113 protein-coding genes (1 of these 113 running past the window's edge) are annotated in these 109,856 nt (G+C 64.5%); 61 read left to right on the plus strand and 52 right to left on the minus strand.

Annotation, left to right across the window (positions count from 1 at the left end):
• A partial coding sequence (locus tag ACODSD_RS02010; protein WP_488876677.1) for a TolC family protein occupies nt 1-620 on the plus strand: 620 nt, incomplete at its 5' end.
• Between the two features lie 67 nt (nt 621-687).
• Here ACODSD_RS02010 and ACODSD_RS02015 read toward each other — a convergent pair.
• From ACODSD_RS02015 to ACODSD_RS02065, 11 genes are all read right to left on the minus strand, one after another.
• A complete protein-coding gene (locus tag ACODSD_RS02015; protein ID WP_488876678.1) occupies nt 688-924 on the minus strand; it encodes a tail fiber assembly protein in 237 nt (78 codons plus the stop codon).
• A 2-nt stretch (nt 925-926) separates the two neighbouring features.
• The gene (locus ACODSD_RS02020) at nt 927-1,565 is read right to left on the minus strand and encodes a hypothetical protein (protein ID WP_488876679.1); all 639 of its coding nucleotides are present in this window, start codon (nt 1,563-1,565) and stop codon (nt 927-929) included.
• Nucleotides 1,566-1,817: 252 nt separating this feature from the next.
• Complete coding sequence (locus ACODSD_RS02025; RefSeq protein WP_488876680.1) at nt 1,818-2,090, minus strand: hypothetical protein; 273 nt, start codon at nt 2,088-2,090, stop codon at nt 1,818-1,820.
• A gap of 14 nt (nt 2,091-2,104) precedes the next feature.
• On the minus strand, nt 2,105-2,905 hold the full coding sequence (locus ACODSD_RS02030; RefSeq protein ID WP_488876681.1) for a hypothetical protein: 801 nt from the start codon (nt 2,903-2,905) through the stop codon (nt 2,105-2,107).
• Nucleotides 2,906-3,106: 201 nt separating this feature from the next.
• Nucleotides 3,107-3,793, minus strand: a complete 687-nt coding sequence (locus tag ACODSD_RS02035) for a phage tail-collar fiber domain-containing protein (RefSeq protein WP_488876682.1) — start codon at nt 3,791-3,793, stop codon at nt 3,107-3,109.
• Nucleotides 3,790-4,446 carry a phage tail protein I gene (locus ACODSD_RS02040; RefSeq protein WP_488876683.1) on the minus strand — a complete coding sequence of 219 codons (657 nt, stop codon included), beginning with the start codon at nt 4,444-4,446 and terminating at the stop codon, nt 3,790-3,792. The genes ACODSD_RS02035 and ACODSD_RS02040 overlap by 4 nt, the downstream gene beginning before the upstream one ends.
• A complete protein-coding gene (locus ACODSD_RS02045) occupies nt 4,439-5,584 on the minus strand; it encodes a baseplate assembly protein (protein WP_107801561.1) in 1,146 nt (381 codons plus the stop codon). Before ACODSD_RS02045 ends, ACODSD_RS02040 begins: the two co-directional genes overlap by 8 nt.
• A gap of 109 nt (nt 5,585-5,693) precedes the next feature.
• The gene (locus ACODSD_RS02050; protein ID WP_146176778.1) at nt 5,694-6,266 is read right to left on the minus strand and encodes a hypothetical protein; all 573 of its coding nucleotides are present in this window, start codon (nt 6,264-6,266) and stop codon (nt 5,694-5,696) included.
• Nucleotides 6,263-7,684 carry a phage tail protein gene (locus tag ACODSD_RS02055; protein ID WP_488876684.1) on the minus strand — a complete coding sequence of 474 codons (1,422 nt, stop codon included), beginning with the start codon at nt 7,682-7,684 and terminating at the stop codon, nt 6,263-6,265. The genes ACODSD_RS02050 and ACODSD_RS02055 overlap by 4 nt, the downstream gene beginning before the upstream one ends.
• A gap of 30 nt (nt 7,685-7,714) precedes the next feature.
• Complete coding sequence (locus ACODSD_RS02060) at nt 7,715-8,446, minus strand: phage tail protein I (protein WP_199225979.1); 732 nt, start codon at nt 8,444-8,446, stop codon at nt 7,715-7,717.
• On the minus strand, nt 8,443-8,826 hold the full coding sequence (locus tag ACODSD_RS02065) for a GPW/gp25 family protein (RefSeq protein ID WP_107801567.1): 384 nt from the start codon (nt 8,824-8,826) through the stop codon (nt 8,443-8,445). The genes ACODSD_RS02060 and ACODSD_RS02065 overlap by 4 nt, the downstream gene beginning before the upstream one ends.
• Before the next feature lie 391 nt (nt 8,827-9,217).
• On the opposite strand from ACODSD_RS02065, the gene ACODSD_RS02070 reads away from it, so the two are divergent.
• Nucleotides 9,218-9,667, plus strand: coding sequence for a hypothetical protein (locus ACODSD_RS02070; RefSeq protein ID WP_488876685.1), 450 nt, complete (start codon nt 9,218-9,220; stop codon nt 9,665-9,667).
• A gap of 372 nt (nt 9,668-10,039) precedes the next feature.
• On the opposite strand, the gene ACODSD_RS02075 is transcribed toward ACODSD_RS02070, so the two are convergent.
• Nucleotides 10,040-10,852 (minus strand): nucleotidyltransferase domain-containing protein, encoded by an 813-nt coding sequence (locus tag ACODSD_RS02075; RefSeq protein WP_488876686.1) that lies wholly within the window; start codon nt 10,850-10,852, stop codon nt 10,040-10,042.
• Nucleotides 10,853-11,076: 224 nt separating this feature from the next.
• Here ACODSD_RS02075 and ACODSD_RS02080 point away from each other — a divergent pair, with 224 nt between their 5' ends.
• From ACODSD_RS02080 to ACODSD_RS02125, 10 genes are all read left to right on the plus strand, one after another.
• Nucleotides 11,077-13,059, plus strand: a complete 1,983-nt coding sequence (locus ACODSD_RS02080) for a methyl-accepting chemotaxis protein (RefSeq protein WP_158274386.1) — start codon at nt 11,077-11,079, stop codon at nt 13,057-13,059.
• A 148-nt stretch (nt 13,060-13,207) separates the two neighbouring features.
• A complete protein-coding gene (locus ACODSD_RS02085) occupies nt 13,208-13,585 on the plus strand; it encodes a DoxX family protein (protein WP_488876687.1) in 378 nt (125 codons plus the stop codon).
• 148 nt (nt 13,586-13,733) lie between these two features.
• A complete protein-coding gene (locus tag ACODSD_RS02090) occupies nt 13,734-14,384 on the plus strand; it encodes an MBL fold metallo-hydrolase (RefSeq protein WP_107801176.1) in 651 nt (216 codons plus the stop codon).
• A 6-nt stretch (nt 14,385-14,390) separates the two neighbouring features.
• Nucleotides 14,391-14,723: an MGMT family protein gene (locus tag ACODSD_RS02095; RefSeq protein WP_227105683.1), complete on the plus strand. Its 333-nt coding sequence runs from the start codon at nt 14,391-14,393 to the stop codon at nt 14,721-14,723.
• A 191-nt stretch (nt 14,724-14,914) separates the two neighbouring features.
• The gene (locus ACODSD_RS02100; RefSeq protein ID WP_488876688.1) at nt 14,915-15,700 is read left to right on the plus strand and encodes an outer membrane protein OmpK; all 786 of its coding nucleotides are present in this window, start codon (nt 14,915-14,917) and stop codon (nt 15,698-15,700) included.
• A 230-nt stretch (nt 15,701-15,930) separates the two neighbouring features.
• Nucleotides 15,931-17,952 (plus strand): 2,4-dienoyl-CoA reductase FMN-binding domain-containing protein, encoded by a 2,022-nt coding sequence (locus ACODSD_RS02105; protein WP_488876689.1) that lies wholly within the window; start codon nt 15,931-15,933, stop codon nt 17,950-17,952.
• Between the two features lie 245 nt (nt 17,953-18,197).
• Nucleotides 18,198-18,932: a GntR family transcriptional regulator gene (locus ACODSD_RS02110; RefSeq protein WP_199225953.1), complete on the plus strand. Its 735-nt coding sequence runs from the start codon at nt 18,198-18,200 to the stop codon at nt 18,930-18,932.
• Between the two features lie 76 nt (nt 18,933-19,008).
• The gene (locus ACODSD_RS02115; protein ID WP_253314966.1) at nt 19,009-20,277 is read left to right on the plus strand and encodes an MFS transporter; all 1,269 of its coding nucleotides are present in this window, start codon (nt 19,009-19,011) and stop codon (nt 20,275-20,277) included.
• 39 nt (nt 20,278-20,316) lie between these two features.
• Nucleotides 20,317-20,580: a hypothetical protein gene (locus tag ACODSD_RS02120; protein ID WP_235085766.1), complete on the plus strand. Its 264-nt coding sequence runs from the start codon at nt 20,317-20,319 to the stop codon at nt 20,578-20,580.
• Nucleotides 20,581-20,591: 11 nt separating this feature from the next.
• On the plus strand, nt 20,592-21,440 hold the full coding sequence (locus ACODSD_RS02125; RefSeq protein WP_253314967.1) for an amidohydrolase family protein: 849 nt from the start codon (nt 20,592-20,594) through the stop codon (nt 21,438-21,440).
• Here the strand turns inward: ACODSD_RS02125 and ACODSD_RS02130 are convergent.
• Nucleotides 21,394-21,765 (minus strand): cupin domain-containing protein, encoded by a 372-nt coding sequence (locus ACODSD_RS02130; RefSeq protein ID WP_488876690.1) that lies wholly within the window; start codon nt 21,763-21,765, stop codon nt 21,394-21,396. The genes ACODSD_RS02125 and ACODSD_RS02130 overlap by 47 nt on opposite strands.
• 391 nt (nt 21,766-22,156) lie before the next feature.
• Here ACODSD_RS02130 and ACODSD_RS02135 point away from each other — a divergent pair, with 391 nt between their 5' ends.
• Together ACODSD_RS02135 and ACODSD_RS02140 are read left to right on the plus strand one after the other, a co-directional pair.
• Nucleotides 22,157-22,954 carry a hypothetical protein gene (locus ACODSD_RS02135; RefSeq protein ID WP_107801184.1) on the plus strand — a complete coding sequence of 266 codons (798 nt, stop codon included), beginning with the start codon at nt 22,157-22,159 and terminating at the stop codon, nt 22,952-22,954.
• Between the two features lie 386 nt (nt 22,955-23,340).
• Nucleotides 23,341-23,625, plus strand: a complete 285-nt coding sequence (locus ACODSD_RS02140) for a hypothetical protein (RefSeq protein ID WP_146176757.1) — start codon at nt 23,341-23,343, stop codon at nt 23,623-23,625.
• A 71-nt stretch (nt 23,626-23,696) separates the two neighbouring features.
• On the opposite strand, the gene thiE is transcribed toward ACODSD_RS02140, so the two are convergent.
• On the minus strand, nt 23,697-24,323 hold the full coding sequence (gene thiE / locus ACODSD_RS02145) for a thiamine phosphate synthase (protein WP_107801186.1): 627 nt from the start codon (nt 24,321-24,323) through the stop codon (nt 23,697-23,699).
• Entirely contained in the window at nt 24,307-25,149 is an 843-nt protein-coding gene (gene thiD, locus ACODSD_RS02150; RefSeq protein ID WP_227105696.1) for a bifunctional hydroxymethylpyrimidine kinase/phosphomethylpyrimidine kinase, read from the minus strand. The genes thiE and thiD overlap by 17 nt, the downstream gene beginning before the upstream one ends.
• Before the next feature lie 108 nt (nt 25,150-25,257).
• On the opposite strand from thiD, the gene ACODSD_RS02155 reads away from it, so the two are divergent.
• From ACODSD_RS02155 to ACODSD_RS02185, 7 genes are all read left to right on the plus strand, one after another.
• Complete coding sequence (locus tag ACODSD_RS02155; protein ID WP_039756174.1) at nt 25,258-25,422, plus strand: rubredoxin; 165 nt, start codon at nt 25,258-25,260, stop codon at nt 25,420-25,422.
• An 88-nt stretch (nt 25,423-25,510) separates the two neighbouring features.
• A complete protein-coding gene (locus ACODSD_RS02160) occupies nt 25,511-26,329 on the plus strand; it encodes a M48 family metallopeptidase (RefSeq protein ID WP_227105698.1) in 819 nt (272 codons plus the stop codon).
• 2 nt (nt 26,330-26,331) lie between these two features.
• A complete protein-coding gene (locus ACODSD_RS02165) occupies nt 26,332-26,688 on the plus strand; it encodes an MmcQ/YjbR family DNA-binding protein (RefSeq protein WP_488876691.1) in 357 nt (118 codons plus the stop codon).
• A complete protein-coding gene (locus tag ACODSD_RS02170) occupies nt 26,685-27,074 on the plus strand; it encodes a VOC family protein (protein ID WP_488876692.1) in 390 nt (129 codons plus the stop codon). The genes ACODSD_RS02165 and ACODSD_RS02170 overlap by 4 nt, the downstream gene beginning before the upstream one ends.
• Nucleotides 27,041-27,487, plus strand: coding sequence for a CopD family protein (locus tag ACODSD_RS02175; protein ID WP_199225954.1), 447 nt, complete (start codon nt 27,041-27,043; stop codon nt 27,485-27,487). Before ACODSD_RS02170 ends, ACODSD_RS02175 begins: the two co-directional genes overlap by 34 nt.
• 13 nt (nt 27,488-27,500) lie before the next feature.
• On the plus strand, nt 27,501-27,971 hold the full coding sequence (locus ACODSD_RS02180; RefSeq protein ID WP_235085752.1) for a hypothetical protein: 471 nt from the start codon (nt 27,501-27,503) through the stop codon (nt 27,969-27,971).
• Nucleotides 27,972-28,034: 63 nt separating this feature from the next.
• Nucleotides 28,035-28,496: a CYTH domain-containing protein gene (locus tag ACODSD_RS02185; RefSeq protein ID WP_166450475.1), complete on the plus strand. Its 462-nt coding sequence runs from the start codon at nt 28,035-28,037 to the stop codon at nt 28,494-28,496.
• Nucleotides 28,497-28,541: 45 nt separating this feature from the next.
• Here ACODSD_RS02185 and ACODSD_RS02190 read toward each other — a convergent pair whose 3' ends face one another.
• Nucleotides 28,542-29,135, minus strand: coding sequence for a DJ-1/PfpI family protein (locus ACODSD_RS02190; protein WP_488876693.1), 594 nt, complete (start codon nt 29,133-29,135; stop codon nt 28,542-28,544).
• A gap of 156 nt (nt 29,136-29,291) precedes the next feature.
• Between ACODSD_RS02190 and hemL the strand changes: the two genes are divergently transcribed.
• The 4 genes from hemL to ACODSD_RS02210 all read left to right on the plus strand — a co-directional run bounded on the left by hemL (nt 29,292) and on the right by ACODSD_RS02210 (nt 34,655).
• Nucleotides 29,292-30,569 (plus strand): glutamate-1-semialdehyde 2,1-aminomutase, encoded by a 1,278-nt coding sequence (gene hemL / locus ACODSD_RS02195; protein WP_488876694.1) that lies wholly within the window; start codon nt 29,292-29,294, stop codon nt 30,567-30,569.
• A gap of 40 nt (nt 30,570-30,609) precedes the next feature.
• Nucleotides 30,610-33,336, plus strand: coding sequence for a DEAD/DEAH box helicase (locus tag ACODSD_RS02200; RefSeq protein ID WP_488876695.1), 2,727 nt, complete (start codon nt 30,610-30,612; stop codon nt 33,334-33,336).
• Nucleotides 33,337-33,397: 61 nt separating this feature from the next.
• Nucleotides 33,398-33,856: a hypothetical protein gene (locus ACODSD_RS02205; RefSeq protein ID WP_235085744.1), complete on the plus strand. Its 459-nt coding sequence runs from the start codon at nt 33,398-33,400 to the stop codon at nt 33,854-33,856.
• Nucleotides 33,843-34,655 (plus strand): DUF2145 domain-containing protein, encoded by an 813-nt coding sequence (locus ACODSD_RS02210; RefSeq protein ID WP_488876696.1) that lies wholly within the window; start codon nt 33,843-33,845, stop codon nt 34,653-34,655. The genes ACODSD_RS02205 and ACODSD_RS02210 overlap by 14 nt, the downstream gene beginning before the upstream one ends.
• Before the next feature lie 421 nt (nt 34,656-35,076).
• Here the strand turns inward: ACODSD_RS02210 and ppc are convergent, their stop codons facing one another.
• Nucleotides 35,077-37,776 carry a phosphoenolpyruvate carboxylase gene (ppc, locus tag ACODSD_RS02215; RefSeq protein ID WP_107801196.1) on the minus strand — a complete coding sequence of 900 codons (2,700 nt, stop codon included), beginning with the start codon at nt 37,774-37,776 and terminating at the stop codon, nt 35,077-35,079.
• A gap of 295 nt (nt 37,777-38,071) precedes the next feature.
• Here ppc and hemC point away from each other — a divergent pair, with 295 nt between their 5' ends.
• The 4 genes from hemC to ACODSD_RS02235 are packed head-to-tail and all read left to right on the plus strand — an operon-like array spanning nt 38,072 to nt 41,977.
• A complete protein-coding gene (hemC, locus tag ACODSD_RS02220; RefSeq protein ID WP_235085740.1) occupies nt 38,072-39,001 on the plus strand; it encodes a hydroxymethylbilane synthase in 930 nt (309 codons plus the stop codon).
• Nucleotides 39,002-39,008: 7 nt separating this feature from the next.
• Entirely contained in the window at nt 39,009-39,740 is a 732-nt protein-coding gene (locus ACODSD_RS02225) for a uroporphyrinogen-III synthase (RefSeq protein WP_488876697.1), read from the plus strand.
• Nucleotides 39,737-40,765 (plus strand): uroporphyrinogen-III C-methyltransferase, encoded by a 1,029-nt coding sequence (locus ACODSD_RS02230; protein WP_107801199.1) that lies wholly within the window; start codon nt 39,737-39,739, stop codon nt 40,763-40,765. The genes ACODSD_RS02225 and ACODSD_RS02230 overlap by 4 nt, the downstream gene beginning before the upstream one ends.
• 3 nt (nt 40,766-40,768) lie before the next feature.
• A complete protein-coding gene (locus tag ACODSD_RS02235; RefSeq protein ID WP_048412739.1) occupies nt 40,769-41,977 on the plus strand; it encodes a heme biosynthesis protein HemY in 1,209 nt (402 codons plus the stop codon).
• 71 nt (nt 41,978-42,048) lie between these two features.
• Here ACODSD_RS02235 and ACODSD_RS02240 read toward each other — a convergent pair whose 3' ends face one another.
• Entirely contained in the window at nt 42,049-42,465 is a 417-nt protein-coding gene (locus tag ACODSD_RS02240; protein ID WP_107801200.1) for a YqaA family protein, read from the minus strand.
• Nucleotides 42,462-42,779 (minus strand): iron donor protein CyaY, encoded by a 318-nt coding sequence (cyaY, locus tag ACODSD_RS02245; RefSeq protein WP_107801201.1) that lies wholly within the window; start codon nt 42,777-42,779, stop codon nt 42,462-42,464. The genes ACODSD_RS02240 and cyaY overlap by 4 nt, the downstream gene beginning before the upstream one ends.
• Nucleotides 42,780-42,914: 135 nt before the next feature.
• On the opposite strand from cyaY, the gene lptM reads away from it, so the two are divergent.
• Both lptM and ACODSD_RS02255 read left to right on the plus strand, forming a co-directional pair.
• Entirely contained in the window at nt 42,915-43,103 is a 189-nt protein-coding gene (lptM, locus tag ACODSD_RS02250) for an LPS translocon maturation chaperone LptM (protein ID WP_107801202.1), read from the plus strand.
• Between the two features lie 136 nt (nt 43,104-43,239).
• Nucleotides 43,240-44,334 (plus strand): pyridoxal phosphate-dependent aminotransferase, encoded by a 1,095-nt coding sequence (locus tag ACODSD_RS02255; RefSeq protein WP_107801203.1) that lies wholly within the window; start codon nt 43,240-43,242, stop codon nt 44,332-44,334.
• A 209-nt stretch (nt 44,335-44,543) separates the two neighbouring features.
• Here ACODSD_RS02255 and ACODSD_RS02260 read toward each other — a convergent pair whose 3' ends face one another.
• Nucleotides 44,544-45,269 carry an MgtC/SapB family protein gene (locus tag ACODSD_RS02260; protein ID WP_019103569.1) on the minus strand — a complete coding sequence of 242 codons (726 nt, stop codon included), beginning with the start codon at nt 45,267-45,269 and terminating at the stop codon, nt 44,544-44,546.
• A 301-nt stretch (nt 45,270-45,570) separates the two neighbouring features.
• Between ACODSD_RS02260 and ACODSD_RS02265 the strand changes: the two genes are divergently transcribed.
• Genes ACODSD_RS02265 through ACODSD_RS02275 form a run of 3 tightly spaced genes read left to right on the plus strand, consistent with a single transcriptional unit; the run spans nt 45,571 to nt 47,102 of the window.
• Nucleotides 45,571-45,939, plus strand: coding sequence for a VOC family protein (locus ACODSD_RS02265; protein ID WP_107801204.1), 369 nt, complete (start codon nt 45,571-45,573; stop codon nt 45,937-45,939).
• A complete protein-coding gene (locus ACODSD_RS02270) occupies nt 45,936-46,388 on the plus strand; it encodes an EVE domain-containing protein (RefSeq protein WP_107801205.1) in 453 nt (150 codons plus the stop codon). Before ACODSD_RS02265 ends, ACODSD_RS02270 begins: the two co-directional genes overlap by 4 nt.
• The gene (locus tag ACODSD_RS02275; protein ID WP_488876698.1) at nt 46,389-47,102 is read left to right on the plus strand and encodes a helix-turn-helix transcriptional regulator; all 714 of its coding nucleotides are present in this window, start codon (nt 46,389-46,391) and stop codon (nt 47,100-47,102) included.
• Nucleotides 47,103-47,118: 16 nt separating this feature from the next.
• Here ACODSD_RS02275 and ACODSD_RS02280 read toward each other — a convergent pair whose 3' ends face one another.
• Nucleotides 47,119-48,093: a quinone oxidoreductase family protein gene (locus ACODSD_RS02280; RefSeq protein ID WP_107801207.1), complete on the minus strand. Its 975-nt coding sequence runs from the start codon at nt 48,091-48,093 to the stop codon at nt 47,119-47,121.
• Nucleotides 48,094-48,179: 86 nt separating this feature from the next.
• Nucleotides 48,180-48,755: a YqiA/YcfP family alpha/beta fold hydrolase gene (locus tag ACODSD_RS02285; RefSeq protein WP_474454997.1), complete on the minus strand. Its 576-nt coding sequence runs from the start codon at nt 48,753-48,755 to the stop codon at nt 48,180-48,182.
• A 203-nt stretch (nt 48,756-48,958) separates the two neighbouring features.
• Here ACODSD_RS02285 and ACODSD_RS02290 point away from each other — a divergent pair, with 203 nt between their 5' ends.
• Nucleotides 48,959-49,378, plus strand: coding sequence for a hypothetical protein (locus ACODSD_RS02290; RefSeq protein ID WP_488876699.1), 420 nt, complete (start codon nt 48,959-48,961; stop codon nt 49,376-49,378).
• 23 nt (nt 49,379-49,401) lie between these two features.
• On the opposite strand, the gene ACODSD_RS02295 is transcribed toward ACODSD_RS02290, so the two are convergent.
• Entirely contained in the window at nt 49,402-50,022 is a 621-nt protein-coding gene (locus ACODSD_RS02295; protein WP_107801209.1) for a tetratricopeptide repeat protein, read from the minus strand.
• A 145-nt stretch (nt 50,023-50,167) separates the two neighbouring features.
• Nucleotides 50,168-50,344: a hypothetical protein gene (locus ACODSD_RS02300; protein ID WP_488876700.1), complete on the minus strand. Its 177-nt coding sequence runs from the start codon at nt 50,342-50,344 to the stop codon at nt 50,168-50,170.
• A 42-nt stretch (nt 50,345-50,386) separates the two neighbouring features.
• Here ACODSD_RS02300 and ACODSD_RS02305 point away from each other — a divergent pair, with 42 nt between their 5' ends.
• A complete protein-coding gene (locus tag ACODSD_RS02305; RefSeq protein ID WP_488876701.1) occupies nt 50,387-51,166 on the plus strand; it encodes an EAL domain-containing protein in 780 nt (259 codons plus the stop codon).
• On the opposite strand, the gene ACODSD_RS02310 is transcribed toward ACODSD_RS02305, so the two are convergent.
• Nucleotides 51,121-52,320, minus strand: a complete 1,200-nt coding sequence (locus ACODSD_RS02310; protein WP_488876702.1) for an MFS transporter — start codon at nt 52,318-52,320, stop codon at nt 51,121-51,123. The two genes, ACODSD_RS02305 and ACODSD_RS02310, sit on opposite strands and share 46 nt — an antisense overlap.
• Nucleotides 52,321-52,438: 118 nt before the next feature.
• On the opposite strand from ACODSD_RS02310, the gene ACODSD_RS02315 reads away from it, so the two are divergent.
• Complete coding sequence (locus ACODSD_RS02315; protein WP_227105717.1) at nt 52,439-53,326, plus strand: LysR family transcriptional regulator; 888 nt, start codon at nt 52,439-52,441, stop codon at nt 53,324-53,326.
• A gap of 18 nt (nt 53,327-53,344) precedes the next feature.
• Here the strand turns inward: ACODSD_RS02315 and ACODSD_RS02320 are convergent, their stop codons facing one another.
• Nucleotides 53,345-54,346: an extracellular catalytic domain type 2 short-chain-length polyhydroxyalkanoate depolymerase gene (locus ACODSD_RS02320; protein WP_107801212.1), complete on the minus strand. Its 1,002-nt coding sequence runs from the start codon at nt 54,344-54,346 to the stop codon at nt 53,345-53,347.
• 338 nt (nt 54,347-54,684) lie between these two features.
• Between ACODSD_RS02320 and ACODSD_RS02325 the strand changes: the two genes are divergently transcribed.
• The 8 genes from ACODSD_RS02325 to fepB all read left to right on the plus strand — a co-directional run bounded on the left by ACODSD_RS02325 (nt 54,685) and on the right by fepB (nt 64,156).
• Complete coding sequence (locus ACODSD_RS02325; RefSeq protein ID WP_488876703.1) at nt 54,685-55,506, plus strand: M949_RS01915 family surface polysaccharide biosynthesis protein; 822 nt, start codon at nt 54,685-54,687, stop codon at nt 55,504-55,506.
• Nucleotides 55,507-55,633: 127 nt separating this feature from the next.
• Entirely contained in the window at nt 55,634-56,788 is a 1,155-nt protein-coding gene (locus tag ACODSD_RS02330) for a glycosyltransferase family protein (RefSeq protein WP_488876704.1), read from the plus strand.
• Nucleotides 56,785-57,960, plus strand: coding sequence for an ATP-grasp domain-containing protein (locus ACODSD_RS02335; RefSeq protein ID WP_488876705.1), 1,176 nt, complete (start codon nt 56,785-56,787; stop codon nt 57,958-57,960). Before ACODSD_RS02330 ends, ACODSD_RS02335 begins: the two co-directional genes overlap by 4 nt.
• Complete coding sequence (locus ACODSD_RS02340) at nt 57,953-59,119, plus strand: Gfo/Idh/MocA family protein (protein ID WP_488876706.1); 1,167 nt, start codon at nt 57,953-57,955, stop codon at nt 59,117-59,119. The genes ACODSD_RS02335 and ACODSD_RS02340 overlap by 8 nt, the downstream gene beginning before the upstream one ends.
• A 13-nt stretch (nt 59,120-59,132) precedes the next feature.
• A complete protein-coding gene (locus ACODSD_RS02345; protein ID WP_488876707.1) occupies nt 59,133-61,463 on the plus strand; it encodes a glycosyltransferase in 2,331 nt (776 codons plus the stop codon).
• 117 nt (nt 61,464-61,580) lie between these two features.
• Nucleotides 61,581-61,988: a sugar 3,4-ketoisomerase gene (locus tag ACODSD_RS02350; RefSeq protein ID WP_107801218.1), complete on the plus strand. Its 408-nt coding sequence runs from the start codon at nt 61,581-61,583 to the stop codon at nt 61,986-61,988.
• Complete coding sequence (locus ACODSD_RS02355; RefSeq protein ID WP_488876708.1) at nt 61,985-63,088, plus strand: DegT/DnrJ/EryC1/StrS family aminotransferase; 1,104 nt, start codon at nt 61,985-61,987, stop codon at nt 63,086-63,088. Before ACODSD_RS02350 ends, ACODSD_RS02355 begins: the two co-directional genes overlap by 4 nt.
• Nucleotides 63,089-63,148: 60 nt before the next feature.
• On the plus strand, nt 63,149-64,156 hold the full coding sequence (gene fepB / locus ACODSD_RS02360; RefSeq protein WP_488876709.1) for a Fe2+-enterobactin ABC transporter substrate-binding protein: 1,008 nt from the start codon (nt 63,149-63,151) through the stop codon (nt 64,154-64,156).
• Nucleotides 64,157-64,606: 450 nt separating this feature from the next.
• Here the strand turns inward: fepB and ACODSD_RS02365 are convergent, their stop codons facing one another.
• Both ACODSD_RS02365 and ACODSD_RS02370 read right to left on the minus strand, forming a co-directional pair.
• Nucleotides 64,607-65,314: a pseudouridine synthase gene (locus ACODSD_RS02365; protein ID WP_107802064.1), complete on the minus strand. Its 708-nt coding sequence runs from the start codon at nt 65,312-65,314 to the stop codon at nt 64,607-64,609.
• A 52-nt stretch (nt 65,315-65,366) separates the two neighbouring features.
• Nucleotides 65,367-67,283: a sensor domain-containing diguanylate cyclase gene (locus tag ACODSD_RS02370; protein WP_488876710.1), complete on the minus strand. Its 1,917-nt coding sequence runs from the start codon at nt 67,281-67,283 to the stop codon at nt 65,367-65,369.
• A gap of 334 nt (nt 67,284-67,617) precedes the next feature.
• Between ACODSD_RS02370 and ACODSD_RS02375 the strand changes: the two genes are divergently transcribed.
• Entirely contained in the window at nt 67,618-68,205 is a 588-nt protein-coding gene (locus ACODSD_RS02375; protein ID WP_107801222.1) for a TetR/AcrR family transcriptional regulator, read from the plus strand.
• Between the two features lie 141 nt (nt 68,206-68,346).
• Here ACODSD_RS02375 and ACODSD_RS02380 read toward each other — a convergent pair whose 3' ends face one another.
• Nucleotides 68,347-69,483: a PilT/PilU family type 4a pilus ATPase gene (locus ACODSD_RS02380; RefSeq protein WP_048412756.1), complete on the minus strand. Its 1,137-nt coding sequence runs from the start codon at nt 69,481-69,483 to the stop codon at nt 68,347-68,349.
• A gap of 46 nt (nt 69,484-69,529) precedes the next feature.
• On the minus strand, nt 69,530-70,567 hold the full coding sequence (locus tag ACODSD_RS02385) for a type IV pilus twitching motility protein PilT (protein WP_043589321.1): 1,038 nt from the start codon (nt 70,565-70,567) through the stop codon (nt 69,530-69,532).
• 268 nt (nt 70,568-70,835) lie between these two features.
• Here ACODSD_RS02385 and ACODSD_RS02390 point away from each other — a divergent pair, with 268 nt between their 5' ends.
• The 6 genes from ACODSD_RS02390 (at nt 70,836) to aroG (ending at nt 75,362) form a co-directional block, all read left to right on the plus strand.
• Nucleotides 70,836-71,528 (plus strand): YggS family pyridoxal phosphate-dependent enzyme, encoded by a 693-nt coding sequence (locus ACODSD_RS02390; RefSeq protein ID WP_227105727.1) that lies wholly within the window; start codon nt 70,836-70,838, stop codon nt 71,526-71,528.
• 53 nt (nt 71,529-71,581) lie between these two features.
• Nucleotides 71,582-72,385 (plus strand): pyrroline-5-carboxylate reductase, encoded by an 804-nt coding sequence (gene proC, locus ACODSD_RS02395; RefSeq protein ID WP_107801224.1) that lies wholly within the window; start codon nt 71,582-71,584, stop codon nt 72,383-72,385.
• 8 nt (nt 72,386-72,393) lie between these two features.
• Entirely contained in the window at nt 72,394-72,975 is a 582-nt protein-coding gene (locus ACODSD_RS02400; RefSeq protein ID WP_488876711.1) for a YggT family protein, read from the plus strand.
• A gap of 92 nt (nt 72,976-73,067) precedes the next feature.
• The gene (locus ACODSD_RS02405; protein ID WP_107801226.1) at nt 73,068-73,373 is read left to right on the plus strand and encodes a c-type cytochrome; all 306 of its coding nucleotides are present in this window, start codon (nt 73,068-73,070) and stop codon (nt 73,371-73,373) included.
• A 284-nt stretch (nt 73,374-73,657) separates the two neighbouring features.
• On the plus strand, nt 73,658-74,068 hold the full coding sequence (gene dksA, locus ACODSD_RS02410; protein WP_019102526.1) for an RNA polymerase-binding protein DksA: 411 nt from the start codon (nt 73,658-73,660) through the stop codon (nt 74,066-74,068).
• A gap of 232 nt (nt 74,069-74,300) precedes the next feature.
• Entirely contained in the window at nt 74,301-75,362 is a 1,062-nt protein-coding gene (gene aroG / locus ACODSD_RS02415; RefSeq protein ID WP_235085726.1) for a 3-deoxy-7-phosphoheptulonate synthase AroG, read from the plus strand.
• Nucleotides 75,363-75,411: 49 nt separating this feature from the next.
• Here aroG and ACODSD_RS02420 read toward each other — a convergent pair whose 3' ends face one another.
• Nucleotides 75,412-76,839, minus strand: a complete 1,428-nt coding sequence (locus ACODSD_RS02420) for an aminotransferase-like domain-containing protein (protein ID WP_235085722.1) — start codon at nt 76,837-76,839, stop codon at nt 75,412-75,414.
• 115 nt (nt 76,840-76,954) lie between these two features.
• Between ACODSD_RS02420 and ACODSD_RS02425 the strand changes: the two genes are divergently transcribed.
• From ACODSD_RS02425 to ACODSD_RS02445, 5 genes are all read left to right on the plus strand, one after another.
• Nucleotides 76,955-78,160 carry a benzoate/H(+) symporter BenE family transporter gene (locus ACODSD_RS02425; protein ID WP_488876712.1) on the plus strand — a complete coding sequence of 402 codons (1,206 nt, stop codon included), beginning with the start codon at nt 76,955-76,957 and terminating at the stop codon, nt 78,158-78,160.
• 105 nt (nt 78,161-78,265) lie between these two features.
• On the plus strand, nt 78,266-79,654 hold the full coding sequence (locus tag ACODSD_RS02430; RefSeq protein WP_253314985.1) for an aminopeptidase P family protein: 1,389 nt from the start codon (nt 78,266-78,268) through the stop codon (nt 79,652-79,654).
• A 150-nt stretch (nt 79,655-79,804) separates the two neighbouring features.
• Nucleotides 79,805-81,829, plus strand: a complete 2,025-nt coding sequence (gene betT / locus ACODSD_RS02435) for a choline BCCT transporter BetT (RefSeq protein WP_235085715.1) — start codon at nt 79,805-79,807, stop codon at nt 81,827-81,829.
• A 79-nt stretch (nt 81,830-81,908) separates the two neighbouring features.
• A complete protein-coding gene (locus ACODSD_RS02440; RefSeq protein ID WP_488876713.1) occupies nt 81,909-83,003 on the plus strand; it encodes an NAD(P)/FAD-dependent oxidoreductase in 1,095 nt (364 codons plus the stop codon).
• Between the two features lie 58 nt (nt 83,004-83,061).
• Nucleotides 83,062-83,826: a DeoR/GlpR family DNA-binding transcription regulator gene (locus ACODSD_RS02445; protein ID WP_107801233.1), complete on the plus strand. Its 765-nt coding sequence runs from the start codon at nt 83,062-83,064 to the stop codon at nt 83,824-83,826.
• Between the two features lie 46 nt (nt 83,827-83,872).
• Here the strand turns inward: ACODSD_RS02445 and ACODSD_RS02450 are convergent, their stop codons facing one another.
• Nucleotides 83,873-84,595, minus strand: coding sequence for an SDR family oxidoreductase (locus ACODSD_RS02450; protein WP_488876714.1), 723 nt, complete (start codon nt 84,593-84,595; stop codon nt 83,873-83,875).
• A 115-nt stretch (nt 84,596-84,710) separates the two neighbouring features.
• On the opposite strand from ACODSD_RS02450, the gene ACODSD_RS02455 reads away from it, so the two are divergent.
• On the plus strand, nt 84,711-85,538 hold the full coding sequence (locus tag ACODSD_RS02455) for a LysR family transcriptional regulator (protein WP_488876715.1): 828 nt from the start codon (nt 84,711-84,713) through the stop codon (nt 85,536-85,538).
• Nucleotides 85,539-85,959: 421 nt separating this feature from the next.
• Here ACODSD_RS02455 and ACODSD_RS02460 read toward each other — a convergent pair whose 3' ends face one another.
• Nucleotides 85,960-87,153 carry an amino acid aminotransferase gene (locus tag ACODSD_RS02460; RefSeq protein ID WP_488876716.1) on the minus strand — a complete coding sequence of 398 codons (1,194 nt, stop codon included), beginning with the start codon at nt 87,151-87,153 and terminating at the stop codon, nt 85,960-85,962.
• A gap of 340 nt (nt 87,154-87,493) precedes the next feature.
• The gene (locus tag ACODSD_RS02465; RefSeq protein ID WP_107801237.1) at nt 87,494-87,793 is read right to left on the minus strand and encodes a superinfection immunity protein; all 300 of its coding nucleotides are present in this window, start codon (nt 87,791-87,793) and stop codon (nt 87,494-87,496) included.
• A 451-nt stretch (nt 87,794-88,244) separates the two neighbouring features.
• Here ACODSD_RS02465 and ACODSD_RS02470 point away from each other — a divergent pair, with 451 nt between their 5' ends.
• The 3 genes from ACODSD_RS02470 to ACODSD_RS02480 all read left to right on the plus strand — a co-directional run bounded on the left by ACODSD_RS02470 (nt 88,245) and on the right by ACODSD_RS02480 (nt 91,071).
• Nucleotides 88,245-89,729: a C69 family dipeptidase gene (locus tag ACODSD_RS02470; RefSeq protein ID WP_488876717.1), complete on the plus strand. Its 1,485-nt coding sequence runs from the start codon at nt 88,245-88,247 to the stop codon at nt 89,727-89,729.
• 245 nt (nt 89,730-89,974) lie between these two features.
• Nucleotides 89,975-90,427, plus strand: a complete 453-nt coding sequence (locus ACODSD_RS02475) for a GNAT family N-acetyltransferase (protein ID WP_107801239.1) — start codon at nt 89,975-89,977, stop codon at nt 90,425-90,427.
• Nucleotides 90,424-91,071, plus strand: coding sequence for an alanyl-tRNA editing protein (locus ACODSD_RS02480; protein WP_253314991.1), 648 nt, complete (start codon nt 90,424-90,426; stop codon nt 91,069-91,071). Before ACODSD_RS02475 ends, ACODSD_RS02480 begins: the two co-directional genes overlap by 4 nt.
• Nucleotides 91,072-91,280: 209 nt before the next feature.
• Here the strand turns inward: ACODSD_RS02480 and ACODSD_RS02485 are convergent, their stop codons facing one another.
• The 18 genes from ACODSD_RS02485 to ACODSD_RS02570 form a co-directional block, all read right to left on the minus strand.
• Nucleotides 91,281-91,865, minus strand: a complete 585-nt coding sequence (locus tag ACODSD_RS02485) for a tail fiber assembly protein (protein ID WP_488876718.1) — start codon at nt 91,863-91,865, stop codon at nt 91,281-91,283.
• A gap of 10 nt (nt 91,866-91,875) precedes the next feature.
• Nucleotides 91,876-92,943 (minus strand): phage tail protein, encoded by a 1,068-nt coding sequence (locus ACODSD_RS02490; RefSeq protein ID WP_488876719.1) that lies wholly within the window; start codon nt 92,941-92,943, stop codon nt 91,876-91,878.
• 241 nt (nt 92,944-93,184) lie between these two features.
• Nucleotides 93,185-93,769 carry a tail fiber assembly protein gene (locus ACODSD_RS02495; RefSeq protein WP_488876720.1) on the minus strand — a complete coding sequence of 195 codons (585 nt, stop codon included), beginning with the start codon at nt 93,767-93,769 and terminating at the stop codon, nt 93,185-93,187.
• A 10-nt stretch (nt 93,770-93,779) separates the two neighbouring features.
• Nucleotides 93,780-95,216 carry a tail fiber protein gene (locus ACODSD_RS02500; RefSeq protein WP_488876721.1) on the minus strand — a complete coding sequence of 479 codons (1,437 nt, stop codon included), beginning with the start codon at nt 95,214-95,216 and terminating at the stop codon, nt 93,780-93,782.
• Nucleotides 95,217-95,444: 228 nt separating this feature from the next.
• On the minus strand, nt 95,445-96,446 hold the full coding sequence (locus ACODSD_RS02505) for a hypothetical protein (protein WP_488876722.1): 1,002 nt from the start codon (nt 96,444-96,446) through the stop codon (nt 95,445-95,447).
• A 193-nt stretch (nt 96,447-96,639) separates the two neighbouring features.
• On the minus strand, nt 96,640-98,046 hold the full coding sequence (locus ACODSD_RS02510; protein WP_488876723.1) for a hypothetical protein: 1,407 nt from the start codon (nt 98,044-98,046) through the stop codon (nt 96,640-96,642).
• Between the two features lie 282 nt (nt 98,047-98,328).
• Nucleotides 98,329-98,907 carry a YmfQ family protein gene (locus ACODSD_RS02515; RefSeq protein WP_253315718.1) on the minus strand — a complete coding sequence of 193 codons (579 nt, stop codon included), beginning with the start codon at nt 98,905-98,907 and terminating at the stop codon, nt 98,329-98,331.
• Nucleotides 98,904-99,968, minus strand: a complete 1,065-nt coding sequence (locus ACODSD_RS02520) for a baseplate J/gp47 family protein (protein ID WP_488876724.1) — start codon at nt 99,966-99,968, stop codon at nt 98,904-98,906. The genes ACODSD_RS02515 and ACODSD_RS02520 overlap by 4 nt, the downstream gene beginning before the upstream one ends.
• Nucleotides 99,968-100,318 (minus strand): phage GP46 family protein, encoded by a 351-nt coding sequence (locus ACODSD_RS02525; RefSeq protein ID WP_107801249.1) that lies wholly within the window; start codon nt 100,316-100,318, stop codon nt 99,968-99,970. Before ACODSD_RS02525 ends, ACODSD_RS02520 begins: the two co-directional genes overlap by 1 nt.
• 106 nt (nt 100,319-100,424) lie before the next feature.
• On the minus strand, nt 100,425-101,024 hold the full coding sequence (locus tag ACODSD_RS02530; protein WP_474455033.1) for a phage baseplate assembly protein V: 600 nt from the start codon (nt 101,022-101,024) through the stop codon (nt 100,425-100,427).
• 20 nt (nt 101,025-101,044) lie between these two features.
• Nucleotides 101,045-102,103, minus strand: coding sequence for a phage baseplate assembly protein (locus ACODSD_RS02535; protein ID WP_227105782.1), 1,059 nt, complete (start codon nt 102,101-102,103; stop codon nt 101,045-101,047).
• Entirely contained in the window at nt 102,087-103,394 is a 1,308-nt protein-coding gene (locus tag ACODSD_RS02540; RefSeq protein WP_488876725.1) for a DNA circularization protein, read from the minus strand. The genes ACODSD_RS02535 and ACODSD_RS02540 overlap by 17 nt, the downstream gene beginning before the upstream one ends.
• Nucleotides 103,394-105,280 carry an NlpC/P60 family protein gene (locus tag ACODSD_RS02545; protein WP_474455036.1) on the minus strand — a complete coding sequence of 629 codons (1,887 nt, stop codon included), beginning with the start codon at nt 105,278-105,280 and terminating at the stop codon, nt 103,394-103,396. The genes ACODSD_RS02540 and ACODSD_RS02545 overlap by 1 nt, the downstream gene beginning before the upstream one ends.
• Before the next feature lie 82 nt (nt 105,281-105,362).
• On the minus strand, nt 105,363-105,737 hold the full coding sequence (locus ACODSD_RS02550) for a phage tail protein (RefSeq protein WP_474455037.1): 375 nt from the start codon (nt 105,735-105,737) through the stop codon (nt 105,363-105,365).
• Between the two features lie 154 nt (nt 105,738-105,891).
• Nucleotides 105,892-107,313, minus strand: coding sequence for a phage tail sheath C-terminal domain-containing protein (locus ACODSD_RS02555; protein ID WP_488876726.1), 1,422 nt, complete (start codon nt 107,311-107,313; stop codon nt 105,892-105,894).
• A gap of 75 nt (nt 107,314-107,388) precedes the next feature.
• On the minus strand, nt 107,389-108,087 hold the full coding sequence (locus ACODSD_RS02560) for a DUF1834 family protein (RefSeq protein ID WP_107801254.1): 699 nt from the start codon (nt 108,085-108,087) through the stop codon (nt 107,389-107,391).
• Between the two features lie 116 nt (nt 108,088-108,203).
• A complete protein-coding gene (locus ACODSD_RS02565) occupies nt 108,204-109,484 on the minus strand; it encodes a tail fiber protein (protein ID WP_488876727.1) in 1,281 nt (426 codons plus the stop codon).
• Between the two features lie 158 nt (nt 109,485-109,642).
• Nucleotides 109,643-109,856 carry the 3' portion of a hypothetical protein gene (locus ACODSD_RS02570; protein WP_019102036.1) on the minus strand. The gene runs 2 nt beyond the window's last position, so the window shows 214 of its 216 coding nt (coding positions 3-216); only part of the start codon is in view: it crosses the right edge, with 1 base visible at nt 109,856; the stop codon is at nt 109,643-109,645.

The following is a 109,856-nucleotide window of genomic DNA, read 5'->3' on the forward strand; positions in this document are numbered from 1 at the left end:
TGGACGCGCTGTCCGCCCCGCCGGAAGTGCCGGCCGGCCTATCCTCCAGCCTGCTGGAGCGTCGGCCGGACATCGCCGCCAGCGAGCAGCAGCTGGTCGCCGCCAACGCCCGCATCGGCGTGGCGCGCGCGGCCTACTTCCCCAGCATCAGCCTGAGCGGGGCGCTGGGTTCGCAAAGCCTGTCGCTGGACACCCTGTTCACCGGCCCGACGCGGACCTGGAGCTTTGTCGGCAATCTGGCGGCGCCGGTGTTCAACTTCGGCCAAACCGGCTACGCGGTGGACGCGGCCAGCGCGCGGCAGAAGCAGGCGCTGGCGCAGTATCAGAAGACGGTGCAAAGCGCGTTCAAGGACGCGCTGGACGCGCTGTCCGGCTACGGCGCGGCGCGGGAGATCCAGGCGGCGCAGACCACGCAGTTCCAGGCCTTGAACAAATCGCTGCGCCTGGCCAATCTGCGCTACGACAACGGCTACGCCAGCTATCTGGACGTGCTGGACGCGCAACGCAACAGCTTCCAGGCAGAGCTGGGCCTGGTCAGCGCCAAGCTGGACCAACTGAATGCCGTGGTGGGCCTGTACAAGGCGTTGGGCGGCGGCTGGGAAGCCCCGGCCAAGTCCTGATCCGCAACGTGCAAAGACAAACCCCGCCTTGGCGGGGTTTTTTTGTTACCTATCTGTCTCGCTAAGCTCAGGCCGGCCGCACCGGCCAAGTAACACGCTGGATATCTGTAATAGCTCCTGGCAGATCTCTCAACTTTTGACGATATGCTTGCCATGCAGCCTTTTGCTCAGAGCTCAGTGCCGCATCCTGCATTTGCGTCCAATCACTCTCACGCAACAGCGTAGTGCGCCGCATACGCAAATCCATCAATAAACCCTGTTCAATATGCTGAATTACAACTTGATCCAATTGATTCTGTTCCATTTTCACGCACCTCGCAGATAACCGTTAACGACCATAGCCCCAGACACTCCTTGGAGAGCATCCAGCTTTATTACATATTGGGGACTAGGGTGGTCATACACGACATTTCCTATCTCTTGGCTAAACACTTCAATGATCGCAGGCACGGAAGTCGTCACATTATAATGACGCGCCCCCAACAGCCAGACAACAGCCTTCATGCCATACGCCGTAATTCCGAAATCAGCAACAGGAGGCAATTTTTCGAATAACCCGGCTTTATAAGAGTATGCCTGAGGATACAATAAAGGAGGAACGCCCCCCCACTCACCATTGACGCCACACAGGTGTAGAAACATCGCCCCATTAAATTTTTCGTATTTATCACTATCTTCATGAGTATAGCGCGCGACAAATATATCCATTGCCTTGCGGCTTGGCAGACTGATTACAACTGGATACCAGTGATCTGCCACCCCTCCCACTGCAATCGTCTGAGTTGCAATACTTGCAAACTCTTGCCGCGCACCATTTCGCCAATCTTCCATTTGCTGAACCTTGACATCGACGCGCCGGTCAATGTCGGCGATCTTGCCGTTCACCGTACCTGTTAGCGCGTTCGACGCTTTTACCAGTTCCGCGATATTGCTTTCCAAGCTCATCATGCTCTCCAATAGTTCATCACAGGTGGATTGAATTAAATTCAACCATGTGTTCGTTCACCGTCCTTTCGGCGTGAACGGCTTCAGCGCTGACATGGAGACATTGTGTCACTTACGGAAAGCCACGGCTTTTAAGCCGCTTTAGCAAAAAAGGCGAAAACCGTGTTCCACAGTATGGAAACACGGCTTATTCTAATTCAACCAAGCTATTTACTCAGCCCGGTACACCATGCGCTGTACACAGGCTCGATATCACGGCTTGATTTTTTCCAGTTCGGCGCTAGTAGCAGAGGTCTGATTACTCCAGGTCCGACAGGCGTCGATGAAGACACTCATCTTCTTGCGCTCATCTTCCGAGCCGGTTCGCAACACATTCAGCTGCACATGCACGGGGTAATGACGATGGATATAAGCGGCACAAGTATCGCGAGCCCATACCACTACGGGTCGTTCCAGGCCTTTATCCGTCACGATCAAACCAATATCATCCTGTACATCGGAATAAGGTTTCATTGCTACGTTCATATCCTGCTCCTTGTTTAGCGATTACTGGAATTGATATTGGAAAACACACCACCTAGACCGCTGACTGTGCCACTGCCAACCACGTCCATCACCGGATCAAAAATATTGTAGAGCTGTGGTAAACGAAGCTCGGGATTCCATACCCCGGGAATGACTTGCGGCAGCGCCAGATAGAGTTGATCGCCTACCTGAGCATTGGACAACCCGATATCAACATGGGTGTAAGCGCCTGCATGAGCCGACAGAAAATGATGGGTAACCTGATTCCAAACTCCTTTTTTACTATTGTCCATCCAATTCCAATCGCCCTGCCCAATCACCTTGTGGTATAGCGCCACACTAGTAAAAGCGCCCATCTTGACATGCTGATAGGGTATGTTGAAAATATAAGGACCAAACCCATCACTAATTTTTTTCACAGTCAATTTCAGAATATTAAAATTAGCGGAAAAGTGCCGGTCATCACTCTTCATATACTGCAATAATTCGCGAACGATGGACGAACGGGATGCAGGCTCTTCCCCCGGAGTCACCGGAATCAAGGCCGCATCGAACTTACCCCAGAAGTCTCCCCCGGCGTGAACACCCAAGGCTAGCGGCAATTTCTTGTCCCCCTCCCCCCCCACTGCTGTCATCTTGGCGTTGAAATTCACGGCGATGGCCGGATGCTCATTCCAATGGCCGGTTTTCCAATTACTCAGCTCGGTAATTTTCTGACCGACTTTCTGATCGATTTCGCCGATCTTTCCATGGACGGCATCGGTCAAACCATTAGCCGACTTCACCAACTCGGCGATATTGCTCTCCAAACTCATGACGCTCTCCTTAAAGTCTTACCGCAATACATGGCCTTAACGACCATTCAAGACAACGCGTTCCAAGGCCTTAGCCCGGAAACAGAAAAACAGAAAAATAGAAATGAGGAAGTGCCGGAACCGGCGCGGGAAACTGGGGATTACTACGGAAATGGCCGCATCGGCCAGAGGAGGAATGGGGCTGCGACGCAGCCCCGGCACTCATGCTCCCAAACGTTGCTTCACAAACAGATGCTGCATGCTGACGATGGCCGCCGCGTTGGCAGTGGCCAGTTCCAGGCCAGCGCGTTTATCGGCGGCATGTTCCAGTTCCAACGCTTGGCTGCGGTTTTGCAAGGTGGCCACTTGCGGCTCCAGCGCCTGCAAACGCCCTTCCTGCGCGCGGATGCGATCGTCGCGCTCCAAACCGCGGGTGGCCTCGCTGATCTGAGCGGCGGCCAAAGCCGCCAACTCGCTGGCCAGACTCAAATTGAGGCCGGCGCCGCTGGACTGGATGGTCACGCTGTCCGGCGGCAGCGCGTTCAAGGCCAGGTCATAGGCCAGCAGCAATTGCACATCGGCGGCCTTATAGGCCAGCGCCGCCTTCGGGTCCGACCAGACCGCCAGCAAAGTGCCGTCCGCCAGGATGAAGCCGATCTCGCGCACCCAAAACGCCTTGTCGTCGTCGGCGATGGCGGTCAGATGGATCTGGGTATTGCCCAGCCGTTCGCCGCCGGCGATAGGGTAGCGCGCCTGTTCGCCGCGCAATTTGGTCTGGCCCTGCGCAGGCGCGTAAGCGCCGTCGCCCAAGGCGATGTGAGTGATCTGCGCGGACACGCCGTCATTGCTGGCGCGCCAGATCGCGGCCAGGCCGGCGGCGGTGATAAGAGGTGCTAAGGGGGTGCTCACAACGATGCCTCCATGGTGACGTGGACCACGCTATAGATCTGCGCGGCGGATGAAAGGGCCAGCGGCTGCTGCGGCGCCAGCCGCATCGGAGCCGTCTCGGCGCTGCGGCGGATCAAGGCGCGCGCCTGAGCGGCCGAAGCCAGGCCCAAGCGGCCGTTGAAGCGCGCGCCCAGCTTGAAGCGATAAGTGCTGCGCGCCGGCTTGGCGAGCTCCACCATGCGCCGCAGCCGGCGGTAAAGCTCGGGATTCAACAAGGCCTGGCCGGGCAACAGATTGTCGTTGGCCCAGGCGGTCAATTCGAAGGTATAGGGCGCGGCCGGCGGCTGGCGCTGCCACCACTCCTCCAGTTCCACCGTCACGCCGAGGATGCGGAACACTTCGCGCAGCGCCCAGGGCGTGCCCTTGTGTCGGTGCAGTTCTATGCTCTGCTTGATCAGATCGCGGCGCTGCCGCTCGCTCTGGGTCAGCAGCCAGCCTTCGTCGCCGTCGATATGGAATTGCTCGGCCAACAGGGGCAACAACTCCGGCTTGGCCGCGTCCACCAGATAGACCAGCAAGCCGCCTGGATCGATGTCGCCCAAGCGTTCGCTAAGCCGGGCCAGCGGGCCGAAGCGCGCGTCGCGCGCCAGCAGATTGGGGGTCACATCAGCCATCCTGGCCTCCGGTCATTTCCAGCTGAATGCCGGTGCAGTGCGACCAGCCCTGCGGCGGCACCACCTGGGTGGCGGCCGGCTCCAGCAAAGTCACTTGGTAAACGCCGGACACCGACAGCGTGGCGATCAGCTGCGACGGCACGATGTCGCGGCCCAAGCGCTCCGCCTGCGCCTGCACGAAAGCGCCGACGGCGGCCTGCGCCTGCTGCTGCACGGTTTTGGGATCGACATCGCGATACGGCGTCAGCCGCGCGCGCACCCGGTAGCCGTAATCCTCCGGCGGCAAGACCTCCACCAGATCGGTCAGCGGCCGCACCCGGTCGGCGCTGCAGGCGGCGGCCACCACGCTGAGCAGGCTGTCCGGCGGCATGCCGGTCTTGGTCAGCGGGTATAGCCGCACCACGCCGGGCGGCACCTGATTGGCGCTTTGCAATTCGCCGTTCTGCTGTTGCAGGCTGGCGCTGATCACCGCCACGTCGGCGATGTCCTGATGCGCGCGCAGCGCGTGGTGACGATAGGAGGCGGCGCTGCCGGCCACGCTGAACGACTCCGGCGCCAGCCTAATGCGCGCGCGCAAACGCTCGTCGTCCTCGGCGTCGGCGCCGCCAGCGCTGGTATCGATATTGACCACGCTGGCGTCCACGTCCAGTTCATCCACCAGAGCGTTGATCTGGCCCGGCACAAAGCCGTTGCCGGCGGCGCCGGCCTCCACCGCGCTGACCGGCACGTCGACGCTGCTGCTGCCGGCGGGCGCAATCTGGCTGGCCAGCGTTTGGAACTGCACGCCGCCGCCGGCCACCAGGGTCTGCGCCGGAATCAGCTGCGCCAGCGCCAGCGGCTGGGAGAAGGCGATGCGCACCGTGCAGCGCGCGTGCTGGGCCGGCAAGCGGCTGACGCCGACCAATTCGCCCAGGTAGTCCAGCATGGGCGCGCGAGCGAAGGCCACCAGGTTTTGACGGCCGGCGTCGTTGAAGGCGGCGCGAACCACGCTTTCGCGATAGGCGATCAAATCGATCAGCAAACGCTCCACCTGGCCGGGATAGAGCGTCTTGCCGCTCATCTTCTGGTAGGCGTCGATCAGCTCGGCGGTGACGAGATGCGGATCGTCATCAATGAACTTGGGCAAGTCTGGGGTCATGGAAGAACGTCCTTGAATGGGGAGCGACGGCGGCCAGGCGCGGCCGCCGCGGGGCGCCGGAGAGGAAGCGGATGGCGAAATGATCCGCCATCATGCCCCCGGCCGGCTTTTAAAGCCGTTTGGAAAAGAACTTGAACAGACTGCCGGCGCGACCGGCTTCGGCTTCCGGCAAGGCGGCGGCGAAATCGCCGGCGGCCAGCTGCTGCAGCCGGGACACGGCCTCGTCGGTCGCCGCGCGCGCCGCCGTCTCGTCCGCGGCCTGACGCACCGCCTCCTTGCCCTTCAGCCGCGCGTCGCGGATCGCGTACAGCGCCTGTTCGCAGGCGGCCGCCTTGACCAGGATGCTGTCCGCCGCCTGCTGGCCGTCCCAACTCTTGGCTTCGGCCCAGGAGCGCACCGCCGGCGGCGCCTCGCCCTTGTAAGCGGCGTCCTTGAACGCCTGCGCCTCGGCGGCGGCGCGCTGGTATTCGGCCAGACGCGGCGGCGAAATCGCATGCCAGTTGGCAATCGCGTCCGCCTCGGCGTCCAGGCGCGCGCACTGCGCCAATTTATGCTGCTCCAGCCGCTCGGCTTGCAAGGCGGCGTCAAATCGCCATTCCGCACCGGTCCACACATGATTGTCGGAAGGCTGGGCCGGACGCAGCTCGCCATCGTAAGACAGCAGGTTTTCCACCATTCTCATCGCACCACCTCCCAAGTCAGCAAGGCATTGACGCAGTTGCTGTAACTGATGGCCAAGCCGTTGTCGTAATCGGCGGGCAACAGGTTCTTGGTGCCCTCCCCCATCAAATGCTCATCGCCGTTTGCGCCCGTGGCGTCGCCGATTTGATGCTCCATCTGCAAGACCTGCCACATCGACTTGCCGGCGATGTGCTCGAACATGCCGGTGCAGGTGGACACCACCATATCGCCCACCACGTTATTGGACGTGATGAGCACGGCGGCGGGGCCCGTCCAGTTCGAGTAACTGGACATGTTCGCCGTACCGCCGCCGGTGCCGGTAGGGCAGCCCAACCAATAGGCGGCGCCCGTCCAGCCCCCGCTGCCATGGCTAATTTGCGAAATTTGCGTCGGATGCGGCGTGATCGTCGACGCGGTGATCCGCCCGGTTTTGATGAAGGGATCGAACGGCAGATAGACGGTGCCGGAGCCATTCATCGTCGCGGACCAGCTGCTTGCGCCGCGATTGATCACTTTTTGCACAACGGGCGCGCTGCCGGCCGCGCCGGTGATCACCCTGGCCAAACAGATATCCAAGGCCGTGGAGAAAAAACCGCCTCCCGCCGCGCCATTGGCGGCCCCCTTCAAGGACGCCGGCGCCGCGTCCGTCAACGCCCCTTTCTGCACATAGCAAGTCAAGACGCCGGACACGATTTGGGCGCGCAGGAAGTACTCGCTGCCGGGCGCCAATACCGGGCTGGTCCAGGCGCTGGTGATGAAGGTTCCCGCTTTGCCGGCGCCGGATTGAGTGTCCTGCCCCAGGCTGATGGCGATGCCGGCCGGCACCGACACCGTGCCGCCCTGGCCCGCCACCGCTGCCGCGGTCACCGCCATCCGGTTGTCCGCCGTCGCCACGCAGGGCAGCGGCAAAGCGGTCAGGGGCAAGTCCCGCTTCGCCAACTCCTCGGCGATGCGCTGCTCCACCGCGGAACGCGTGGCCAGCACCACGCTGGGGTCCACCAGCAGGGTGACCGCCGCGGTGTTGGACACTTCCAGAATCATCCGCACATAGAGCTGCTTGTTGGAGCCGGCCGCCAGCAGCGGCTTGTAACTCTCGGGAAATTTGCCGACGGCGATCAGATCGCCGCGACTGTCGAACAGGCCCACCTCGCGGATGTAAAAACCGCCCACCGTATCCGGCAGCACCGCCTCCGCCACCACCCAGTTGGGGTTGTTCGGGTCCACCGCCAGGTGGTTGAGCGCGCCGCGCCAGGTTTCGTGCTTGAGCGCGGTCTGGCTCTCGCTGGGCGTGTAATACCCGCCGTTGTCGCCATCGCCCACCGCCATCTGGCTGATCTGCAGCGGCGCGCCGTTGGCTTGCGCCGCCGCCAGCTTGGCCTTGCCGCTGGCGGTGAGAAGCGTGAAAAACTCATTGGCCATCGATTGCTCCTGGAAAAGATTCAAGGGGTCTCATGCTGCGGGATAAAGCGTGACCGTCTCGACGCTGGCGTGCGCCAGGCCCAGCGTCACCGGCGCCTGCTGCCGCAGCGCCGTCGTCTGAAACGGATAGACAGTAGCGGTCTCCACGCTGTCTAACGCCAGCGCGGCGTTCAAGCTGGCGCGCTGCTCCAGCGACACCGGCTGGAACGGCAGCACGGTGGCCAGTTCGCCGGCCTGGGTGGCCAAGGCCAGCACCGGAACGGCGCTGCGGTTGCTCAACACCAGCGCCAGCCGCTCCAGCACCGAGCGGGCGTTCTTGTACTCGTTGATCATCGCCTCCAGCGCCGCCAGCGTGGCGGCGTCTATGCCGCGGGCGGCCAGGTCGATTTGGATTTTGAAGTGATAAGGCTTGCCGCCGTATTCGAACCATTCGCTGATCTGGCCGGACAAGGCCAGCGTGGCCAGCACCTGTTGCAAGGACCAGCGCGTGCCCTTGCTGCGGTGCAGGTGGATGGACTGTTTGATCAGCTCGCGCCGCTGGCGCTCGCCCTGGCTCAGCCGCCAGCCCTCGTCGCCGGCGACATGGAATTGCTCGGCCAGCGCCGGCAGCCAGCCGGCGTCCACCTGATCCACCAGATAGACCAGCAAGGTGCTCAGATCGGCGTCGCCCAAGCGGGTGGTGAGCTGCGCCAGTTGGCCGAAGCGTTCGTCCTTGGCCAACATATTGGGCACGGTTCCGCTGCCCGTAGCCGCCGCGCTCATAGCCGCAACTCGGTTTCGCGGATCACGCCGTCGGCCAGCCGCCATTGCACGCTGAGCCGCGCGTCGCCGTTGCCGCCCACGCTGTAGAACACTCGCGCCACGGCGACGCGCGGTTCGCCGTACAAGGGGTGGCTGATCGCCTCAACCGCCTCGCGCACCACATGCGGCCGGGCCCGATCCACCGGGTAGTCCAGGTAACGGAACAAATCGCTGCCAAACTCCGGCCGCAGCGGATCGCTGCCCTTGGGCGTGCCCAAGATGATGCGCAAGGCCTGATGGATGTCGTCGAGGTTTTCGACGATGTCAGCGGGGGATGCCTGATCGCGGGCCTGCAAGGCCGGCTGCCAGTGCAAGGAGGAGATGTCGGATATGCGGGTCATAGCGACATGATGCCGCAAGGCCCGCCGCGGGGCTTTTAAAGCCGGTTAGGGAAACAATTGAATTACAAGGACAATTTCGCGGAGGCCGCCGCATCCGGCGCAAGCCTTGCCTCCATGCCTTGACCCTCCGCACCCGGTCGGCAACAATCCCCCCGTTGCCGCCCACATGCGGCACACGGGATTGGCGTCCCGTTAAACGATAAAAAAAGCGGCGGTGATCCTACCGCCGCGCACACCATAGCAGCGCCCTAAAGGGCAGGCTCGTGGTGGGAGAGTGCTATGCACTCGCCGGTTTTATCGTTTCCGGTACGCCAATCCTGCTTCGCGCCTGCCCAATACTTCAGTCTTCCCCGGCAGGTGGTTTATCTTGTGTCACAGCAGGAGAAACACCATGCAACAGCCTCAAAACCTTCCCCCGCGCCGCCGCTACAAACTGAACGCTCTGGGACAACAGGAAGCCCTGCTCCCCTTCGTCCGCTTCTGCCCTGGCCGCACCTACCCGCATTACTGGCAAATGCCTACGCCCAGCAAAGATCTCCTCGCCGACCACGCCTATGGCCGCGAATGCGCGGCTCACCTATTGCAATGGCTGAAGGACAACCGGGAATACGTCGGCAAAGGCCTGCTCAGCCGCGTGGCGCGCGACATCGATTTTGACGACCGCGCCGGACGCGGCCAGTGGATGGGCTTTTTCAACTATCTGGAAATCATGATGCTGCTGGGCGCCGACCGGGTCCGGGTCTACCGCCATGTCGATAGCCAACACCAGATTTACCTGGCGCTGGGACAGCGCTTCAGCCTGGAAGCGCGCTTCCGCCGCATCCGCCTGCGAAACAGCTAAGCGCCTTGCGGTGGGTATCCCCGCGCTCCACCCACCCTACAGTGAACGGTCTTGTAGGGTGAGTGGAGCCGTAGGCGATACCCACCAAACCCCGCCGCCAAGATCCAAGCATCGGTCCCATCGCGTTTCCGCGTAGGCATCGCCGGGCTCCGCCCACCCTAGGGCAGGAGGTTTGTCGGACGGATGGCGCCGTCAGAACCTGTTCAAAGTCTGCTGCGCTTCGGCGATACAGCGTTAAAAACGAGCTCAAAATGCTCATGTACCACTTGTACATTCCGCTTTTTCGCTCGTTTTCGCCTTGGCTCGCTCTTGCTCGCGAGACTTAGAACAGGTTCTCAGACACAGGCCATTGAAACCGGGGCCTCCGCCTGTTCAAGCGCCGCAGGCCAGGCGTACTTGCTCCAGCAATGCGTCCGCCCGCGCCCAGTCGCTGTAGCGGCTCGGGCGCGCCGCGGCCTCGTAATCCCGCATGGCCCCATCGATATAGTCTTGCAGGCCCGGCGTGGCCGGGCCGTACTCCGGCGCGCCGCCGGCGGTTTTCAAGGCCAGCAGGCCGGCCAGCTCATCGCGCAGCCGGACATCGTCCAAAGTCCCAGCGACCAATTCCGCCAGCGCCAGCGGCGGCATGCCGCGCCGCGTCTTCACCCATTGCGCCGCCAGCAAGGGCCGCAGCACGTACAGGTATTTTTTCAGTCGCAGTTGTTGCTCGAGCTTGCGGCCGCGGTAGTTCTTACGCGCCACGGACAGATAATGCCAATAGGCCGCCTCGCCGGCGAAGTGCTCCGGCCCCAGATCCCGCAAGACCCGGCAGGCCGCCGGGTGCTGGCGGTAGACCTGCGGCGAGGCCAGCCACTCCAGCAGCGCGGCGTTGCCGCCCAGGCTCAGCCGCAGCGCCTTGCGCAGCTCCCAGCCGCTGATGTCCAGCCCGTCGGCCAGCGGCAGTTCGATCACGTCGCGCCGGTCGCCGGTCTCGTACCACGCTTCCGGATGCAGGTAGACGAAGCGCACATCGTAATCGCTGTCCGGCGCGGCGTAACCCCAGCAGCGGCTGCCGCCTTCGGCCGCGTAAAGGATGCGCACGCCGTGGCTCGCTTCCACTTGTTCCAAGCGCGCCAGCACCAGCCGCCGCGCGGCCTCCGCCGGGCGCTCGGCATGGTCCGGGCGGGTGCATGCTTCCATCGACATGCTTCGATTCTCCCTGTCTCGCCGCGGCGCGCCGGAAGATGGCGCGCCGTCCCGCCGATTGCAAAATTTCCCTTTACCCCATTTAAGCTATTTAATACAAATGGCGGCATGCCGTTGGAAACCGATGCCGCCGGCGGGCCCACACCATAATAACCGGGCCGGGAACCGGCGTCCGCTCGCAACGGCTTTTGGGGAAGAACACATATGAAGCGATGGGGACAACCATGATCACCACCATCAAGGGCAAGATTCTGGCCAGTTCCGGCCTGCTGATCCTGATCGGTTTTTGCGTGCTGGCCGGCGTCAATATCTACGCCAGTTATCAGAGCGCGGAGAAGGCGGTGCTGGACAACGCCAAGCTGTTGGCCGAAAGCGAGGCCGGCCAGGTGCAACGCTTGCTGGGCAAGACTTACGATTCGGCCCAGGTGGTGGCCGAGTCCGCGGTGGCGGTCAAGCACAATCTGCCGCCCAACGCCCGCCAGCTGATATCCGACATCGTCAAAGGCCAGTTGCCCAATAATCCGGACGCGGTCGGCTATTGGGCGATCTGGGAGCCCAACGCGCTGGACGGCCGCGACGCGGAGCTGGCCGGCAAGGAGCACAACGACAAGACCGGCCGCAGCGGCGTGTACTGGTATCGCAAGAGCGGCAAGATCGACGTGGTGTGGGGCGGCGAGGGCGTGGACGACAGCGCCTACTACACCGAGCCGCGCAAGACCGGCAAGCCGATGCTGACCGAGCCTTACGTCGATCCCGACATCAAGATCCTGATGGGCACCATTTCCTTTCCCCTGTCGAGCAACGGCAAGGTCTTGGGCGTGGCCGGCTGCGATATCGCGCTCGGTCATTTGCAGGAGCTGGCCGCCAAGGTCAAGCCTTATCAGAGCGGCTTCATGAGTTTGTATTCCAATAGCGGCGTGCAGCTGGCCGGCCGCGACCCGGCGCTCAACGGCAAGGCGGACGCCGGTCTGCCGGCGGCGGCCAAGACGGCGATCAAGGGCGGCCAGCCGGCGGAGTACGACAGCGACGACGGCTTCCGCCACTTCATCATGCCCATCACCGTGGGCGAGGCCGGCATGCCGTGGGCGGTGCGCATTTCCATCCCATTGAGCGAGGCGTTCGCGCCGGTGCGCGCGGCCAGCTGGCAGTCGGCCTTGATCAGCCTGGGCATTCTGGCGCTGATCCTGTTGCTGCTGGGCGCCACGCTCAGCCAGTTGCTGCGCCCGCTGGGCCGGCTGCAATCGGCGATGAGCGAGCTGGCCTCCGGCAGCGGCGATCTGACCCGGGCGCTGCCCATCGCCAGCCGCGACGAGATCGGCCTGGCCGCCGGCGCCTTCAATACCTTCACCGGCTCGCTGCGCACAATGATGCTGGACGTGCGCCGCCACGCCGGCGATGTGCTGGGTTCGGTGCGCCAGTTGTCCGGCGACGTGGATCAGATCCGCGGCAGCTCGGCGCGCCAGTCCGAGGCCGCCAACGCCACCGCCGCCAGCGTGGAGCAGTTGTCGGTCAGCGTCAGCCACATTGCGGAATCGGCTCGCGTGGCTGAGCAGCGCGCGCGCGAGGCCGATACGCTGTCCAGCGAGGCTTCGGCCAATGTCGACGCCACCGTGCGCGAGATCGGCCGCATTTCGCAGACGGTGCGCGAGCTGGCCGAGGTGCTGAGCGGCATGCAGCAACGCTCGGACCAGATCAGCGGCATCGTGTCGGTGATCCGCGACATCGCCGACCAGACCAATCTCTTGGCGCTGAACGCGGCGATCGAGGCGGCGCGCGCCGGCGAGATGGGCCGCGGCTTCGCGGTGGTGGCGGACGAAGTGCGCAAGCTGGCCGAGCGCACCGCTCAGGCCACGCTGGAAATCTCCGGCGTGATCCAGACCATGCAGCAGGACACCACCAAGGCCTCCGACAGCATGGACGGCGCGCTGCGCCAAGTGGACCAGGGGGTGAAGCTGGCCGAGGAATCGGCGCAATCGATCCAGCAGATCAGCGGCCACGCCCAGCAAGTGGTGGAATCCGTGGGCGACATCGCCGCCTCCACCTCCGAACAGTCCAGCGCCAGCCAGGAAATCGCCCGCCACATCGAAAACATTCACGGCATGTTGCTGCAAACCGACGAATCCATCAGCCAGGCGCAGCAGGCCACCACTTTGTTGGCGCGCCTGGGCGAGGAGCTGGATTCCCTGATTGGAAAATTCAAGCTGTAGCCGCGGCTTGGTCGGATTTTTTGATCGACTCTTGCGGTTTTTTGCGCTTTTTTCGCGCCGCCCCGGCCCGTATAGTCCGTTCATGGCCGGCCGCCCTCCGCGGCCGGCGTCATCAATCAAGGCCGGCGCGCCGGCAGGAGAACGCAAGATGGACAAATGGATCGCATTGCTTGCCCGCGTGCTGTTGGCTCAGGTCTTCATCCTGGCCGGGATAGGCAAACTCGGCGCCGGCTACGCCGCCACCCAGGGTTATATGGCCGCGATGGGCGTGCCCGGCTTCTTGCTGCCGCTGGTGATCGCTTTGGAAATCGGCGGCGGTCTGGCCTTGGCGCTGGGCGTGCGAGCGCGCTGGGTGGCCTTGCTGCTGGCCGGTTTCTCGGTCGCCTCGGCGCTGCTCTTCCACTGGGAACCGGGCAATAGCCAGCAAATGATCCAGCTGACCAAGAACCTGGCCATGGCCGGCGGCCTGCTGATGGTGTTCGCCCACGGCGCGGGCAAGCTGTCCTGGGACGGCCGCAAGGACTGAGAGCCTGCTCAAAATGTGCCGCGCGTCGGCGGGAGAGTGAGGCAGGAACGTTGAACAGGCTCTGCACCGGCCCGGGCCGCGACGGCCCGCCCTCCTCTTGCCCGCCGACTCGTGCCACAATGCCGCATTGCATTGAATCGAGCGCGCCATGTCCCTGCATTTCCACGTGATTCCGGTCACGCCGTTTGCCCAGAACTGTTCCATCCTGTGGTGCGACGCCAGCGGCCGCGCCGCGGTGGTGGACGCCGGCGGCGATATCGAACGCATCGCCGACTGGACCGCCCGCCAGAACCTGACGGTGGAAAAACTGCTGCTGACCCACGGCCATATCGACCACGCCGGCGGCGCCGCGCGCCTGGCCGAGCAACTGGGCGTCAAGATAGAAGGCCCGCAGCGCGCGGAAAGCTTCTGGCTGGACCAGTTGCCGCAGCAAGGCCATATGTTCGGCTTTCCGCGCAGCGAGGCGCTGACGCCGGACCGCTGGCTGGAGGAAGGCGACGCTGTCAGCGTGGGCGAGGAAAGCCTGAACGTGATCCATTGCCCCGGCCACACCCCCGGCCATGTGGTGTTTCACAGCCCAAGCGCGCGGCTGCTGATCGCCGGCGACGTGCTGTTCCAGGGCTCGATCGGCCGCACCGACTTTCCAATGGGCAATCACCAGCAACTGATCGACGCCATCCAGCAAAAGCTGTTCCTGCTGCCGGACGACACCACGGTGGTGCCGGGCCACGGCCCTTTGACCACCTTGGGCGAGGAAAAGCGCAGCAACCCCTATGTGGCCAACCCTCGCTACCGCTGAGCCGAGATGCCTCCCGAATTTGAACGCAAGGTGATCGCGCTGCTGCTGGCGCTGCCGCCGGGCCGGGTCACCACTTACGGCGCCTTGGCGGAACAGGCCGGCTATCCGCGCCATTCGCGCCACGTCGGCCGTTTGCTCAGCCATTTGCCGGAAGGCCTCAGCGTGCCCTGGTTTCGGGTGCTGGGCGCCGGAGGGCGCATCTCGCGGCCGGGCAGCGAGCAGGCCGACTGGCAGCGCTTGCTGCTGGAAGAAGACGGGGTGGAATTGAGCGCGGCCGGCAAAGTGGATTTAAGGCGTTACGGCTGGCCGGACGCGCATTTTTGTAGCAAAAAACTGTAGTTCCACAACATTTAATGTTTCATGCCAAATATCTATAGCTCAAAATACATCGCATTTACATAAAATGACAAAAATGCGACAGGCGCATTGTAAATACTTTGCAAACGAATATTTCTGAGCTAGTCTGCGCCCGCGCCGACAGGTCTGTCCGCGCGCACTACACGCTACACGCACAATATTCTGGTGAAACAATGAAAACTCGCAATCTGCTGCTGGCCCTGGCTCTGGTGGGCGGCTGTACCCTGGCGCAAGCCGGTGATTACTCCTTCGGCAATGTCAGCTTCAACCAGCTGAACTGGTCGCCGAGCACCTTGGATCGCACGCAAGCCGGCCCGTTCGGCGCCAAGCGCAACTTCCAATACCTGGAAGCCGAAGGCGGCATCGGCCGTTCCTGGGGCGATGTTTACGGCTTCTTCGATCTGGAGAACTGGAACCGCAACGACAAGGAAATGCCGGCAGGCGATCGTCGCTACACCACCAAGGTAGTTGCGCGTTTCAACCTGGCTGAAGTCGGCGGCGTGCCGGTCAAGCTGTACACCCACGTATACGACACCCGCGGCAACGATTTCTTTGACCAGAACCGCGTAGTGGGCCTGGGTACCGATCTGAGCTTCGGCAAAGTCTGGTTCAAGCCTTTCCTCGGCTTCCATCAGGAACTGAAATCCCAAGGCGTTGGCGCCAATATGAACGGCTATATGGCCGGTTATGTCGCCGGTTTCGACTTCACCGCCTTCGGCCAGCCGTTCTCGGTGACCCAGTGGCACGAAACCGAATTCGACCGCGCCAAGGAATACACCACCCTGGCCAATCCGACTGGTACTACTCAACGCCGCACCGGCCAGAACGGTGCCATCGGCCTGTGGTGGACCCCGGTCAAATCCATGACCGCCGGTCTGCAGTACCGCTACGCCGTCAACAAGCTGGGCGTGGCCGGCAACGAAAACGCCGTCATCTACTCGCTGAAATACAACTTCTAAGCCCTATCGGCCTGGAAATGAAAGCCACCCTTCGCGGTGGCTTTTTTTATATTGGCCTTCTCCCGCGGCAAGCTTGGCCTCAAGGCCGATTGACACCTTACTTACTAGTAAGTATCTTCAACGCCAACACCGGCAAGCCCAAGCAATCAAACACTTGCCCGCCGCGCTGGCGCCGGACGGCGGCCGCGGCCACAATGATCTGCGCGAGAAATCTACACGAGGACGAAAACATGACGGCATACCCGCACCTGTTGGCCCCGCTGGACCTGGGCTTCACCACGCTGAAAAACCGCGTGCTGATGGGCTCGATGCACACCGGCCTGGAAGAAGCCCCGCAAGGCTTTGAGAAAATGGCGGCCTTTTACGCCGAGCGCGCCCGCGGCGGCGTGGGCTTGATCGTCACCGGCGGCGTCGGCCCCAATCCGGAGGGCTGTGTCGCCGAAGGCGCGTCCATGCTGGCCGACGAGGCCGAAGTGCCGCACCACAAGCTGGTCACCGACGCGGTGCACGCCGCCGGCGGCAAGATCGCGCTGCAAATCCTGCACTCCGGCCGCTACAGCTTCCAGGAAAAATGCGTGTCCGCCTCGCCGCTGATCGCGCCGATCAACTTCTACAAGCCGCGCGAGCTATCCGACGCCGACGTCTGGCAAACCATCGCCGACTTCGCCCGCTGCGCGCGGCTGGCGCAGCAGGCCGGCTACGACGGCGTGGAGGTGATGGGCTCGGAAGGCTATCTGATCAACCAGTTCATCGCCCGCGCCACCAATAAGCGCAGCGACGACTGGGGCGGAAGCTTTGAAAACCGCATCCGCTTCGCCATTGAAACCGTGAAAGCGGTGCGCGCCGCGGTGGGCAGCGATTTCATCATCATCTACCGGCTGTCCATGCTGGACCTGGTGCAGGACGGCAGTTCCTGGGACGAGGTGGCGCATCTGGCCGGAGAGATCGAGAAGGCCGGCGCCACGCTGATCAATACCGGCATAGGCTGGCACGAGGCGCGGGTACCCACCATCGCCACCATGGTGCCGCGCGGCGGCTTCGCCTGGGTCACCAAGAAGCTGATGGGCAAGGTGAAGATTCCGCTGATCACCACCAACCGCATCAATACCCCGGAAGTGGCCGAAGAGATCCTGGCCGGCGGCTGCGCCGACATGGTGTCCATGGCGCGCCCCTTCCTGGCCGATCCGGACTTCGTCAACAAGGCCGCCGCCGGCCGCGGCGACGAGATCAACACCTGTATCGGCTGCAACCAAGCCTGTCTGGACCACATCTTCCAGGGCAAGCTGACCAGCTGCCTGGTCAATCCGCGCGCCTGCCGCGAGACCGAACTGAACTACGAAAAAACCGCCCAGGCGAAGAAGCTGGCCGTGGTCGGCGCCGGCCCGGCCGGCCTGGCCTTCGCCACGGTGGCGGCGGAGCGCGGCCATCAAGTGACCTTGTTCGACGCCGCGGCGGAAATCGGCGGCCAGTTCAACGTGGCCAAGCGCATTCCCGGCAAGGAGGAGTTCTACGAAACCCTGCGCTACTTCAAGCGCAAGCTGGAACAAACCGGGGTGGAGCAGCGGCTGAACACTCGAGTGGCCGCGGCGGACCTGGCCGGCTTCGACGAAGTGGTGCTGGCCACCGGCATCGCGCCGCGCACGCCGGAGATTCCCGGCGTGGACCATCCCAAGGTGCTCAACTACCTGGACGTGCTCAAGCACGGCAAGGCGGTGGGCAAGCGCGTCGCCATCATCGGCGCCGGCGGCATCGGCTTCGACACCGCGGAATTCCTGACCCACGAAGGCAAGTCCAGCTCGCTGGACACCGCCGCCTTCATGCGCGAATGGGGCGTGGACATGACGGTGGAGCATCCGGGCGGCCTCAGTCCGCAAGGCCCGCAGCCGCACCCCAGCCCGCGCGAGGTCTATCTCTTGCAGCGCAAAACCAGCAAGGTGGGCGAAAGCCTGGGCAAGACCACGGGCTGGATTCACCGCGCCAGCCTGCAGATGAAGCGGGTGCGCATGCTGTCCGGCGTCAGCTACGACAAGATAGACGACGCCGGCCTGCACATCACGGTCAAAGGCGAGGCTCAGCTGCTGCCGGTGGACAATGTGATCATCTGCGCCGGCCAGGATCCGCTGCGCGAGCTGCAGGCGCCCCTGCAGGCCGCCGGCAAGAGCGTGCATTTGATCGGCGGCGCCGACGTGGCGGCCGAACTGGACGCCAAACGGGCGATCGATCAAGGCTCGCGCCTGGCCGCCCGCATCTGATTTCCGCCCGCCCTCTCGCCGGCCGGCCATGCCGTAAAGACATGGCCGCCGGACTGTCCTAAGCAGGCCCTCAGGCCCGGCTCCGCCGGGCCTGTACGCTGCCCCCGCCGTTCCCGCCCGCGCGTCCTCGCGCAAAACACCGTCCTTTAGTACAGATCGGCCCTGATAAAACGTTTTAGCTCTTGTTTGACGTTCATTAATTTGTCATCGTTGCGGCCATCGAATTAATTCATATATATGACCATATGACCGACATGCGTCAGGCGGACCTCCGCCTGCCTCTGTACCAGCAAGTGCGCGACGCTTTGGCGCGCGACATCGCCAACCGGGTATGGAAACCCGGCGAAGCGATTCCCACCGAGGCGGAGCTGGTGGGACGCTTCCATACCTCCATCGGCACCATCCGCAAGGCGGTGGATCAATTGGTGGCCGACGAGATGGTGGAACGCCGCCAAGGCAAGGGCACCTTCATCAAACCGGCCAACTTCCAATCCTCGCTGCTGCGCTTTTTCCGCTTTCACGACGCGGCGGGCAATTACCGCATCCCGGAAGCGAAAATCCTGCACCGCGAGCAATTGACGCCGCCGCCGGCCATCGCCGACAGCCTGCAGCTATCGCCGGGCGCACAGGCCATTCACCTGACCCGCTTGCGCTATCTGGACCGCGAGCCCTTGCTGGCCGAGTCCATCTGGCTGCCGGCGACGCGTTTCCAGGCGCTGCTGGCCATTCCGCTACCCAGTTTCGGCGACCTGCTCTATCCGCTGTACGAGGATTGCTGTCATCAGGTGGTGGCCTCCGCGCGTGAAATCCTGACCGCGGAAGCCATCGCCTCGCCGCACGCGGAACTGCTGCAACTCGCGCCCGGCACCCCGGCCATCGTGCTGGAGCGGCTGGCCAAGGCCTATGACGGCAGCCCGCTGGAATGGCGCAGCGTGCGCGGCCGCGCCGATAAATTCCGCTATCAGGCGGACATCCGCTGATTCCGCGCTGCCCGCGCCGTGGCAGCGGCGCGCGGCGACGCATCGACAACAAGCAAGAACCATAAAGGGCAGCATCATGTTGCATTGGTATAAGCAGGTTTCGCCGGGCGAACGCAAGACCTTCTGGGGCTGTTTCGGCGGCTGGGCGCTGGACGCGCTGGACGTGCAGATGTTCAGCCTGGCCATCCCGGCGCTGATCGCCGCCTTCAGCCTGAGCAAGGCGGAAGCCGGGATGATAGGCAGCGTGACCCTGGTGGCCTCGGCGCTGGGCGGCTGGATCATGGGCGCGGTGTCGGACCGCGTCGGCCGGGTGCTGGCGCTGCAAATCACCATCGTCTGGTTCTCGCTGTTCACCCTGCTGTCCGGCTTCGCCCAAAGCTATGAGCAGTTGCTGGTGTTCAAGGCGCTACAAGGCTTCGGCTTCGGCGGCGAGTGGGCCGCCGGCGCGGTCCTGATGGCGGAGATCATCCGGCCGGAACACCGCGGCAAGGCGATGGCCTCGGTGCAAAGCGCCTGGGCGGTGGGCTGGGGCGCGTCGGTGCTGCTGTACTCGGCGATCTTCCTGCTGTTCCCGGCGGAAATCGCCTGGCGCGTGATGTTCGGCATCGGCATCTTGCCGGCCTTTTTCATCATCTATATCCGCCGCCACATTCCGGAACCGCCACGCCGCGAACGCCAGGCCGCGCCCGCGGTGCCGCTGCTGGACATCTTCAAACCCGACGTGCTGCGCATGACCCTGATCGGCTCCTTGATCGGCGTCGGCGCGCACGGCGGCTACGCCGCGCTGATGACCTGGCTGCCGATGTTCCTCAAGACCGAGCGCCACTTGTCCATTCTCGGCACCAGCGGCTATCTGGCGGTGATCATCGTCGCCTTCTGGTGCGGCTGCATGGCCAGCGCCTACCTGCTGGACCGCATCGGCCGCCGCCTCAACCTGCTGCTGTTCTCCGTCTGTTGCGTGGCCACGGTGCTGATCTACGTGTTCGCGCCGCTGAGCAATCCGCTGATGCTGTTCCTGGGCTTTCCGCTGGGCTTCTTCGCCGCCGGCATTCCCTCCAGCCTGGGCGCGCTGTTCAACGAGCTCTACCCCAGCGGCATGCGCGGCGCCGGCGTGGGCTTTTGCTACAACTTCGGCCGCATCCTGTCCGCCGGCTTTCCCTTGCTGGTCGGCTATCTGAGCGACAGCTGGACCCTGGGCGCCTCCATCGGCGTCAGCGCCGCGATGGCTTACGCCATCGTCGCGCTGGCCGTGTTCTGCCTGCCGGAAACCAAGGGCAAGCCGCTGAACGACTCGCTGCCGGACCCGCGCGGACCGGAAGCCCGCGACGCCCGCGCCTCGGCCTGAACGGCGGACGCGCCATTTCATCGAAATTGTGAGGTCACCATGGCATTAGACGAAATCGCCAACCAGATCACCGATGACGAGTTCGCCCTGGACACCATCCAGGGCGAGCGGGTCATCATCACCTCGCCCATCATCCTGGGCACGGCCGGCAGCGAATGGGAGGGCTCGCCGATTTTCCGGCGCGACTACCTGCTCGCCCTCTTGTCCCACAGCATCCGGCATCAAGTGCTGGACGCCGCCGACATCGACGCGGCGCTGGACCTGGGCGCCGTGCGCGGCGGCGCCTGTCAGGCCTGCGGCTGAACCCGGCGCCGATGATAGACGGGCACGCCCACATCTTTCTGCGTCAGCTGATAGGCACCGCCCCGCTGCGCTACAAGCCGTACCGGGACGCCCCCTTGCAAGCCTATCTGGCTCAGCTGGATCAGTTCGGCATCGCCGGCGGCGTCCTGGTGCAGCCCAGCTTTCTGGGCACGGACAACCGCTATTTATTGCAGGGGCTGCGCGAGAGCGAGGGGCGGCTGCGCGGCATCGCGGTGATCGCGCCGGACTGTCCGCTGCCGGCCATGCGCGCGATGGACGACGCCGGCGTCGTCGGCCTGCGGCTGAATCTGATCGGCCGGCCGCTGCCGGACCTGCACTCGCCGGCGTGGCGCCGCTGTCTGGCGCATGCCGCCAGCCTGGACTGGCAAGTGGAGGTGCACCGCGCGGCGCAGGATTGGCCGGTCTTGCTGCCGCCGCTGCTGGACGCCGGAGTCAAGGTGGTCATCGACCACTTCGGCCGGCCGCATCCTGCTTTGGGGGTGGACGATCCCGGCTTCCGCCGCATGCTGGACGCCGGCGCGGCCAGCGGCCGCGTCTGGGTCAAGATTTCCGCGGCCTATCGCAACGGCCTGGCCGGCCGCGGCGAGGACATCGCCCGCGCCGCGCTGCCGCTGCTGGACAGCGCGCTGGGGCCGGGGCGGCTGCTATGGGGCAGCGATTGGCCGCATACTCAGTTCGGCTCCATCCGCTACGCCCGCACGCTGGAGCTGTTGGAACAGTGGCTGCCGGACGCGGAACGCCGCCGACGCATCACTCACGATACGCCCGCCCGGCTGTTCCGCTTCGACGCGGCTACAGAAAGTGGCGATCCTCCGCCAGATGACTGGCCGGACAGCTGAACATCAACACCAGCGGCGCGGCGCCGGTATTGCTGAGTTGATGCTGGGTATTGGCCGGCACCACGAAGGAGCTCCGCTCCCCCACCTCATGGGCGCGCGCCGCCCCGGTGGCCACATCCACCAGCCTCATCTCGCCTCGGCCGCTGACGATATGGTAGTGCTCGTCGCCATGACGATGATAATGACCGTTGATGGCCACCCCGGGGGCGATTTCGGTTAAATACGTGCTGAAGCCGGCGTCGCCGGCCAATTTCAAAATCTTGATGCCCACGCTCTTGTCGTAAACGCCGTTTTCAAGTTCCAACTGCCAATCAATCACCTTCATGATATTCCTAACAAACCGTAATAGCGGACAAAACAAACATTAAAAGCGAGCTATTATTTCAAACCTGCGCGCCTTATGCGCCTTCTCCGTGCGCCTTAATCCTTTAGTACAGTTAATCAAGGCCAAACGGCCATTCGCATTGACACTATCGGAACAAAAAATCTATAAGTGCCCAGCTTAGAGCCTGTTCAAAGCTTAGCGAACAAGAGCGAGACACGGCGTTGCGGCATTAGGAACGCGCGCGCATACGGCGCGCCGCGTTTCAAAACCGGTTTCAACGCCATTCCAAGCATCTCGCCAACGCTCAGCAACCATTGGACGGCGGCCGACGCGACAGCGAGGCCAAGACAGCGCACCCCGACATGACCAACCTCCGCACCAGGCGCACATTATGGACTATCAGCTCGTCTCCCCTGAACGCTTCACCGAAGAGCAAAGCGAATTCGTGGCTCAGTTCCGCCAATCCGTCACCCAGATCTCCGGCCAGACCGACATGATCGTCGGCGCCAAAGACGCCAACTCCCGTCATCTGGCGTCCAGCGACGCCTACGCCAGAATCGTGGCGCTCAAGCGCGGAGATGACGTGGTGGACCGTCTGGACAAGGAAATGCCCTGCGAAGGCACCGCCCAGTTCGCCGATTGCTATGTGCAGGAAGACTTGGCGCTGATGCAAACCTGCGATCCGACACGCAAGGTCTCCATCCTCAACGTGCATGAATACGGAGACGGCCTCAAGGCGCGGGTGTTCTCCAAGCATCTGCTCAAGCACGAGGCGACGCGCTCCATCCTGGGCACCATCTATTACGCGCATGAAATCGAGATCGCCAACTTCATCAACCTGATGCCCAATTACATTTTGGAATTCGGCGCCGGCTGCAGCATAGAACAGGTGCAGGGCGAATTGAAACTGCTTGACGTGGAATTGACGGAATACGAACAGGAAGTCTGCTTCCTGATGCTGCTGAATTGGGACTTCAAGCAAATCGCCGACTTCATGAACAAATATCGGCCCAAGCCCAAAACCCGGGTGGCGGATTCTATTATCAAGAGCAAAAACTATATCTGCGAAAAACTGGGCCTGCCCTCGCAACGACGCGCCGAATTATGCGATGCGCTGATTGCCGCCGGCATGCACCGCAAAATGCCGACCTCGCTTTTTAGCCGGCTGATCGGCTCCAAACAGCTGTGATATCCAACTGGGTATTCTCCATTTTTCTGGAGTTACCCCATAAGCATAAAAACGCTATGCTCTGAGCCTGGAGCGGTACACCGCGCGGCCGGACTGCCATCCCATGCCGATATCGCCGGCCCATCACGCGGCGAAGCCGGGCGGCCGACGCATCTCGCCGGTTCGCGCCTCAAGCGCGACGCCGCGACGCACTATCGGGATGCCGGCCGCTCGACAATAAAAAAACTTGAAACGCCGCCAAATCCAGCCCTTGCGCAACGCCAAGCGCCTCCCGCCTGCGCGCCGCCTCAGGCGGGCGTCGCAAGGCGACGCCAGGACGACGAAGCGGCGGCCATTTCAAGATCAACGCGGGCCAAAGAGAAACCATGATGCGACAGGAGTCAGCAATGAGCATACGCGCCTTGAATTATGGCAAGCATTCTGCAAGATCCTTATCGGGAATCGCCAGAAACGTGGAGGCCTTCGCGCTGGACACGATAGACGGCGAACGCGTGATCATCACCCTGCCCGCCATCCAGGGCGAGCAAGGCAGCGAATGGGAAGGATCGTTGATTTTCCGTCACGACTACCTGTTGGAGCTGCTGGCCTACAGCGTGGAACACGGCATCATCAAGCCCGGCGAGGTCAGCAAGGCCTTGATCGACGGCAGTTCGCGGCCCAGCCAGGTCTAAGACCGCGAACAGACGCCAAGCCCGAACCCGAGCATCCTCCAACCGCCGCGCCATGTGCGGCGGTTTTGCTTTCAGCGGCCGCCCCGGCGGCATATCGCCGCCAGTTCCCCGGCCGCGGCGGCCGGGTCCGCCGCGCCGAACACGCCGCCTATCACCGCGATCGCATCCGCGCCGGCCGCCAGCGCCTGTCCGGCATTGCCGGCATGGATGCCGCCTATCGCCACCAGGGGCGCGCCCAAGCTGCGCGCCTCGGAGAACAGACCCAGCCCCGCGCGCGCCGCGTCCGGCTTGGTGCCGGACGGAAACACCGCGCCGAAGGCGAGGTAGCTGGCGCCGGCCTCCGCCGCCCGGCGTGCCCGCTCCAGGCTGTCATAGCAAGACGCGCCTATCAGCGCGCCGGCGCCCAGCCGCCGCCGCGCCGCACTCAGGGCGGCATCGTCGCGGCCCAGATGCACGCCGTCGGCCCCGACGCGCGCCGCCAGCTCCACATCGTCGTTGACGATGAAGACCACGCCCTTGCGCCGGCACAGCTCGGCCAACGCCTGCGCCTGCTCCAGACGCAAAACCGCGTCCTCGCTCTTGTTGCGGTATTGCAGGATGTCGATGTGCGGCGCCGCCGCCTGCGCCAGGCTCAGCAGCCGCGCGCTGTCCTCGGTGTCCGGCGTGATCGCGTACAGCCCCTTAAGCCTGTCCGGCATCGTCGTCCTCGTCGTCGCCGCGCGCCCAGAACATCCGATCCGGCAGGAACTGGCCCATGCCGGGCCGGAAACCGTTCAGCAAGGCCTGGTAGGTGTATTCCTGCGCCTCCCGCACCGCTTCCGGCAACAGCAGGCCGGTGGCCAGCATGCCGGCGATGGCCGAGGCCAGCGTGCAGCCGGAGCCGTGGTAACTGCCCGGCAGACGCTCCCAGGCGTCGGAGCGCACCAGGCCGCCGGGACCGTACAGCTGGTTGACCACTTCCTTGGTGTTTTCGTGGGTGCCGGTGATCAGCAGGTGCGGGCAGCCCAGCGCCAGGATGCGCTGCGCGCACTGCTCCAGCGTCAGATCCTCGTCCTCGTCGGCGTCGTTGCTGGCGATGCGCCGCGCTTCTATGCTGTTGGGCGTCAGGATGGACACCTGCGGAATCAGCATGTCGCGCATCGCGGCGATCAGGTCCTCGTCGGCCAACTCGTGGCCGCCGCCGCTGGCCAGCACCGGATCCAACACCACCGGGATGTCCGGGTAGTCCGCGATCAGCTGCGCCACCACCGCCACGTTCTCCACGCTGCCCAACATGCCGATCTTGAAAGCGGTGACCGGAATGTCTTCCATCAGAAAACGCGCCTGGTCATTGACCCAGTCCGCGTCCAGCACCATAAAGTCATTGATGCCGACGGTATCCTGCACCGTAATCGCGGTGATCACCGACAAAGGATGGCATCCCAGGCTGGCCAGCGTCAGAATGTCGGCCTGGATGCCGGCGCCGCCGGAAGGGTCCGAGCCCGCCAGGGTAAGGACCACGGGAGGAGTGGGCTGAGTGGTCAAGACGGAAACCTCTTCGTTCTGTATATGGGCGGAGCGGCCGGCGGGCGCATTGTCAGTGTCGCGGACCACTCTTAGAATAACTGTTTTACTCGATCACAAGGTGATGCGATGCGTACTTGGATGTGTCTGATCTGCGGCTTTATCTACGACGAGGAAGCCGGCCGTCCGGAGGATGGTATCCCGCCGGGCACCAAGTGGGAAGACATTCCGCCCAACTGGACTTGCCCGGATTGCGACGCGCGCAAAGACGATTTCGAAATGGTGGAAATCTGAGCCGGCGCCGCCCGCGTCCGCCGCGATTTCCCGCCGCGCCGCAGCTCGCCGTCCAGGCGGCGTCCGGCGCTCAAGAGGCCATACCGCAATGAAAAGTTTCTGGAGCAAAACCCTGGCCGGCCTGCTGGTCGCCGCCGCCCTCGCCGGCTGTGCCCAGGTCAACACCACCCAGGGCGGCGCCGTCGGCGTCAACCGCGGTCAAACCATGCTGCTGTCCAGCCAGGAAGTGGAGCAGATGTCGGCCAAATCCTATGCCCAGCAGCTGGGCAAGGCGCGCGCCGGCGGCCAGCTCAACGCCGACGCGGCGATGACGGCGCGGGTGCGCAAGATCTCCCAGCGCCTGATCGCCCAGGCGCCGGTATTCCGTCCCGACGCGGCCAAATGGCGTTGGGAAGTCAATGTGATGCGCAATGACGAACCCAACGCCTACGCGATGGCCGGCGGCAAGATCATGGTCTACTCCGGCCTGATCACCAAGCTCAAGCTGAGCGACGCCGAACTGGCGGCCGTCATCGGCCATGAAATCTCGCACGCATTGCGCGAGCACTCGCGCGAAAGCATGAGCCAGGCCTACGCGCAGCAAGTGGGTCTGTCGCTGGTGGGCGCGGTGGCCGGCCTCAGGCAGAACCAGCTGGACATGGCGGCGATGGCCGCCGACGTGGCCTTGTCCAAGCCCAACAGCCGCACCATGGAATCCGAGGCCGACATCATGGGCCTGGAACTGATGGCGCGCGCCGGCTACGACCCCAACGCCGCGGTCAACGTCTGGAACAAAATGCAGGCGGCCGGCAACGGCGGCGGCGTGGAATTCCTGTCCACCCACCCGTCCGGCCCCACCCGCATCCACGACCTGCAGCAGCGCATCCCGCAAGTGATGCCGCTGTACCAGGCGGCGAAGAAAGGCTGAACATGCCCTTGCGCAAAGAGGATATGGACGCGCTGCTGGCCCAGGCCCGCGCCTTGCCGGGCGCCCAGTTCGACATCAAGTGGGAAACCCGGCGCGTGCTCAGCCTGGAAAGCAAGATGTTCGCCTTGTTCAACGACGACACGGTGATGTACAAGGTGGCCGACGACGATTTTCTCGTCCTCAGCGGCCTGCCCGGGGTGCGGCCGGCGCCGTATCTGGCGCGGGCGCGCTGGATAGAAGTGTCGTCGCTGGAGGCGCTGAGCCTGGAGCAGTTGCACGACGGCCTCGCCGACGCGCGGCGCTTGATTCTGGCCAAGCTGCCCAAGGCGGTCAGACAACGCTACGAGGCCAGCGCATGAGCGCAGCCGGGCCCATCGCCGCGGTGCTGATTCACGTCGCCGATTGGCGCGCCGGACTCGCCTGGTATCAACGGGCTTTTCCAGCGGCGCAAGCCGTAGACCTGCCCGATTTCGACTTCGCCTGCCTGGAATGGCAGGGCGTCCGGCTGGAAATCGTGCGGGCCGACGCCAAGGTGGCCTCCGGCGCGGCCGGCAGCGTCGTCTATTGGCGCAGCGGCGACCTGGACGCCGACATCCATCGGCTGACCGGCCTGGGCGCCGCCTTGTATCGCGGCCCGCTGGCGATAGAAGCGCAACAGGGCATCTGCCAATTGCGGGACCCATGGGGCAATTGCATCGGTTTGCGCGGCCCATGGACGCCCGCCACAAAGACAAGGACACCGTGAGCTACCTTTACCTGAAAGCCTTTCACATCTTTTTCGTGGTGTCCTGGTTCGCCGGGCTGTTTTACCTGCCGCGCCTCTATGTCAATCTGGCGCTGGCGGAACAGGACGCCGAATACCAGCGCCTGCTGCTGATGGCGCGCAAGCTCTACCGCTTCATGACCCCGCTGGCCGCGCTGGCGCTGGCCACCGGTCTTGGCCTGTGGCTGGGCTTCGGCATCGGCGGCGGCTGGCTGCACGCCAAGCTGACCCTGGTGCTGCTCTTGGTCGGCTACCACGGCTGTTGCGGCAAGCTCTACCGCGACTTCGCCGCCAAAACCAACCGCCGCAGCCATACCTGGTTCCGCGTGTTCAACGAACTGCCGGTGCTGGTATTGCTGGCGGTGGTGATTCTGGTGGTGGTCAAACCGTTCTGAGGAGATGGATCGCATGCGCAAATGGATTGCATTGTGGCTGGGCTGCCTGCCCGCCTGGGCCGCCACCCCGCTGCCGCCCAAACCGGCGCTGCCGCCGGAAGTGGTGGCCACGCTGCGCCGCGACGGCGCGGAGCTGCTGCGGCTGCCGATGTGCGTGGACGCCAAGGGCGCTTTTTCCGGCCAGCGGGAGGTCGGCGACGCCCTGCTCAGCATCGGCGGCACCGTCTCCGCGGCGCGCGCCCAGCACAAGCCCTTGCTGAACGCCAACGCCAGCTGGAGCGACCAGGACGGCAAACGCGTGGTCAGCGCCCAGACCCTGATCGGCGCTCAGCCTGAATTGGTGGGGAGCTGGCCGCAACGCGCCACGCCTTACGGCCAGAGCAGCGGCGTAGTCTCTCAGCAAAGCAGCCTGTCGCTGTATCTGCAGATCTCGCCGCGGGCGGAAGCCTGCGGTAAACCCAAGGGCGAACAGATCGCCCATTAGAAGCTGTTCAATGTCCGCTGCGCTGCGGCGATACAGCGTTGAACCGGCTGGAGTAGGTATAAAATGGCAGTGGAAATCGAACGCCGCTTCATCGTCGTAGGCGACGCCTGGCGCGGCCTGGCCCCAGGCGTGCAATACCGCCAGGGTTATCTGTCGGTGGAAAAGGAACGCACCGTGCGCGTGCGCGTGGTCGGAGATCAGGCCTGGCTGACGTTGAAAAGCAATATCAGCAACGTCAGCCGCCACGAGTTCGAATACCCGGTGCCGCTGGCCGACGCGCAAACCATCATGGGAGCGATGTGCCCGATGGTGGTGGACAAGCTGCGCCACCGCATCGAGCACGGCGGCTTCATCTGGGAAGTGGACGAATTTTTCGGCGACAACGCCGGCCTGGTCTTGGCCGAAATCGAGCTGCCGGATGAAAGCACCTCATTCGACCAGCCTGCCTGGATAGGCGAGGAAGTCACCGAGGACGGCCGCTACACCAACGCCTATCTGTCCAAGAACCCCTATAGCCGCTGGTAGTCTTGCCGGCCTGACGCCATGGATTAGAGATGGTTCGGATCAAGGCTATGCGAATGGGTTGCCATATTGCAGAACGTAATCATGGTAGCCCATTTTAAATAACTTATGCTCCATCTCTATTTCCGCCGAATCACCCGCGTGCAAAGATTTTAATACGCTTTCCGAAAACTCCATGGCCGCGGTTCCATTCGCCGTGATCAGGTTTCTATCCCGTACCGTTTGCGCTGCGATAAAGCCTGCGTGATGGCGATATTCCGGATATTCCGCCCACAAATGCTGAGCATTGCCCGTATGGCGATAATCATTCAACAAGCCATTCCGCGCCAAAAAATCCACCGCGCCGCAAATTGCCGCCACGACAACCCCTGTTGCCAAGCAAGCGGCAACCCTCTCCCTCAACTCAGAGCTATCCAGGCCCCAGGCGTTGCCGCCGACTAAAACCAACAGCGCGGTATCGCCGGGAATATCCATCAGAGCGTAGTCAACAACCGTTGTAAAACCGCCCATGGATTTGCACACGCCCCGCTCCAAGGAGGCCGTGGCCACCGACCACTGCTTGCTCATCACCAGCCGGCTGGACAGAAAAGCGCTTTCCCACTCGGCGTACTCATCCAATAAGAAAAATACGGCTTTTTTCATGACGCGTTCTCTATCGAAAATGACATGGTCAAAAGCATATATCACTCATAGCCCACCCACGCCAGCCTCGGTTAAAATAGCGGCCAATGGCGGGTCCAGCGCCCGCGCCCAATCCGAACACACCCGCGGCCGCGGCCGCCCGACAAGGAAACGCACATGTCCCGCAATCTGGAACTGTTTGAACGTGGCAAGAAATCCATCCCCGGCGGCGTCAACTCGCCGGTGCGCGCCTTCGGCCAGGTCGGCGGCACGCCGCGCTTCATCCAGCGCGCCGAAGGCGCCTACTTCTGGGACGCCGACGACAAACAGTATCTGGACTATGTAGGCTCCTGGGGTCCGGCCATCGTCGGCCACGCCCACCCGGACGTGGTGCGCGCGGTGCAGGAAGCGGCCGTCGGCGGCCTGTCCTTCGGCGCGCCCACCGAGGGCGAAGTGCTGATCGCCGAGGAAATCCGCAAGCTGCTGCCCTCCATCGAGCAAGTGCGCCTGGTCTCCTCCGGCACCGAAGCCACCATGTCGGCGATCCGCCTGGCGCGCGGTTTCACCGGCCGCGACCTCATCGTCAAATTCGAAGGCTGCTACCACGGCCACTCCGACAGTCTGCTGGTCAAGGCCGGCTCCGGCCTGCTCACCTTCGGCAACCCGTCCTCCGGCGGCGTGCCGGCCGACTGCACCAAGCACACCCTGGTACTGCAGTACAACGACGTCGAACAGCTGGACAAGACCTTCCGCGAAATCGGCGGCCAGATCGCCTGCGTGATCCTGGAGCCGATCGCCGGCAATATGAATTTGATCCAGCCCTCGGCCGAGTTCGTCCAGGCGCTGCGCAGCCTGACCGAACAACACGGCGCGGTGCTGATCTACGACGAAGTGATGACCGGTTTCCGCGTGGCGCTGAACTGCGCCCAGGGTCTGCACGGCGTCAAGCCGGACCTGACCACGCTGGGCAAGGTGGTGGGCGGCGGCATGCCGCTGGCGGCCTTTGGCGGCCGCGCCGACATCATGGCCTGCATCGCGCCGCTGGGCAACGTCTACCAGGCCGGCACCCTGTCCGGCAATCCGCTGTCGGTGGCCGCCGGCCTCGCCACCCTCAAGCTGATCCAGCAGCCGGGCTTCCACGCAGAGCTGGGCCGCCGCACCGCGCGTCTGGCCCAGGGCCTGGCCGACGCCGCGCGCGCGGCCGGCGTGACCATGAGCAGCGACAGCGTGGGCGGCATGTTCGGCTTCTACTTCAGCGAGCACGCGCCCAAGTCCTACGCCGAAGCCACCCGCTGCGACATCGAACGCTTCAAGCGCTTCTTCCACGCGATGCTGGACGAGGGCGTCTACCTGGCGCCGTCCGCCTACGAAGCCGGCTTCGTCTCCAGCGCCCACAGCGACGACATCATCGAGCAGACCCTGGCCGCCGCAGCCCGCGCGCTGAGCCGCGTCTAAGCCTGAACGCCGCCGCCTCCGCGCGGCGGCGCCTTCCCGCATGCACACCCCCCCCACCCGCCTGGCCTGGCGTCTGCGCGTCGAAGCCTCCGGCGTCGAACTGCAGCCCTGCGAGCAAACGCGAGGCCCCGACGGCTACGGCCGCGGCCGGCGCCTGCCGCTCACCAGACTGCTGGCGGAACAGGACGCACTGGACTGGCTCGGCGGCCAGGACCGGCTGATCCTGCGCGCGCTGGCCGCCTTGCAGGCCGACATCGCCGCCGACGGCCACGCGGCGCTGGACGCGCTGGCCGCGCTGCCGCTGCTGGTCGGCCACCCGGCGCTGTACTGGGCCGACGCGCCGGAACAGCCGCTGCGGGTGGAGGCCGGCCAAGTGGCGCTGGAACTGGAGCGCCAGGGCGAACAGATCTCCCTGCGGCTGAGCCCGCCCGGCATCGCCGCCTGCGCCGGCGTGCTGTGGCGCAAGCTGGCGCCGGACCGTCTCGCGGTCTACCGGCTGGACGAGGAGGTGCGCCAGATCGCCGCCCTGCTCGGCCACAGCCTGAGCCTGCCCTGGCACGCCCGCAAGAAAGTGCTGGACGCCATCCGCGACATCGCGCCGGAACTGCCCTTGCACGACGTCAGCGCCAGCTTTGACGACAGCTTGCCCAGCCAGCCGGCCGACGCCGTTCTGCGCGCGCTGCTGCGGCTGGACGAGGCCGGCCTGCGGCTGCAGCTGAAAGTGCGCCCGCACCCGGCCAGCGCGCTGTACGCGCCCGGCCGCGGCGCGCCCGGCCTGGTGGTGAGCGCGGACGGCGTCGCGCTGCAGCTCAAGCGCGACTTTCCCGCCGAGCGCGCCCGCCTGCGCCGGGTCCACGCCGCCTGCCCGACGCTGGCCGCCGCGCGCCGCGACGGCGACGAATGGGCGATGGACAGCCAGCAGGCGGCCTTGGACCTGCTGGCCGAGCTGCAGACGCTGGACGCGGACACCCTGCAATGCGAATGGCCGTCCGGCCAGCGCCAGCGCATCCGCGCCGGCGTCGGCCTGCCGCAGCTGAAACTGAGCGCCAAGCGCAAGGGCGGCTGGCTGGAAGTGGACGGCGAACTGGGGCTGGACGACGGCAACATCCTGGCGCTGCGCCATCTGCTGGAAGCGCTGGCCGGCCAGTCCGGCCGCTACCTGCGCCTGTCCGACGGCGACTGGCTGGCGCTGTCCGACTCCCTCGCCGCCCGCCTGCGCCAGTTGACCCTACTGGCCGACCACGCCGCGCCCGGCGGCCTGCGCCTGAGCCCGCTGGCCGCGCCGCGGCTGGGCGAACTGGCGGCCGAGGCCGGCGCTTTCGACGGCGACGCGGGCTGGAATGAACAATGGCGGCGGCTGCAATCGCTGCAAAGCTTCGAACCCGAAATACCGGACACCCTGCGCGCCACGCTGCGGCCTTACCAGCAGCAAGGCTACAACTGGCTGGCGCGGCTGGCCCACTGGGGCGCCGGCGCCTGCCTGGCCGACGATATGGGCCTGGGCAAGACGGTGCAGACGCTGGCGCTCTTGCTCAGCCGCGCCGCGCTCGGCCCGCAGCTGGTGGTGGCGCCCACCTCGGTGGCGCTGAACTGGCTGGCCGAGGCCGCCCGCTTCGCGCCCAGCCTGCGGCTGCGGCCCTACCAGCAACAACGGCGGCTGGACAGCGCCTGCCCCGGCGATCTGGTGGTGGCCAGCTACGGTCTGCTGCAACGCGACGCCGACGCCTTCGCCGAGGTGCGCTGGGCCAGCGTGGTGCTGGACGAGGCGCAGGCGATCAAGAACGCAGCCAGCCAGCGCGCCCAGGCCGCCCACGCGCTCTACGCCGATTTCCGCCTGGCCGCCAGCGGTACCCCGGTGGAAAACCATTTGGGCGAATTGTGGAGTCTGTTCCGCTTCGTCGCGCCCGGCCTGCTGGGCAACGAGGACAAATTCCAGCAGCGCTTCGCCCAGCCCATCGCCGACGGCGACGAGGACGCCCGCGACGCGCTGAAAGCGCTGATCCGCCCCTATCTGCTGCGCCGCACCAAGCAACAGGTGCTGACCGAGTTGCCGCCGCGCACCGACATCACCCGCGCCGTCCCGCTGAGCGAGGCGGAAATGGAAGTCTACGAGGCGATGCGTCAGCAGGCGCTGGACAAGCTGGGCCAGCCGGGCGAGGCCGAGGGCGGCGCGATGCAAGTGCTGGCCGAACTGACCCGGCTGCGCCGCTTCTGCTGCCACCCCACACTGACCCAGCCGGACAGCGCCTTGCCCTCCGCCAAGCAGGCATTGTTCCGCGAACTGATGCTGGAACTGCTGGACAACGGCCACAAGGCGCTGGTGTTCAGCCAGTTCGTCGATCACCTCGCCATCGTCCGCCGCTGGCTGGACGAGCAAGGCATACGCTACCAATACCTGGACGGCGCGGTGCCCGGCCCGCAACGCAAGGCGCGCATGGACGCCTTCCAGGCCGGCGACGGCGAGGTGTTCCTGATCAGCCTGAAAGCCGGCGGCACCGGCCTCAACCTGACCGCCGCCGACTACGTGATCCACCTCGACCCCTGGTGGAACCCGGCGGTGGAAGACCAGGCCAGCGACCGCGCCTACCGCATGGGCCAGCAGCGGCCGGTGACGGTGTACCGGCTGGTGGCCCAGCACACCATAGAAGAAAAGATCGTGGCGCTGCACGCCAGCAAGCGCGAGCTGGCCGACAGCCTGCTGGACGGCGGCGATCTCAGCGCGCGGCTGGACGGCGCGGCGCTGTTGGCACTATTGCGCCAAAGCTGAGCATTGCCCTTTCGTCATAAAATGGGCAAGCTGGCGTCATTTCCTTGATTCCGGATTATCCATGCTCAAAGCCATCCTGCTGTCCAGCCTGCTGCTGTCCGCGCTGCCCGCCTGGGCCGGCCTGTCCCAGACCGACACCGCCTCCGAGAAAATCTCCGTCGGCACCCTGTCCATCGTCGCCGCGCCGGCGATCAGCGTGGCCGGCAGCGCCCAGGGCAAGGGCGAATCGCTGCTGGCCCCAGTGCTGGCGGTGACCGGCAGCGCCTATGTGATCACCGGCCTGGCCCAGGGCGCCGGCGACACCGTCAAGATGTCGCTGGATGCGGCGCAAGGCGGCGCCAAGCTGGTGGTGGAGTTGTCCGGCAAGGCGCTGAAAGCCACCGGCGCCGCGGTCGGCGCCTCGGTGCAAGTCACCGCGGTGGCTAGCGGCACCATGCTGGTCACCTCCGGCAAAGTGCTGGCCTTCATCCCCAACAAGCTGGGCGAGGCCCTGCTGGAGCACAACCGTGTCCCGTCCTGACGCTCTGCCCGCCCGCCTCGCCGGCCTTGGCCTGGCGCTCTGCCTGCTGCTGCCGCACACCGCCCAGGCCGGCCGCAGCTGCGAGGAACAAACCATCACCCCGGCCACCTTCGGCAAGGCGATGGCCGCCGCCGAACAGCTGCGGCAAAAGCTGGACGCCAGCGGCGGCGACGTCGCGGTGATCGGCCGCGTCGGCCAGGACCTGTCGCGCTTCAAGCTGCGCTACACCCATGTCGGCATCGCCTACCGCCAGCCGGAAGGCCGCTGGCGCGTCGCCCACCTGCTCAACGACTGCGGCAGCGCCAGCTCCGACCTGTGGTACGAGGGCCTGGGCAATTTCTTCCTCGACGATATGTATTCCTTCGAATCGGTGGCGCTGCTGCCGCCGCCGGCGCTGGCCGCCCGCCTGCGCGAACGGTTGCAGGCGCCGCCGCGGCTGCGCGAACTGCACACCCCGCAATACAGCCTGCTGGCCTACCCCTTCGCCACCCGCTACGAAAACTCCAACACCTGGGTGCTGGAAACGCTGGCGGCCTCGGCCAGCCAGGAAGCGCGCATCGCCAACCGCGAACAGGCGCAAATGTGGCTGAAGCTCAACGGCTACGCGCCGTCGGAACTCAAGCTGGGGCCGCTGACGCGGCTGGGCGGCCGCATGTTCAAGGCCAATGTCGCCTTCGACGACCACCCCAACGAGATGCGCTACGCCGACCGCATCCAGACCGTGACCGTGGATTCGGTGATGAACTTCCTGCAGGCGCGCAAGGAGGGCTGGCAAGTGTTGGACATCCCCGCGCCTTGACTTGGCCTAGAGCCTGTTCACGATCTTTTATGAGTACCTTGAGATACTGCGTAGATACGTAGGAGACTTCGTATTCGACGCGCCCCGGCGCCCTTCAAACCTGCCGTCGGGGGGCGGGCCCGCGGTTTTAGCTCCGCAGCAACTTCGCTTCGCGGGTTTTAAGCAGCGGCTTGTTCGAGCACCGCGACCTTAGCGCCCCATCACTGAGAATCTTTGATTCGCTCAGCTATGGGGCGGTTGGGCCGCGCAAGTCTCCCTTTCCGTTTGATTCCCTCGCGACGCTTCGCTCGGTCAGGGCGGAACCGGCCCCAAATCATCATTTAGGCCATTAGCCCGATCTGAAATGATCAAAAACGAGCTCCAGCAGCAAAACCGGCCTACATAGCGCGGCGACGGGCCTGTGCCGCCGCCGCGCCTGGCCTCAACCGCTGTTGCGCAGGCCGGCCGAAGTGCCGTTGATGGTCAGATGGATCGCGTACAAAGCCTCGGCGTCGTCCGGCTGACGGCGCAGCCGGCTCAGCAACTCGGCCTGCAGCAGGCCCAGCGCGTCCAGATACGGCAAGCGCGTTTCCAGGCTGCGGTGCAACGTCGGGTTCTTCTCCAACAGCGCGCTTTGGCCGGTGACGGCGTAGAAAGCGTCCAGCGTGGCCTGCCACTCGGCCTGGATGCGGCCGAACAGCGCCTCGGCCAGCGCGCGGTCCTCCACCAGACCGGCGAAGCGGCGGGCGATGCCCAGATCCGCCTTGGCCAGCACCTGCTCCATATTGGACAACACCACCTGGAAGAACGGCGAACTGCGATACAGGCTTTGCAGGCGCGCGCGGCCGGCTTCGCCGTGGCGCTCGATGAAGGCGCGCACCGCCGAACCGACGCCGAACCAGCCGGGCAGCATCACCCGCGATTGCGACCAGGAGAACACCCAGGGAATGGCTCGCAGGTCCTTGATCGAAGCCAGGCTCTTGCGCGAGGCCGGCCGGCTGCCGATATTGAGCTTGGCGATGGCGTTGATCGGCGTCGCCTCCAGGAAGTACTGCATGAAGCCCGGCGCTTCCACCAGCTCGCGATAGGCGCGGTAGGCGGCGTCCGACAACTCGTCGAACACCGTCTCGTCTGTCTCGCAGCTGGCGCAGCCGCTGAGGCTGGCTTCCAGCGTCGCCGCCACCAGGGCTTCCAGGTTGCGGCCGCCGATGGCCGGGTCCGAATACTTGGACGCGATCACCTCGCCCTGCTCGGTGATGCGGATGCGGCCGGCCACGCTGCCGGCCGGCTGCGCCATGATGGCTTCGAACGACGGACCGCCGCCGCGGCCCACCGAGCCGCCGCGGCCGTGGAACAGCCGCAGCTTGACCCGGCCGTCGGCGAAACAGCGCACCAGCCGCTTTTCCGCCTGGTAGAGCTGCCATTGGCTGGTCAGATAACCGCCGTCCTTATTACTGTCGGAATAGCCCAGCATCACTTCCTGCATGCGGCCGCGGCTGTCCAGCAGTTGCTGGTACCACGGCAGCGCGAACAGCGCCGTCATCACCTGAGCGCTGCGGTCCAGATCGGCGATGGTTTCGAACAGGGGCACCAGGTTGACGCTGGCGCGCGGCTGCCCGTCCACCAGCCGGATCATGCCGGCCTCCTTCAGCAGCAGCGCCAGCGCCAGGATGTCGCTGACCTGGGCGCAATTGGAAATAATGCTCTGACCGATGGCGTCCACGCCGAACTGGCGTTGGATCAAGGCCGCCTCGCGGAAGATGGCAAGTTCCTTCTCCGCTTCGGCGCTGTAGTCCAGATAGGGCGAATACAGCAGCCGCGGCGTGGCCAGCTCGCGCAGCAACACCCGGGTCCGCGCCGCCTCGTCCAGCGCCGCGAACTCCTCCAGCCCGGCGCGGGCGAACAGCTCGCCCACCACCGCCTCGTGGCTGCCGGCGAACTGGCGCAGGTCCAGCGGCATCAGGAAGAAGCCGAACACGTCCACCGCGCGGATCAGTTCCGCCAGCCGGCCGTCGGCCAGCGTCGCGCTGCCGTGTTCGCGCAGCGAGGCGTCCAGCACCGCGAGATCGGCCTGGAATTCAGCCTGGTCGGCATAGGGCCGGCCCGCCGGCCAGCGGCCGCTCAGGCTCACACCCAGCCGCAGGCCGGTGGCCAGCACCCGCGCCTCCATCGCCGCCAGCGCGCGCCGGTACGGCTCCTCGCGGCGGCTCTCCTCCTGGTCCGGCGTCAACGCCGCCAAACCCACCAAGGCCGGGCTGACGCCGACCAGGCGCTGCGACAGCGACAGCTCGCGGTACAAGGCCGCCAGCTCATACAGATAATGTTCGAAGGCCACTTGCGCCTGGCGCGTCACCGCGTGGCGCAACACCGCGGCGTCGACATTGGGGTTGCCGTCGCGGTCGCCGCCTATCCAGCTGCCGACGCGGATGAAGGACGGCAGCGGCGTCGTCTGGCCCCAGGTGGCCTCGATCTGCCGGTCCAGGCGCTGATACAGCGCCGGCAAGGCCTGAAAGAAGGTCAGCGGGTGGTAGGCAACGCCGTTTTCGATCTCGTCCTTGACCGCCAGCTTGAAGTGGCGGATTTCCGAGGTCTGCCACAGCGCGACGATCACGCGCTTGAGCTTGGCCTCCAGTTCCTCTTCTTCTTCCGGCGTCAGGTCCGCCGCCGCCAGCTTGCCCAGGAAACGGCGCACCGCGCGGTGGCCGTCCAGCACGCTCTGGCGCTGCACCTCGGTGGGGTGGGCGGTGAGGATGGCGCCGACATAGGCGTCGCGCAGGGTGTCGGCCAGCATGGCGATGCTGACGCCGTCCGCCTTCAGCTTGCCCAGCGCGCGCGACAGGCTGCCCTGCTGCGGCGCGGAACCGGCCTGGCGGTGAGCGCGGCGGCGGCGCACATGGTGCAGGTCCTCGGCGATATTGAACAGCTGGGCGTACAGGCCGCAGGCGCGCACCAGCGCCATCGCCGCCGCCGGGCTCAATTCCGCCGCCAAGGGCTGGCTGCGTTCCTCCGCGCCGCGGCCGGCGATGGCGCGCACCTCGGCGTAGACCTCGGGGCCGGCCTGTTCGCTCAACACTTCGGCCAGCGCGCGGTCCAGGCGCGCCAGATCGGCGCGCAGCGGCAAGTCCTTGTCTAAATCGCTCATTCGGTATTCCTTGATGATGACGAGCGGCCGTGGCCGCTCCTAGTTTTGAATCGGCTCAAGTCAGCGCGGTCGCTGACTTCAGACGATTCGTTTCGCATGCAAAACATCATAAGCAGGCTTGCCGCTGTAGTGGCAACACTACTGTCATTTAAGCCGTTAGATATTGACCTGACTGCGCATTGCGCAACATCAAGCTTTACGCCCCCGCCTGGACGATGCCGCGACGCTGCGCGTCGGACCGGCGTGCTAGAATGCCCGCCATCCAAGCACATAGCCCAATCGGAAACCGGTTTTCATGGACAAAATCGTCATCGCCAGCCGCGAGAGCCGGCTGGCCATGTGGCAGGCCGAACATATCCAGGCCCGGCTGCAAGCGCTCTACCCCCACCTCAGCGTGGACATCCTGGGCATGACCACCCAGGGCGACCAGATTCTGGACAAGACCCTGTCCAAGATCGGCGGCAAAGGCCTGTTCGTCAAAGAGCTGGAAGTGGCGCTGGCCGAAGGCCGCGCCGACCTGGCCGTGCATTCGATCAAGGACGTGCCGATGGTGCTGCCGGAAGGCTTCGCGCTGGCCGCCATCTGCGAGCGCGAAGACCCGCGCGACGCGCTGGTGTCCGCCCGCTGCGCGGACTTGTCGGAGCTGCCGGACGGCGCGGTGGTGGGCACCTCCAGCCTGCGCCGCGAATCGCAGATCCGCGCCCGCTATCCGCGGCTGGTGGTCAAGCCGCTGCGCGGCAATGTGCAAACCCGGCTGCGCAAGCTGGACGACGGCGAATACGATGCCATCATCCTGGCCGCCGCCGGCCTCAAGCGCCTGGGCCTGTCCGAGCGCATCCGCAAGGAGCTGCCGCCGTCGGAAAGCCTGCCGGCCGCAGGCCAAGGCGCGCTGGGCATCGAAATCCGCGCCGACCGCGCCGACCTGATGCAGCTGCTCGCGCCGCTGAACCACGCCGCCACCCACGCCTGTGTCAGCGCCGAGCGCGCGCTGGCGCGCGAGCTGGGCGGCAGCTGCCAGGTGCCGCTGGGCGCCTTCGCCACCCTCAGCGAAGACACGCTGACGCTGGGCGGCTTCGTCGCCAGCCCGGACGGTTCGGTGATGCTGACCGCCAGCGCCAGCGCCCCGGCCGATTACGCCGACGCGCTGGGCCGCGCCGTGGCCAAGAAGCTGCTGGACGACGGCGCCGGCCCGCTGATCGAAGCGGTGCTGGCCGACCCGCGCTGAGACGGCGATGCCGCGCGTCCTGGTCGCCCGCCCGCTGGCGCAAAGCGCCGAGCTGCTGCACCTGCTCGCCGCCGCCGGCTTCGACGCCGGCCATCTGCCGCTGATGGAGATCGCTCCGCAGCCGGACGCGCTGGCGGCGCTGCCGCGACAAGCGGCGGCGGCGGACTGCCTGGTCTTCGTCAGCCCCAGCGCCATAGATCAGGCCTGGCCGGCGCTGCGAACGCTGGACCTCGCCGCCAAGCGGCTGGTCTGCGTCGGCCGCGCCAGCGCCGCCAAGCTGGCCGCGCTCAGCGGCCGAACGGCGCTGCACCCCGCCGAGGGCAGCGACAGCGAAGCCTTGCTGGCCCTGCCCGAACTGGCCGATATGCGCGGACAGCGCGTGCTGATCGTGCGCGGCGTCGGCGGCCGGCCGCTGCTGGCGCAAAGCCTGGCCGCGCGCGGCGCGGCGGTGGAGTTCGCCGAAATCTACCGCCGGCTGGACGGCGCGCCGGACTGGGCGGCCTTCGACCTCGCGCCGCCGGACGCGGTAATCATCACTTCCGGCGAAATCGTAGAGCAATTGTTCCGTCTCGCTGGCCCCAGTCGAATCAGGACGTTACAATGCCTGCTATATTGCGTGCCGCATCCGCGCGTGGCCGACCGGCTCGCCGCGCAAGGCGCGACGCGCATCATGACAACCCGGGCCGAAGACAGCGCGCTGGTCGCCGGCCTTAAAAAATGGTTCTGTCGTCACCCATGAGCGAATCCCAGATCACCGAAACCGCCAAACCCGAGTCCAAGAAATCGCTGAGTCCGGCCTTGCTGATCGCCATCGCCGCGCTGGGCGTGTCCGGCTGGCAGTACTTCAGCACCCAGCAGGAACTGACCGCCGCCCGCCAGGAACTGGCGCGCCGGCTGGCCGAAGGCAGCGGATCCGCCAAGGAGCTGCGCGCGATGACCGAGCAGGCGATCAGCGCCAACCGCGCCACCGAAGGCCGGCTGGCGCTGATGGAGGCCCGCGTCAACGAATCCGCCGGCCAATACGCGACGCTGAACGGCATGTACCAGGAACTGACCAAGAACCGCACCGACTGGCTGCTGTCCGAAGTCGAGCACACCCTGGCCATCGCCAGCCAGCAACTGCAGCTGGCCGGCAATGTGCCGGCCGCCGTGTCCGCGCTGGAAATGGTGGACGCGCGCCTGGCCAAGTTCGACCGCCCGCAGCTGATCGGCGTGAAAAAGGCGGTGGCCACCGACCTGGAAAAACTCAAGGCCCTGCCCTATCTGGACAGCGTCGGCCTCACCGTCAAGCTGGACCGGCTGATGCTGTCCGCCGACAGCCTGCCGCTGGCGGTGGACGCCCACCGCTTGGCCAGCCAGAAACCGCAGGCCAAGGCCGCGACGCCGGCCAGCGCGCCGCTGTGGGAACGCTTGGTGGCCGACGTCAGCAAGAGCCTGGGCGAGCTGATCCATATCCGCCGCATGGACAAGCCCGAAGCGCTGCTGCTGTCGCCGGAGCAAGCCTTCTTCCTGCGGGAAAACCTGAAAATGCGCCTGCTGGACGCGCGCCTGGCGCTGATCCAGCGCGACGGCAAGACCTTCGCCGCCGACATCGTGGCCGCGCGCAGCTATGTGCAGCGCTACTTCGACCGCGACGCTCCGGCCGTCACCCAATGGCTGGGCACGCTGGGCGAACTGGAAGGCGCGCCGCTGGACGTGGCGCTGCCGGACATGAACGCCAGCCTCAAATCGGTGCGCGACGCCCAAGGCGCGGCAGGAGAATAAACCGTGAAATTCGCCTTGTGGATTACCGGGCTGTTTGCCCTCGCGGTGCTGGTCGGCCTGGCCGCCACTCTGAACACCGGCTACGCCATCCTGTTCCTGCCGCCTTACCGGATGGAAGTGTCCTTCAACCTGCTGATCGTGTCGGTGGTGGCGCTGATCTTCGTGGTGCACCTGGTGCTGCGCATGGTGGCGGTGGCCGCCAATCTGCCGGCGGAAGTGCGCCGCTTCCAGCGCCAGAAAAAGCTGAAAGCCTCCCGCCACGCGCTGCGCGAAGCCGGCATTTCCTACTTTGAAGGCCGTTTCCAGAAAGCCGAGCGCGAGGCCAGCAAATCGCTGGACGACGAATACTCGCCGGAAAACAAGGCGCTGGCGCTCTTGATCGCCGCCCGTTCCGCCGGCGCCGCCGGCGATCTGGACAAGCGGGACGGCTATCTGGCGCAACTGGACGCCATGCCGCCGCGGCTGCAGCTGGCGCGCCATATGCTGGACGCGGAACTGAAGCTGGAAGCCAAGGACCCGCTGGGCGCCTTGGCCGCCATCGAACGCGCACGCGCGCTGTCGCCCAATCTGACCAACGCCCTGCGGCTGGAATTGAAGGTCCGTCTGTTGCAGAAGCAGCCGGAGGCGGTGCTGGCGCTGACCGAGAAACTGCTCAAGGCCGACGCGCTGGAGCCGGAACAGGCGCGGCGCTACCGCTTGGCCGCCTACCAGCAACAGCTGGTGACGCTGCTGGGTGGTCAGGAAATCCGCGACTGGCTGCGCCGCATTCCGGAAGCCGAACGCAGCAATCCCCAGCTGATGGACCAGGTGGTGGCGCGGCTGATCGTGCTGCAGGACTACGACTACGCCGCCACCTTGCTGGCCGGCGCGCTGGCCAACGACGACCACGACACGCCGGAGCTGTCTCGCGAACTGGGCAAGCTGGCCGAGCACTTGAGCGAGGACAAGCGCCTGGAACTGCTGAAAACCGCGGAAAACTGGCTGAAGAAGCGGCCGCGCGACCACTGGCTGCTGATGGCCTTGGGCCGTCTGGCCCTGTGCCAGCAGCTGTGGGGCAAGGCGCAGAGCTATCTGGAAGCCAGCGCCTCGATCTCGCCGACGCTGTGCGCCCACGCCGAGCTGGCGCGGCTGTTCGAAGCCACCGGCAAGGAAGAGCTGGCGGCTCAGCATTACAACAAGAGCCTGGAGCTGGCGCTGAAACAGGGCTGCTGATCCCGGGGACTCCATACGAAAAAGGACATGCTCGCGCATGTCCTTTTTTATTTGCCCTGATTGTTATCGGCTCAACTCGACAACAGCAGCACCCCCCAGGCCAAGGCCAGATAGCGCGCCGCCTTGCCCAGGGTCAGCCACAGAATGCTGGACCACCAGGGCAGGCGCAGCCAGCCGGCGGCCAAGGGGATGGCGTCGCCGATCACCGGCAGCCAGGACAGGGCCAGCACCGCCGGGCCGAAACGCTGAAACCAGCCGGCCAGCCGCGGCGGCAACTCCTTGCGCGGCGCCAGCCGCCCCAGCCACAGACTGGTGACGCTGCCGGCGGTATTGGCCACCGTGGCCACCAGCAAGGCCGGCCACAGCCACTCCGGCCATTTGTACAGAAAGGCGGACAGCGCCAGTTCGGAATTGCCGGGCAGGATGGTGGACGAGGTGAAGGCCGACACCGCCAGCCCGCCCAGGCCCAGCCAAACCAAATGACTCATTCATCAAACCCGATGGTTTCGCCGCAGGCGGCGGCGATGGCGGCGCTGAGCGTGGAGAAGAACTCCGAACCGTCGCGCGCGGCAATCCAGCGGCCGTCGCGGAAGGCGAAGTGGTAGCCGCCGCTCTTGGCCGCGATCCACAGCTCCTGATTGGCGGTGTGGCGGTTGACAATGATCTTGGCGCCGTCGCTGAACTCGATGTCCAGCACATTGCCGGACACCAGGTAGTCGGCGTCCAGGTCATTGTCGTCGATGGCGGCTTCGATGCGTGCGAAGATGGCGTCGGTGTGCCGCAGAAATTCGGTTTCGTTCATTGCGCTTTCCCGTTGAATGACGGCCTGGACGCCGTCTTGGCGCGGCTCAGGCCTTGATCGCCGGGCGCATCGGAATCACACGACGCGCCGCAGCTTTGCTAGTATCCAGATTTTGCCACATTGGAACTCATTCGTATGCGCACCTTGCTGGCTTGTGCAAGCCTGACCCTGTTCCTGGCCGCCTGCGGCTTCAAAGGCCCCTTGTATCTGCCCGCCCCCGCCGCCAAGCCGGCCGCCGCCGCGCCGGCCGTCAAACCCGCGGCCAAGGCCGACGCCTCCGCCCCGCGCGCCGCGGCCGAACCCGCCGCTCCCGCCGTCCGCTGACGGTTCCCGCCGCGCTTTGGGCCCGGCGCGGCGGCCGCGAAATGCCGAAGACATATTGATATTCCCACGCGGTTTCCTGCGCTTCAGTCATATCCTTTACACTCAAAGGCTGTATCTGCAGATAAAGGAGCCGCCGATGTCCCACTTCGCCCGTCATCTGGAACATCACACCATCGTCAACCCCTTTCCCGGCATCGCCAAGCTGGAAGCGGCCTTGGGTCACCGCATCGGCGCGCGCATCGGCTCTAATGAAAGCATGGCCAAGCCGGCCTCGCCGCTGACGGCGGAATTCGGCGAGATGATGACGGAGCTGGCCCGGCTCTACCCGGACCCCTACGCGCACGGGCTGCGCCAGCGCGCAGCCGCCCATAACCGCGTGGACCCGAGCCAGGTGCTGTTCGACACCGGCGCCGACAGCCTGATCCTGCTGGCGCTGCGCCTGGCCTGTAATGTCGGCGACGCGGTGGTGTGCACCGCCGGCACCTATCCCACTTTCCGCTATTTCGCCGAAGGCGTGGGCGCGCGCATCCTGGAAGTGCCCTACCAGCAGCAAGGCGACCGGCTGCAAGCCGATCTGCCGCGGCTGGCGGAGGTGGCGCGCGCCGAGCGCGCCGCCGTGCTCTATCTCGCCAACCCGGACAATCCCAGCGGCCATTACTGGGGCGCGGACGATATCCTGGCGCTGCGCGAAATGCTGCCCTCGTCCACGCTGTTGATTCTGGACGAGGCCTACGTCGATTTCTGCGTGGACGCGCAGGACGCGCCGCCGCAAGGCGCGCTGCCCAACACGCTGCGGCTGCGCACCTTGTCCAAAGCCTATGCGCTGGCCGGCCTGCGGGTGGGCTACGCCGTCGGCCCGCAGCACATCGTCGCCAAGGCGGACCAGATACGGCCTCAATTCGCGCTGTCCAGCTTCGCCCAGCTGGCGGCTCAAATCGTGTTGGACGATCCGGACTACTCGCGCCAGCTGATCGCCGCCACCATCCATCTGCGCGACAAGCTGTCCGACGCCTTGCGCGCGCGCGATCTGGTGGTGATGCCCTCTCACACCAACTTCGTCTGCATCGCCTATCGCGACGCCGCCAGCAGCGAGGCCATTCACCGCCAACTGCTGTCCGACGGCATCGCCGTCCACCGGCCGCCGCATCCGGCGGTGCGCCATCTGCTGCGCGTCACCGCGCAGCCGCAGGCGCTGTCGGCCAAGGTGATGGCGGCGCTGGCGGAAGGTTAAGAAGCGGCTCAACATCCGCTGCGCTTCGTGATACGAGGCGCGGCGAGCACCGCTTCGTAAACGCCTACGCGCTACGCGCGCGTTTCGCTTTCTCAGCGGTTTTCGCCTTGTCTCGCCCTGGCTCGCAAGACTTTGAACCGCTCTCCCGCCCCATAAAAAACGCCCTGGACCGGCTAGCGGCCCAGGGCGCGGTCTTTTCCCCGCCGTCCTCACTCCGAGGTGCTGGGGTTCCAGTAAGCCTGGCTGATGAAAGGCTGGGCCACCAGCTTGGCGGCGATCTCCTCCAGCTCCTCCCACTCCACCGAGGTGGACAGCAAGGTGGCGGTCATCTCCACCTCGTCGTCGCCGAAGGGCTCCACATCCAGATCCCCCACCGGGTATTTGGACTCCTCCAGCAGATCGCTGAGCAAGGCCATCGCGTGCTTCTGGCCGGAACGGCTGGAAATCACGCACAGCTGGTAAGTGACTTCGCTGGTTTCGTCGTCGATCGGCTTGCGGTTGATGGAGTTCACCACCGGACGCAGCAAGGTGTTGCTGGCCAAGACGAACAGCGTGATCAGAAAGGCCTGCGGAATCTGGCCGGCGCCGGCGCTGGCGCCGACCGCGGCCGAGCCCCACAAGGTGGCGGCGGTGTTCAAGCCCCGCACGTTCAGGCCTTCCTTCATGATGGTGCCGGCGCCCAGAAAACCGACGCCGGACACCACGTAGGACGCCACCCGCGCCGCGCCGCCGGTGCCGTCCAGCTGCAAGGCCATGTCGACGAAGGCCGCCGCGCCCACCGCCACCAGGGTATTGGTTCGCAAGCCGGCGGTACGCTGACGGAACTGCCGCTCATAACCAATGGCCGAGCCCAGGATGAAAGCCGTCAACAGGCTGAGCAAGGTTTGCAGCAGACCAGACCCGTTGAAGCCCAGAAACTGCAGTAAGGTTTCCACTTCTTATTCCTCCTGCGGTCGATTGAAAAAACAGCGCTCCCGTCGCGCCGGGAAACAGTCAGGCAGTTTGCCACATCCGCGTCACCGGGTCGTGTCCGACCAGGCGATTGCTGCGAGCGATGCACACGTGGCGCCGGCCCAAGCAGGAAAATTGACGACGGCGGATTCCTGCTGACAGTACGCTGTCAGCAGGGGGGCCGCACACTGTCCTCCAGGCCGCAACGCCGCCTCCGTCCCGCCCGGAAGCGGCGCCGGGATGTCCCCGGCCGGATCTCGATAAAACCTGTTCAAGGAGTGTGCCATGTCCCCCGTTCTACACTGGTTTGAAATTCCCGTGCTCCAATTCGAGCGCGCCGTCGCCTTCTATCAACAGGCGCTGCGGGTGGAGCTGCAAGAAGAGAGCTTCGACAATAATCGCATGGCCCTGTTTCCCCAAACCGGCGACAGTTGCGGCGGCGCGCTGCTCAGCTGCCCGCAAGCCCGCCCCCATGTCGACGGCGTGCGCGTCTATCTGGACGGCGGTGCCGATCTCGACGCCACGCTGGAACGGATCAAGAGCGCCGGCGGCATCGTGGTGCAGCCCAAGACCGCGCTGCCGGAGAACTGGGGCCAGATCGCGCTGTTTTCCGATCCGGACGGCAATCTGATCGGCCTGCACAGCGCCGCATGAGCCGGCGCTACTGGATAGGCGTGGCCAGCCGCGACCATGTTCGGCGCGGCCTGGCCGGCGGCTTCGCCCAGCTCTGCCACGGCAAGGCCGCGCCGCTCAGGCGGATGGCGGCCGGCGACGGCCTGATCTATTACTCGCCGGTGTTGAGCCTGGAGGGGCGCGAGCCCTGCCAGCGCTTCACCGCCGTCGGCCTGGCGGCGGACGCGCGGGTCTATCCCTTCCGGGTCAGCGCCGATTTCGAACCCTACCGGCGCGACATCGCCTTCTGGCCGGCGGAGGACGCCGACATCCGTCCGCTGCTCGGTCAATTGGCCTTTATCGCGGATCCGGCGCGCTGGGGCTACGCTTTCCGCTTTGGCCACCTGGAAATCGGCCGCGCCGATTTCCTGTTGATCGCGCGCGCAATGCGGGCGACACTGCCGCCATCCATGCTGCGGGAATCCGACTGAATGCGCCGAGCCGACCGACTGGTCCAAATCCTCTTGCTGCTGCGCGGCCGCCGCCGCACCACCGCCCGGCAATTGGCCGAATGGCTGGAGGTGACGCCGCGCACCGTCTACCGCGATATGGCGGACCTGATGGCCAGCGGCGCGCCGGTCAACGGCGAGGCCGGCGAGGGGTATTGGCTGGAAGCCGGCTTCACGCCGCCGGCGGTAGCGTTTTCCGCGCGCGAACTGGCGGCGCTGGAAGTGGGCGCCCGCATGCTGGCCGCCTGGGCCGACCGCGACACCGCGGCGGCGGCGCAATCGGCGCTGGGCCGCATCCACGCGGTGCTGGGCTCGTCCGGCCTGCCGCCGGAACCGCTGTACGCGCCGACGTCGGGCAATTACCCGCGCGAGCGCTTGGCGCCGCTGCGCGACGCCATCGTCTCCCACCAGCCGCTATGGGTGGACTACCGCGACGAAAGCGGCCGCGGCAGCCAGCGCGCCTTGATGCCGCTGGCGCTGTTCTTCTGGGGCGACCGCTGGCTGCTGGCCGCCTGGTGCGGGCTGCGCCTGGACTACCGCAGCTTCCGCGTGGACCGGCTGCAAAGCTGGCGCGCCACGGACTTGAGCTGTCCGCCCGGCGTCAGCCTGGCCGGCTATCTGAGCCATGTGGACGCCGGCGGCCAGGCGCTGGCCTGGCTGGAACGACACCAGCGCCAACCCTGGCATCAAGAATAAGCGCCGCGTCGCCGGCTCAAGGCAGCAAGATGATGGAGCCGCTGGTCTTGCGTCCTTCCAGATCGCGGTGCGCCTGCGCCGCCTCGGCCAGAGGATAGCGATGCGAAGGCGCCACCTTGATCCTGCCGTCCGCCACCCGTTCGAACAGCGCCTGGGCCGAAGCCTCCAGCTCCGCGCGGCTGGCGATGTAATCGGCCAGCTTGGGCCGGGTGAAGAACAGAGAGCCGCGGCTGGTCAATTCCAGCGGCGCGAACGGCGGCACCGCGCCGGAGGCGTTGCCGAAGCTGACCAGCATGCCGCGCGGGCTCAGGCTGGCCAGCGAGATCTGGAAAGTGTCCTTGCCCACCGAATCGTAAACCACCGGCACGCCCTGGCCACCGGTGATCTCGCTCACCCTGGCCACCACGTCTTCTCGGCTGTAATTGATCACATGCTGGCAGCCCAGACCGCGCACGATGTCGGCCTTGGCGTCGGAGCCGACGGTGCCGATCACCGTCGCGCCCAGCGCCGTCAGCCACTGCACCGCGATCTGGCCGACGCCGCCGGCGGCGGCGTGCCACAGCACGGTCTGCCCCGGCCGCACCGGGTAGCTGCGCTGCACCAGATACTCCACGGTCATGCCCTGCAACATCATGCAGGCGGCGGATTCGTCGCTGATGCCGTCGGGAATCTTCACCAGCACCGCCGCCGGCAACAGCCGCTCGCTGCTGTAAGCGCCCAGCGGGCCGCCGGCGTATGCGACGCGGTCGCCCACCGCCAGGCCAGACACCTCCGGCCCCAGCGCCTCCACCACCCCCGCCGCTTCCTGGCCCAGGCCGGACGGCAGCGGCAGCGGATACAGGCCGCTGCGCTGATAGGTGTCGATGAAGTTGACGCCGATGGCGGTGTGACGCACCCGCACCTGGCCCGGTCCCGGCGCGGCCAGCGTCTGGCTCTGCAGGCCCAGCACTTCCGGCCCGCCGGTATGGGAGAAAACGATGGCTTGAGTCATGGCGGCCTCCTCGGCGCAAAAAATCCAGTGTGCGGCAGCGCCTTCCCCCGGACAAGCCACTGTCGCAGAACAGACTGTTTCGATGCTCAGGCCAATAATTGCCCGCGCCCCCAGGCCAGCGCTTCCGGCAAGACGCGCGGCCAAGCTTCAAGCCTGTGGTCGTCGCCGTTGAACACCGTCTGACGGCAGTCCAGATACAGCGCGGCCGCTTCGCGCCAGTCCAGCACCTCGTCGCGGCTGCCCAACAGCAGCCAGTAACGGCGCGCGGACGGCTGCGCCACGCGCTGCGCCAGCAAGGCCCGCATATCGGCGTCGCTCAGGGTATAGACCACGCCGGTATAGGGATTGGTTTGCTCGCCGATGAAGCGCGCCAGGTCGTCGTAAGGCCGCACCGCCGGGTTGATCAGCACCGCCGGGCGTTGATGACGCTCGGCCAGAAACGTGGCGTAATACCCGCCGAGGGAGCTGCCGATCAACAAGGTGTCGGCCGGCAAGGAGGCCACCAGGGCGGACGCCTGCTCAATCGCCTCGGCCGGATGCGGCGACAGCTGCGGACAATGCAGGGTCGCATCGAAAGCGTTCTGTTGCAGATAAGCGGCGGTTTCGTTCGCCTTCAGCGATTGCGGACCGGAGTTGAAGCCGTGCAGGTAAACAATATGCATGCGGATGGGAACAAACGGAAAAGAAAGAGTTCATTCTAAATGGCCATCGTCCCAAGAAAAACCCTGGCAGCCGCGGCTGGCAACCGTCCTTTCGACGGGCTTGCCAATACATTCGCATGAATGATACAAAAACGCGGAAAAAATAATAAAACCGACGATTTATGCCATTGAGCGCGGTTTACAAAGATAACAGGAGAACATTAATGCTTGCCACCCTGCCGGACAACGCCCTCGTCGCCGACGCCACCACCACCAAACCTTACTCCGTCACCAGCCTGATCATGGCTTGCGGCTTTCTGCACCACAGCGCGCAGGCCTTTCTCGACGACGTGCGCGCCGATCAGGCGCTGATCCGTTCCGGCTTCTGCCCCCGTCACCATGTGCATGTGGACCGCGACGGCCAGGCCACGGTGGACGGCTTCGTCCACGAACAAGTGGGTTTGTTGCTGCAACACAACGCCTCCCTGCATTTCGCCCTGCATGAGATGCTGATGCAGTTTGGCCCGGACGCCTGCAACGACACCCTGGCCGGCATCATCGTGCGCGGCCTGCGCGGGGTTCAGGACTGGCAGGCCGCCTGCCAGTGCCTGGCGGCGATGCGCCGCGGGCCGGCCCGCGCCTGAAAGCCCGGCCTGGGTTTCGAGGCCTACTTGGCCCTCTTGGCCAGATCCAGCGCCTTGAGCCTGGCGCCGACGTCGCCCTGAGCCGCCGCCTTGGCGTACCAGCGTATCGCCGCCGGCAGATCCCGCTCCACGCCGTCGCCGTGCTCGTACATGCTGGCGATCAGATATTGCGCGCCCATATCGCCCTGCTGCGCGGCTTTTTCGTACCAGTACGCGGCCAGCCGGTAGTCCTTGGCCGCGCCGCGGCCCAAGAAGTACTGGGTGCCCAGATCCAGCTCCGCCGGCAGATAATCCTGCCGCGCGGCCAACTGGAACCAGCGCGTCGCCTCGGTCTGCGACTTGGCCACCTGCTGGCCGCTTTCATACAGCGCGCCCAAGGCGTGCTGCGCCTGCGGCAGACCCGCGTCGGCAGCGCGGCGCAGCCAGCGCTCGCCCTGCGCCCGGTCCGGCGCGCCGCCTTCGCCGCGCCAATGCATCATCGCCAGGTCGAAAGCCGCCACCCGGTCGCCCGCCTGGGCCGCTTGCTCGAACTGCCGGCGCGCGGCGGCGAAATCGCCGCGCTGATAGCTGGCCCAGCCCGCCACGTCCGCGGCCAGGGACGCCAGCGCCCACGCCGCCCATATCCCGCCTGCCCACGCCTTCATCGCGCCTCTCCTCATCGGGCCCGTACCACCAAAGCTTAGAAGCTGTTCAAAGCCCGCTGAAGCGCCAATGCGCTACTGACGCATTCCGCTTTCTCAGCGGCGTTCGCCCTGTCCCGCTCTCGCTCGCGAAACTTTGAACAGACTCTTAGTCGGCGGCGGCCGGGAAATCTGTCGGCGGCGGCTCGCCGCCCAGCTTCCGGTCGATGAATTCCAGGAAGGCGCGCACCTTGGCCGGCACGTGCTTGCGCTCGGGAAACACTGCGTGCAGCGGCAGGGGATAGCGCTCCAGCAGAGGCAGCAGCCGGCCGGTAGCCCGGCGCAATGCTTGCTATGCTGAAAGTCCATCCCGCGCGACTAAACCACCATGGCTCCACCCCTAGGCCCTCATCCCGAGCGACAGCTGTACCGCGACGCGGACGGCCGATATTGCGCGCGTCTGGGCGGCTGTCAGCTCAGCAGCGTGTTCCAGCCCTTGTTCTACCGCACCGGCGGCGTGTTCGGCTACGAGGCGCTGCTGCGCGTGCGGACGCAGGACGGCCAGACGCCGTCCCCCGACTCTTTTTTGTCCGGCCTGCCGCCGGAGCTGGCGCTGGAGGCCGATCAGCTGGCGCGGCTGATCCACATCCGCAATTTCGCGCAAAGCGGCCAATCCGGCTGCCTGTGCCTGAACCTGCTGGCCCAGACCGCGGTGGTGGACAACCACGGCCGCAATCACCTTCCCCTGCTGCAAGGCCTGCTGGACTCGCTGGAACTGGACAGCGGCGGCGTGATTTTCGAACTGCCGGAATACGAGGTGGAACACCACGGCCAACCGCTGATCAACAGCCTGCGCCTGACCGCCGAGGCCGGCTTCGGCCTGTCTGTGGACGATTTCGGCGCGGTGGCCGCTCGCCACGGCAAGGTCAAGTCGCTGTGCCCGGACCTGATCAAGATAGACCGCAGCCTGCTGCTGGACTATATGTCCGGCGAACGCCACCGGCTGCCGGTGCTGCTGGAGCTGGGCTGGCAGATAGGCTGCCGCATGGCGGTGGAAGGCATAGAAACCCGCGAGCAACACCAGGCGATGCAGGAACTGGGGGTCGAGCTCTACCAGGGCTTCTACCTGGGCAAGCCGGCCGAACTGCCGGTGACCTGCCAGCTGTGACCGGCGCGGTCCAGCCACAGGCTGAGCAAGGCCAGCGCGGCCAACGCCGCGCCCAGCCATACCGGCGCGCGCAGGCTCCAGCCGGCGTCCAACAAAGCGCCGCCGCCCCAGGAACCCAGCATCAGACCCAGATTGACCACCGACATGTGCAGGCTGTTCACCATAGGTCCGCTGCCGCCGGCGCGCACCACCCGCGCCACCATCGCCGGATTCATCGGCAGGCCGGCCAAGCCCAATAGCAGCACGCACGCCGCCGTCGCCGCCTGCCATTGCGCCAGCAAGGCCAACGCCACCAGGGCAGCCAGCAAGACCAGCAGGCCGCCGCGCAGCACGGCGCGGGTGTGGCTGTCCGCCAGGCGGCCGCTGAACAGATTGCCGAGCACCGTCGCCAGCCCGTAAGCGGCGAACAGCCAGGGCAGCGCCGAAGCGGCGAAGCCGCTGACCCGGGTGAACAAGGGCGCCAGATAAGTGAAGGCGGCGAACACCGCGCCTATGATCAGGCCGCTGCTCAGATACGCCGCCCATAGGCTGGGTCGCGCCAGCCGGCGGCCCTCCTCGCCCAGACTCAAGGTCTGCGGACGGACGCCGGACGGCGTCAGCGCGGCGATGCCCGCCGCGGCCAACGCCACCATGCCCGCCACCAGCCAAAAGCTCACACGCCAGCCCCAGCTCTGATCCACCCAGGCCGCCAGCGGCAGGCCGGCCACCGAAGCCAGCATCAGGCCGTTGAGCACCAGCGCGGCGGCGCGCGCCACCCGGTGTTCGCCCACCAGTTCCGCCGCCAAGGCCAGGGCCACGCCGAAGAAAGCCGATTGCGCCACGCCGCAGATCAGCCGCGACCACAGCATCTGCCGGTAATCGCCGGCCAGCGCGCCCAAAGCCTGCCCGGCCAGGAACAACAGCAACAGCCCGATCAAGCTGTGCTTGCGCCGCGCCGAACGCAGCAGCCAAGTCAGCGCCGGCCCGCCCAGAACCACGCTGGCGGCGAAGGCCGACACCAGATTGCCCACCGCCGGCAAGCCGACGCCCAGAGCCGCCGCCAACGACGGCATCATCCCCGCCACCATGAATTCCGACGTCGCCATCGCAAAAATGCATAAGCCCAACAGATACACCGTCGCCGGCATCGCCGACTCGCCGCTCTTGCCTGTCATCCCGCTTCTCCCGTATCGCACATGAACGAGGGCTTATGCTAGATTCCTTGGCGATACGGAAAAATAGTCTTCAATTCCATACATAACGGAACTGAATTCCGTAATTTCGAGGCAAACCATGGAAAAAATGAGCGGCATCGAGCTGTTCGCCCATATCGCCCAACAAGGCAGCCTGGTGGCCGCCGGACGGCAACTGGGCATTTCCGCCTCGGCCGCCGGCAAAGGCCTGGCGCGGCTGGAGGCGCGCTTGGGCGCGCGTCTGGTTCAACGCAGCACCCGGCGGCTGACCTTGACCCCGGCCGGCGAGCAATACCTGCAACGTTGCCTGCGCATTCTGGACGAAGTGGAAACGGCGGAGCGCGAGTTGCAACAAGAGCAGGCCGCGCCGCGCGGCCGGCTGAAGGTGGGCCTGCCGCACGAATGCGGCGTGCTGGCCCCGCTGCTGGCCGCCTTCATGCAAGACTATCCGGAGATCGAACTGGATCTGGACTACAGCGACCGGCTGGTGGACGTGATAGGCGAAGGCTTCGATGTGGTGATTCGCGGCGGCGAACCGGGAGACTCGCGCTTGAGCGCGCGGCGGCTGGGCGCTTACCGCATGCGGCTGGTGGCCGCGCCGGCCTACTTCGCCCGCTGCGGCGAGCCGGCGTCGCCGATGGATCTGACGAAGCACCGCTGCCTGCATTACCGCTATCCGCGCAGCGGCAAACTGGCGCCGTGGCCGCTGGCCGGCCAGGATGAAGACGCGCCGGCGCTGCCGGTCCATGCCTGCGCCAATACCGGCGACGCGCTGATCCAGCTGGCGGAGCAAGGCGCCGGCATCGCCTGCCTGCCGGACTTCACCGTGCGCCGCCAACTGGCGGACGGACGGCTGCGGGCGCTGCCGGAAGCCTGGGCCGAGCGCAGCGGCGTCCTTTATCTGCTATGGCCCGGTTCGCCCTATCCGCCTCCGCGGCTGCGCGCCTTCATCGACTTCTTCGCCAAACGCGGCTTCCCCGGCGGCTGAACCCCGCCGGACTCTGGCTCAGGGCGCCGACACCAGCCGGTCCGCCATCGCCTTGATCGCCCGCATCTGCACCCCGTTCTTCCAGGCGAAATTCACGCCGGTATAGCCGAACCAGTCCCAGCAGCCGTTCGGGTTGCCCGGCGGCATCGCCGTGGTCTGCGGATACAACACGATGATGCGATTGCTGTCCGCCCATTCGTTGTAGCCGGCATGGCCGTAGAAAGCGTCGCCGACCGCGCCCGCGTACTGGCGGCAACCGTGCAGCGCCACATGCACCTTGCAGGATTCGCCCTCGGCGCAGGCGCGCGGCACATAGACATAGCCCTCGTCGGCCAGGCTGCTGCCCGGCGGCGCATACGGCTTCTGGTTGAAAGCGGACACCTGGCTGCTCAATTGGCCGGCGCGCGGCTGCAAGGGGCCGTAGATTTGCGTCAGGATAGCGCCGGCCTGGTCGTAGCCTTCGCCCTTCCAGTCGCAATGGTTGACGTAAGGCGACTTGGTCTCGCCGCAGTCATTGCCGTAAGCCGGCGTGATCTGGGCATGGCCGGCCGGCAGGCTGCGCAGGTAGTCGATGCTCGCCGCCGGCACCCCCAGCTTGCGGAAATAACGCTCGGCGCTGTCCACCACCGCCGTCTTGACGGTATTGTCCTGGCTGCCGCTGAACAGATAGACGCGGCGCTTGGCCAGGTTGGACAAGGGATCGATCTGTCCCGCCAGCGCGAACTGCTGCGTCGCCAGCACCAGGCCGCCCACCGCCGGCGGCGGACCGCTCATGCAGGCCGGCGCGCCCGCCAGCATGCCCTTGGAACAATAGTAAGGCCCGCCCGCCACCACGCCGACGCCTCGCACCGAGGCGGAAAACGCCACCTGATACTGCACCGCCATGAAGGCGCCGGACGACAGACCGGACACCGAAGACTGCCGCGCGTCGCCGCGATACGCCGGCAGCGGCTCCGCCGCCGCCATCTGCGCCAGCGTCAACGCCAGCGCCCCAGCCCACCACCAAGCAGGTTTCAACATAAGCCCTCCTTAAAAAACCCGTTCCCTGTCCGTCCCGCGTCGTCAAACGCGACACGGCGAGCGCGGCTTTGAAACGCCCATGAGCCACGAGCGCTCCGCGTGCTCCGCTGCGTCGCCTTCGCTCGCGAGACTTTGAACAGACTGCGGTATCGCGCGAGGATCGCGCTCCCGCCTGGATTATGGCGTCCCCAGCCGGCAAAAATCACCCCAATGTCATGAATCGTCGGCAAATCGGTCAGTTCCCGCCCTGCCCCCAACCCCTCTCTTGGCCGCCGGAGCTGTTCCGCGTCGCTGGTATTCCGTACTATTCCAGTTTCATCAATGACAAGAAGAACGGCATGCCCCCGCTCCCCGCGCCCCGTACCGCCGGCCTGCGCGTCTCGCTGTTGCTCGGCCTGACGCTGACGCTCACCGCCTGCAAACCCCAGCCGCCTCCGCCCGCCGCCGAGCCGGCCGACACCGCCAGCGCGCCGTCCGTCGCCGGCCAAGTGCGACGCCTGAGCGCCGTGCCGGCCGGCGTCGAGCTGCGCGGCAAGCTGACCGCCGCCTACGGCTGGACGGACAGCGCCGGCGAGCACGTGCTGGTGCTGGCGGAGCGACAGGAAGCGCGCGGCGCCGACGGCGCGCAGAGCGCGACGCTCTACGCCGCGCAATACACGCTGGGCCAGGATAGGCCGCGACGGCAGTGGATGCTCAGCGACGGCGTGACGCGCTGCGAGTTCGACGCCAGCGCGACCTTCGATCTGGCCTCCATTGCTTTTCCGGACCTCAACCGCGACGGCGCGCTGGAAACGGTGGTCGGCTATCGCAGCGCTTGCGCCAGCGACGTCAGCCCCAACGACTACAAGCTGATTCTTCACGCCGGCAAAGCCAAATACGGCCTGCGCGGCCTGGATCGCCAGGGCGTGCGCTGGCTGGACCCGGACAGCGGCCACCTGACCGGCCTGCCGCTGCCCGAGGACTGCAGCCCGCAGGGCCAGCGGGCGCTGCAGGCCAAGGGCTGGGAGAAAGACTTCGAACCGCCCTATCTGCCCGGCTGTTACACCGACGAAAACGACTTCGCCGCGGCGCCGCCGGCTTTTGCCCGCCACATGCGCCAGCAGTGGTTCGCGCTGATGCGGCATCAGGAAGACAACTGGCTCAAGCAACAACAGGAATGAGCGCGCGGCTTGCCCTAAGCTCGCCGCCAACTATTGCCAAAACCCCGTGTTCCTGCGGGATTCGCTCGGCTGCTCCGGGGGAATGACGCTACACTATGCTTAATGCAATCGTCTCCGGAGAGCCGTTTTGAGCCTGCCCGCCTATCTTCATCAACCATCCATCCAACGCATTCTGGTGCTAATTCCCTCGTCATACCTGTTTTATTTGAATCAGGGAGTGGCCCTGCGTCAGGCTTTCCTCAAGGCCGGCGTGGACTGCATGCTGATGGTCGACGGCATGAGCGATGATTCGATGCGAGCGCTGCTGGCCGGCTACCAACCGCAAGCGGTGCTGTCGATCAATCACGCCAAGCCCCCCGCAATGGAAGGCTTCAAGCACATCCTCCATCTGCGCTGGATACAAGACAACCAGTTCGGTCAGGAAGACTTCCGTCAGCAAGGCCAACATGCGGTCAGCGATATCTGCTACCTCGCCACCACGCGTTTGCAAAACACGCTGACCGTGGAATCCCGCCGTTTCACAGGCACTTTACGCTTTGCGGCCACGCTGGCTCATACCGAAGCGGCAGGTCGAGCCGACGCCGTGTTCTCCTTGGTGGGGTACATCCCACAGACACAGCTGTTGAACGCCGTATTCCAGGTCAATGCCCAGCATCAGTTCACTGGCTGGGACTATCTAAATTTTCTGGAACAAGTCCAACAGGATTCGCTGGACACCTCGCTGGAACTGCTGGATCAAGTGGTTGAGGTGTTCCTCAACCTTCAGGGCGCCGCGCCGCAGCAAATGCAGCCCAATGCGCTGAAGTTGTTTCGCGAAGAATATTTCCGTGCGTTCAACCGCTCGCGCTTGATGCGCAAAGTACTGGCGCTGGGACATGGCTGCCGGATCTACGGTACGCCGGAATGGGAGTCCTGGCCCGAGTTCGCGCCGCATTTCCACGGGCTACTAGCCACCCCGCAGGAAAACGACGCCATGTTCCGTTCCACAGCGATCAATCTGCACAATGGCGGCACGCTGTCGCATCCGCGCGTTTTTGAATGCATGGCGGCGCTGGGCGGCCCCATCATGGCCAACCGCACCCCTGTTGAACCGGAGTTGGGTTTCGAGCCGGGCGTCCACTTCGTCGAATACGACCTCTCCGACTTCGATGATGCGGCGCGCGCCTTGCTGGACGACCCCGAGCGCCGCCAGGCCATCAGCCTGGCCGCCCATCAACACGTCAGCCGCCATCACACCTGGGATCATCGCGTGCAACAAATTCTGACGGATATCCTGCGATGAAACCCTGGGTTCTGCTGGTCGGCACTAGCTTCAGCGCCGCCCCTCTGCTGTTCGCGCTGCGACGACGGGGTTTTCGCGTCGCCGTATGCGGCGCTCAGTCCTCGGACCCTTGCGTCGCTTACGCCGATGCTTATCATCCGCTGGACTACTCAGACCGCGAGACCTTGCTGCACCTTATCCAGCAGCAGGGCTATCGATACGTCTGCCCCAGTTGCAACGACTATGCTTACCTTTCCGCCAGTTACGCGGCTCATCGGCTCGGCCTGCCCGGCTACGACACCCCCGCAGCCACTGCGATCATCCATAACAAGGCCCGATTCCGCGCCCATGCCGAAGCCATCGGCCTGAGTTCGCCACGGGCGCGCGCGGCCGATGACCCTGCGGCTGTCCGACAGTTGCGGCTACCGCTGCTGGTCAAGCCGACCGACAGCTTCAGCGGCCGCGGCATGCAGCGGGTTGAACAATACGCTGAGCTGGCGGCGGCTCTGGATCAGGCCAAACTCGAATCGCGCGACGGCGAGGCGGTGGTGGAAGAATTCATCAACGGCAGCCTGCACAGCCATTCGGCCTTCTTGGCCGGCGGCGAAATCGCTCACGACGCCTTTGTCGACGAGTTTTGCCAGACCTACCCTTATCAAGTGGACTGTTCCAATTCACCGTCACGCTTGTCTGAGACGGTGAAAGCCAGGGTGCGCGACGAAGTGCTGCGGCTGGCCGCATCGCTATGCCTGGCGGACGGTTTGATCCACACCCAATTCATCAACGGGCCTGACCGGCCCTACCTGATAGAATCCATGCGCCGTTGCCCCGGAGATCTGTTCTACCACTTGGTGGAATTCTCAACCGGCGGGCGTTATCTGGACAGCTATGTCGCGCCCTTCATCGGCCAAGCCCTGCCCAGCTACACGCCCGCCCCGCTAAGCTACTGGGCTCGGCATACGGTCAGCTTCGCCACCGAGACCGTGTTTTTCTCGCTCTCGCCCAAACTGCCCCAGGCGCTAGATATTCGCGTCTTTCCTCTGGCGGAAAGCGCAAGCGCTGTCCGGCCGGCGCCTTACGGCAAAGCCGCCATTGTCTTTGCCCGCCTGTCGGATCAGAAGGCGCTGTTCGACATTGCCCCGCGACTGGCCAGCTTCTTCCCGGCCCACACACTGGAGCGCGACCATGAATGAACCCCTGACCCTTAATCCCGCAGAAACGGCACGCAAGCTGAAGATCGGCTTCATAGGTGGCGGCATCAACTCCGCGGTGGGCCGCGCCCATTTCTGCGCGACGCAGTTGGACGGTACCTACGAGCTGGCCGCCGGCTGCTTCAGCCGAAACCCGAAGACGAATCAGGACAGCGCAGCGTATTACGGCGTGGCCGCAGACCGCGTCTACACCCATGCCGACGAGTTGCTCGCCGCCGAAGCGCAGCGGCTAGACGCGCTGGTCATCCTCACCCCCACCTCGGACCATCTACAGCCCTTGCTTGCCGCGCTGAAAGTCGGTTTGCCGGTAATTTGCGAGAAGGCGATGGTTGCCGACGCCAAAGACGCCGCCATCGTTAGCCAAGCCGAACAACAGTCCAACGGCTTCCTGGCCATGACTTACAACTACACCGGCTACCCCTGTGTGCGGGAGCTGAGGCAGTGGATCGAGTCCGGCCGGCTGGGGCGTTTGCGTCATTTGAGCGCGGACATGCCACAAGAAGGCTTCCTGCGGAGAGACCGACACGGCAATCCGATGCAGCCTCAAGCCTGGCGGCTGCGCGACGGAGACATCCCCACCGTCTATCTGGATCTGGGCACCCATCTGCACCAGATCGTCCATTACCTCACCCGCCTGCAGCCCTTGAGCGTTGGCGCCTTCCACGCCAGCTATGGCCACTTTCCCGGCGTGGTGGACTACGTCAACGCCTCGGTCGAATACCCCGACGGCGTGCACGGCAGCTTCACTTTCGGTAAATCCATGCTCGGGCAACGCAACGGCCTGCGTATCCGCCTTTACGGCGAGCAGGCCAGCGCGGAATGGGTACAAGCTGCTCCGGAAATCCTCAAGCTTTGCCACAACGACGGTCGTATTGAAATCATCGATCGCGGAGGTGATATGAACATCGCCTCTCAAATACGCTATACCCGTTTCAAAAGCGGACACCCGGCAGGCTATATCGAAGCTTTCGCCAATCTGTACCAGGATATTGGGCAATGCATCCTGGACTATCGGACACAAGGCGACTGGCGCTCCGACGAGGTCTTCGGCTCGGTGCTGGCCGGCCAAGGACTGCGTTTCCTGCAAACCATGTCCGATGCGGCTGTCTCCGGCCAACGTCTGCCGCTGAGCCTGGACTGAAGCGGAGACTCCCGTGCTGCTCACCATTGTTATCCCAGCCTATAATGCCGCCACCACGCTGGAGCGCGCGCTCGACCGCGCACTGCGCCAGGCCGCCGACACCGAATTCATCGTCGTCGACGACTGCTCCGACGACGATACCCTGGCATTGGCGCGAACGCTGGCTTCCCGCCACCCCAATCTCCGTGTGTTGCGCACCGAGGGCAACGGCGGCCCCGGCACCGCCCGCAACCTAGGCATCGCAGCGGCGCAAGGCCAATGGATAGGATTTCTGGACGCCGACGATGAATTCGCCGACGGCGCGCTGCCTCTGTTGACAAAATATTTGCGCCGACCGAATCAAGGCGCTTGCGACATGCTCGCCTTCAACTGGCGTTACGCGTCGGAGCCGCTGCGCAAGCCGCCGCAACCGGGCGAAGGGCGCGAGGATTTCGACGCGCTGGACCATGAAGACCTGGACGCCCGTCTGAGGGCCTATTTGGCCAATCACATCGATCCCTCGGTGATCTACCATCTCTATCGCCGTGACTTCCTGCAGGCGGCGGCTATCCGCTTCCACAGCGGCTACCACGAAGACGTGGATTTTTCCTTCCACGCCTGCCTGAGCGCGCGCCGCATAGACACGCTGGATCGAGTGATCTATCTGAAGTGGAATCAGGCTGGCTCCATCGTCAATACCCTGGGCCTCCGGCATATCGACGGTTATTTCGATGCGATCGAGCGCATCCATGCGCTGCTCGCCGGCCATGGTCTTCTCCCCGGCCTCCGGCCCGCCTTTGTCGACTTCGCCATCAATGTGCTGTCCTCCCGCCTGGCGCGCATCCATCGCGACAACGTGGCCAAGGCCGCCGAGCCCCTCGATTTGCTGCTCCGCCTGCATCGGCGAGCTCTGGCGCTATTTGACCTCATCGGCGTCGCCCCGTCCTCAGCCCGCCCCCTGGGGCAGCTGGAAACACGCTACTACAAAATGTTCGCCGCCTTCCTGCAACACATGCCGGCGGTCAACGCAAACGGTGACGCCTCGGCCCTGATGGCGTCCCTGTCCGACTTGGCCAGCAAGTCCTGGAGTTGCTTCGACCTACACCACGCCCTGTTTCTGGCTCCCGACGAAATCCGCACCTGTTGCAAGCGCTACTTCCACCGCGGACAAATGAAGGGTGACGTCGTGCTGCTGCACGGCCAGGAAGGCCAGGACTTCCGCTTCTCCTACCAAGACATCCTGCGGGAGAAAAGCCGGCTACATCGCGACATCAACCGCAACGGGGCCTCTCAGTGCGAGGGTTGCCCCTTCCTGAGCTTTGCCGACTGGGGCGCACCTTTGCAGCAAGGTATCAAATATCTGTCGCTGGAATATCACTCAGTCTGCAATATGCGCTGCACTTATTGCAGCCCAACTTATTTCGGCGGCCGGAAAGCGGCTTACGATGTCGCCCACACGGTGACGTCTCTAGGCGACAATCAAGCACTGGCCAACTGCGAATATCTGGTCTGGGGCGGTGGCGAGCCAACGCTGGACAAACTATTCACCCCGCTGACCCGGCAATTGGCCGCCTACGCGCCGCAGGTCAAGCAACGCATCATCACCAACGCCACCAAATACCTGCCGGAGCTGGCCCGCCTGCTAGCGGACGATCAGGCCTTCATCGTCACCAGCCTGGATGCCGGCACCGAGGAAACCTTTCAAGAAATCCGCAAATTTTCCGGCATGGAGCGGGTATTGGAGCACCTGCGCCGCTATGTGCAGGCCTCGCCGGCCAACACCATCGTCAAATACATCGCGCTGGACAACAATATGGCGAACGCCGAACTGGACGCCTTTGTTCGGCAAGTTCAGAACTGGAGCCTGTTGCCGGCCAATTTCCAACTCAGCTGCGATTTTCGCTCTGAACAGCTGAGTCTGGACGAGACCTACGCCATCGCGGCCTTATACAGCCGCCTGCAAGACCTGGGCGCCGGCTTCGTCTTTTTGGACGACCTCATCTGGCAACGGCTGCCGCCAATGACGCCTGAACGACGCGAAGTGCTGCGCGCCCGGCTCGGCCCGGCGCTGGCGGAAGCGGAGCGCTATCCCCGCATCGCAATCTGGGGCACCGGCGCGCAAGCGCGGATCATGATGGCGAAATCCGGTTTTCTTAAAGATACGGAAGTAGCCTGCTTTATCGATCCCCGCCCCCATCTGGCCGGCACCGAATTTCTGGGACGGCCGATTTACCCGCCGGAATGGTTGACAAGCCAGTCTTTGCCGGTTGTGATAGCCGCGGTGCAGAGCGCGCCCTTCATTCACCAGTCGCTGCTGGCGATGAAGATTGCGCCCGAGCGTCTCGTTCGTCGGCTTGCCTTGTGAACTAAAGAGCACGCTCCATGCGTTCGACACCCCCAAATACAACGCCACCCACAGCGCCCGCAACAGCCGGCGACACGGCGGCCTGTTCAACCGACTGACCTTCTAAGGACCTTAACCATGCCCTTAGCCGACTGCAAAATCATCCAATTACCCAAAATTTCCGATCCGCGCGGCAACCTCACCTTTGTCGAAGGAGGCAACCACATCCCCTTCGACATCAAGCGTTTTTACTACCTGTACGACGTGCCGGGCGGATCCGAACGCGGCGCGCACGCCCATCGCGGCCTGCATCAATTCATCGTGGCAATGTCCGGCAGCTTCGACGTGGTGCTCAATGACGGCAAACAGGCCAAACGCTTCCATCTGGCCCGCTCCTACTACGGCCTGTATGTCTGCCCGATGATCTGGCGCGCGCTGGACAACTTTTCCTCCGGCGCGGTGTGTGCGGTGCTGGCTTCGTCGGTGTACATGGAAAGCGACTACATCCGGGACTACCCGCAATTTCTCGAAGAGGCGCTCACATGAGCCGTGTTCCATTTCTGGATCTGAGCGCCGCCTATCATGAGCTGCGCGATGAACTTGAGGACGCGCTGTTGCGCGCGGCGCGATCCGGCTTCTACATTGGCGGGGAAGAGGTCGCATTATTTGAACGGGCCTTCGCCGCCCACTCCGGCAGCGCACACTGCATAGGCGTCGGCAACGGCCTAGATGCTCTACGCCTGAGCTTGCTGGCGCTGGAGGCCGGCCCCGGGGATGAGGTCATCGTTCCCAGCAACACCTTCATCGCCACCTGGCTGGCGGTCAGCCAGTGCGGCGCAACCTTGGTGCCGGTGGAACCGAATCCAGACAGCCACTTGATCACCGCAGACGGCATCGCCGCTGCCCTGACGCCGCGCACCAAGGTCATCCTTCCGGTGCATCTGTATGGCCAACCGGCGGAGATGGGGCCCATCATGGACCTGGCGCGCCGACATGGCGTCAAGGTGGTCGCCGACGCCGCCCAAGCGCATGGTGCACGCTACCGCGGCCAAGCCATCGGCGGCTTAGCCGACCTCTCTACCTGGAGTTTCTATCCCAGCAAGAATTTGGGCGCGCTGGGCGATGGCGGCGCCGTCACCACCAACGATCCAATCCTGGCTGAGCGAGTCAGAATGCTGGGAAATTACGGATCGCGCGAGAAATACCTGTTTGAACTGCCCGGCATGAACAGCCGGCTGGACCCGCTGCAAGCCGCGGTGCTCCGCGTTAAGCTGACGTATCTGGAGGAATGGAACGCGCGCCGCCAACGCATTGCCCAACGCTATATCGATGAACTATCCAATGGCGAGTGGCGGCTTCCAAATACGGCGGCGGACGCGGATCCAGTCTGGCATTTATTCGTCCTGCGCCATCCCCAACGCGACGTTTTGCAACGGCAACTGCGCACCCAAGGCGTGGAAACCCTGATTCACTATCCGTTGCCGCCGCACCGCCAGCAGGCCTACCGCGGCGCTTGGCCTGCCGACGCCTTCCCCGTCGCCAACCAGTTGTCGGCAGAGGTACTGAGCCTGCCGATAGGGCCGCAACTCAGCGACGATCACGTTAGCCACGTCATCCGTTGCCTGCCCGGCAGATGTACAACATGATAATAATTCTTGTTTGCAATAAAATCGGAGCCACCACCCGCGTCTATCCTAAGGATTTTCATGGCTTCCGATTTTTCCCGCCCGCGCCGCGCCGCGCTGCGCTTATGGCTAAGCGCCGGCCTGGCTCTGGCCTTGAGCGCCTGCGGCGCGCCTGAGCAAAGCGCCGACGCCTCCGTCGCCGCCGCCGGCCAGTGGCCGCGCACCTTGAGCACGCCCAAGGGTCCGTTGACGCTGGAGCGGCCGCCGCTGCGCATCGTGTCCACCAGCGTGACCCTGACCGGCACCTTGCTCGCCATCAACGCCCCGGTGGTGGCCAGCGGCGGCAGCGCCGCCAATTCCAAAGTCACCGACGGCCAGGGCTTCTTCACCCAATGGGGGGCCGTGGCCAAGCAACGGGGCGTGCAGCCGCTTTACCAGGGCGAGCCCAATGCCGAAGCCATCATCGCCGCCCAGCCGGACCTGATCGTGATGGCCGGCACCGGCGGCGACTCCGCGCTGAAGCTGTACGAGCAATTAAGCCAGATGGCGCCGACTCTGGTGGTCAATTACGACGACAAGAGCTGGCAGGAGCTGGCGACGCTGCTGGGACGCGCCAGCGGCCGCGAGGCCGACGCCCAGGCGGTGATCGCCCGTTTCGACGCCGAAGTCGCGCAGTTGAAAAGCAAGCTGAAGCTGCCGCCGCAGCCCACCGCCGCCATGGTGTACAGCGAGGACGGTTCCGGGGCCAATCTTTGGACGCCGGAATCGGCCCAAGGCAAGCTGCTGCAAGCGCTGGGCTTTACGCTCGCCACCGCGCCGGACAGCGTCAAGGGCAACACCAGCCAGGGCGTGCGCCGCGACATCGTGCAACTGTCCGGCGAGAAATTCGCCGAAGGGCTGCGCGGCAACAGCATCCTGCTGTTCAACGCCGACGCGCCCAGCGTGCCCAAGGTGCTGGCCAATCCCTTCCTGGCCGGCAACGCCGCGGTGCGCGGCAAGCAGGTCTACGCCGCCGGCTTCGACACCTTCCGCCTGGATTACTACAGCTCGCGCAATCTGCTGGCGCGGCTGGCGCGGCAATTCCAATAGCCGGCAACGGCCGGCTTCCTTCCCGACAGGCTCGCGCCCGACACGGCGCGGGCCTGTTTTCACATTGATCGCCGCCATCCGGCGCCGCCTTCTCCATGAGCGCCTTCCCATGACGGGGCCGTGTAATTTTTTTAAGTAAATAAACAATGTTATTCATTAAATAAATTACAATAATGGCAATCGATGGAAAAGTATCGATAGCAAAGCCTATTTAGCCCCCCATATGAAATCACGGCCAAATCAGGAGGCTGCCACCACAAGCGCCGCTTGTCAGGCGCAAAAAAAGCCCCGGGCGCGGACGCGCCTCGGGGCACTTCAATGCATTCCATGCCGCGATCAACTTGATGAGCGGCCATGCCGGCGCGCGGCGCCGCGCCGCGCGACAAAAAAGGCCGCCTTGAAAGGCGGCCTGTTCGGCATGCGGCGCTTATTGCCGCCAAGCGGGATGATTCACGACCAACCCAGGCTGGCCAGCTCCTCCGCGCTCAGATGCCGCCATTCGCCCTGCGGCAGCTCGCCCAGCGCCACGCTGCCCAGGCTGATGCGGTGCAGCTGTTCCACCCGGTTGCTGGCCGCCGCCACCATGCGTTTGACCTGGTGATACTTGCCCTGGGTGATGGTCAGCAGAATCACATGGCTGTCCAGCCGCTCTATGCTGTCGGCGGCGAACTCCGCGCCTTCGTCGTTCAGATAAACCCCGCTTTGCAGCTTGGCGATGAACTCCTCGCTGGCCGCGTGTTTCAGCGTCACCTGGTAGCACTTGGGCACCAGCTTCTTGGGCGAGCTGAGCGCGTGCACGAACTGGCCGTCGTTGGTCAGCAGGATCAGGCCGGTGGTGTCCACGTCCAGCCGGCCCACGGCGGTGATGCCCAGATTGCCGAACTGATAAGGCAGCAGCCGATAAATGCCGGGATTGTGCTGCGGCTTGTGCGAGGTTTCGTAATTGGGGGGCTTGTGGAACAGCAAGTAGAGCGGCCCGGTCACCACGTCCCAGGGCTTGTCGTCCACCACCAGTTGCCGGATATCGGCCAGTTCCACCTGCTGACGGTAGTTGTCGACGATCTCGCCATTGAGTTCGACCAGGCCGTAGTCGATCAGCTGCCGGCATTCCTTGCGGCCGCCAAAGCCTTGTTGTTGCAGTAGTCGGTAAAGTTCCATCAGCGGATGGTAGCACACCGCCCCCGACGCGCCAGGCCGCCAAGCCGGAGCGTCAGGACACCAGCGGACGCATGGGATCCGCCACGCACACCCGGTCGCGCCCTTCCTTCTTGGCGCGGTACAAGGCCGCGTCGGCGGCGGCCACCACGCTGCCGGCGTCGGTGCCGTGCAGCGGGCACAGCGCCAGCCCCACCGACAAGGTGACGCGGATATCGTGCCCGCCGGCCACGATGGGCAGAACGCGCACATCGTGGCACAGCTGGCGCGCCTTGGCGTAGGCGTCGTTCAGCGACGCGCCGGGCAGCAGGATGAAGAACTCTTCGCCGCCGTAGCGGCACACGATGTCGCCGCTGCGGAAGGCGTCGCTCAGATGCGCCGCCAGCGCCGTCAGCACCGCGTCGCCGCAAGGGTGGCCATACCGGTCGTTGATCTGCTTGAAATGATCGGCGTCGACCATCAACACCGCCACGTCCCTGTGCACCGCCAGCATATGGCTGAGGATGCGCGGCAGAATATCGTCCAGATGACGGCGGTTGAACAGGCCGGTCAGCGGATCGCGCAACGCTTGCTCGCGCAAGCCCTGCTGCAGCAGTTCTATTTCATTCAGATTCTGGCGCAGCGCCTGGTTGGCCTGCAACAAATCCTGCTCCAGCTGTTTGCGCTCGCTGATGTCGTTGACGCCGTTGATCACGAACCAGCCGTCGTCGGCCCTCACCACGGAACAGGAGATCAGCGCCCAGAACTCCCGGCCGTCGGCGGCGCGCAGCCGCACTTCGCGGTCGCGCACGCAACCGCCTACGCGCAGCAGCGCGGACACGCGCTCGCGCTCGGTTGGATCCACGTAGAAGTCCTGCACCCGCAGCGGCCGCCCGGGCGCCAGACGTTCGCGGAACAGCTCCTCGGCGCGGGCATTGGCGTAGATCAGCTCGCCGCCCTGCAAACGGTTCATCGCCAAGGGAAAGGGCGCGGCGTCGGCCATCAGGCGCAAGCGCGCCTCGCTGTCCGCCAGTTCGCGGGTGCGGGCGCGGACCTTGCCCTCCAATTGGCGGTTGACCCCGCGCAGCCTGGCCTCGGTGCGTCGCAGATCCACCGCCAGCGCGCCGAACACCAGCAAGGTGGTGGTCTGGATCAGCATCAGCATGCTGAGAGTCAGCAATGCCTGCTCGCCGTGCCCGAAAGCGCCGTGGCCGGACACGCCGCCGGCCAGAGCCAGCAGCAAAATCCCCAGCGACAGGCCATGGGCCAGCCGCAAGCGCTGGCGAAACGCAAACCACAGCAGAGGCAGGCTGAAGCAATAAGGCAGGGCGGCATAGCGTCCGGTGCTGTCGTCTATGCCCAGCATGGCCAGGCCGGCGACCAGCAAGGTCAGCCAGGCGGTCAAACCGTCCAGCGAGCCGAGGCCGCCGTGGCCTTCGCCTGTCACCGCGCGCCTCAACAGCAGCAGACAGGGCGTCAGGCTGAAAATGCCGGCCAGGTCCGCCAACCACCAGGCGATGAAGTGACGCCCCAGCGGCAATAAGAGTTGCGGCTGGCCATGCAGCAGGGCCGCCGTGCCGCCCATGGCGGCGATGGCCGCGGCCAGCGCCGCGCCGGCGATGAAGGCCTGGACATAGGACAGGCTGTGCAAGGGCAGGCGCCGGCCGCAGCGGTAGCGCACCAGCAAGGCGCCCAACAAGCTGCCCACCGTATTGGCGCCGGCGATCAACAAGGCGTCTGCCAGCGGCAACTGGCGCGACAAGAGGCTAAACAGCAAAGACCCCGCCGCCAGCCCCATGCCGTAGCGCTGGCCGCCGCGCAAGGCGACCGCCATCGCCAGGCCGGCCGGAAACCAGGCCGGCGTCAGCCAGGTTTCCGCATTCATGAAGCCGGCCATCAATAGCCGAGCCAAGCCCCAATAGGCCGCGGCCACGCTCAGCTGCCGCCATGCGGCCGCCCAAAAGCCCGCGGCGGCATCCCTCCATCGCTGCATGCTTGTCTCCACCCTCCCTCAGCGCACAGCCGCGACGGCCGGCGAATGGGGGAAACCATCCGTCCCCCGCGCGCCGGCTTGAACGCGACCGGTGTTCCGGGCCGTCCCCGGAACGGGGAGCAAGGCGGGAAACGCCGCTTTTTAGTCAATATAGATATATTGGATAAATTCCGCCGTCATTCCTTGGCTTTCTTGACTGCCACGCACGCAGGGGGCGGGCGGGCTATCTTGCTGATTCACATCGCGATTGAATAAATGATAGCTATCATCTAAAACGGAATCACCGCTTCGTCATTGCGTTGCGCCACCCTCTAGCCGAACAGGAAGGTCAACGATGCGCTATAGCTCAACTCACAAGACCGAAACCCGTCAACGGATCCTGACCATGGCCTCGCTGCGTTTTCGAGCCGAAGGCGTGGCCAATGTCGGCATCGCCAATCTGATGGCCGATCTGGGACTGACCCACGGCGGTTTCTACGCCCACTTCCACAGCAAGGACGATCTGGTGGCGCAATCCTGTCGCCAGGCGCTGCTGGACATGAACGAGATTTGGCAGGCCCAACTGGAGCAGGCGCCCAACGGCGCCGGGCTGAAACGGCTGGCCAAGGATTATCTGAGCGCGGCGCACCGCGACTTTCCGGACTCCGGCTGCGCCGCCGCCGCGCTGGCCGGGGAGCTGGCCCGCCACGACAAGGCCACGCGCCAGGCGTTTTCCGAGGGCTTGCAGGCGCTGCTGCACACGCTGCGCCAAGCGCAACAATGCGACACGGCGGCCGGCTCGCGGCCGGCGCTGGCGCCCGAAGCCTGCCTGGCCCTGATGGTGGGCGCCTTGCTGCTGTCCCGCGCCATCTCGGACGAGACGCTGTCCGACCGGCTGCTGAAAACCGCAGCGGCGGCGCTGGCCCTGCAAGCCCGGGCTTAGAACCCGTTCAAAACCTCGCGGACAAGCGCGAGACAAGACCTTGCGGCGGAAGAAACGGAAGGAGCGCGCGGCGCGTGAGCGTGCTGAGGCCTAGCCGCCGCGCGAGATCTCGCGCAGCGCAGCAGACAGGAAACGACCTTTTTAGACGATGTCGAGGTGGTCAATGCCTTCCAGCGGGTCCCTGGACTTGGAGCCTTCGCTGTAAAGCTTGATCTTCAGCCGCAGATCGTTGATGGAGTCGGCGTTGCGCAGAGCGTCCTCGTAGCTGATCAGATCCGCCTCGTACAGCTCGAACAAGGACTGGTCGAAGGTCTGCATGCCGGTCTCGCGCGAGCGGCCCATCACTTCCTTCAGACCGGCGATTTCGCCCTTGAAGATCATGTCGGACACCAGCGGGCTGTTGAGCAGGATTTCCACCGCCGCCACCCGGCCGCGGCCGCTTTTGATCGGCACCAGCCGCTGGGAAATGATGGAACGCATATTCAGCGACAAATCCATCAAGACCTGTTGATGACGCTCCTCGGGGAAGAAGTTGAGGATGCGGTCCAGCGCCTGGTTGGCGTTGTTGGCGTGCAGCGTGGCCAGGCACAGGTGGCCGGTTTCGGCGAACTGCAAGCCGTAGCCCATGGTTTCGCGGTCGCGGATCTCGCCCATCAGGATCACGTCCGGCGCCTGGCGCAGGGTGTTCTTCAAAGCGATGTCCCAATCATCGGTGTCCACGCCCACCTCGCGCTGGGTGATGATGGACTTTTTGTGCTGGTGCACGTATTCGATCGGATCCTCAATGGTGATGATGTGGTCGTGGTTGTGGCTGTTGCGCCAGTCCACCAGCGCGGCCAGCGAGGTGGATTTGCCCGAGCCGGTGCCGCCGACGAAGATCACCAGCCCGCGCTTGATCAGCGCGATGTCGCGCAAGACCAGCGGCAGGTTGAGCTGGTCGAAAGTGGGGATTTCGGTGTTGATCTTGCGCAACACCATGCCGGCGTGGCCCTGCTGCACATAGGCGCTGACGCGGAAGCGCCCCAGGCCCGGCGGATTGATCGCGAAGTTGGCCTCCTTCTTGGTTTCGAACTCCTCGGTCTGCCGGTCGTTCATCACCGCGCGCACCAATTCCTTGGTGTGCTGGGCGGACAGGGGCTGCGGCGCCACCGGTGTGATCTTGCCGTCTATCTTCATCGCCGGCGGAAAGTCGGCGGCGATGAAGACATCGGAGGCGTTCTTGCCGGTGGCGTGCTTCAGCAGATCCAGTATGAACTTGGAAGCCTGGTCTTTTTCCATGATGAGGTCCCGCGGGTCGCCGTTTCTAGTGTAGCGCAGCGCCCGCTCAGAATTGATCCTTGTTGGCGGCCTTTTGTCTGGCGTCCGCCGGCGACACCATATTGCGCCGCACCAGCTCCTGTAGACACTGGTCCAGCGTCTGCATGCCGTGCTGCTGACCGGTCTGGATCATGGAGTTGATCTGGGCGATCTTGTTTTCGCGGATCAGGTTGCGGATCGCCGGGGTGCCCAGCATGATTTCATGCGCGGCCACCCGCCCGCTGCCGTCCTTGGTCTTGAGCAGGGTCTGGGCGATCACCGCGCGCACCGATTCGGACAGCATCGAACGCACCATCTCCTTTTCCCCGGCCGGGAACACGTCGACGATACGGTCTATGGTCTTGGCGGCGGAGCTGGTGTGCAGGGTGCCGAACACCAGGTGGCCGGTTTCCGCCGCGGTCAGCGCCAGGCGTATGGTTTCCAGATCGCGCAATTCGCCCACCAGAATCACGTCCGGGTCTTCGCGCAGGGCGGACTTCAGCGCATTGGCGAAGCTGTGGGTCTGCAAGCCCAGCTCGCGCTGGTTGATCAGGCACTTCTTGCTGTCGTGGACGAACTCGATCGGATCCTCCACGGTCAGGATATGGGAGAAGTGGTTGTCGTTGATGAAATCAATCATCGCCGCCAGCGTGGTGGACTTGCCTGAGCCGGTGGGGCCGGTCACCAGCACCAGCCCGCGCGGAAAGGCGGCGATTTCCTGGAAGATCTTGGGCGCGCCCAGCTGCTCCAGCGACAGCACCTTGGACGGAATCACCCGGAACACCGCTCCCATGCCGCGGTTCTGCACGAAGGAGTTGACGCGGAAACGGGCGATGCCGGGCAGGTCGAAGGAAAAGTCGCACTCGAAGGTGTCTTCGAAGATTTTGCGCTGGTAATCGTTCATGATGTCGTACACCATGTCGTGCACGTCATGGTGGTCCATCGGCGGCAGGTTGATGCGGCGGATGTCGCCGTTCACCCGGATCATCGGCGGCAGCCCGGCGGACAGGTGCAGGTCGGACGCCTTGTTCTTGACCGTAAAGGCCAAGAGCTCCGAAATTTCCATAATATAATCTCCACGATGACTGCGCCGCCGCCATGGTTTCAGCCGCCAGGCGACCACTTGAAAAATAATGAAGAACCGCCCGCGTCGGCGACGCGCCCGAACGAGACCCCGGCATTTCCGGCTCTGGCGCTGATTGTAAGCTCAACTCAGCCATTTGGGATATCGCCGTCACCCCATATTATTAATGATGCGCGGCCATGATTCTTTGTAGAAACCCCAAACCCGGGCAACAAGCCTCACCGCCCGCAGCAAACCATTTCTCGACGCCATGACAGACTCCATCTCCCAACCCTTGCAGCAAGTCCGCCAACGCCTGGCGGACGCGGAACACGCCGCCGGCCGTCCGGCGGGATCGGTGCGCTTGCTGGCCGTCAGCAAAACCTTCCCCGCCGCGGACATCGAGCAAGCCTATCTTGCCGGCCAGCGCGCCTTTGGTGAAAACTACGTGCAGGAATTGCAACAGAAGGCCGAGGCGCTGGCCGGCCTGGAGATCGAATGGCACTTCATCGGCCCGATGCAATCCAATAAAACCCGAGCGGTGGCGGAATTGGCGCACTGGGCCCACTCGGTGGAGCGGCTGAAAATCGCGGAACGGCTGTCGGCGCAACGTCCGGCGGCGCTGCCGCCGCTGAACGTGTGCATTCAGGTGAACGTGTCCGGCGAGGCCAGCAAGAGCGGCTGCGCGCCGGAGCAGGCGCTGGAATTGGCGCGCGCGGTGGCGGCCTTGCCGCGTCTGACCCTGCGCGGCCTGATGTGCATCCCGGAACCCACGGAGGACACGGCGCGGCTGGCGTCTCAGTTCGCCCAGCTGCGCAGGCTGCGCGAACGCCTGATCGCCGAAGGGCTGGCGCTGGACACGCTGTCCATGGGCATGTCCTCCGACATGGCCGTCGCCGTCGCCGAAGGCGCCACCCTGGTGCGGGTGGGCACGGCCATTTTCGGCGCGCGCCATTATCATTGAATGACATCGGCTTGAAACGATAGCGGTTTCAGGCCGGTTTATAAGGAAAAAGCATGCGGATTACCTTCATAGGCGGCGGCAATATGGCCAACGCCATCATCGCCGGCCTGATCAAGCAGGCGGCGCATCGCATCCACGTGGTAGACCCGGACGCCGGCAAAGTGGAACGGCTGCGCCAGGAATACGACGTCAGCGGCGGCGCGGCGCTGCCGGACGCCTTCGGCATCGGCGACATCGTGGTGCTGGCGGTCAAGCCGCAGCATCTGCGCGACTTGTGCCTGGAGCTTGAGCCCAGGCTCAACGGCGCGCTGGTGATCTCCATCGCCGCCGGCATCCGCCTGGACGCGCTATGCCGCTGGCTGGGCAGCAAGCGCGTGGTGCGGGTGATGCCCAACACCCCGGCGATGATAGGCAAGGGCGTGTCCGGCCTGTTCGCCTCGGTGGGCGTCAGCGAAGACGACCGCCAGGACGCCAACACCGTGATGCAGGCGGCCGGCATCACCGTCTGGCTGCAAAACGAACAACGCATCGACGACGTCACCGCCGTGTCCGGCAGCGGCCCGGCCTATGTGTTCTATTTCATCGAAAGCATGATAGAAGCCGCCCAGCAAACCGGCTTTTCCGAAGCGGAAGCGCGCCGGCTGGTGCTGGCCACCTTCGAAGGCGCGGTGGAACTGGCCAAGCAAAGCCCGCTGTCCGTGGCCGCCTTGCGCACCAATGTGATGTCCAAGGGCGGCACCACCGAACGCGCCATCGCCCGCTTTGAGGCGGAAGGCGTCAAGCAGGCCATCATCGCCGGCACGCTGGACTGCCGCGACCGCTCCATCGAAATGGGCCAACAACTCAGCCAGGACTAAGCCACATCATGTTCTTCGACACTTTGCGCTTTCTGATCCACACCCTTTGCGGCCTGTTCGTGCTGGTGCTGCTGCTGCGCTTCTATCTGCAAGTGGCGCGCGCGCCGTTCAAACACCCGCTGTGCCAGTTCGTGATGGCCGCCACCAATTTCGCGGTGCTGCCGCTGCGCAAGCTGGTGCCGGCGATGCGCGGCTACGACAGCGCCACCATGTTGCTGGCCTGGCTGGTGGCGCTGCTGTCCAATGTGCTGGTCACCTTGCTCAGCTCGGTGCAGGAAGTCTTCACCTTTCCGCAGGTCTGGGTGGCGCTGTCGCTGCTGTCGCTGCTGGAAGTGTTCAAGCAATCGCTGACCCTGTTGATGGGCAGCGTCATCGTTCAGGCCGTGCTCAGCTGGGTCAGCCCCTACAACCCGCTGATGCCGGTGCTGGACGCGTTGACCCGGCCCTTCCTGCGCCCGTTCCGCAAGGCCAATATCGGCGGCGTGGATCTGTCGCCGCTGGTGCTGCTCCTGATCATCCAGGTGATCCTGATGCTGCCGGTGCGCATGCTGGAAGCAAGCTTCTTGACCCAACTCAAGGTAGTACTGTAGCAATTCAGGTTATTTGTCATATTTTTTCGCGGCCGCGCTTTGCGGCCGCTCGTTTGGCAACCGATTTGCATCACCACACCAGGAGACTTCCAATGAAAAAAGCCTTGCTCGCCGCCGCCCTGTTGAGCGCCGCCGCCGCTCCCGCCTTCGCCAATATGCAGCTGGCGCAAAAATACAGCTGTACCGCCTGTCACGCGGTGGACAAGAAGATCGTCGGCCCGGCCTATAAGGACGTGGCCAAGAAATACGCCAGCCAGAAAGGCGCGGAAGCCATGCTGATGGCCAAGATCAAGAACGGCGGCTCCGGCGTGTGGGGCCCGGTGCCGATGACCCCGCATCCGAACATCCCGGACGCGGACCTGCGCGCGCTGGCCAAGTGGGTGCTGTCGCTGAAATAAGCCATCCCGACGCTAGAAACCCGGCACGCCGCACGGCGCGCCGGCTCCCGGAAAAAGGCGGCGCATTGCCGCCTTTGAACTGTCCGGGACATTTTATGTCTTAGCCTGTTGCGCCAATACCCTTTTAACGATGCCTCAGGCTTGTTACCGGAGTGAAACAACGCTATACCGATTGTCAGCAGCAGGGAGTTAATATCACCTAAGCGCCTAAGACAGTTGCAGAAATAGCGGGGCGCCGGTAATCTTCTCCGCCTGTTGCCAACTCTATGCTGGAAGCACCTATTATGGCCAAACTAACCGAACAGGATATCCTCAACTGGACCGGCGACGATTACATGAACGCCGACCATCTTGAGTTTTTCAAAGACCGGTTGTTGCAGATGCAGCAGGAGTTGCTCTCTAACGCAAATGCGACCGCCAATCACCTGCAAGAGCAGGAAGCCACGCCGGATCCCGCTGACCGCGCCACGCTGGAAGAGGAATACGCGCTGGAACTGCGCACCCGCGACCGCGAGCGCAAGCTGCTGCAAAAGATCCAGGCCTCGCTGCGCCAGATCGAAGACGGTTCTTACGGCTTCTGCGAAGACACCGGCGAACCGATCGGCCTGCGCCGCCTGATGGCCCGCCCCACCGCCACACTGTCGGTGGAAGCCCAGGAACGCCGCGAACGCATGAAGCGTCAGTACGCCGACTGACCGTTCCGGCTCTCGCCCGCAAAACGCCCTGGCCGCATCCGGGGCGTTTTTCATGTCCGCCTGTCCCTCGTCCAAGAAAAACAAGCAGATAAATCGGGAGCCGATAGCTTATCCCTAACGATCATCTAGTATGAATTTAGGGCATTAAAGCAGGCCGGCCGCTTGTCTAGCGTCGTGGAATCCGGTTATCTTGCTGCTATGCAAAAACTGAAATAGCAAGGAAGCCGCCTTTATGCAACGCCAGACCGACGACGTCAGAATCCGCGAAATCAAGGAATTGCTGCCGCCCATCGCCCACCTGTACGAACTGCCGATCACCGAGGCCGCCTCCGAGGTGATTTACGCCGCCCGCCGCGACATCTCCGCGCTCTTGCGCGGTGAGGACGACCGCCTGCTGGTGGTGATCGGCCCCTGCTCCATCCACGACACCGAAGCCGCCATCGAGTACGCCAAGAAGCTGGCGCCGCTGCGCGACAAGCTGTCGCAGGAGCTGGTGGTAGTGATGCGCGTCTACTTTGAAAAACCGCGCACCACCGTCGGCTGGAAAGGCCTGATCAACGATCCGCTGCTGAACGAATCCTTCGACATCAACAGCGGCCTGCGCATCGCGCGCCGCCTGCTGCTGACCCTGAACGACATGGGCATGCCGGCCGCCACTGAATTCCTGGACATGATCACGCCGCAGTACTTCGCCGACCTGATCAGCTGGGGCGCCATCGGCGCGCGCACCACCGAAAGCCAGGTGCACCGCGAACTGGCCTCCGGCCTGTCCTGCCCGGTGGGTTTCAAGAACGGCACCGACGGCAATCTGAAGATCGCCGTGGACGCCATCCGCTCCTCCAGCGTGCCCCATCATTTCCTGTCCGTGACCAAGACCGGCCACTCCGCCATCGTCTCCACCGGCGGCAACCCGGATTGCCACGTGATCCTGCGCGGCGGCAAGGAACCCAATTACTCGGCCGAGCACGTGAGCGCCGCGGCGGCGGAACTGGTCTCCGTGGGCCTGCCGCAAAAGCTGATGGTGGATTTCAGCCACGCCAACAGCCGCAAGGACTACCGTCGTCAGATGGAAGTGGCCGACGACATCGCCGGCCAGCTGGCCGCCGGCAACGCCAATATCTTCGGCGTGATGGTGGAAAGCCACTTGGTGGAAGGCCGCCAGGACCTGAAGCCGGGCTGCGAGTTGACCTACGGCCAGAGCGTCACCGACGCCTGCATCGGCTGGGACGACACGGAAAAACTGCTGACCACGCTGGCCGACGCGGTGAAGGCGCGCCGCGCGCGTCAAGACTGAGCCGGCGCCAAGCCGACTGCCTCGCGGCGGAGCATGCGCTCCGCCGTTTTCATTGGCTCAGCTGCTCGCCGGCCAGGCGGCCCAGAGTGGCGATCGCCCGCGCCAGCGCCGGCGACCACGGCTGGCCGAAGTTCAGCCGCAGGCAGTGGCCGAAACGCGGCTCGGCGGAAAACACCAGGCCCGGCGCGAAACTGATGGATTCGGCCAGCGCCCGCTCCAGCAAGCGGCCCGCGTCCAGCCCTTCCGGACATTCCACCCACAGCAGCAGACCGCCCTGCGGCCGCCGCAGCCGCGTGCCCTTGGGGAAGGCCGCCAGCACCGCGTCGGCCAGTTGGCCCATCTGCCGCGCCAATTGCCGCCGCAAACGCTCGGCGAAACGCGCGTAGTCGCCGTCGGCCAACACATCCGCCAACAAGCCCTGATACAAGGCCGAGCTCACCAGGCTGCTGCTATTGCTCAAGCGCGCCAGCGCCGCGTGATGGCGGCCGCCGGACAACCAGCCCAGACGGAACGAAGGCGCGAAGCTCTTGGTGAAGGACGAGCAGTAAATCACCTCGCCGCGGCTGTCCCAGGCTTTCAGCGGCGTCGGATGCTGCTCGCCGAAGTAAAGTTCGCCGAACACATCGTCCTCGATGATGGTCAGGCCGTGACGGTAAGCCAGCTGCAACAAGCGCTTCTTGGCTTCGTCCGGCATCAAGGCGCCGGTGGGATTCTGAAAATTGGTCACCGTCACCAGGCAGCGCGGCGCCGGTCCGTGGCGCAAGGCGAACTCCAGCGCCTCCAGCGACAGGCCGGCGTCCGGCGTGCACGGAATTTCCAGCGCTTTCAGTCCCAGGGCCTCCAGGGTTTGCAGCAGGCCGAAGTACACCGGCGTCTCCACCGCCACGGTGTCGCCCGGCCGGGTCAGCAAGCGCAGCGACAGGCTGATCGCCTCGGTGATGCCGTGGGTGAACAGGATGGCGTCCGGCTCCAGCGCCAGCTGCCACTGCGCCGCCAGCCCGCACACCAGCCGATGCAGCCGCGCCTGCTCGCCGCGCGGCAGATAGGCGCCGATCAGCTCCGGCCGCTGGTTCAGCGTCTGTTGCAGCCGACGCGCCAGCGCCGCCGCCGGATACATGCTGCCGTGCGCTTCCGCCATGTGCAGCTGGGTGCCGATGTCCAGGCCCGACCATTCGATCAATTGCGACATGCGGCTGTCCACCCGCACCAGGGTCGCCGCCGACGGCAAGCCGTCGTCCCGGGCATGCGCCTGCTGCGCGCGGCTGGGCAAGGCGGCGAAAAAGCCGGCGCGCGGCCGGGCGCTGACGCGTTGCCGGCGCTCCAGATGGCGGTAAGCCGCCAGCGCGGTCAAGACGTTGACGCCGTGCAGGGCGGCCAGGCGGCGCACCGAGGGCAGCCGGCTGCCGGGCGGGTACTCGCCGCTGTCCAGCCCGCGCTCGATGTCCGCGGCAATGCGTAGATACAGGGAATCAGTCATCGCTGTTATATAGAACAGATTGTGCGCAGCATAAACTGTTTGCGTCGGCTGTGGGAAGGCGAGGCGCGGCGCTTGCGCTAGGCTGGCCCTACTTTTCATCGCAAGAAAGCGCATCATGCCGTCCACCTTCTGGCGCGACCTGTCGCCCTCCGCCGCGCTGGCCGCGGCGCTGGCCTTATTGGTCGGCTATTCCGGCCCCTTCCTCATCATCGTCCACGCCGCCCAGTCCGCCGGCTTGTCCCCGGCCCAGCTCGGCTCCTGGATCTGGGCGGTGTCCATCGGCTCCGGCGTGGCCGGCCTCTACCTGTCCTGGCGCTGGAAAGCGCCGGTGATCACCGCCTGGAGCACCCCCGGCGCGGCCCTGCTGCTGGCTGCCCTGCCCGGCGTGCCCTACGGCGAGGCGGTGGGCGCCTTCCTGGCCGCCGCCGCCATCGTCACCCTGCTGGGCGTCAGCGGCCTGTTCGACCGGCTGATGAAGGTGTTCCCCGCCGCGCTGGCGGCGGCGATGCTGGCCGGCATCCTGTTCCGCTTCGTCGCCGAACTGGCCAGCGCCGCCGGCCACGATCCGCTGCTGGTGGTCAGCATGGCCGCGCTGTTCTTCGTCGGCCGCCGCTTCTTCCCGCGCTACGCGCTGCCGGCCGCCATCCTGCTGGGCCTGCTGCTGGCGGCGGCGCAAGGCCTGTTCCAGCCGCTGCCGGCCCACGGCGGAGGCGGCGGTCCGCTGTTCACCGCGCCGCAATGGTCGTGGAGCGCCTTCTTCAACCTGGCCTTGCCGCTGGCGCTGGTGGCGCTGACCGGTCAATTCCTGCCCGGCATGGCGGTGCTGGCCTCCTCCGGCTACCGCATCCCGGCCCGCTCTCCGGTGTCGCTGCTGGGCGCGGTGTCCATGCTGACCGCGCCCTTCGGCGGCCACGGCGTGGTGCTGGCGGCGATCACCGCCGCCATCTGCACCGGGCCGGAAACCCACCCCGATCCCAAACGCCGCTACGTGGCCGGCGTGATCTGCGGCTCGCTCTATCTGGCGATAGGCGCGGCCGGCGGCGCGCTGGCCAGCCTGATCCTGACCCTGCCCAAGGCGCTGGTGGCCACCGCCGCCGGGCTGGCGCTGTTCGGCACCCTGGCGTCCTCCTTGAGCGCGGCGCTGAGCGACGAGAGCCGCCGCGAAGCGGCGCTGATCACCTTCGTGGTGGCGGCCTCCGGCGTCAGCATCGCCGGCCTGGGCGCGCCGCTGTGGGCCTTGCTGGCCGGCGGCGCGGTGGCCTTGATCCTGCGTCCGGCCAAGGCCCGGCAGGCCGAAGCCGCCGTCGGCCAGCGCGGCTGAACCGGCACTGGCAGCCCGGCGGCGGGCATGATAAGTTAAGGGACTGGATACAATATTCCGCGCGGCGACCGAACCGGGCGGACCCTGCCCACCCTCGAGGAAACCATGTTCGCTGCCACCGTATACGCGCAACGCCGCGCCCGTCTGCAAGCGGCCGGCCTGTCCGGCCTGCTGCTGTTTGTCGGCAATGTCGATTCGCCGATGAACTATCACGACAACACCCTGCCCTTCGTGCAGGACTCCAGCTTCCGTTATTTCTTCGGCCTGAACGAACCGGGCCTGGCCGGCCTCATCGACGCCGACAGCGGCGAAGCGACTCTGTTCGGCAACGATCCGGACGTGGCCGACATCGTCTGGACCGGCCCGCTGCCCAGCCTGGCCGAACGCGCCGCGCTGGCCGGCCTGACACACAGCCGCGGCTACGCCGAACTGGCCTCCGCGCTGAGCGCCGCGCGCGCCGCCGGCCGCGCCGTCCATTACCTGGCGCCGTACCGCGGCGAGACCCTGATTGAAATGGGCCGCTTGCTGGACGTTCATCCGGCCAAGGTCAAGGACGGCTTCTCCGCGCCGCTGACCCATGCCGTGGTGGCGCTGCGCGAAATCAAGGGCGACGAAGAAATCGCCGAAATGGAAGCGGCGCTGGCGGTGACCCGCGACATGCACGTCGCCGCGATGCGCCACGCCAAACCCGGCGTGATGGAATACGAAGTGGTGGGCGAGATGGAAGGCATCATGCGCCGACGCGACTGGCAGCTGGCCTATCCGTCCATCTTCTCCCGCCGCGGCGAAGTGCTGCACAACCATCACCACGACAACCGCCTGGAAAGCGGCGACCTGGCGCTGAACGACACCGGCTGTACCTCCGGCGGCGGCTACGCCAGCGACATCACCCGCACCTTCCCGGTGGGCGGCAAGTTCAGCCCGCGCCAGCGCGAACTGTACAATATCGTGCTGGACATGCAGCTGGCCGCCATCGAGGCGATGAAGCCGGGCGTGCGCTATCTGGACGTGCACAAGCTGTCCGCGCGGCTGATGGTGGAAAGAATGAGCGCGCTGGGCTTCTTCCAGGGCGACGCCAACGATATCGTTGAATCCGGCGCCTACGCCATCGCCTTCCCGCACGGCCTTGGCCATCAAATCGGCATGGACGTGCACGATATGGAAGGCCTGGGCGAAGACCTGGTGGGTTACGGCGAGGACACCGAGCGCAGCCCGCTGTTCGGCCTGGGCTACCTGCGTCTGGGCAAGCCGCTGAAACAAGGCATGGTGGTGACGGTGGAGCCCGGCATGTACTTCATCCCGGCGCTGATCGAAGCCTGGGCCGCCGAAGGCCGCCACAGCCAGTACATCGACTACGACAAATTCCGCGAATACCAGGACTTCGGCGGCATCCGCATCGAAGACAATGTGCTGGTCACCGCCGACGGCAGCCGCGTGCTGGGCGCGCCGATTCCCAAGACGGTGGAAGAAGTCGAAGCCGCGATGGCCGGTTGAAACCCGCCGCTCCCGCCTTCCAGCCGCCCATGGGCGGCTTTTTCACGCCCGGTCGCCTGCGCTCGCCCCCGCGTCGCATTCTGACCAGCCCCCGCCGCGGGCCGATGCTAGTGTCGGTCTTTCCTTGCGTCAGCATCGGGAGACCCCTACATGGCTGCATTACCGGAAACCGGGGCGACAGACCGCCTCAACCGCACGGTGTTCCTCGGTTCGTCCAGCTGCATTCTGGCGCTGGCGCTGTGGGCGATGCTGGACGCCGACGCCGCCGCCCGCGTCATGGCCCAGGTGCTGGGCTGGATCACCGAGGGCTTTGGCTGGTACTACTTCCTGGCCGCCACGCTCTATGTCTTGTTCGTCCTGGTCATCGCCTGTTCCCGCTTTGGCAGCATCAAGCTGGGACCGGCCCATTCGCGGCCTGAATACAGCCTGTTCACCTGGGGCGCGATGCTGTTCGCCGCCGGCATCGGCATCGACCTGATGTTTTTCTCGGTGGCCGAACCGGTCACCCACCTGCTGGCTCCGCCCGAGGGCGCGCCCGGCACCCACGCCGCCGCGCGCCAGGCCATGTCCTGGACCCTGTTCCACTACGGCATCACCGGTTGGTCGATGTACGCGTTGATGGGCATGGCCTTGGGCTATTTCAGCTATCGCCATCAATTGCCGCTCAGCATCCGCTCGGCCCTCTATCCCATCTTCGGCCGCCGCATCCACGGCGCGCTCGGCCACGGCGTCGACATCGCCGCCGTGCTCGGCACCATCTTCGGCATCGCCACCTCGCTGGGCATAGGCGTGGTGCAGCTCAACTACGGCCTGCGCTTCATGTTCGACATTCCGGAAGGGGTGCTGGCGCAGGCCTTGCTGATCCTGCTGTCGGTGGCGATGGCCACCCTGTCCGTGGTCTCCGGCGTGGACAAGGGCATCCGCCGGCTATCGGAATTGAACGTGCTGCTGGCCATCCTGCTGATTCTGTTCGTGCTGTTCAGCGGCAATACCGTGTTCCTGCTCAACGGCCTGGTGCTGAACGTGGGCGACTACCTGAACGGCTTCGCCGGCATGACCCTGAACACCTTCGCCTTCCAGCGCCCGGTGGACTGGCTGAACGCCTGGACCCTGTTCTTCTGGGCCTGGTGGGTGGCCTGGGCGCCCTTCGTCGGCCTGTTCCTGGCGCGCATCTCGCGCGGTCGCACCCTGCGCCAATTCATCATCGGCACCCTGGTCATCCCCTTCGTGTTCACCTTGATCTGGATTTCCATCTTCGGCAACAGCGCGCTGGACCTGGTGCTGGCCGGCAACCAGAGCTTCGGCAAGACCGCGATGGAGACGCCGGAACGGGCGTTCTATTCGCTGCTGGCGCAATACCCGTGGACCGGTTTCAGCGCTCTGCTCGCCACCGTCACCGGTCTGCTGTTCTACGTCACCTCGGCCGACTCCGGCGCGCTGGTGCTGGGCAACTTCACCTCCATCCTCAAAGACCCGGCCAGCGACGCGCCCAAGTGGCTGCGCATTTTCTGGTCGCTGGCCATCGGCATCCTGACGCTGTCCATGCTGATGGTGGGCGGCGTGCCCACGCTGCAGAACGCCACCATCATCATGGGCTTGCCCTTCTCTTTCGTGATGTTCTTCATCATGGCCGGCTTGTACAAGGCGCTGCGGCGCGAAGGCATGCGCGAAGACAGCCGCCAGGCCAGCCTGGCCGGCTCGCTGTCCGGCCGCACCTACGCCCACTCCGATCCGCGGCTGAACTGGCAGCAACGGCTGAGCCGGGCGATGAGCTATCCGGACGCGGACCAGACCCGAACCATGCTGGAACACAGCTGCCTCCCCGCCTTGCGCGAGGTTTGCGCCGCGCTGCGCCAGCGCGGCGCCAAGGCGCGGCTGGAACAGGAAACAGACCCGCAGACCGGCCTGCCGCGGCTGGGCCTGCTCATCGCCGGCGACGGCGACGCCGCCTTCCGCTACCGCATCCAGGCCGCCATGGCGGCCACGCCCTCCTTCGCCATCCGCGCCGCGCCCGGCCATTACTGCCGATTGGAAGTGCACTTGCAGGACGGCAGCCAGGGCTACAGCCTGTGGGGCTACCACAAGGAACAGATCATCGCCGACATCCTGGATCAGTACGAACGGCATCTGCACTACCTCCACCTCAGCCGGCAAGCGCAGTCCGCCGCCTCATAGACCTCCGCGCCGCCGGGCTGGACGCCGCCGCCGCGGCGTCGCACCATGCGCTATTCAATCCGGCATGATGGGAAGCGCGATGGAAACCGTGGAATGCGTGGTGATAGGCGCCGGCGTGATCGGCCTGGCCGTGGCGCGGCAGCTGGCGATGGCCGGCCGCGAAGTCCTCATCGTCGAAGCGGAAAGCGCCATCGGCCAGCATGCGTCCAGCCGCAACAGCGAAGTGATCCACGCCGGGCTCTACTATCCGCCCGGCAGCCTGAAAGCGCGGCTCTGCGTGGCCGGCCGCCAGCGGCTGTACGACTACTGCGCCCAGCGCGCGATTGCCCACCGGCGCTGCGGCAAGCTCGTCGTCGCCGCAAACGAGACCGAACTGCCGCGGCTGCAAGCCTTGCAACAGCGCGCCGCCGCCAACGGCGTCGATGATCTGCGCTGGCTGGATGCGGAACAGCTTCAGGCGCTGGAGCCGGCCTTGCAGGCCCGCGCCGCGCTGTTGTCGCCGTCCACCGGCATAATAGACAGCCACGGCCTGATACTGGCCCTGCTGGCCGACGCCGAGGCCCACGGCGCGACGTTGGCCTTGAACTCCCCGCTGCAAGACGGCCGCGTGAGCGGCGACGGTTTGGAGCTGAACATCGCCGGCATGCGGCTACGCGCAGAACTGACGGTCAACGCCGCCGGCGCGTGGGCGCCGCGGGCGGCGGCCAGCATTGCCGGCGTTCCACGTGAAACCATTCCCACGCCCTATTACGCGCGCGGCGTCTATTTCGCGCTGCAAGGCCGCTCGCCGTTCCAGCGCCTGATCTACCCGCTGCCCGAGGCCGGCGGCCTGGGCACGCATCTGACGCTGGACCTGGCCGGCCAGGCGCGCTTCGGCCCGGACCTGGAATGGGTGGACGCCATCGACTACCAAGTGGACCCGGCGCGCGCGGAGCGCTTCTACGCCGGCGTCCGCCGCTGGTGGCCGACGCTGCCGGAACAGACGCTGGCGCCGGCCTACGCCGGCATCCGCCCCAAGATCGCCGGACCCGGCGCGCCGGACGCGGACTTTCTGATCCAGGGCCCGGCGCAGCACGGCGTGCCCGGCCTGCTCCAACTCTACGGCATCGAATCCCCCGGCCTCACCGCCAGCCTGGCGCTGGCCGAATACGCGGCGGCGACGCTGACGGCATAGCGCCGGGACGAGTTGTCCGCTTACAATCGAACCGTCCCAACCCGCCGCCTCGCAGTCTATGCTCATTCTGAATCAACGCCAGCAGGAATTGCTGGCCATGGTCAAACGCGACAGCTACGTCAGCGTGGAAAAGCTGGCCGAACATTTTTCCGTCACCCGGCAGACCATACGCCGCGACATCGCGCTGCTGGCCGAGCATCAGTTGCTGCAACGCTATCACGGCGGCGCCAGCGTGCTGTCCAGCGTGGAGAACGTCGCCTACCAGGCGCGGCAGGTACTGTGCATAGACGAAAAGCGCCGCATCGCCGAATGCCTGGCCCGCCACATCCCGGACAACGCTTCGCTGTTTATCAATCTGGGCACCACCACCGAGGAAGTGGCCAAGGCGCTGCACCAGCACCGCGGCCTGCGGGTGATCACCAATAATCTGCACGTGGCGGACACCATGTGCGACTACCCGGACTGCGAAGTCATCGTGCTGGGCGGCATGCTGCGCAAACGCGACCGCGGCATCACCGGCGAGGCCACGGTGCAGCTGATCCGCCAGTTCCGCGTCGATTACGGCATCATCGGCATTTCCAGCATCGAGCTGGACGGCACGCTGCGCGATTACGACTACCGCGAGGTGCGCAGCGCCGAGGCCATCATCCAGCAATCCCGCCATGTCTTCCTGGCCGCCGACCACAGCAAGTTCGACCGCCCGGCGCTGGTGGAGCTGGGCCATCTGTCGCAGATAGACGCGCTGTTCACCGACCAGCCGCCGCCGCCCGCCGTCGTCGAGCTGATGCGGGAGGCGGATACCCAATTGTACGTGGCGGACTGAGCCGGCCTCGGAGCCCGCTCAAGGTCCGTCCGCCTTGCGCCGCGTCTCAGGGCTGCTGCCGCGTCGCCGCCAGCACGATCTCGCGAATGCACACATTCTGCGGCTGCTGATAGGCGTAGACGATGGCGCTGGCCACGTCTTCCGCCGCCAACACGCCGCCCATCTCCTGTTTCCAGGCTTCGTAACCGGCCTTGATCGTCTCGCTGCTGGTATGCGACAGCAACTCGGTGTCCACCGCGCCCGGCGCTATCGTCACCACCCGCACGCCGTGGTCCGCCACTTCCTCGCGCAGATTCTCAGACATCGCGTGCACCGCGAACTTGGTGCCGCAATAGGCCACATGGTTGGGGAAGGTCTTGCGCCCGGCCACCGAGCTGATATTGATCACCGTGCCGCGCTTGCGCTCCACCATGCCGCCCAGCACCGCGTGGATGCCGTTGAGCAGGCCGTGCACATTGACGTCGAACATGGTTTTCCACTCTTCCGGCGCCTGCTCGGCCATCTGTCCCAGCAACATCACGCCGGCGTTGTTGACGATGGCGTCCACCGGCCCGAAGCGGCCCTCCGCCTCCGCCACCGCGGCGGCCAGCTGGGCGCGGTCGGTCACGTCCACCGCGCGGCACAAGGTATTGGGCAAGGCCAGCGCTTCCAGCCGCTCCACCCGACGCGCCAATAGCAAGAGCGGATGGCCTTGTTGCGACAACAAACGGGCGGTGGCGGCGCCGATGCCGGAGCTGGCGCCGGTGATGACAATGAGAGCCTTACTCATGGAACTTCTCCTTTAGCAATAGAAATAACTGATATCAAATCCTTGAGCAGCACTATAATTCGCTGACGATTCCACGAAAAATCGTTTATTCCACTTGCTGCCATCGGTTTAATTTATGGATATTCGCTCGCTCAAAGCCTTCATCGCCGTATTCGAAGAGCGCAACATCACCCAGGCCTCGACGCGTCTCTACCTGAGCCAGCCTGCGCTGTCCGCCACCATCCGGCAACTGGAAGAACAGCTGGGGGCCGCGCTGTTCCAGCGTCAGCCGCGCGGGGTGGAAGTGACCGACGCCGCCCGGCTGTTATACCCGGCGGCGCGGCGGCTGGTGGAAGAAGCCGACAGCCTGACACAGCTGTTTCGCGGCCGGCAGGACTGCCTGCCGCTGACGCTGGGGGTGGCGGCGGACCTGGGCCAGGCCGATGTGGCGCGCGTGTTGGCGGCGGCCTACCGCGCGGTGGACGGCTTGCTGCTGGAACTGGCGGCGGGCTGCGCCGGCGACGCGCGGCTGGACGAGGAGGCCAATCGTTGCGAGGACGAGCTGTTCCTGCCGCTGTGGGAAGAGGATTATGTGCTGGCGATGCGCGCCGACGCGCCGCTGGCGGGACAGCCGCTGCTGCGGCCGGGACAACTGCTGGGCCAGGACCTGATCGCCTGCCCGGACCATCCATCGCACCAGCGCTTCGCCAGCCTGTTGGGCGAGGCGGCGCGGGAACTGGCGGTGGCGGCGCGCTGCGCCACCCTGCAACAGGCGGCGACGCTGGCCGCGGCCGGCGCCGGCGTCGCCTTCGTCCCGCAGGGGCTGGCCCTGGACCAGCCCGGCCTGTGGAGCTGCCGGCTGGATCAGGCGGCGCTCAGCCGCCGCGTCGGCCTGTGCTACGCGCCGGACGCTTTGGCCAAGCCGGCGCTGGCCCGTTTGAAACAAGGCCTGGCCGGCGGCTGAGGACCTGTTTTAACAGCGGCTGACAAAACTCAGTTTTACGGCAGAGGCAAGACGCGCCGACGTAGGCAGTGCCTTGAGTACGGCAAGCCGGCGCAGCACGGCATCAGCGGTTTTGTCAGCCGCGCTTGGTCTTAGAACCTGTTCAAAGTCTCGCGAGCTAAGGCGAGACGAGGCGAAAACGGCTGAAGAAGCGGAATGTACGTGTGGTACATGAGCATTCTGAATGCCGTTTTCAACGCCGTATCGCCGACGCGCAGCAGGCTTTGAACAGGTTTTTAGAACCTGTTTACGATCTCGCGAGCTAGAGCGAGACAAGGCGAAAACAGCTGAGAAAGCGGAATGTACAGAGGGTACATGAGCATTTCGAAGCGGTACTCACCGTGTCACATTTCACAACGCGCAGCAGATCGTAAACAGGTTCTTACTGCACCGCGGCGAAAGCCTTGGCCACATAAGGCGCATTGGCGCGGGTCAAGCCGGCCACGCACATGCGACCGGTGCCCACCAGATAGACGCCGAAACGCTCGCGTAGGGCGTCCACCTGAGCCTGGCTGAAGCCGGTGTAGCTGAACATGCCGCGCTGATGGACCAGATAGGCGAAGTCCTGCTCCGGCAGCGCCTGCTTCAACACTTCCACCAGAATGCCGCGCATCTCCAGGATGCGGCCGCGCATCTCGTTCACCTCGGACACCCACAGCGCTTTCAGCTCGGTGTCGCCCAGCACGGTGGCGATCAGACGCGCGCCGGTGGTGGGTGGGTTGGAGTAGTTGCGGCGCACCGTGGCCTTGAGCTGGCCCAACACCAGCTCCGCCTCGGCCTGGCTCGGGCATACCACCGACAGGCCGCCGCAGCGCTCGCCGTACAGCGAGAAGATCTTGGAGAAGGAGTTGCTGACCAGGAAGGACACGCCGGCGTCGGCCATCGCGCGGATGGCGTAGGCGTCCTCTTCCAAGCCGGCGCCGAAACCCTGGTAGGCGATGTCCATGAAGGGAATCAGCTGCTTGCGCTTGGCCAGCGCCACCACCTGATCCCACTGCGCATTGTCCAGATCCGAGCCGGTGGGGTTGTGGCAACACGGATGCAGCAGCAGGATGCTGCCGGCGGGCAGGGTTTCCAGCGTGTCCAGCATCGCCGCGAAGTCCACGCCGCGGGTTTGCGGATCGAAATAGGGGTAGCGATTGACCGCGATGCCGGCGCCTTCGAAGATGGCCACGTGGTTGTCCCAGGTCGGATCGCTGACCCACACCTGGGCGTCGGGGAAATAGCGCTTGAGGAAGTCCGCGCCCACTTTCAGCGCGCCGGAGCCGCCCAGGGTCTGGATGGTGGCGACGCGGCCGGCGGCCAGCGCCGGGTGTCCCTCGCCGAACAACAGCTCCTGCACCGCCTTGCGGTAGGCCGGCAGGCCGTCCATCGGCAGATAAGTGCAAGGCTGGGCCGGCTGGGCCGCCAGCTTGGCCTCAGCCTGCTGCACCGCGTTCAGGCGCGGAATGCGGCCCTGCTCGTCGTAATACAGGCCGATGCTGAGGTTGACCTTGTCGCCGCGCGCATCCTTGCCGAAGGCGTCGACCAGCGACAGGATGGGATCGCCGGCGTAGGCGTCGACGTGCTGAAACATGTGTTTCTCCTTGAGTAGTGTGGTATCGCCTCGTGCAGCCGTTTAGAACGGCTAACAAACCCCTGATGCTGCGTTGCGCCGACTTGCCGTACTCAACGGCGCGCCATGCCTCAGGCGTGAAACCCATATTTGTTAGCCGCTCTTAGAACGTGTTTACGATCTCGCGAGCTCAGGCGAGACCAGGCGAAAACCGCTGGGAAAGCGGAATGTACGAGTGGTACATAAGCATTTCGAGACGGTACTCGCCGTGCCATGTCTCACGACGCGCAACAGATCGTAAACAGCTTCTTACGCCGCCCTCTGACGGGGCGGTAAAGATAGAGTATTGTGCCAGACGGATTCAGGACCCGGACGCCAGATCGTCGCGCTTCAGCGCCAGCATCATCGCCGCGATCCACGGCAGGATCAGCCAGCCGCCCAGCACATTCAGCGCCGCCACCAGCTTCAGCCGCGGGCTGCCCACCAAGGCGGCGGTCAAGGTCGGCACCAGGTAGGCGCCGCCCAAGGCCAGCGCATTGCCCAGATACATCGCCCATTGCTGCCACTGCGGCTCGCCGCTGTAAGCGCCGTAAGCCCACAAGGCCAGCGCCGCCGCCAGCACCGTGAAGAACAGCTTGCGCGCCATCGTCAAAATCTTCATATCTTCCTAATCCGTTCTCGCCGCGACGGCGCCATCAGCCGCCGCCACAATGAAATGCCAAGCTTAATCAGGCTTGCGCCAATATGGCAAAAGCAATTGCATAAATCAGACAGTTTGCGCCACATTTTTACCAAACAGCGCAAGATTGATATGCATCAGGCAAGCATGGGATTCCCATTTCAACTAATGCGAACCATCTGCCTACAATCCACTTGCCCTCACCGCCAAACCGCCGCACGCTTAGCGCGCGGCCACCATGAGCCGTCTCGCACCGCGACTGACTGCTCAGAACCTGTTTACGATCTGCTGCGCGTCGTGAGACGTCACACGGTGAATACCGCTTCGAAATGCTCATGTACCGTTTGTACACTGCGCTTTCTCAGCCGTTTTCGCCTTGTCTCGCCTTAGCTCGCTAGATCGTAAACATGCTCTCAGAGAAGAGGAATGCATCATGACGCCGCGCCCTACCCTGCTTGCCCTGGCCACCGCCCTTGCGCTGGCCGCCCCGCTCGCCGACGCCTGCTCATCGCTGATCGTCGGCAAACAGGCCTCCGCCGATGGCTCCATCATCATCGCCCGCAACGAAGATTATTACATCAATAACTGGAACAAGCGCCTGGTGCTGCATCCGGCGCGCGCGGCGGCCAAGGATGAGACGCTGAGCTTCAAGAACGGCCTGAAAGTGCCGGCGCCGGCACAGTTCTACCGCTATAGCGGCCTGATGGACTGGAACGGCGACAGCGCCGGCGGCGACGGCCTGTACGAGGAACGCGGCGTCAATGAATTCAATGTGGCGGTGTCCGCCACCAATAGCGCGGAGATCAACGCCCGCGCCAAGAAAGCGGACCCGCTGCTGGACAGCGGCGTGGTGGAGGCGGTGATCCCCTCGCTGATCCTGCCGCAGGCCAAGACCGCGCGCGAAGGCGTGGAACTGCTGGGCCGCTATATCAACCAATACGGCGCCGGCGAAGGCAATGGCGTGCTGATCGCCGATCCGAACGAAGCCTGGTATATGGAAATCGGCTCCGGCCACCACTGGCTGGCCTATCGCGTGCCGCAGGACAGCTATTTGATGGTGGCCAACGGCCTGCGCCTGCACGACATCGACCTCGCCGACCGCGCCAATGTGATCGCCAGCCCCGGCCTGGCCGAGTTCACCGCCAAACACCAGCTGCTGGCCAAGGTGGACGCCAAGCGCTTCAACTTCGCCCAGGCCTTCGGCGTCACCGGCGACAAATACAATGTGGACCGCGAATGGCTGGGCCAGCATCTGCTGAACCCGGCGCTGCGCCAGGCCACGCGGCAGACGCAATACCCGCTGACGCTGAAGCCGGAGCACAAGATCGCGGTGGCCGACGTGGCCAAGGTGCTGCGCGCCACCTTCCACGGCACCGCGCTGGCCAAACAGAAGGACGCGGACCGGCCGATGGGCGTGGACCGCACCATAGAAACCCACGTCATCCAGCTGCGCGCCGGCCAGCCCAAGGAGTTGGCGGCGCTGACCTGGCAATCCTTCGGCAGCCCGGCCGGCGCGGTGCTGGTGCCGATGTACGAGAACGCGATGAAGGACATCCCCGCGCCGCTGCGCGCCGGCGCGGCCAATTACGAGAGCGGCTCCGCCTACTGGGCCTTCCGCGCCAACGCCACGCTGGCCCAGACCAAGCCGGACAAGTATCTGCCGGTGCTGGCGCAATGGCAGGCGCGGCTGGAGCGGCAGTTCCAAAGCCAGCAGCCGGCGGTGGACGCCATGCTGACCAGCCTCTACGCCAGTCAGCCGCAAACCGCGGTAGGCTTTGCCGGCCAGTGGAGCGGCGGCAATATGCTGAGCGCGGTGCAATCGGCGCGCGACGTGCACGCCGGCCTGCTGACCGACCTGACCAAGGCCAGCGAGAAGAAATACAGCCCGGAGGAGCTGGAAAAAATCAAAAACCTATAAGAACGTGTTTACGATCTCGCGAGCTAAGGCGAAACAAGGCGGAAACGAGCGAAACAGCGGAATATACAGGTGGTACATGAGCATTTTGAGCGGGTACTCACCGTGCAACGCTTCACGCCACGCAGCAGATCGTAAACAGGTTCTAAGCGGCTAGCAGCCAGGAGCGGCGCCGGCAAGCCCGGCCGCTCCCGCCAGTCCGGGCGTGTTATCTTTGATGGCATCCCCATTGCCCGGCTGGCTGCGCCATGACCCTCCACATCGACACCGATCCCGCGCGGCTGGACCGCGAACGCGTCTACCGCTACCTGTCGGAGCAATCCTACTGGGCGCGCCAACTGCCGCGCGACATCTTCGAGCGCTCGCTCGACCATTCGCTGTGCTTCGGCGCCTACGCCGCCGACGGCGAGCAGATAGGCTTCGCCCGCGTGATCACCGACTACGCCACCTTCGCCTATCTGGCCGACGTGTTCGTGGTCGAAGCCTGGCGCGGCCAAGGCGTGTCCAAGCAATTGATGGCGGCGATCGACAGCCATCCCGGCCTGCAGAACCTGCGCCGCATGCTGCTGGCCACCGCCGACGCTCACGGCCTGTACGCGCAGTTCGGCTTCAGCCCGCTGTCCCGGCCGGAATGGATGATGGAAAAAAGAGACGCCGACATCTACCAGCGGCTGGCCGCGAATCCCGGAAGCGCGGCATGAGCGTGCGCAAACAGTTCTGGGTCGACCCCTACCAGACCGAGCTGCACACCACGGTGGCGCACGTGGACGGCTCGCGGGTCTGGCTGGACGCCACCCTCTTCTACGCCTTCTCCGGCGGCCAGGAAAGCGACAGCGGAAGCATAGGCGGCCGTCCGGTGCTGCGCGCGGAAAAACAGGACCAGGACATCGCCTACACCCTGGCGGACGATCACGGCCTTGGCGCCGGCGACGCGGTGACGGTGGCGATAGACTGGCCGCGCCGCTACCGGCTGATGCGGCTGCACTTCGCCGCGGAGCTGGTGCTGGAAACCATTTGCCGCGAGCTGCCCGACGCGGCAAAGATAGGCGCCCACATCGCGGAGGACAAGGCGCGCATCGATTTTGCGCTGGCCCGGCCCATCACCCCGCTATTGCCCGCCATCGCCGCCAAAGTGCAGGCGCTGATAGACGCCGATCTCGCCATCGTCAGCGCCTATTCCGACGAAGCAAACCAGCGCCGCTACTGGGAACTGCCCGGCCTCTACCGCGTACCCTGCGGCGGCACCCATTTGCGCCGCAGCGGCGAAGTGGGCGAACTGAAGCTCAAACGCAAGAACGTGGGCCAGGGCAAAGAGAGGGTGGAGATCACGCTGGCGCGGCCATAAGAGCCTGTTCAATGTCTGCTGCGCTACGTGAGTAGCGGCGCGATGAGTACACCTTCGAAATGCTCATGTAGCACGTGTACATTCCGCTTTCTCAGCCGTTTTCGCCTTGTCTCGCTCTTGCCCGCGAGACTTTGAACAGGCTTTAAGAAAAACCCGCGCGGGCATGCCCGGCGCGGGTGGTTTCACGTGAAACGGCAATCTGCAAACGCTCAGGCAGGCTGCTTCGGCCAGTCCACCTCGGCCAACTGCGGCCACGCGATCTGCTGCGGCAGGCGCGACAACTCGACACAGTAACGCTTCCACGCCGTCAACAAGCCCTGCTCCTGCGTCGTCGCCAGCCCCAGTTCCTGCGCATCCTCCAAAGGCCGGCGCTGAGCATAGGCAATCGCCAAACGCTGCTGCAACTCCTGCTGCGCCTGCGCCGTCAGCGCCGCGCGCTGCGCATCGGCGTCCACTTTCCAGGCTTTCTTGTTCCACACCGCAAAGGGCGGCGGCTCCAGCTCGGTGGCCTGCAAGCTGTCCGGCGTATCGCCGATTTGCGCCGTCACCGGCTGCGCGCTGGCCTTGCTCCACAGCTTGAGCGCGCGAAAATCCACCACCAGCAGCCAGCAGCCGTCGCGGTAGACCGCCGCTTGCCTGTCCCCCGCCTGCGGCGGTTGCTGCTCGGTGGCATTGGCCGGAATCAACCAAGTTTCCTCAACATCCAGCGGCGATAGATCCGCCGTAGTGGTGCCCAGATACTCGCCGGATTCCGGATGGTAGGCGTAGACGGTTTTCTGTTTGCGTTCTTGCATGGCGGTTTCCTTAGTATTTGATGCAGGCGAGAAGGGCGATGTTGCGGGGGCGGGTGCCTTTCAAGAGATTGGTTGTCGCTCCGGCGGCAGCTTGCGTCAATGTTCCTCCAAGGAGTTGACCTTGCCAGTTCGGGACCGGAGTGACATCGTAATTCCCCACGGAGGTACCATCGACATGGTTACTCTCAAAACCATCGTCAAACAAACTCTCTACCCATCCCAACCTATCGTTGTAACTGCTTTGCCATGCGCCGCTGCGCGCCGTATCGATATAGCCTTGATAAGGTATCAATGAACCCATTTGCCTAGACGCAAACGCACGCCCCGCATCAACCTTGCCACCACACGACCAGCCTCGAATAAATTCCCCGCGCAAATCAGGCAGATTGAACGTCGTCGAGCCATCCCCCGCGCCATACGTTGTCCCAATCGCGGCAAACAAGGCCGGATAAGTACTACGGCTGGCCGGCGAGCCGTCGCACTTCAACCAGCCAGGCGGCGTATAAGGCATCGCGAAATGCCCTACCAGGCCCGGCGCGCCGGACATGGTCAGCAGATTGGTGATAGGGCCGTCCTCGCACTGGGTCAGGTCCACGTAAAAACCACGAGACTTGACGCCATCGTTGTTGAACACGCGGAACTGGTTGCCCCAGACATCGATATTGACGTCGCTGAGCTTGCTGTCGCTTTGCGGCGCTTGCAATTGCAGCTGGCCGCCTTCCTTGCCGCCCTCAGCCAGGAAACGAGAATTGGGCTGAAAATCCACCCGGCCATTCATCTTGCCGCCGCTCAGCGGCAAAGCATCGGTGATGCCGTAGCCGGCCAGCGTGGTCGGCTTGCTATTGCCGCCCCAGGTCAGCTTCTTCAGCGCCTGCAGTAACTGGTCCTTGCGCGCCGGATCAGCGCTCTGGCCGCTGTCGCGTATCACCGTCAACAGCTCGTCCTGGCTGGATTGGGCCGCGGACTGGACATTGTTCAACCACTCCGAGGTCACCACCGTGCCCAGTTCGCCGGTGTAGGGGTTGCCGTCGTGGAACAGGCCGTCCGGGCTGTTGATCGGCTTCATGGTGTTTTGCATCGCGCTCTCGCTCCATTTACAGGGTTGGCCCGCTGGCCGGGCTGGCGGCCTGGTGCGGACTCCGGGCCGGGCGAGTGGTCCGTAAACCACCCGCTGACCTGCTTCGCTAGTGAATCAATACAGTGATTTTGCCGGGAAGCGACGCGCGTCAGCAGTGGACGGATGTCAGTAGTTTGGAGCGCAGCCACAAAGCAAAACGGCGGCCAAAGCCACCGTTTTGCAGACACTTAACGCTCAGTTTTTAGACCGGCGCCGCAGGCCAGTCCGCTTTGTCCAGCTGCGGCCACGCGGTCTGCAGCGGCAGCCGCGACAGCTCAACGCAGTAACGCTTCCACGCCGTCAGCAGACCTTGTTCCTGCGTCGTCGCCAGCCCCAGCTCCTGCGCGTCCTCCAAAGGCCGGCGCTGAGCATAGGCAATCGCCAAACGCTGCTGCAAATCCTGCTGCGCCTGCGCCGTCAGCGCCGCGCGCTGCGCATCGGTATCCACTTTCCAGGCTTTCTTGTTCCACACCGCGAAAGACGGCGGTTCCAGCTCGGTGGCCTGCAAGCTGTCCGGCGTGTCGCCGATTTGCGCCGTCACCGGCTGCGCGCTGGCCTTGCTCCACAGCTTGAGCGCGCGAAAATCCACCACCAGCAGCCAGCCGCCGTCGCGGTAGACCGCCGCTTGCTTGTCCCCTGCCTGCGGCGGTTGCTGCTCGGTGGCATTGGCCGGAATCAACCAGGTTTCTTCAACGTCCAGCGGCGACAGGTCCGCCATGGTGGTGCCCAAATACTCGCCGGTTTTCGGATGGTAGGCGTAGACAGTTTTCTGTGTGCGTTCTTGCATGGCGGTCTCCTTAGTATTTGATGCAGGCGAGCAGGGCGACGTTGCGGGGGCGGGTTTCAGATCCTCCCGTCACACCGGTTACGTCAACTCTACCGGCATATTTAGTCGGGCTATACCCAGTGAAATGGGTCCCTTGAATTAAGTCACCTTGGCCTGCTTCATTCACCAAAAAGCCCATCCCATTCCATTCCAGACTAGGGTGTCTATGGGCTTCTACACTACCTAATTGCGCCCCCCCAAATGAGCGCCCGCCATCAACACCACGTTCATCGCTCCACCCTCGTAAGAATTGGCCATTTAAGTTCGGCAAATAGAACTTTCCGGAATTGGTTTCCGTTCTATATACCGCAGGAGCACTAGGCGGCGAGAATGCCGATGCGTAAAGATTTTTTTTGCTGACTTTCCAGTCCTGGTAATAGCCGGAAGAAGAACCGGATAGTCCGGGAGCGCAGCCGTCCACGCCAAACAATAGGGTGTTATCCGCGATGAACACCCGCCGCGTGCTGGATAAGCTCCAGGTCAAAACGCCATCAACATATAGGCGATAACTTTGTCCGTCATAGCAAAAAGCGATGTGATACCAACGCGCAGTGGCAAATATGCCTGGAGTCCCAGCGGAAGCCTCGACAATAAACCCAGGTTCAACACCAGCCAGCCATATTACCGGGGCCTTGCTCGCCTTATCAAAGCCAAGCGTTATTTCCCCCCAGGTCTTGGATTGATTCATGGAGGTAATCCATGCCACCTGATAACCGTTGCTATTGCCGGTGCCGGTGAAATTTGGGAAATGCCATCCTTCAATGGTGAACTCATTGGGATTAAACGCCTCCGCCAACGGCATGCTGGCGTAACCGCCGTTTTCCATTGTCTTCAGGCTTTGCGTCCCAAACTTGGCCTGCTCTGTCGACATCCCTGCTCCGCCAAACGTTGATACCGCAGACCCCCAGGCGCAATCCGCCAACTTCTCAGCCTCGTCCAGACGCAACATTGCTTGCACCTCGCCCTTGATTGGGGCGAAACGATGCCCAATGGCATTGAAAAGCTCTGGATAAGTACTCTGTAAAACCTGGGTACCGTTGGCCCGCAACCAGCCCTCGGGCGCTACCGGCATGGCAAAGTACGCAACCTCCCCCGCCGGCGCCGCAGCTCTAACTTGACTCGTGGTCGCGCCATCGGTAATCCCGTAACCCGCCAAGGTAGTCGGCTTGCTATTACCGCCCCAGGCCAGTTTCTTCACCGCCTGCAGTAATTGATCCTTGCGGTTGGCGTCCAATGCCTGGCCGCTGTCCTTGATCAAGGCAATCAACTCGTCCTGCGTGGCGGCTGTCGCCTGCTGCAAGCTGTTCAGCCAATCAGCGCTGACAATAGTGCCCAGCTCGCCGGTAGTGGGGTTGCCGTCATGAAACAGGCCGTCCGGACTGTTGATCGGCTTCAAGGTGTTTTGCATCGCGCTCTCGCTCCTTAGTGAGTCTGCCTATGAGCCGGGCCGGCGACATAGGCAGGGGCGCGGACCACTTCAGCCGTCGTCAAACCGCCAGTTGACCCGCTTCGCTAGTGAATTAATGCCCTCATTGTGCCGGGGAGCGACGCGCGTCAGCAGCGGACGGATGTCAGTGGCGAGCAGGCAAAAAAATGGCAACCCCGCAGGATTGCCATACTTGAAAACCAATGATGTTTACGGCGCGATCGGCGCTTTGTGTACGTAGCCGCCATGCATACCGGACAGCGCTGCAGGCAAGGCCAGTTGGAAGACCGAGTTATTCTCGGCGTAGACATGACTGATGCTGTAGCCGCCGCCCCAATCCCCGACTCCAGCCAGATGCACCCAACCATCGCTGGGCGTGATGCGCTTGTTCTCCGCAACCTTGCCATTACGATACTGGCCGTAGTCATAGTAGATAGAGCCGCTGATGCAACGCAGCCAATTCATAAAAGTGACCGGCCCTTCGGTGCCAACCCCGTACGCCAGCGCCACCGCCATATTTTTGCCATCCAACACTTGCGGCGAATAGGTCAAAGCGCCGCAGTGCACCTCCGCAATGTGAAACTCGTAACCATAACGTTTGTTTCCACGCTCCATTGCATTCAGCAAATCCACCACCGGCTGCGTCAGCTTCGGACCCGTGCCCTCAAACGAGCCATTATCGTGAATGAAACGCCCCACCGAACCGACACTCTGGCTATAGGAAACAGCATGCATGGGTGTAGCAAACGGCGCGGTAATCTGGTTGGTTCTCGCCTGCACCATGCCCTCCGGCGTGAACGGATCAAAGAAGCGGCCGCCATCCGCCAGCAGGTTGCGGCGCGGCAACATGGCCACGGTGATGCCATCCTGGATGCCATAGCCGGCCAGGGTGCTGGCCTTGTCGGCCTTGACCGACACCTCGGCCTTGGTCGCGCCGTCGCTAATGCCATAGCCCGCCAATGTGGTCGGCTTGCTGTCTCCGCCCCAGGCCATTTTTTTCACCGCCTGCAACAGCTGGTCCTTGCGGCTGGCGTCCAGCGTCTGACCGCTGTCCTTGATCAGGGAGATCAGCTCCTCCTGAGCCGAGCGCGTAGCCAGTTGCAGGTTGTTCAACCAGTCGGCGCTGACGATGGTGCCCAGTTCGCCGGTGGTGGGGTTGCCGTCGTGAAACAGAGTGTCCGGCGTGTTGATGGGCTTGAGTGCTTCTTGCATGGAATCGTCTCCCGCGGATAAGAAAAGGCGAAAAGAAAAATCGGCCGGAGGCCGATGACAGCTGTCGCTGCTGAAATGACTGGGAACGATTTTGCGGGAAACGCGCGCAAGGCGGCAGGCGACGGGTGTCAGTGCCATAGCCGCAAAAAAAGCCGCATCCGGAAAGGATGCGGCTGGCGTGCGCTTGGCCGACTTAACTGAAGCTGAGCACGCTGTTGGCATTGCCCGCCACGCCGCTGGTGGCCGGCGAATATACCGTCGGGCAACCGGTCGATGCGGCCTTGGTGTCGTAGGCCTCCAAATAACTGGTGCTGTAGGTCTCAAACCCCACCTGGCAGTTCTTTGCCCAACCGCCATTAATTACCATGGTCGTTCCGCAAAGCGCTCTAAACCCATTGTTGCAGTTTTCCGCAATGGCCATCGGCGCGTAAATCACCCCAGCCCAAACCGCTTGGAAACCCGTATCGCAATTGAGCGCCTTGCCGCGCCGCCCCTGCGGCAAAGACGGCACAGGTCCGGAACCATGATTCCATGTCACAGCGCCAGAATGCGCCTCGAAGCCGACCCCCGATTGCTCCACCACGCTACCATCGCACCAGAGATAGGCGTTGCGGGCGGAGGCAAAACCAGTTCGCACCCCGGTAATACGCCCCTCGGTTACCCAAGCTCGGCTGGTATCCGCGCATATTATCCCTTGCGGATTGGTACTGCGGTCGTTGATATCCAGGCGCAATGGCACCTTGGTCAGATAGTTCTTGCCCTCGCCGACAATGTTCAAGTTGTGCAGCTCGCAGTGGGAGCCGCCGCCGACAGCGGCGCCCCACTCTTTAACCTTGTTAACCCTCAGCTTGCTGTTGCTGAAGCGGGAGTTTTGCTCCACTTGCAGGCCGCTGCTCGCGCCCTCCAGGATCAAAGAGCTTTCCGCGCCCCAAACCCAGGAGCCTTCGCCGATATGCAGGCAACGATGGGTCCAGTTGTTTTCGGTGGCTTCGCCGATCAAGTGAAAACCGGAAAATTCGACGCCGCGGGCATTGGAGAACACCACGCCGTGGCTGACCTTGTTGGCGTCGGCGATGAAGCGGATCTGACAAGCCGAGGGGTTGGCGATATTGCCGCGGATACGGATGCGGCTGGCGAAAGGCTGGTTGCCCAAGCCAATGCCGGTCGACGTGTATTGACCATCGTCCACCTTGATCAGCACGTCGGTCTTCAGGGTTTTGCCGTTGAGGCTGTTCCAGGCGCTGGCGATGTCGGCGAACTCGCGGCCGGGGCCCACTTGCAGCTCCTTGTAGCCGTTTATCCCCCAATCGTCGGTCTTCATCGCATCGGTGATGCCGTAGCCGGCCAGCGTGGTCGGCTTGCTGGCGCCGCCCCAGGCGATCTGCTTCACCGCCTGCAGCAACTGGTCTTTGCGCGCCGGGTCCGCGTTCTGGCCGCTGCTTTTGACCACGGTCAACAGCTCCTCTTGGCTGGCGATGACCGCGGACTGGACGTTGTTCAGCCAGTCGGCGCCGACAATGGTGCCCAGCTCGCCGCTGCTGGGGTTGCCGTCGTGAAACAGGGTGTCCGGCGTGGGAACCGGCTTGATGACATCTTTCATCAGTCTCTCCAAAAAACAGTGAATGAATCAGGATAGGGACGGGGTTTGCTGGGATTGGCTGCCTAGGCGCGCCCAAACCTCCTGCTGCGTATCGAAGACCGAAGACGCCGGAACCGGCGCGGGGTCGGCCGCAAGGTCTTTGTTTTGATCGGGGTTTGCCGTGGATTGGGGGTCTTGCATGGAGCGCTCCTGAAGGAAGGGAAAGAGCACAGGCTCCCGCCCGCCGGGGCGGGGCTGTGAGGGGAAGGGAGAAAAGACGGGAAGGTCCGCGCTCGGCGCGGTTTAAGGCTGGTAGGCGAAGTAGACGTAGGTATGGGCCGGCTTCAGATCCTTGAACAGATCTTCCAGCCGCGGGTCGCCGAAGGTGGTCAGGCGTTCTCCGGCCAGCGACTGGCCGGCGCGGAAAAAGTACGGCCGGGTCTTGGCGCCGAACACGGTGACTTGCCACACCCAAGGGATGTCCGCCGTCCACAGCTGCTGGCCGGCGCGGTTGAGACCGGCGCGGAACGGCTGCGGCTCGCTGATGGCGATGCGGTAGCCCATGCCCGACGCCAGCCGGGTGAAGTAGGGAATGGACAGGCCGCCGGTTTCCGCCAGCTTGGCCAGCACCGCCTGCTGGCGCTGCTGGTAGGGCGCATCCGTCGGCGGGGTCAGGCCGCAGACGCGCTCCCAGTCCGGCAGCAGGCCTTCGGCCAGCAGCGGCGTGGTGGCGCCCACCAGCTGCCGGGCGCCGTTCTGTACCCGGTCCAGTGCCGCGCCTTCGCTGCCCAGCTCGGCTTGCAGCCGCGGTCCGTCCGGACTGTAGCTGACCGGCGGCAGCAAGCGCGTCAGCAGTTCGCTATGCGGGGTTTGCGGACTCATTGCATCCCCCTCACCGTGAGTTTGCCCAGGCGCAGCCATTCCACCGTTTTCTCATTCACCGCCGGCGCGATATTGTCGGCGGGCGACAGCAATTGACGGTCCACCACGCCGGGCAGGTCGGAGATCAAGGCTTCCAGCCGGCTCTTGTACAGCTTGCTGCCGGGGGCCAGGCTGGAGAAATGGGCGGCCAGCACCTGACGCAGCGGCTCGGTGACGGCTTGCACAGTGGTGCCGTCCACCGTCAGCGCCACCTCGATATCCACCGGACGCGGCGTGGGCGCCAGCACCAGGCAGTTCTTGGCGGTGACCGGACGCAGGTCCTCGATATGGGCTTGCACCGCGGCCAGGGTGTCGGCCGAGGGCAGGCTGTCCTGGGCGGTGATCACCACGTCCACGGTGCCGAGGCCGCGGCGCAACGGGTAGACGTAGGCGGCGGACACGCCCGGCACTTCCAGCGCCCAGCGCCGGTAATCATGGCGGTTGCCGCCGGCCGGCGGGCGACGGATCAGCTCCAGCAGCCGCGCCAACAAGGCGGCGTCGTCCTCTTCGTCCACGCCGCCGTCCATGCTGGCGAAGCTGACGCGGCTGGCCAGGCCGCTGGGCGCGGCCATCAGTTCCGCCACCGTGCCCGCCGGCACATTGCCGGCCAGGCCGGGCAGATCGGCGGCCACCGCCGCGCGGGCCTGGCCGTCCACATCCAGCTGGCCGCCGGCCTGAGTGGTGTAGAGCTGTTCGCCCAAGCGCACTTTCAGGCCGGCGGCGAAGCCGGCGCCGGGATTGCCGCTCAGTTGCAACAGGCCTTTGGCCGCCACCGGCGGCTTGCGGCTGAGACCGCGCACCCGGGCGTGCTGTTCCAGATAGTCGCGGTCGGCGCTGTCCGGGAAGATCTGGCGGGCGATCCAGCTTTGATGCTGGTACAAGCCTTCCACCGCGCTGGCGACCGAGCTGGCGCGCACGTAAAAGTCGCTGTCGGGACCGACGTCGGCGTCGGCGCGCAGGTTTTGCAGATCGCGCAGCAGCGCGCCGCGTATGGTTTCAAAATCCGGGGTGGACAAAGGCATCAGGCTATCCTCACATGGTGTTGGAAATGTCGGGTCTGGCCGCCGGCCTCTTCCACTTCGACCAGCAGCAGCAAACGGCCGCTGCCGGGGCGCTGCGCCTCTACGCCGACGCGGCGGGCACGTCCGTCGCGCAACAAGGGTTGCAAGGCTTGTTCGGCGTATTGGCAGGCCAGCAGGTCGATCTGGTTGCTGTCCTTGCTGCGAGACAATAGATGCAGGCGGGAGCCGAGTTCGGGATCGGCCCACCAGCCGCCCAGCGGGGTCATCAGCCTCAGGTAGACGGCATTGGCCAGGGTGTCGGTGGTGCCGCCGGCGTAATCGCCGGTGATGGGGTCCAATAGAGGGTCCATGGCGTTATTTTCCGGGTTTGCAGGGGTTGGGGATAAGGGACGCGGGTCAGTGCCGGCGAACATTCAAACAAGCGATATCAACAGCACGCTTGGTGAAAATCGTGTTTTACAGCGGTGGGCTGGTCGTACCGTGCACGCCGTTATGCTGGTGGCCCACCAGGCTCTTGCCTCCGGCCACCACGTCGCCGCTGACGGTGACGCTGCCCTGAATGGCCATGCCGCCATTGCCTTTGATCTGACCTTGCGCCACCAGCTGCGCGCTGGTGCTGAGCGTGGGCGTGGTGAAGCTGGCCTGTTCGCTGGCGTTGACCTGCCAGTTCTTGCAGCGCAGGCTGAAGGTGTCGCACTCCACCTCGATCAAACGGCCGCGTTTAAGCACGATCTTGCTGCCTTCGTCGCTGTACAGCGCCACTTCGCCGGGTTTGAGCTGCTTCAACCGGTAGTTGCCGTGCTCGGTGGCGATCACCACGCCGTGGCTGCTGCGCCCGCCCAAGGGCAGCACCACCGCCATGCTGCCCGGCGGCGGATTGGCGCTGTAGCCGTAATGCTGGAACAGCTCGGCGTCCTGCAATTGCTCGCCGGCCAAGGCGTCGGCCTGCACGGTTTGCACGTCGCCGGCGCTGTCCACCCGGGTCAGCACCGCGCGAAAGCCCTGCCGCACATTGCTGAAGGCGCGACGAATTCTCTGGTCTACGTCATTCCACATCGTTTCAACCTTTCTTTGTCTCAGCGTTTGCGCATGACCGGCAGCCAGCGGCCGTCCTCTTTCAACGTCAGCCGGGTAGTGCTGCCCTGCCCGCGCCCGCCGCTGAAGGTGCGCGCCATCAGGAAATAAGTGCCGCCCTTGATGCCGTGCGGCTCGCTTTCCACCTGGATGCGCTGGCCGGGGGTCCATAGTTCGCCGGCGCTGTTGCGATGTCCGGCCACGGTGGCGCTAAGGGTGTAGCCGGCCAGCCGCGCGTCGGCCAGCATCTTGTCCGCGCGCGCCGCCAGTTCCGCCGGGTTGGCGGCGTCCGGCTCCACCACGATGCGCGGTTTGTGATAACGAACATCCGGGTCCGCGGACTGGTGCTTGAGATCGTGTCTGCCCGGGGTCAAGGCTTGACGGTGGCCCTGGCCCAGCAGGGTCAGCTGCGAGTAGCGCGGCGCGTGGGAACGGGTTTCCGCCAGGCTGAGCACATTGTTGCCCTTGCCGTCGCGACGCAGGATCAGCTTGGCCTTGGCCGGCGCGCTGTAGTCCGGTCCGCCCACCACCAGGGTGCCGTCCGGATCGAACCAGGCGGCCAGGCCATTGGCCGCGGCGGCGCGGGTGAGCACGTCCCAGGCGCTGTTGCCCGGGTCCACGCTGATTTTCTCGATTTGGCCCTTGGCCTTGCCGTCCACGCGCACCCGGCTGACGCCCAGCGGCTTGATCACGTTCTCCAGCACGTCGCTCAGCGTCATGCCCTTGCCGGTGAGCAACGGCGCGCTGCAGTCCAGCAACATGCCGGCCAGATCCCGGCCCGACAGCGTCAGCTGGTGGCTGCCGGCGCCTATGCTGTGACTGATGTCGTCCACCCGCCCCTGCAGCACCACGTCCGCGCCCACCAGCACCTTGACCTCGGCGCCCGGCTCCACCGCCGGCGGCACCTCGCCGCCGGGCAGGCCCAGCGACACCTGCCAGGCGTCGGCGGCCACGGTCAGATCGGAGTCGATGCTGTACTGGGTCCAGTAACGATGGGCCTTGCCGGCGATCTCCAGGCTGACTTCGTTCTTGGCCGAGGCGCTTTTAGCGGGCGTAACCATGGATCAACTCTCCTGCTTGCAGATGGTTGGGATGCGCCAGCTGCGGATTCAGGCGCAGCAGTTCGGCGGCGCGGCCGCTATCGCCGTACCACAGGTGGGCCAGCTGACGCAGATTGGCGGCGGATTCCACCTTGCGGGTAATCAAGGGCGGCTTGGCGGCCACCAGGCCGGCGGCGCTGCGCTGCACCTGCAGGCCCAGATCGCGCAGGCTTTCAATCACCTGGCGCGCGTCCTCGCCCGGCAGCGCCTTGCGCCATTGCTCTATGGTCTGCTGCAAGGTGGCGCGCACGTCGCCGGCCACTTGCTCCAGCGCTGGCGGCGTCAATGTCGGCTGCGCGGCTTCCGAGCGGAACAGATCGGCGGCGGCGTTCGCCATCGAGGTGGACACGGTCAGCTTGAGCAAGGCATCGATGCGGATCTCGTCCTCGGTCCATACTTCCAGCGCCTTGCCGGCTTGGTTCAAGGCATCGGACGCGCGGCCGATTTTCTTGGACACACCGTTGAGCCTGTCCTTCATCGCGTTCCAATCGGCCAGGGTGGCCTGCGGCAGCTTGGCTTCCGCCTCCCACTTCAGGCCCGGCCAGATTTCCAGCTTGACGCCAAAACGCCAGTTGGCGACCTCGTCCACCAAGGACGTCACCTGGCCGATGAAGGCTTGCGGATAGGCCAGCAAGTCCACCACCTGGGCAATGCCTTGCTGCGCCATGCCGGCAAGCTGCCGCACGGTATCGCTCAAGCGCACGCGCAGCGCGCCCAGCCGGGTCAGCGCGGTATTGGCGTTTTGCAGCAGGCCCTGAGCCTTGGCGAAGGCCTCGCCGCCCAGGCTGCGCGCCTTGGCCGCCAAAGCGCTGATGGCCTCCACCTGCTGCAAGGGCTGCTGGCTGGCGAAAAAGGGATTGCCCGGCGTGGCCTCCACCCAGTTCGCTTCCACGGTGCAGGAATCCGGCGCGTCGGCCTCGTGACTGATCTGGTAATCCAGCAGTTGCGCCTTGGGCATGCTGCCGAATACCGGGTGGATCAACTCGCCCGGACCGGCCTGGTCCAGCGCGGCGACGAAGTCGCGCAGCCGCTGCTGATAATCGCGGCCCCAGAAGAAGACGCTGAGCGAAACCTTGCGCGCCTTGCGGCCCAGGTCTTCTACGTCGGCGCCGTCCAGATAGGGATATTCGTGCATCGCCTGGTCGCGCTGGGCGCTGTCCACGCTGCGCAGGCATTCGAAGCGCACCCCGCGGAAACTGGCGTCCACCAACGCGCCGGCGGCGGAACCGGCAAACAGACTGAGATTGAACATCAGCTTCTCCTTTGTTGTTGGCTATTGGCGGCGTTGACGGCGGCGACGATATTGCCGTTTTGGACGTCGACGGTGACTTGGATGGGTTGGGACAGCACGCTGCTGAGTTGGGACAGGGTGGCTTGCAAGGCGGATAAGATAGCTTGTAGCTGGATGGCATCTGCAGCGACAGCACTTACACCGACACGAGGTATTGCGACTCCGCCTCCAGGCTCTGGTGTAGCATCTGAGACTGACGGAATTATCTTCGTTACATTCTTTTTACCAGTAACTGCACCTTGTTTTTTAGGGGTCTCAGCCTCTTTAAACTTCGGCGTTGTAACCCCTGCTGGCTTTCCGACGGAGCCTTTCACAGGCATGTTTTTTTTCACGGCCCCCTCTCTACTAACATCTGCTTGCTTATTTCCTTGAAGCCCACCCCTCTCTTGCTTCTTTATATTTTCAGAATCTCTTTTGACAGCTTTCTCTATTTTTTCAATATTATTTACTTGATTATCTGCAACACTTTTTAGCCTTAGCACCCCTTTAAATTTTTCATTCCACTTATCTTTTTGCAAATATGTTGTTGCAGGACCTGTACTTGTTTGAGAACCAAAGAACTTGGCCTTCCCATCTTTATCATACCCCTCAAAAATTGCCACATGCTGTCCACCACGTCCACTGAACATCATTAGGTCACCAGGTTGCATCGCTCCTGGTTCAAGGGCCTTATTTTTTGGAATAGGCGTAAAGTTTTTCTTAGCTAGGTTAGTAACATTATCTCCATTAAATAAACTACGAGTTGTAAACCCAGCTTGAGACGGTAAGCCATCAAGACTTATGCCACTCTCCACCAACGCGCGCCAAACCAATGCAGAGCAGTCAACCCCTTTTAGACCATCACCATCACCATCCTTCTCTAATCGACTCGCATCAGTTTTACCGTTAGGTGATTTGTTTTTATTTTTTCCATCCGGCCTTCCATACTCGAAACGACCCGGGACAAAATAGGATTTTGCCGCCTGTATGATTTTGGCACCCTGGCTATTGACAATGCTCAATTCATTTTCTTTTTTCCCAGTATCTTCTGACTTCGTCAAAGACATCAGCATTTCAATTTGCTTTTGAGCCTCATCCTCCATAAGCTTTAAGAATGTTTTTGTTTTTCCGTTGCCATTACCTTCTTGTTTTTTTTGATGTATTTTACTTTGACTAGCATTAAGATGCTTAGACCCATCAGCAACTTTCGGCGCTAACTCTTTGATAGCTTTTCGTGCCAAAACAGCATACTCTACAGTAGAGGTTCCATTACCATCTCGTACAGCATTATTATTTTTAAATAGCGCATTAGCACCGCCTGCGCCTTTTAAATGAGCAGCGCCGGCATAAGCTGCCAACGTTTCCGCTGAATCTTTTTCACTTATTGCTTTAAAGTGAATGCCCTGTTGAATTTGCTTATTGGTATATTCTACAAACTTTTTATCTTGTAATGCTTTATCTGCAAGAAATGACTCTAGCCCGCCTTCAGTCTTCCAGTTTGACTTGTCGCGCAAAAACTCTTCCTGAAGGCTATTGTTTTTTTTATACCAAGCGGCTCTCCATTTTTTCGCCCCATATTGCTTCTTCAACTCTGCAATTTTTTGATTGAATTTCTCCCGATCAATCAGTCCAGTTTCTACCAATGCTTCAGCACCGAATTGATACTGACCAAAATACCCTTGATGATTATCTTGATTAACAACACCTCCACTCTCTCTTTGCATCACCGCCGATGCATATGCTCTAGTCTCAGAGTCACTCAGCCCCTTTATTTTCTCTTGACTTTGAAATCTTAATGCATGGTCAACGTAATCAAACCCATGATCACGTGCCCGTGCCTGTGGTTTTACTTTTTTTTTACTTGCCATGAGCAATGTCCTTTGGGATGCAAAATAAGAAGAAAACTACCTGCCATATAGCAGGCAGTCTTCCAAAGGTGATGCCTAGGTTTTATTCCACCACTTTACGCAGCGACAGCAGCTTGATATCGCGGCGCGCTTCGCTCTCCACACCGTATTTCTCGCCCACTTCCAGCGTGAAGCAGTCCAGGTAGCTGGTGCGCTTGCCGCCCGGCGCCACCGGGAATTCGGTGAGCTTGGCGCCTTCGATCGCTTCCCAGTCCAGCTCGCCGGACAGCGGGATGGAGACGGTGACGGACAGCTCGTATTCCGAGATGCCGCGCGCGAAGCCGCGGGCGCGGCCGCTGCTGTTCATGGTTTTCACCAGCTTGCGGCCGGTCTTGCTGCTGACGTTCAGATCGATGACGTCGATTTCCTGGCCGTTGACTTCCAGTACGATCGAACCTGCGTATTCTTTCAAAGCCATGTGAATGTCCTTTTCGGTTTCATGTGGGCGGCCCGGCCGGTTTGACGGCGGGCCGCCGGATCAAGCGTTAACGGGGGAAAACTAGGTCCGCCCGGGTAAGCGCGCGGGAGCAAGACGGCGCGCCGCGGCACCCCGCGTGTTTACCCAGCGCCGCTTACAGCAGCAGATCGATGCGGCCGGCGAACACGTGCAGGCCGTTGACCACGTCCACCGGGATCTTGGCGTCCAGACGGTTCACGTCTTGCGCGTCGCGCTCAACGATCAGGCCGTCCTTGTTGGCCTCCACCGCCTCGATGATTTCCAGCTCTTCCAGCTTGTAGAGCACGTCCAGCAGCTCGGAGCGGACCTTGGACGGGGTGCGATCGGACAGTTTTTCGCGCGGGAAGCGCAGCGCCACGCGCTCGCGGCAGGCGCGGCGCACGTAGTCCAGGGTGCGGATGGTGGTCAGATCCAGCAGCGACACATCGTCCACGCCCTGCGCGTCCTTGGTGTAGGTGCTGATGGAGCGCACGATCTGCACGCGTTCGCCCGGGCCCACTTCCAGCGGGGTCACGCCGTTGTAGAGGGCGTTTTCCTGCTCGGTGCGGCTGGTGCGGGCGGCCAGTTCCACCACGTCCAGGCCTTTGAGCTCCAGGGTGTTGAGCGGACGGGCCGGATCTTCCTCGCTGGCGATCACTGCGGCGTAAGCGGCGGCCAGTTCGCCCGGCAGCTTGGCGGAGCCGCGATACCAGGCGGCGCTGACGCGGCCGCTGGCCAGTTTGGAGGCGACGGCGCTGACTTCCGACAGCGCGCCGACGGCGCCGACCACGCCGATGGCGCCGCGTTGCTCCATCGGACCGGACACGAAGTCCAGATGGGTGCGCAGCGCGGTGAAGGCGGTGTCGTTGTTGAAGGGGTTGACCACGATGTGGTGGCCGCCGCTGACCACGGCCGCCAGCGCCGGAGCGATGTCCGGATCGGCGGCGCCGCCCTTCATCGCGCCCACGGTGATGCCGAGGCCGGCGATCTGTTCCTGCGCTTTCAAGGCGACGGCGTTGCCGGCCGCGCCCTTGTGGCGAGCGGTCAGGGTCAGCACTTCCTTGGCCGCGGCGGCGGTCACCGGCAGATCCGCCAGCTTGTCGACGGCGGTCTTGGCGGCAGCGGCGATCTTGGCGGCGTCATCGCCTGCGGCCACGGCCACGTCGATGCGGCGGCCGCCGATGAACAGGCTGGCCACGCCGGCGCCGGTGGCCGGGCCGGTGAAGGTGAAGGTGCCGACGGCGGCGGCGGCGCTGTCCGCGTCGTCAACCGCGATCACGCTGAGTTGCAGATAGGGGTTGGCGTTGATGGCGGCGCGGGCCAACAGATGGGCGTAGGAGCCGCGGCCGAAAGCCTGGGCGGCCTGCTCGTCGCTGAACACGTCCAGCGCGGCCAGAGCCGGTTGAGCGGAGTCGGCGAAACGCTGGCCGATCACCAGCACGCGCTGCGGATTGCCCGGCAGGGTGCGCACCGCCAGCTTGGTGTTGAACTCGAAGTATTTGCCCGGCTTGCGGATGGACGCCGGAATCTGGTCGAAGCTGATGTTGGGGCTGGCCATAAAGTATGGGCTCCTGATTGATGCGGTTGGGGGAAAGTCGCCGCGCCGGACAGCGCGGCGGGATACTGCGAAAAATCAAACGGCGGGCGGCTTGGGCTGCAGCACGACATCCTGGGCCTTGACGGCCGTTTTGCCGTCCAGGCTGTAGTCCAGCCGGGTGCTGCGCCATTCGGCGGCGGGACCTTCCAGCCTGCCGCCGAAGCGGGCGAACAGCTGGTCCGGATCCGTCTCGCCTTGCGGCGACGGCCAGTGGCCGTTGTCCAGCGCCTCGTCCAGCCAGTGGGTGGCGAAATCGCAAGCCACCAGGCTCCAAGGCTCGCCGTCCCGCTGCGCCTGAGCCAGCGGTCGCACTTGCTCGGGAATCAGCGGCGACACCGCCAGGCCGAAATCCTGGGCCGCCAGCAAGCGACGCACCGCGTAAACCAGCTGCCAGACGCCGGCGCCGGCGTAGCCGCGATCCGCCTGCAGGCGGTCGCCGACGATGACGGTGAAGCGGGCCTGCGCCTTGTAGCGCTGGCGTTGGCTGGCCGAAGGCTGGCAGGCGATAACGCCGCCGGCCACGGTCCACAACGCCGGCAAGCGCGCCAGCGCCTGCGGATTCAGACCCGGGCTGCCCGCCGCCGGCGTCAGCCGGCTTTGGTAACGACCTTGCGCCAGATCCAGCCCGCAGAGGCCGGTTTCGTCCAGATCGGCCGCCACTTCGCGCACCATGCGGCCCAGGCCTTGGCGCAGGCGGTCGGCGATGGCGTCTTGCAGTTGGATCAGCTGGGACATGATTTCCTCAATGATTCAGCGGTTTATCGATACGGCTATTGTCTCGCGCCCGCGGTTTTGCGCTTAGCTGAGCGATGTCAGTGGGGGCTTGCTGCCGCGGGCGCGGCCGAGGTGGATCAGGCCTTGATGCAGGCCAGCAGAGCGAGGTTGCGAGGACGGGCGGCGCCGACCGAACTGAGGTAGTTGCTCAGCGCGCCCTTGACGCCGGTCACATAGTGCATTTCCAGACCGGGGTAGCCGGCCAGGTCCGGAACATCCGCGCCGAAGGCCGCGGTGCCGGCTGCAGCCTGACCGGTGCCGACATTGGTGCTGATGTTGTACAGCTCGTTGTCGCTGAAATACTCGTTGGCGGCGACCAACGTGCCCTTCTGCGCGCTGCCGAGCTTGCGAGCCGGATCGACACCGCGGCCATCGTCCCAACCACGGATGAATTCGCCGCGCAGATCGGGCAATTGAAACAGCTCGGTGTTTTCCGGACGGGACGAGCCGGTTTGTTCACCTGGCGGAGTGAACTCGGCCTGGTAGCGGCACTTCTTGGAAATCATCCAATCCTGGAAGTAGCCGCCGGCGGAGTCGGCGTAAATCGGGTCGTGGCCATCCACCGAGAACACGATGGTGTTGTCCGGAATATTGACTTTCAGCTCAGTCTTCAGGCTCCACGCCAGCTTGCCGTCGACAAACAGGCGATAGGTCGCGCCGTCGTAACACAGCGCGATGTGATACCAGCGGGCCTCAGGAAACGCATTGGCCTGGCCCTGTACGCCTTCGCAGATAAAACCGGAACCGGGACCGGCCAACCAAACCATCGGCGCCTTGGTCTGCGAATGGATGCCGAGACCGATCTCGCCCCAGGGCGCCGAAGCGTTCATGCCGAAAATCCAGTTGGGATGACCGGTGAACATCGGGTAATGCCAGCCTTCAATCGTGAACGCGTCCGGGTTGAACTTGCTTTGCACGGTGAAGCGGGCGTAATGGCCCTTGGCCTTGGTCTGCAAACTGGTTTTGCCGAATTTGCTTTGCTCGGAGCTCAGGTTCGCGGCGCCCACCAGCACCGCCTCTTTGCCGCTGATCAGATCGATCAATTTGTTGCGATCGTCAAACTTGAGCAGCGCCTGGATATCCGTGTCCATTTCCTTGTTGGCGAACATATCGCCAATAGCCTGGTACAAAGAGGCATATTGCTGTTTGGACACCAGCGAGCCATCCGCCTTGATCCAGCCCGCCGGCGCTTCCTTGCGGGCGAAATACTGGATGGCGCCGCTCGGAACCGAAGCGCCCGAGTTTGCGCCGTCGTCGCAGCAGCACTGATTCATTTCGATACGTACGGGATTGGTTTCCGCTTGCCCCAGGACATTGACCTGGAATTGCGGCTTGATGCAGACAGTCGTGTTCGACATCTGGCTCTCCTTCTCTGGGTTGATTGAATACGAGGCAGAATCGGCGTCGCGCCTTGGATGCTGTTACCGATCCGCAGCGCGTGGGCGGGGGGAGGAAAATAACTTGGAACCGGTGTAGAAATGCACGCGCGGCATTTACGCCAAAGCTGTTTGCGCGCTCAGTGGATTAAGCGCTTGAGGAACTCGCCCAGCAGCGTCACCGCCAGCGCGGACACCGCGCCGGACAAGGCGCCGCTGCGCGCGGCCTGGACTTCGACGTCGCGCAGGCGGCTGTCCAGCTCTTCCAGTTTTTTGTCTTGTTTGGCGAGGTGGGCCACGATCATGTCCAGCTTGCCTTCTATGCGGCCCAGGGCCATCAGATTGTCATGTTCC

It is taken from the genome of Chromobacterium sp. FG22 (assembly GCF_057809415.1).

What these genes read in the sequence shown, in the direction of transcription:
- ACODSD_RS02015 (WP_488876678.1), bottom strand. Translation starts at nt 924, where the DNA reads ATGGAACAGAATCAATTGGATCAAGTTGTAATTCAGCATATTGAACAG.
- ACODSD_RS02020 (WP_488876679.1), bottom strand. Translation starts at nt 1,565, where the DNA reads ATGAGCTTGGAAAGCAATATCGCGGAACTGGTAAAAGCGTCGAACGCG.
- ACODSD_RS02025 (WP_488876680.1), bottom strand. Translation starts at nt 2,090, where the DNA reads ATGAACGTAGCAATGAAACCTTATTCCGATGTACAGGATGATATTGGT.
- ACODSD_RS02030 (WP_488876681.1), bottom strand. Translation starts at nt 2,905, where the DNA reads ATGAGTTTGGAGAGCAATATCGCCGAGTTGGTGAAGTCGGCTAATGGT.
- ACODSD_RS02040 (WP_488876683.1), bottom strand. Translation starts at nt 4,446, where the DNA reads ATGGCTGATGTGACCCCCAATCTGCTGGCGCGCGACGCGCGCTTCGGC.
- ACODSD_RS02045 (WP_107801561.1), bottom strand. Translation starts at nt 5,584, where the DNA reads ATGACCCCAGACTTGCCCAAGTTCATTGATGACGATCCGCATCTCGTC.
- ACODSD_RS02050 (WP_146176778.1), bottom strand. Translation starts at nt 6,266, where the DNA reads ATGAGAATGGTGGAAAACCTGCTGTCTTACGATGGCGAGCTGCGTCCG.
- ACODSD_RS02055 (WP_488876684.1), bottom strand. Translation starts at nt 7,684, where the DNA reads ATGGCCAATGAGTTTTTCACGCTTCTCACCGCCAGCGGCAAGGCCAAG.
- ACODSD_RS02060 (WP_199225979.1), bottom strand. Translation starts at nt 8,446, where the DNA reads ATGAGCGCGGCGGCTACGGGCAGCGGAACCGTGCCCAATATGTTGGCC.
- ACODSD_RS02065 (WP_107801567.1), bottom strand. Translation starts at nt 8,826, where the DNA reads ATGACCCGCATATCCGACATCTCCTCCTTGCACTGGCAGCCGGCCTTG.
- ACODSD_RS02070 (WP_488876685.1), top strand. Translation starts at nt 9,218, where the DNA reads ATGCAACAGCCTCAAAACCTTCCCCCGCGCCGCCGCTACAAACTGAAC.
- ACODSD_RS02075 (WP_488876686.1), bottom strand. Translation starts at nt 10,852, where the DNA reads ATGTCGATGGAAGCATGCACCCGCCCGGACCATGCCGAGCGCCCGGCG.
- ACODSD_RS02080 (WP_158274386.1), top strand. Translation starts at nt 11,077, where the DNA reads ATGATCACCACCATCAAGGGCAAGATTCTGGCCAGTTCCGGCCTGCTG.
- ACODSD_RS02085 (WP_488876687.1), top strand. Translation starts at nt 13,208, where the DNA reads ATGGACAAATGGATCGCATTGCTTGCCCGCGTGCTGTTGGCTCAGGTC.
- ACODSD_RS02090 (WP_107801176.1), top strand. Translation starts at nt 13,734, where the DNA reads ATGTCCCTGCATTTCCACGTGATTCCGGTCACGCCGTTTGCCCAGAAC.
- ACODSD_RS02095 (WP_227105683.1), top strand. Translation starts at nt 14,391, where the DNA reads ATGCCTCCCGAATTTGAACGCAAGGTGATCGCGCTGCTGCTGGCGCTG.
- ACODSD_RS02100 (WP_488876688.1), top strand. Translation starts at nt 14,915, where the DNA reads ATGAAAACTCGCAATCTGCTGCTGGCCCTGGCTCTGGTGGGCGGCTGT.
- ACODSD_RS02105 (WP_488876689.1), top strand. Translation starts at nt 15,931, where the DNA reads ATGACGGCATACCCGCACCTGTTGGCCCCGCTGGACCTGGGCTTCACC.
- ACODSD_RS02110 (WP_199225953.1), top strand. Translation starts at nt 18,198, where the DNA reads ATGACCGACATGCGTCAGGCGGACCTCCGCCTGCCTCTGTACCAGCAA.
- ACODSD_RS02115 (WP_253314966.1), top strand. Translation starts at nt 19,009, where the DNA reads ATGTTGCATTGGTATAAGCAGGTTTCGCCGGGCGAACGCAAGACCTTC.
- ACODSD_RS02120 (WP_235085766.1), top strand. Translation starts at nt 20,317, where the DNA reads ATGGCATTAGACGAAATCGCCAACCAGATCACCGATGACGAGTTCGCC.
- ACODSD_RS02125 (WP_253314967.1), top strand. Translation starts at nt 20,592, where the DNA reads ATGATAGACGGGCACGCCCACATCTTTCTGCGTCAGCTGATAGGCACC.
- ACODSD_RS02130 (WP_488876690.1), bottom strand. Translation starts at nt 21,765, where the DNA reads ATGAAGGTGATTGATTGGCAGTTGGAACTTGAAAACGGCGTTTACGAC.
- ACODSD_RS02135 (WP_107801184.1), top strand. Translation starts at nt 22,157, where the DNA reads ATGGACTATCAGCTCGTCTCCCCTGAACGCTTCACCGAAGAGCAAAGC.
- ACODSD_RS02140 (WP_146176757.1), top strand. Translation starts at nt 23,341, where the DNA reads ATGAGCATACGCGCCTTGAATTATGGCAAGCATTCTGCAAGATCCTTA.
- thiE (WP_107801186.1), bottom strand. Translation starts at nt 24,323, where the DNA reads ATGCCGGACAGGCTTAAGGGGCTGTACGCGATCACGCCGGACACCGAG.
- ACODSD_RS02155 (WP_039756174.1), top strand. Translation starts at nt 25,258, where the DNA reads ATGCGTACTTGGATGTGTCTGATCTGCGGCTTTATCTACGACGAGGAA.
- ACODSD_RS02160 (WP_227105698.1), top strand. Translation starts at nt 25,511, where the DNA reads ATGAAAAGTTTCTGGAGCAAAACCCTGGCCGGCCTGCTGGTCGCCGCC.
- ACODSD_RS02165 (WP_488876691.1), top strand. Translation starts at nt 26,332, where the DNA reads ATGCCCTTGCGCAAAGAGGATATGGACGCGCTGCTGGCCCAGGCCCGC.
- ACODSD_RS02170 (WP_488876692.1), top strand. Translation starts at nt 26,685, where the DNA reads ATGAGCGCAGCCGGGCCCATCGCCGCGGTGCTGATTCACGTCGCCGAT.
- ACODSD_RS02175 (WP_199225954.1), top strand. Translation starts at nt 27,041, where the DNA reads ATGGACGCCCGCCACAAAGACAAGGACACCGTGAGCTACCTTTACCTG.
- ACODSD_RS02180 (WP_235085752.1), top strand. Translation starts at nt 27,501, where the DNA reads ATGCGCAAATGGATTGCATTGTGGCTGGGCTGCCTGCCCGCCTGGGCC.
- ACODSD_RS02185 (WP_166450475.1), top strand. Translation starts at nt 28,035, where the DNA reads ATGGCAGTGGAAATCGAACGCCGCTTCATCGTCGTAGGCGACGCCTGG.
- ACODSD_RS02190 (WP_488876693.1), bottom strand. Translation starts at nt 29,135, where the DNA reads ATGAAAAAAGCCGTATTTTTCTTATTGGATGAGTACGCCGAGTGGGAA.
- hemL (WP_488876694.1), top strand. Translation starts at nt 29,292, where the DNA reads ATGTCCCGCAATCTGGAACTGTTTGAACGTGGCAAGAAATCCATCCCC.
- ACODSD_RS02200 (WP_488876695.1), top strand. Translation starts at nt 30,610, where the DNA reads ATGCACACCCCCCCCACCCGCCTGGCCTGGCGTCTGCGCGTCGAAGCC.
- ACODSD_RS02205 (WP_235085744.1), top strand. Translation starts at nt 33,398, where the DNA reads ATGCTCAAAGCCATCCTGCTGTCCAGCCTGCTGCTGTCCGCGCTGCCC.
- ppc (WP_107801196.1), bottom strand. Translation starts at nt 37,776, where the DNA reads ATGAGCGATTTAGACAAGGACTTGCCGCTGCGCGCCGATCTGGCGCGC.
- hemC (WP_235085740.1), top strand. Translation starts at nt 38,072, where the DNA reads ATGGACAAAATCGTCATCGCCAGCCGCGAGAGCCGGCTGGCCATGTGG.
- ACODSD_RS02225 (WP_488876697.1), top strand. Translation starts at nt 39,009, where the DNA reads ATGCCGCGCGTCCTGGTCGCCCGCCCGCTGGCGCAAAGCGCCGAGCTG.
- ACODSD_RS02230 (WP_107801199.1), top strand. Translation starts at nt 39,737, where the DNA reads ATGAGCGAATCCCAGATCACCGAAACCGCCAAACCCGAGTCCAAGAAA.
- ACODSD_RS02240 (WP_107801200.1), bottom strand. Translation starts at nt 42,465, where the DNA reads ATGAGTCATTTGGTTTGGCTGGGCCTGGGCGGGCTGGCGGTGTCGGCC.
- cyaY (WP_107801201.1), bottom strand. Translation starts at nt 42,779, where the DNA reads ATGAACGAAACCGAATTTCTGCGGCACACCGACGCCATCTTCGCACGC.
- lptM (WP_107801202.1), top strand. Translation starts at nt 42,915, where the DNA reads ATGCGCACCTTGCTGGCTTGTGCAAGCCTGACCCTGTTCCTGGCCGCC.
- ACODSD_RS02255 (WP_107801203.1), top strand. Translation starts at nt 43,240, where the DNA reads ATGTCCCACTTCGCCCGTCATCTGGAACATCACACCATCGTCAACCCC.
- ACODSD_RS02265 (WP_107801204.1), top strand. Translation starts at nt 45,571, where the DNA reads ATGTCCCCCGTTCTACACTGGTTTGAAATTCCCGTGCTCCAATTCGAG.
- ACODSD_RS02270 (WP_107801205.1), top strand. Translation starts at nt 45,936, where the DNA reads ATGAGCCGGCGCTACTGGATAGGCGTGGCCAGCCGCGACCATGTTCGG.
- ACODSD_RS02275 (WP_488876698.1), top strand. Translation starts at nt 46,389, where the DNA reads ATGCGCCGAGCCGACCGACTGGTCCAAATCCTCTTGCTGCTGCGCGGC.
- ACODSD_RS02280 (WP_107801207.1), bottom strand. Translation starts at nt 48,093, where the DNA reads ATGACTCAAGCCATCGTTTTCTCCCATACCGGCGGGCCGGAAGTGCTG.
- ACODSD_RS02285 (WP_474454997.1), bottom strand. Translation starts at nt 48,755, where the DNA reads ATGCATATTGTTTACCTGCACGGCTTCAACTCCGGTCCGCAATCGCTG.
- ACODSD_RS02290 (WP_488876699.1), top strand. Translation starts at nt 48,959, where the DNA reads ATGCTTGCCACCCTGCCGGACAACGCCCTCGTCGCCGACGCCACCACC.
- ACODSD_RS02295 (WP_107801209.1), bottom strand. Translation starts at nt 50,022, where the DNA reads ATGAAGGCGTGGGCAGGCGGGATATGGGCGGCGTGGGCGCTGGCGTCC.
- ACODSD_RS02305 (WP_488876701.1), top strand. Translation starts at nt 50,387, where the DNA reads ATGGCTCCACCCCTAGGCCCTCATCCCGAGCGACAGCTGTACCGCGAC.
- ACODSD_RS02310 (WP_488876702.1), bottom strand. Translation starts at nt 52,320, where the DNA reads ATGACAGGCAAGAGCGGCGAGTCGGCGATGCCGGCGACGGTGTATCTG.
- ACODSD_RS02315 (WP_227105717.1), top strand. Translation starts at nt 52,439, where the DNA reads ATGGAAAAAATGAGCGGCATCGAGCTGTTCGCCCATATCGCCCAACAA.
- ACODSD_RS02320 (WP_107801212.1), bottom strand. Translation starts at nt 54,346, where the DNA reads ATGTTGAAACCTGCTTGGTGGTGGGCTGGGGCGCTGGCGTTGACGCTG.
- ACODSD_RS02325 (WP_488876703.1), top strand. Translation starts at nt 54,685, where the DNA reads ATGCCCCCGCTCCCCGCGCCCCGTACCGCCGGCCTGCGCGTCTCGCTG.
- ACODSD_RS02335 (WP_488876705.1), top strand. Translation starts at nt 56,785, where the DNA reads ATGAAACCCTGGGTTCTGCTGGTCGGCACTAGCTTCAGCGCCGCCCCT.
- ACODSD_RS02340 (WP_488876706.1), top strand. Translation starts at nt 57,953, where the DNA reads ATGAATGAACCCCTGACCCTTAATCCCGCAGAAACGGCACGCAAGCTG.
- ACODSD_RS02350 (WP_107801218.1), top strand. Translation starts at nt 61,581, where the DNA reads ATGCCCTTAGCCGACTGCAAAATCATCCAATTACCCAAAATTTCCGAT.
- ACODSD_RS02355 (WP_488876708.1), top strand. Translation starts at nt 61,985, where the DNA reads ATGAGCCGTGTTCCATTTCTGGATCTGAGCGCCGCCTATCATGAGCTG.
- fepB (WP_488876709.1), top strand. Translation starts at nt 63,149, where the DNA reads ATGGCTTCCGATTTTTCCCGCCCGCGCCGCGCCGCGCTGCGCTTATGG.
- ACODSD_RS02365 (WP_107802064.1), bottom strand. Translation starts at nt 65,314, where the DNA reads ATGGAACTTTACCGACTACTGCAACAACAAGGCTTTGGCGGCCGCAAG.
- ACODSD_RS02370 (WP_488876710.1), bottom strand. Translation starts at nt 67,283, where the DNA reads ATGCAGCGATGGAGGGATGCCGCCGCGGGCTTTTGGGCGGCCGCATGG.
- ACODSD_RS02375 (WP_107801222.1), top strand. Translation starts at nt 67,618, where the DNA reads ATGCGCTATAGCTCAACTCACAAGACCGAAACCCGTCAACGGATCCTG.
- ACODSD_RS02380 (WP_048412756.1), bottom strand. Translation starts at nt 69,483, where the DNA reads ATGGAAAAAGACCAGGCTTCCAAGTTCATACTGGATCTGCTGAAGCAC.
- ACODSD_RS02385 (WP_043589321.1), bottom strand. Translation starts at nt 70,567, where the DNA reads ATGGAAATTTCGGAGCTCTTGGCCTTTACGGTCAAGAACAAGGCGTCC.
- ACODSD_RS02390 (WP_227105727.1), top strand. Translation starts at nt 70,836, where the DNA reads ATGACAGACTCCATCTCCCAACCCTTGCAGCAAGTCCGCCAACGCCTG.
- proC (WP_107801224.1), top strand. Translation starts at nt 71,582, where the DNA reads ATGCGGATTACCTTCATAGGCGGCGGCAATATGGCCAACGCCATCATC.
- ACODSD_RS02400 (WP_488876711.1), top strand. Translation starts at nt 72,394, where the DNA reads ATGTTCTTCGACACTTTGCGCTTTCTGATCCACACCCTTTGCGGCCTG.
- ACODSD_RS02405 (WP_107801226.1), top strand. Translation starts at nt 73,068, where the DNA reads ATGAAAAAAGCCTTGCTCGCCGCCGCCCTGTTGAGCGCCGCCGCCGCT.
- dksA (WP_019102526.1), top strand. Translation starts at nt 73,658, where the DNA reads ATGGCCAAACTAACCGAACAGGATATCCTCAACTGGACCGGCGACGAT.
- aroG (WP_235085726.1), top strand. Translation starts at nt 74,301, where the DNA reads ATGCAACGCCAGACCGACGACGTCAGAATCCGCGAAATCAAGGAATTG.
- ACODSD_RS02420 (WP_235085722.1), bottom strand. Translation starts at nt 76,839, where the DNA reads ATGACTGATTCCCTGTATCTACGCATTGCCGCGGACATCGAGCGCGGG.
- ACODSD_RS02425 (WP_488876712.1), top strand. Translation starts at nt 76,955, where the DNA reads ATGCCGTCCACCTTCTGGCGCGACCTGTCGCCCTCCGCCGCGCTGGCC.
- ACODSD_RS02430 (WP_253314985.1), top strand. Translation starts at nt 78,266, where the DNA reads ATGTTCGCTGCCACCGTATACGCGCAACGCCGCGCCCGTCTGCAAGCG.
- betT (WP_235085715.1), top strand. Translation starts at nt 79,805, where the DNA reads ATGGCTGCATTACCGGAAACCGGGGCGACAGACCGCCTCAACCGCACG.
- ACODSD_RS02440 (WP_488876713.1), top strand. Translation starts at nt 81,909, where the DNA reads ATGGAAACCGTGGAATGCGTGGTGATAGGCGCCGGCGTGATCGGCCTG.
- ACODSD_RS02445 (WP_107801233.1), top strand. Translation starts at nt 83,062, where the DNA reads ATGCTCATTCTGAATCAACGCCAGCAGGAATTGCTGGCCATGGTCAAA.
- ACODSD_RS02450 (WP_488876714.1), bottom strand. Translation starts at nt 84,595, where the DNA reads ATGAGTAAGGCTCTCATTGTCATCACCGGCGCCAGCTCCGGCATCGGC.
- ACODSD_RS02455 (WP_488876715.1), top strand. Translation starts at nt 84,711, where the DNA reads ATGGATATTCGCTCGCTCAAAGCCTTCATCGCCGTATTCGAAGAGCGC.
- ACODSD_RS02460 (WP_488876716.1), bottom strand. Translation starts at nt 87,153, where the DNA reads ATGTTTCAGCACGTCGACGCCTACGCCGGCGATCCCATCCTGTCGCTG.
- ACODSD_RS02465 (WP_107801237.1), bottom strand. Translation starts at nt 87,793, where the DNA reads ATGAAGATTTTGACGATGGCGCGCAAGCTGTTCTTCACGGTGCTGGCG.
- ACODSD_RS02470 (WP_488876717.1), top strand. Translation starts at nt 88,245, where the DNA reads ATGACGCCGCGCCCTACCCTGCTTGCCCTGGCCACCGCCCTTGCGCTG.
- ACODSD_RS02475 (WP_107801239.1), top strand. Translation starts at nt 89,975, where the DNA reads ATGACCCTCCACATCGACACCGATCCCGCGCGGCTGGACCGCGAACGC.
- ACODSD_RS02480 (WP_253314991.1), top strand. Translation starts at nt 90,424, where the DNA reads ATGAGCGTGCGCAAACAGTTCTGGGTCGACCCCTACCAGACCGAGCTG.
- ACODSD_RS02485 (WP_488876718.1), bottom strand. Translation starts at nt 91,865, where the DNA reads ATGCAAGAACGCAAACAGAAAACCGTCTACGCCTACCATCCGGAATCC.
- ACODSD_RS02490 (WP_488876719.1), bottom strand. Translation starts at nt 92,943, where the DNA reads ATGCAAAACACCATGAAGCCGATCAACAGCCCGGACGGCCTGTTCCAC.
- ACODSD_RS02495 (WP_488876720.1), bottom strand. Translation starts at nt 93,769, where the DNA reads ATGCAAGAACGCACACAGAAAACTGTCTACGCCTACCATCCGAAAACC.
- ACODSD_RS02500 (WP_488876721.1), bottom strand. Translation starts at nt 95,216, where the DNA reads ATGCAAAACACCTTGAAGCCGATCAACAGTCCGGACGGCCTGTTTCAT.
- ACODSD_RS02505 (WP_488876722.1), bottom strand. Translation starts at nt 96,446, where the DNA reads ATGCAAGAAGCACTCAAGCCCATCAACACGCCGGACACTCTGTTTCAC.
- ACODSD_RS02510 (WP_488876723.1), bottom strand. Translation starts at nt 98,046, where the DNA reads ATGAAAGATGTCATCAAGCCGGTTCCCACGCCGGACACCCTGTTTCAC.
- ACODSD_RS02515 (WP_253315718.1), bottom strand. Translation starts at nt 98,907, where the DNA reads ATGAGTCCGCAAACCCCGCATAGCGAACTGCTGACGCGCTTGCTGCCG.
- ACODSD_RS02520 (WP_488876724.1), bottom strand. Translation starts at nt 99,968, where the DNA reads ATGCCTTTGTCCACCCCGGATTTTGAAACCATACGCGGCGCGCTGCTG.
- ACODSD_RS02525 (WP_107801249.1), bottom strand. Translation starts at nt 100,318, where the DNA reads ATGGACCCTCTATTGGACCCCATCACCGGCGATTACGCCGGCGGCACC.
- ACODSD_RS02530 (WP_474455033.1), bottom strand. Translation starts at nt 101,024, where the DNA reads ATGTGGAATGACGTAGACCAGAGAATTCGTCGCGCCTTCAGCAATGTG.
- ACODSD_RS02535 (WP_227105782.1), bottom strand. Translation starts at nt 102,103, where the DNA reads ATGGTTACGCCCGCTAAAAGCGCCTCGGCCAAGAACGAAGTCAGCCTG.
- ACODSD_RS02540 (WP_488876725.1), bottom strand. Translation starts at nt 103,394, where the DNA reads ATGTTCAATCTCAGTCTGTTTGCCGGTTCCGCCGCCGGCGCGTTGGTG.
- ACODSD_RS02545 (WP_474455036.1), bottom strand. Translation starts at nt 105,280, where the DNA reads ATGGCAAGTAAAAAAAAAGTAAAACCACAGGCACGGGCACGTGATCAT.
- ACODSD_RS02550 (WP_474455037.1), bottom strand. Translation starts at nt 105,737, where the DNA reads ATGGCTTTGAAAGAATACGCAGGTTCGATCGTACTGGAAGTCAACGGC.
- ACODSD_RS02555 (WP_488876726.1), bottom strand. Translation starts at nt 107,313, where the DNA reads ATGGCCAGCCCCAACATCAGCTTCGACCAGATTCCGGCGTCCATCCGC.
- ACODSD_RS02560 (WP_107801254.1), bottom strand. Translation starts at nt 108,087, where the DNA reads ATGTCCCAGCTGATCCAACTGCAAGACGCCATCGCCGACCGCCTGCGC.
- ACODSD_RS02565 (WP_488876727.1), bottom strand. Translation starts at nt 109,484, where the DNA reads ATGTCGAACACGACTGTCTGCATCAAGCCGCAATTCCAGGTCAATGTC.